At 67.2% G+C, this 90,101-nt stretch carries 100 protein-coding genes, 3 tRNA genes and 3 pseudogenes (1 of these 106 only partly in view); 48 read left to right on the top strand and 58 right to left on the bottom strand.

Annotation, left to right across the window (positions count from 1 at the left end):
- From IEW34_RS15780 to IEW34_RS15735, 10 genes and pseudogenes are all read right to left on the bottom strand, one after another.
- Window positions 1-1,511, bottom strand: a pseudogene (locus IEW34_RS15780) (hypothetical protein); the annotation flags it as partial.
- A 12-nt stretch (window positions 1,512-1,523) separates the two neighbouring features.
- Entirely contained in the window at window positions 1,524-2,420 is an 897-nt protein-coding gene (locus IEW34_RS15775) for a hypothetical protein (protein ID WP_188610153.1), read from the bottom strand.
- Window positions 2,421-2,436: 16 nt separating this feature from the next.
- The gene (locus IEW34_RS15770) at window positions 2,437-3,168 is read right to left on the bottom strand and encodes a YmfQ family protein (RefSeq protein WP_188610152.1); all 732 of its coding nucleotides are present in this window, start codon (window positions 3,166-3,168) and stop codon (window positions 2,437-2,439) included.
- A gap of 10 nt (window positions 3,169-3,178) precedes the next feature.
- Window positions 3,179-4,267 carry a baseplate J/gp47 family protein gene (locus IEW34_RS15765; protein WP_188610151.1) on the bottom strand — a complete coding sequence of 363 codons (1,089 nt, stop codon included), beginning with the start codon at window positions 4,265-4,267 and terminating at the stop codon, window positions 3,179-3,181.
- Entirely contained in the window at window positions 4,264-4,752 is a 489-nt protein-coding gene (locus IEW34_RS15760; protein ID WP_188610150.1) for a phage GP46 family protein, read from the bottom strand. The genes IEW34_RS15765 and IEW34_RS15760 overlap by 4 nt, the downstream gene beginning before the upstream one ends.
- Window positions 4,749-5,303, bottom strand: coding sequence for a phage baseplate assembly protein (locus IEW34_RS15755; protein ID WP_188610149.1), 555 nt, complete (start codon window positions 5,301-5,303; stop codon window positions 4,749-4,751). The genes IEW34_RS15760 and IEW34_RS15755 overlap by 4 nt, the downstream gene beginning before the upstream one ends.
- On the bottom strand, window positions 5,300-6,382 hold the full coding sequence (locus IEW34_RS15750; RefSeq protein WP_188610148.1) for a phage baseplate assembly protein: 1,083 nt from the start codon (window positions 6,380-6,382) through the stop codon (window positions 5,300-5,302). Before IEW34_RS15750 ends, IEW34_RS15755 begins: the two co-directional genes overlap by 4 nt.
- A 32-nt stretch (window positions 6,383-6,414) precedes the next feature.
- A complete protein-coding gene (locus tag IEW34_RS15745) occupies window positions 6,415-7,086 on the bottom strand; it encodes a hypothetical protein (protein WP_188610147.1) in 672 nt (223 codons plus the stop codon).
- Window positions 7,083-7,550, bottom strand: coding sequence for a DNA circularization N-terminal domain-containing protein (locus IEW34_RS15740; RefSeq protein WP_188610146.1), 468 nt, complete (start codon window positions 7,548-7,550; stop codon window positions 7,083-7,085). Before IEW34_RS15740 ends, IEW34_RS15745 begins: the two co-directional genes overlap by 4 nt.
- Window positions 7,540-7,803, bottom strand: coding sequence for a hypothetical protein (locus IEW34_RS15735; RefSeq protein WP_188610145.1), 264 nt, complete (start codon window positions 7,801-7,803; stop codon window positions 7,540-7,542). Before IEW34_RS15735 ends, IEW34_RS15740 begins: the two co-directional genes overlap by 11 nt.
- Here IEW34_RS15735 and IEW34_RS15730 point away from each other — a divergent pair.
- On the top strand, window positions 7,787-8,272 hold the full coding sequence (locus IEW34_RS15730; RefSeq protein ID WP_188610144.1) for a hypothetical protein: 486 nt from the start codon (window positions 7,787-7,789) through the stop codon (window positions 8,270-8,272). The genes IEW34_RS15735 and IEW34_RS15730 overlap by 17 nt on opposite strands.
- Here IEW34_RS15730 and IEW34_RS15725 read toward each other — a convergent pair.
- The 6 genes from IEW34_RS15725 to IEW34_RS15700 all read right to left on the bottom strand — a co-directional run bounded on the left by IEW34_RS15725 (window position 8,269) and on the right by IEW34_RS15700 (window position 13,962).
- Entirely contained in the window at window positions 8,269-10,644 is a 2,376-nt protein-coding gene (locus IEW34_RS15725; RefSeq protein ID WP_188610143.1) for a hypothetical protein, read from the bottom strand. The two genes, IEW34_RS15730 and IEW34_RS15725, sit on opposite strands and share 4 nt — an antisense overlap.
- Window positions 10,637-10,933, bottom strand: coding sequence for a hypothetical protein (locus tag IEW34_RS15720; protein WP_188610142.1), 297 nt, complete (start codon window positions 10,931-10,933; stop codon window positions 10,637-10,639). Before IEW34_RS15720 ends, IEW34_RS15725 begins: the two co-directional genes overlap by 8 nt.
- Before the next feature lie 186 nt (window positions 10,934-11,119).
- On the bottom strand, window positions 11,120-11,773 hold the full coding sequence (locus IEW34_RS15715; protein WP_188610141.1) for a hypothetical protein: 654 nt from the start codon (window positions 11,771-11,773) through the stop codon (window positions 11,120-11,122).
- Complete coding sequence (locus tag IEW34_RS15710; protein ID WP_188610140.1) at window positions 11,773-12,816, bottom strand: hypothetical protein; 1,044 nt, start codon at window positions 12,814-12,816, stop codon at window positions 11,773-11,775. The genes IEW34_RS15715 and IEW34_RS15710 overlap by 1 nt, the downstream gene beginning before the upstream one ends.
- A 47-nt stretch (window positions 12,817-12,863) precedes the next feature.
- Entirely contained in the window at window positions 12,864-13,154 is a 291-nt protein-coding gene (locus tag IEW34_RS15705; RefSeq protein WP_188610139.1) for a hypothetical protein, read from the bottom strand.
- A gap of 160 nt (window positions 13,155-13,314) precedes the next feature.
- A complete protein-coding gene (locus IEW34_RS15700) occupies window positions 13,315-13,962 on the bottom strand; it encodes a hypothetical protein (protein ID WP_188610138.1) in 648 nt (215 codons plus the stop codon).
- Window positions 13,963-14,560: 598 nt separating this feature from the next.
- Between IEW34_RS15700 and IEW34_RS15695 the strand changes: the two genes are divergently transcribed.
- On the top strand, window positions 14,561-15,049 hold the full coding sequence (locus IEW34_RS15695; RefSeq protein ID WP_210324511.1) for a hypothetical protein: 489 nt from the start codon (window positions 14,561-14,563) through the stop codon (window positions 15,047-15,049).
- Window positions 15,050-15,101: 52 nt separating this feature from the next.
- Here the strand turns inward: IEW34_RS15695 and IEW34_RS15690 are convergent, their stop codons facing one another.
- From IEW34_RS15690 to IEW34_RS15680, 3 genes are read right to left on the bottom strand one after another with little or no spacing between them, the layout of a single operon-like run.
- Window positions 15,102-15,647, bottom strand: a complete 546-nt coding sequence (locus tag IEW34_RS15690) for a hypothetical protein (protein ID WP_188610136.1) — start codon at window positions 15,645-15,647, stop codon at window positions 15,102-15,104.
- Window positions 15,644-15,892 (bottom strand): DUF6074 family protein, encoded by a 249-nt coding sequence (locus tag IEW34_RS15685; RefSeq protein WP_188610135.1) that lies wholly within the window; start codon window positions 15,890-15,892, stop codon window positions 15,644-15,646. Before IEW34_RS15685 ends, IEW34_RS15690 begins: the two co-directional genes overlap by 4 nt.
- Window positions 15,892-16,230 (bottom strand): hypothetical protein, encoded by a 339-nt coding sequence (locus tag IEW34_RS15680; protein WP_188610134.1) that lies wholly within the window; start codon window positions 16,228-16,230, stop codon window positions 15,892-15,894. The genes IEW34_RS15685 and IEW34_RS15680 overlap by 1 nt, the downstream gene beginning before the upstream one ends.
- Window positions 16,231-16,320: 90 nt before the next feature.
- On the opposite strand from IEW34_RS15680, the gene IEW34_RS15675 reads away from it, so the two are divergent.
- The gene (locus IEW34_RS15675; protein WP_188610133.1) at window positions 16,321-16,827 is read left to right on the top strand and encodes a hypothetical protein; all 507 of its coding nucleotides are present in this window, start codon (window positions 16,321-16,323) and stop codon (window positions 16,825-16,827) included.
- Between the two features lie 7 nt (window positions 16,828-16,834).
- Here IEW34_RS15675 and IEW34_RS15670 read toward each other — a convergent pair whose 3' ends face one another.
- The 8 genes from IEW34_RS15670 to IEW34_RS15635 all read right to left on the bottom strand — a co-directional run bounded on the left by IEW34_RS15670 (window position 16,835) and on the right by IEW34_RS15635 (window position 24,589).
- The gene (locus IEW34_RS15670; RefSeq protein WP_188610132.1) at window positions 16,835-17,047 is read right to left on the bottom strand and encodes a DNA-binding protein; all 213 of its coding nucleotides are present in this window, start codon (window positions 17,045-17,047) and stop codon (window positions 16,835-16,837) included.
- Window positions 17,048-17,176: 129 nt separating this feature from the next.
- A complete protein-coding gene (locus IEW34_RS15665; protein ID WP_188610131.1) occupies window positions 17,177-19,207 on the bottom strand; it encodes a ClpP-like prohead protease/major capsid protein fusion protein in 2,031 nt (676 codons plus the stop codon).
- A 9-nt stretch (window positions 19,208-19,216) separates the two neighbouring features.
- The gene (locus IEW34_RS15660; RefSeq protein ID WP_188610130.1) at window positions 19,217-20,758 is read right to left on the bottom strand and encodes a phage portal protein; all 1,542 of its coding nucleotides are present in this window, start codon (window positions 20,756-20,758) and stop codon (window positions 19,217-19,219) included.
- Entirely contained in the window at window positions 20,758-20,964 is a 207-nt protein-coding gene (locus IEW34_RS15655; protein WP_188609891.1) for a phage head-tail joining protein, read from the bottom strand. Before IEW34_RS15655 ends, IEW34_RS15660 begins: the two co-directional genes overlap by 1 nt.
- 1 nt (window position 20,965) lies before the next feature.
- On the bottom strand, window positions 20,966-21,442 hold the full coding sequence (locus IEW34_RS15650; protein WP_188610129.1) for a hypothetical protein: 477 nt from the start codon (window positions 21,440-21,442) through the stop codon (window positions 20,966-20,968).
- Between the two features lie 9 nt (window positions 21,443-21,451).
- Window positions 21,452-23,524: a phage terminase large subunit family protein gene (locus tag IEW34_RS15645; protein WP_188610128.1), complete on the bottom strand. Its 2,073-nt coding sequence runs from the start codon at window positions 23,522-23,524 to the stop codon at window positions 21,452-21,454.
- A complete protein-coding gene (locus IEW34_RS15640; protein ID WP_188610127.1) occupies window positions 23,433-24,083 on the bottom strand; it encodes a hypothetical protein in 651 nt (216 codons plus the stop codon). The genes IEW34_RS15645 and IEW34_RS15640 overlap by 92 nt, the downstream gene beginning before the upstream one ends.
- A 200-nt stretch (window positions 24,084-24,283) precedes the next feature.
- Complete coding sequence (locus IEW34_RS15635; RefSeq protein WP_188610126.1) at window positions 24,284-24,589, bottom strand: hypothetical protein; 306 nt, start codon at window positions 24,587-24,589, stop codon at window positions 24,284-24,286.
- A 139-nt stretch (window positions 24,590-24,728) separates the two neighbouring features.
- On the opposite strand from IEW34_RS15635, the gene IEW34_RS15630 reads away from it, so the two are divergent.
- The gene (locus IEW34_RS15630; protein ID WP_188610125.1) at window positions 24,729-24,878 is read left to right on the top strand and encodes an aa3-type cytochrome c oxidase subunit IV; all 150 of its coding nucleotides are present in this window, start codon (window positions 24,729-24,731) and stop codon (window positions 24,876-24,878) included.
- Window positions 24,879-25,272: 394 nt separating this feature from the next.
- Here the strand turns inward: IEW34_RS15630 and IEW34_RS15625 are convergent, their stop codons facing one another.
- Entirely contained in the window at window positions 25,273-25,494 is a 222-nt protein-coding gene (locus IEW34_RS15625; RefSeq protein ID WP_188610124.1) for a hypothetical protein, read from the bottom strand.
- Window positions 25,495-25,638: 144 nt separating this feature from the next.
- Between IEW34_RS15625 and IEW34_RS15620 the strand changes: the two genes are divergently transcribed.
- Window positions 25,639-25,848 carry a hypothetical protein gene (locus tag IEW34_RS15620; RefSeq protein ID WP_188610123.1) on the top strand — a complete coding sequence of 70 codons (210 nt, stop codon included), beginning with the start codon at window positions 25,639-25,641 and terminating at the stop codon, window positions 25,846-25,848.
- A 9-nt stretch (window positions 25,849-25,857) separates the two neighbouring features.
- On the opposite strand, the gene IEW34_RS15615 is transcribed toward IEW34_RS15620, so the two are convergent.
- Window positions 25,858-26,457 carry a hypothetical protein gene (locus IEW34_RS15615; RefSeq protein WP_188610122.1) on the bottom strand — a complete coding sequence of 200 codons (600 nt, stop codon included), beginning with the start codon at window positions 26,455-26,457 and terminating at the stop codon, window positions 25,858-25,860.
- A gap of 119 nt (window positions 26,458-26,576) precedes the next feature.
- Here IEW34_RS15615 and IEW34_RS15610 point away from each other — a divergent pair, with 119 nt between their 5' ends.
- Window positions 26,577-26,930 carry a hypothetical protein gene (locus tag IEW34_RS15610; protein WP_188610121.1) on the top strand — a complete coding sequence of 118 codons (354 nt, stop codon included), beginning with the start codon at window positions 26,577-26,579 and terminating at the stop codon, window positions 26,928-26,930.
- Window positions 26,931-27,089: 159 nt separating this feature from the next.
- Here the strand turns inward: IEW34_RS15610 and IEW34_RS15605 are convergent, their stop codons facing one another.
- A complete protein-coding gene (locus IEW34_RS15605) occupies window positions 27,090-27,905 on the bottom strand; it encodes an IS5 family transposase (RefSeq protein WP_188610120.1) in 816 nt (271 codons plus the stop codon).
- Window positions 27,906-28,091: 186 nt separating this feature from the next.
- On the opposite strand from IEW34_RS15605, the gene IEW34_RS15600 reads away from it, so the two are divergent.
- The gene (locus tag IEW34_RS15600) at window positions 28,092-28,352 is read left to right on the top strand and encodes a hypothetical protein (protein ID WP_188610119.1); all 261 of its coding nucleotides are present in this window, start codon (window positions 28,092-28,094) and stop codon (window positions 28,350-28,352) included.
- A 609-nt stretch (window positions 28,353-28,961) separates the two neighbouring features.
- On the opposite strand, the gene IEW34_RS15595 is transcribed toward IEW34_RS15600, so the two are convergent.
- The 17 genes and pseudogenes from IEW34_RS15595 to IEW34_RS15515 all read right to left on the bottom strand — a co-directional run bounded on the left by IEW34_RS15595 (window position 28,962) and on the right by IEW34_RS15515 (window position 38,385).
- Window positions 28,962-29,038: transfer RNA gene (locus IEW34_RS15595), tRNA-Met, on the bottom strand.
- Between the two features lie 229 nt (window positions 29,039-29,267).
- Window positions 29,268-29,948 carry a transcription termination/antitermination protein NusG gene (gene nusG, locus IEW34_RS15590; protein WP_188610118.1) on the bottom strand — a complete coding sequence of 227 codons (681 nt, stop codon included), beginning with the start codon at window positions 29,946-29,948 and terminating at the stop codon, window positions 29,268-29,270.
- A 23-nt stretch (window positions 29,949-29,971) separates the two neighbouring features.
- Complete coding sequence (locus IEW34_RS15585) at window positions 29,972-31,063, bottom strand: hypothetical protein (RefSeq protein WP_188610117.1); 1,092 nt, start codon at window positions 31,061-31,063, stop codon at window positions 29,972-29,974.
- A gap of 9 nt (window positions 31,064-31,072) precedes the next feature.
- Complete coding sequence (locus tag IEW34_RS15580) at window positions 31,073-32,470, bottom strand: replicative DNA helicase (protein ID WP_188610116.1); 1,398 nt, start codon at window positions 32,468-32,470, stop codon at window positions 31,073-31,075.
- Window positions 32,454-32,660: a hypothetical protein gene (locus IEW34_RS15575; RefSeq protein ID WP_188610115.1), complete on the bottom strand. Its 207-nt coding sequence runs from the start codon at window positions 32,658-32,660 to the stop codon at window positions 32,454-32,456. Before IEW34_RS15575 ends, IEW34_RS15580 begins: the two co-directional genes overlap by 17 nt.
- Window positions 32,657-33,034, bottom strand: a complete 378-nt coding sequence (locus tag IEW34_RS15570; RefSeq protein ID WP_188610114.1) for a VRR-NUC domain-containing protein — start codon at window positions 33,032-33,034, stop codon at window positions 32,657-32,659. Before IEW34_RS15570 ends, IEW34_RS15575 begins: the two co-directional genes overlap by 4 nt.
- Window positions 33,031-33,261, bottom strand: a complete 231-nt coding sequence (locus IEW34_RS15565; protein ID WP_188610113.1) for a hypothetical protein — start codon at window positions 33,259-33,261, stop codon at window positions 33,031-33,033. The genes IEW34_RS15570 and IEW34_RS15565 overlap by 4 nt, the downstream gene beginning before the upstream one ends.
- Window positions 33,258-33,899 (bottom strand): DNA methyltransferase, encoded by a 642-nt coding sequence (locus tag IEW34_RS15560; protein ID WP_188610112.1) that lies wholly within the window; start codon window positions 33,897-33,899, stop codon window positions 33,258-33,260. Before IEW34_RS15560 ends, IEW34_RS15565 begins: the two co-directional genes overlap by 4 nt.
- An 85-nt stretch (window positions 33,900-33,984) precedes the next feature.
- Complete coding sequence (locus tag IEW34_RS15555; protein ID WP_188610111.1) at window positions 33,985-34,563, bottom strand: hypothetical protein; 579 nt, start codon at window positions 34,561-34,563, stop codon at window positions 33,985-33,987.
- Window positions 34,560-35,288 (bottom strand): GcrA family cell cycle regulator, encoded by a 729-nt coding sequence (locus IEW34_RS15550; protein WP_210324510.1) that lies wholly within the window; start codon window positions 35,286-35,288, stop codon window positions 34,560-34,562. Before IEW34_RS15550 ends, IEW34_RS15555 begins: the two co-directional genes overlap by 4 nt.
- On the bottom strand, window positions 35,267-36,178 hold the full coding sequence (locus IEW34_RS15545; protein WP_188610110.1) for an ATP-binding protein: 912 nt from the start codon (window positions 36,176-36,178) through the stop codon (window positions 35,267-35,269). Before IEW34_RS15545 ends, IEW34_RS15550 begins: the two co-directional genes overlap by 22 nt.
- 362 nt (window positions 36,179-36,540) lie before the next feature.
- Window positions 36,541-36,780: pseudogene (locus IEW34_RS30565) on the bottom strand (DUF2312 domain-containing protein); the annotation flags it as partial.
- Window positions 36,781-36,785: 5 nt separating this feature from the next.
- Window positions 36,786-37,016: a hypothetical protein gene (locus IEW34_RS15535; protein ID WP_188610108.1), complete on the bottom strand. Its 231-nt coding sequence runs from the start codon at window positions 37,014-37,016 to the stop codon at window positions 36,786-36,788.
- Window positions 37,013-37,441 (bottom strand): hypothetical protein, encoded by a 429-nt coding sequence (locus tag IEW34_RS15530; protein WP_244642007.1) that lies wholly within the window; start codon window positions 37,439-37,441, stop codon window positions 37,013-37,015. Before IEW34_RS15530 ends, IEW34_RS15535 begins: the two co-directional genes overlap by 4 nt.
- Window positions 37,442-37,648: 207 nt before the next feature.
- Window positions 37,649-37,999 carry a hypothetical protein gene (locus IEW34_RS15525; protein ID WP_188610107.1) on the bottom strand — a complete coding sequence of 117 codons (351 nt, stop codon included), beginning with the start codon at window positions 37,997-37,999 and terminating at the stop codon, window positions 37,649-37,651.
- Between the two features lie 2 nt (window positions 38,000-38,001).
- Complete coding sequence (locus IEW34_RS15520; protein WP_188610106.1) at window positions 38,002-38,184, bottom strand: hypothetical protein; 183 nt, start codon at window positions 38,182-38,184, stop codon at window positions 38,002-38,004.
- The gene (locus IEW34_RS15515) at window positions 38,185-38,385 is read right to left on the bottom strand and encodes a hypothetical protein (RefSeq protein ID WP_188610105.1); all 201 of its coding nucleotides are present in this window, start codon (window positions 38,383-38,385) and stop codon (window positions 38,185-38,187) included.
- Window positions 38,386-38,419: 34 nt separating this feature from the next.
- Between IEW34_RS15515 and IEW34_RS15510 the strand changes: the two genes are divergently transcribed.
- Window positions 38,420-39,151, top strand: a complete 732-nt coding sequence (locus tag IEW34_RS15510; protein ID WP_188610104.1) for a S24 family peptidase — start codon at window positions 38,420-38,422, stop codon at window positions 39,149-39,151.
- Window positions 39,152-39,161: 10 nt separating this feature from the next.
- On the opposite strand, the gene IEW34_RS15505 is transcribed toward IEW34_RS15510, so the two are convergent.
- Genes IEW34_RS15505 through IEW34_RS15495 form a run of 3 tightly spaced genes read right to left on the bottom strand, consistent with a single transcriptional unit; the run spans window position 39,162 to window position 40,336 of the window.
- Window positions 39,162-39,758, bottom strand: coding sequence for a DUF3572 family protein (locus IEW34_RS15505; protein WP_244642029.1), 597 nt, complete (start codon window positions 39,756-39,758; stop codon window positions 39,162-39,164).
- A gap of 2 nt (window positions 39,759-39,760) precedes the next feature.
- A complete protein-coding gene (locus tag IEW34_RS15500; RefSeq protein WP_210324509.1) occupies window positions 39,761-40,009 on the bottom strand; it encodes a hypothetical protein in 249 nt (82 codons plus the stop codon).
- A gap of 9 nt (window positions 40,010-40,018) precedes the next feature.
- A complete protein-coding gene (locus IEW34_RS15495; protein WP_188610102.1) occupies window positions 40,019-40,336 on the bottom strand; it encodes a hypothetical protein in 318 nt (105 codons plus the stop codon).
- 171 nt (window positions 40,337-40,507) lie between these two features.
- On the opposite strand from IEW34_RS15495, the gene IEW34_RS15490 reads away from it, so the two are divergent.
- The 22 genes from IEW34_RS15490 to IEW34_RS15385 all read left to right on the top strand — a co-directional run bounded on the left by IEW34_RS15490 (window position 40,508) and on the right by IEW34_RS15385 (window position 53,860).
- Window positions 40,508-40,867 carry a hypothetical protein gene (locus IEW34_RS15490; protein WP_188610101.1) on the top strand — a complete coding sequence of 120 codons (360 nt, stop codon included), beginning with the start codon at window positions 40,508-40,510 and terminating at the stop codon, window positions 40,865-40,867.
- Entirely contained in the window at window positions 40,867-41,070 is a 204-nt protein-coding gene (locus IEW34_RS15485) for a hypothetical protein (protein ID WP_188610100.1), read from the top strand. The genes IEW34_RS15490 and IEW34_RS15485 overlap by 1 nt, the downstream gene beginning before the upstream one ends.
- Window positions 41,063-41,230: a hypothetical protein gene (locus IEW34_RS15480; RefSeq protein WP_188610099.1), complete on the top strand. Its 168-nt coding sequence runs from the start codon at window positions 41,063-41,065 to the stop codon at window positions 41,228-41,230. The genes IEW34_RS15485 and IEW34_RS15480 overlap by 8 nt, the downstream gene beginning before the upstream one ends.
- A complete protein-coding gene (locus IEW34_RS15475) occupies window positions 41,227-41,838 on the top strand; it encodes a siphovirus Gp157 family protein (protein WP_188610098.1) in 612 nt (203 codons plus the stop codon). The genes IEW34_RS15480 and IEW34_RS15475 overlap by 4 nt, the downstream gene beginning before the upstream one ends.
- 6 nt (window positions 41,839-41,844) lie before the next feature.
- Window positions 41,845-42,789 (top strand): phage recombination protein Bet, encoded by a 945-nt coding sequence (gene bet, locus IEW34_RS15470; RefSeq protein ID WP_188610097.1) that lies wholly within the window; start codon window positions 41,845-41,847, stop codon window positions 42,787-42,789.
- Entirely contained in the window at window positions 42,786-43,292 is a 507-nt protein-coding gene (locus tag IEW34_RS15465; protein ID WP_244642006.1) for a hypothetical protein, read from the top strand. Before bet ends, IEW34_RS15465 begins: the two co-directional genes overlap by 4 nt.
- Window positions 43,289-43,708 (top strand): hypothetical protein, encoded by a 420-nt coding sequence (locus IEW34_RS15460; RefSeq protein WP_188610096.1) that lies wholly within the window; start codon window positions 43,289-43,291, stop codon window positions 43,706-43,708. The genes IEW34_RS15465 and IEW34_RS15460 overlap by 4 nt, the downstream gene beginning before the upstream one ends.
- 7 nt (window positions 43,709-43,715) lie before the next feature.
- The gene (locus IEW34_RS15455) at window positions 43,716-44,189 is read left to right on the top strand and encodes a hypothetical protein (protein WP_188610095.1); all 474 of its coding nucleotides are present in this window, start codon (window positions 43,716-43,718) and stop codon (window positions 44,187-44,189) included.
- The gene (locus IEW34_RS15450) at window positions 44,182-46,116 is read left to right on the top strand and encodes a DNA cytosine methyltransferase (protein ID WP_188610094.1); all 1,935 of its coding nucleotides are present in this window, start codon (window positions 44,182-44,184) and stop codon (window positions 46,114-46,116) included. Before IEW34_RS15455 ends, IEW34_RS15450 begins: the two co-directional genes overlap by 8 nt.
- A 2-nt stretch (window positions 46,117-46,118) precedes the next feature.
- Window positions 46,119-46,547 carry a thermonuclease family protein gene (locus tag IEW34_RS15445; protein WP_210324508.1) on the top strand — a complete coding sequence of 143 codons (429 nt, stop codon included), beginning with the start codon at window positions 46,119-46,121 and terminating at the stop codon, window positions 46,545-46,547.
- The gene (locus tag IEW34_RS15440) at window positions 46,544-47,269 is read left to right on the top strand and encodes a hypothetical protein (protein ID WP_188610092.1); all 726 of its coding nucleotides are present in this window, start codon (window positions 46,544-46,546) and stop codon (window positions 47,267-47,269) included. Before IEW34_RS15445 ends, IEW34_RS15440 begins: the two co-directional genes overlap by 4 nt.
- On the top strand, window positions 47,262-47,657 hold the full coding sequence (locus tag IEW34_RS15435) for a hypothetical protein (RefSeq protein ID WP_188610091.1): 396 nt from the start codon (window positions 47,262-47,264) through the stop codon (window positions 47,655-47,657). The genes IEW34_RS15440 and IEW34_RS15435 overlap by 8 nt, the downstream gene beginning before the upstream one ends.
- A gap of 19 nt (window positions 47,658-47,676) precedes the next feature.
- Window positions 47,677-48,540 (top strand): hypothetical protein, encoded by an 864-nt coding sequence (locus IEW34_RS15430; protein ID WP_188610090.1) that lies wholly within the window; start codon window positions 47,677-47,679, stop codon window positions 48,538-48,540.
- Window positions 48,537-49,112, top strand: a complete 576-nt coding sequence (locus IEW34_RS15425; protein ID WP_244642004.1) for a dATP/dGTP pyrophosphohydrolase domain-containing protein — start codon at window positions 48,537-48,539, stop codon at window positions 49,110-49,112. Before IEW34_RS15430 ends, IEW34_RS15425 begins: the two co-directional genes overlap by 4 nt.
- Entirely contained in the window at window positions 49,109-49,366 is a 258-nt protein-coding gene (locus IEW34_RS15420) for a hypothetical protein (protein ID WP_188610089.1), read from the top strand. The genes IEW34_RS15425 and IEW34_RS15420 overlap by 4 nt, the downstream gene beginning before the upstream one ends.
- Window positions 49,367-49,397: 31 nt before the next feature.
- A complete protein-coding gene (locus IEW34_RS15415) occupies window positions 49,398-49,712 on the top strand; it encodes a helix-turn-helix domain-containing protein (protein WP_188610088.1) in 315 nt (104 codons plus the stop codon).
- 29 nt (window positions 49,713-49,741) lie between these two features.
- Complete coding sequence (locus tag IEW34_RS15410; RefSeq protein ID WP_188610087.1) at window positions 49,742-50,692, top strand: tyrosine-type recombinase/integrase; 951 nt, start codon at window positions 49,742-49,744, stop codon at window positions 50,690-50,692.
- A 146-nt stretch (window positions 50,693-50,838) separates the two neighbouring features.
- Window positions 50,839-50,915 (top strand) — tRNA-Pro (locus IEW34_RS15405).
- 1,136 nt (window positions 50,916-52,051) lie between these two features.
- Window positions 52,052-52,333: a hypothetical protein gene (locus IEW34_RS15400; RefSeq protein ID WP_188610086.1), complete on the top strand. Its 282-nt coding sequence runs from the start codon at window positions 52,052-52,054 to the stop codon at window positions 52,331-52,333.
- 335 nt (window positions 52,334-52,668) lie between these two features.
- Window positions 52,669-53,091 carry a hypothetical protein gene (locus IEW34_RS15395; protein ID WP_188610085.1) on the top strand — a complete coding sequence of 141 codons (423 nt, stop codon included), beginning with the start codon at window positions 52,669-52,671 and terminating at the stop codon, window positions 53,089-53,091.
- A gap of 42 nt (window positions 53,092-53,133) precedes the next feature.
- Window positions 53,134-53,367: a hypothetical protein gene (locus IEW34_RS15390; protein ID WP_188610084.1), complete on the top strand. Its 234-nt coding sequence runs from the start codon at window positions 53,134-53,136 to the stop codon at window positions 53,365-53,367.
- A gap of 88 nt (window positions 53,368-53,455) precedes the next feature.
- A complete protein-coding gene (locus tag IEW34_RS15385; RefSeq protein ID WP_188610083.1) occupies window positions 53,456-53,860 on the top strand; it encodes a lysozyme inhibitor LprI family protein in 405 nt (134 codons plus the stop codon).
- A gap of 56 nt (window positions 53,861-53,916) precedes the next feature.
- Here the strand turns inward: IEW34_RS15385 and IEW34_RS15380 are convergent, their stop codons facing one another.
- Entirely contained in the window at window positions 53,917-55,014 is a 1,098-nt protein-coding gene (locus IEW34_RS15380) for an acyltransferase family protein (RefSeq protein ID WP_188610082.1), read from the bottom strand.
- A gap of 556 nt (window positions 55,015-55,570) precedes the next feature.
- On the opposite strand from IEW34_RS15380, the gene IEW34_RS15375 reads away from it, so the two are divergent.
- Window positions 55,571-55,798: a hypothetical protein gene (locus tag IEW34_RS15375; protein ID WP_188610081.1), complete on the top strand. Its 228-nt coding sequence runs from the start codon at window positions 55,571-55,573 to the stop codon at window positions 55,796-55,798.
- Here IEW34_RS15375 and IEW34_RS15370 read toward each other — a convergent pair.
- Both IEW34_RS15370 and IEW34_RS15365 read right to left on the bottom strand, forming a co-directional pair.
- Complete coding sequence (locus tag IEW34_RS15370) at window positions 55,793-57,031, bottom strand: MFS transporter (RefSeq protein ID WP_188610080.1); 1,239 nt, start codon at window positions 57,029-57,031, stop codon at window positions 55,793-55,795. The two genes, IEW34_RS15375 and IEW34_RS15370, sit on opposite strands and share 6 nt — an antisense overlap.
- 259 nt (window positions 57,032-57,290) lie before the next feature.
- Window positions 57,291-59,558: a TonB-dependent receptor gene (locus IEW34_RS15365; RefSeq protein ID WP_244642003.1), complete on the bottom strand. Its 2,268-nt coding sequence runs from the start codon at window positions 59,556-59,558 to the stop codon at window positions 57,291-57,293.
- A gap of 439 nt (window positions 59,559-59,997) precedes the next feature.
- Between IEW34_RS15365 and IEW34_RS15360 the strand changes: the two genes are divergently transcribed.
- From IEW34_RS15360 to IEW34_RS15350, 3 genes are all read left to right on the top strand, one after another.
- A complete protein-coding gene (locus IEW34_RS15360; protein ID WP_188610079.1) occupies window positions 59,998-60,303 on the top strand; it encodes an ETC complex I subunit in 306 nt (101 codons plus the stop codon).
- 120 nt (window positions 60,304-60,423) lie between these two features.
- Window positions 60,424-60,500, top strand: a tRNA-Arg gene (locus IEW34_RS15355).
- A 292-nt stretch (window positions 60,501-60,792) separates the two neighbouring features.
- Window positions 60,793-61,620 carry an enoyl-CoA hydratase/isomerase family protein gene (locus IEW34_RS15350; protein WP_188610078.1) on the top strand — a complete coding sequence of 276 codons (828 nt, stop codon included), beginning with the start codon at window positions 60,793-60,795 and terminating at the stop codon, window positions 61,618-61,620.
- Between the two features lie 358 nt (window positions 61,621-61,978).
- On the opposite strand, the gene IEW34_RS15345 is transcribed toward IEW34_RS15350, so the two are convergent.
- Both IEW34_RS15345 and IEW34_RS15340 read right to left on the bottom strand, forming a co-directional pair.
- Complete coding sequence (locus IEW34_RS15345; RefSeq protein WP_188610077.1) at window positions 61,979-65,368, bottom strand: carboxyl transferase domain-containing protein; 3,390 nt, start codon at window positions 65,366-65,368, stop codon at window positions 61,979-61,981.
- A gap of 91 nt (window positions 65,369-65,459) precedes the next feature.
- Complete coding sequence (locus IEW34_RS15340) at window positions 65,460-67,301, bottom strand: flavin-containing monooxygenase (protein ID WP_244642002.1); 1,842 nt, start codon at window positions 67,299-67,301, stop codon at window positions 65,460-65,462.
- Between the two features lie 147 nt (window positions 67,302-67,448).
- Between IEW34_RS15340 and IEW34_RS15335 the strand changes: the two genes are divergently transcribed.
- The 6 genes from IEW34_RS15335 (at window position 67,449) to IEW34_RS15310 (ending at window position 75,131) form a co-directional block, all read left to right on the top strand.
- Window positions 67,449-68,474, top strand: a complete 1,026-nt coding sequence (locus tag IEW34_RS15335; protein WP_188610076.1) for a formamidase — start codon at window positions 67,449-67,451, stop codon at window positions 68,472-68,474.
- A gap of 141 nt (window positions 68,475-68,615) precedes the next feature.
- On the top strand, window positions 68,616-69,641 hold the full coding sequence (locus tag IEW34_RS15330) for a hypothetical protein (RefSeq protein WP_188610075.1): 1,026 nt from the start codon (window positions 68,616-68,618) through the stop codon (window positions 69,639-69,641).
- Window positions 69,642-69,788: 147 nt separating this feature from the next.
- Entirely contained in the window at window positions 69,789-71,381 is a 1,593-nt protein-coding gene (locus tag IEW34_RS15325) for a long-chain-fatty-acid--CoA ligase (protein ID WP_188610074.1), read from the top strand.
- Window positions 71,382-71,493: 112 nt separating this feature from the next.
- Window positions 71,494-71,901, top strand: a complete 408-nt coding sequence (locus IEW34_RS15320; RefSeq protein WP_188610073.1) for an Hsp20/alpha crystallin family protein — start codon at window positions 71,494-71,496, stop codon at window positions 71,899-71,901.
- Window positions 71,902-71,910: 9 nt separating this feature from the next.
- A complete protein-coding gene (gene lon / locus IEW34_RS15315) occupies window positions 71,911-74,331 on the top strand; it encodes an endopeptidase La (RefSeq protein ID WP_188610072.1) in 2,421 nt (806 codons plus the stop codon).
- 98 nt (window positions 74,332-74,429) lie between these two features.
- Window positions 74,430-75,131, top strand: coding sequence for a DUF2161 domain-containing phosphodiesterase (locus IEW34_RS15310; RefSeq protein WP_188610071.1), 702 nt, complete (start codon window positions 74,430-74,432; stop codon window positions 75,129-75,131).
- A 27-nt stretch (window positions 75,132-75,158) separates the two neighbouring features.
- Here IEW34_RS15310 and IEW34_RS15305 read toward each other — a convergent pair whose 3' ends face one another.
- Window positions 75,159-75,968 (bottom strand): AraC family transcriptional regulator, encoded by an 810-nt coding sequence (locus IEW34_RS15305; RefSeq protein ID WP_244642001.1) that lies wholly within the window; start codon window positions 75,966-75,968, stop codon window positions 75,159-75,161.
- A 266-nt stretch (window positions 75,969-76,234) separates the two neighbouring features.
- Between IEW34_RS15305 and IEW34_RS15300 the strand changes: the two genes are divergently transcribed.
- The 4 genes from IEW34_RS15300 (at window position 76,235) to IEW34_RS15285 (ending at window position 81,555) form a co-directional block, all read left to right on the top strand.
- Window positions 76,235-78,385: a TonB-dependent siderophore receptor gene (locus tag IEW34_RS15300; protein ID WP_188610070.1), complete on the top strand. Its 2,151-nt coding sequence runs from the start codon at window positions 76,235-76,237 to the stop codon at window positions 78,383-78,385.
- Window positions 78,386-78,390: 5 nt separating this feature from the next.
- The gene (locus IEW34_RS15295) at window positions 78,391-79,584 is read left to right on the top strand and encodes an ABC transporter substrate-binding protein (protein ID WP_188610069.1); all 1,194 of its coding nucleotides are present in this window, start codon (window positions 78,391-78,393) and stop codon (window positions 79,582-79,584) included.
- Window positions 79,585-79,717: 133 nt separating this feature from the next.
- Window positions 79,718-80,773, top strand: a complete 1,056-nt coding sequence (locus IEW34_RS15290) for a FecCD family ABC transporter permease (protein ID WP_244642000.1) — start codon at window positions 79,718-79,720, stop codon at window positions 80,771-80,773.
- The gene (locus IEW34_RS15285; protein ID WP_188610068.1) at window positions 80,773-81,555 is read left to right on the top strand and encodes an ABC transporter ATP-binding protein; all 783 of its coding nucleotides are present in this window, start codon (window positions 80,773-80,775) and stop codon (window positions 81,553-81,555) included. The genes IEW34_RS15290 and IEW34_RS15285 overlap by 1 nt, the downstream gene beginning before the upstream one ends.
- Before the next feature lie 144 nt (window positions 81,556-81,699).
- Here IEW34_RS15285 and IEW34_RS15280 read toward each other — a convergent pair whose 3' ends face one another.
- Window positions 81,700-81,963 carry a DUF1488 family protein gene (locus IEW34_RS15280; protein WP_188610067.1) on the bottom strand — a complete coding sequence of 88 codons (264 nt, stop codon included), beginning with the start codon at window positions 81,961-81,963 and terminating at the stop codon, window positions 81,700-81,702.
- Window positions 81,964-82,534: 571 nt separating this feature from the next.
- On the opposite strand from IEW34_RS15280, the gene groL reads away from it, so the two are divergent.
- From groL to IEW34_RS31045, 4 genes and pseudogenes are all read left to right on the top strand, one after another.
- Window positions 82,535-84,172, top strand: coding sequence for a chaperonin GroEL (groL, locus tag IEW34_RS15275; protein ID WP_188610066.1), 1,638 nt, complete (start codon window positions 82,535-82,537; stop codon window positions 84,170-84,172).
- An 871-nt stretch (window positions 84,173-85,043) separates the two neighbouring features.
- On the top strand, window positions 85,044-88,754 hold the full coding sequence (locus IEW34_RS15270) for a vitamin B12-dependent ribonucleotide reductase (RefSeq protein WP_188610065.1): 3,711 nt from the start codon (window positions 85,044-85,046) through the stop codon (window positions 88,752-88,754).
- Window positions 88,754-88,996: a BrnA antitoxin family protein gene (locus IEW34_RS15265; protein ID WP_188610064.1), complete on the top strand. Its 243-nt coding sequence runs from the start codon at window positions 88,754-88,756 to the stop codon at window positions 88,994-88,996. The genes IEW34_RS15270 and IEW34_RS15265 overlap by 1 nt, the downstream gene beginning before the upstream one ends.
- A 321-nt stretch (window positions 88,997-89,317) precedes the next feature.
- Window positions 89,318-89,569 (top strand): annotated as a pseudogene (locus tag IEW34_RS31045) (helix-turn-helix domain-containing protein); the annotation flags it as partial.
- Window positions 89,570-89,848: 279 nt separating this feature from the next.
- On the opposite strand, the gene IEW34_RS15255 reads toward IEW34_RS31045, so the two are convergent.
- Window positions 89,849-90,101, bottom strand: the final stretch of a protein-coding gene (locus IEW34_RS15255) for a leucine-rich repeat domain-containing protein (RefSeq protein WP_188610063.1). 575 nt of this gene lie beyond the right edge of the window; the window shows 253 of its 828 coding nt (coding positions 576-828); its start codon lies off the right edge, out of view; its stop codon occupies window positions 89,849-89,851.

Raw genomic sequence — 90,101 nt, 5'->3', positions numbered from 1 at the left:
GAGGTGCTCTCGAGGATGTCGTTCATGCCGAGCTGGATATAGATGACGGTCGGGTTCTCGACGTGGATCTTGGGGTCGGCGACCCCGGCAAAGCGGGAGATGAAGAAGCCGAAGTCGAAGACGTATTGAACGCCGCTGATGGTCACGATCTTGGCCGGATCGTCGCCGCCGATGGCGACGCGCAGATAGGGGTTGATCTGCCGCTTCTGGTCCTTGGTCATGGCCGCATAGGCCGCCTCCGACCCGGCCGCCAGGATGCTGGCGACGTCCGCATCCATGGACCGGCCGGTGAAGTCGTCGAAGGCCCAGCCCTCCCGGCATTCGCCGAACGGGCCGGTCTCGGCCAGATTGTCCCCTGACGCCGTTCCCTTGAACGTGCCGACGAAGGTCGGGTTGAACCCCCAGGCCGTCAGCCGGTCCGCCACGAACTTGCCGAGCGCCCGGTTGCCGATCGAGTCGGCGAGGAGGAGCACCTTGGGCGCCGGCGAGCCACTCACCGGCACCACCTTGCGGCTGACGGTCAGCGGCACCTGGTAAAAGGGGATGGTGTCGAACCGCCGCACGGTGATCTGCGCCGTGGTCGCCAGCAGCATGTCGGCGTCGATCAGAATCTGATCGCTCGATGTGCGCCACCAGCCGGCGAGCGGCTGATCCGGCCGGGTCGAGAAAGTCACCAGCGCCATCTCCGCATCGCGCCGGCCCTTCAGCATGGACCGGATCTGGAGCGGGATGATCTCGCCGGAGACGGCGAACAGCTCGTGACCATAGAGCGGCGTCACGTCCGGCGGCGCCGGCGGCAGGAGCAAGGCTTCTACGACATCGAGCCGCCGTTCCAGCGCCAAGCGGAAGGCGACCTGCACGTCGCCGCCCGCGGTGATGTAGAAGGGGCTGAACCCATTCGGGTCGGTGATCCAGATGGTCCCGTCGTCCCCGATGCCGAAGTTCCAGCGCACCGCCTGGCCGTCGAAACCGCGCTGCAGCAGGCTTGCCAGCACGAAGCCGAACTTGTTGACGATATCGAGCAGCGGACCGCCTTCCGTAACGACGTCCCCCGACACGACAGGCACCTTTGCGCCGTCGACGACGATCTCCATCGGGGAGAGCCGCGCGTCCAGGGCGGTCACGGTGGCGGTGCTGACCTGGATCCAAGGTGTCGCGGGGTTGTCCGGAGTGGTGCGGGCATAGGTGCCGTTGTTCGTCCCCACTGGATCGGCGATCACCTGCCCGATAAGGGCCGTGGTGTTCTCTTCCAGCTCATCGAGCGTGTTGCAGATGACACCGTTGCCGGCGGCCGCCGAGGTCGCGGTGTCGAATGCGAGCTGGGCCTTCTGTTCGACCGCTTCGATGGCCTCGCCTGATACGACTGCCCCCACTTCCAGCGCGGCGACCTTGGGATCGAGCTGGTTGACCCTGTCGACCACCGCGTTCGCCTTCTGGAACGACTTGCGGATATCGTCGCCATCCTGCGAATTCGGGTAAGATCCGATATTGATAGTCTGCAAATCAGCCATGGAAATCCGCGCTCAACTATAGCCGTACACGCGCAGCCAGTAGTAGTACTTGCGGCGTCGCTTTGTCGTTCCGTCGACAGCTGATGTAGACGTTGCTGTCATGGTGAACGACGCGGTCGACTTGCTGGCGATGTCGGTCGTGTCGATACTTTCGATCGACGGAATCCACAGCGAGGGCGACGGGATAGGAGACATGAGCTCCTGCGCCTCGACGTATCTGGCCACCTCCACCTCACCTTCAATGAAGTAGCTCGCGTCCGGCCGAGGCGTGGTGAAGGTGAAGGTGAAGGTGCCGCTGTTCCAGGTGCCGCCGAACTCGGATCCGGACACCGGGATCTGCGCGCCACCCCACGTCGATGCGGGCCGGTCGAAGTAGAGGCCGGCGACCAGCGGACCGTTGGGAAAATACGCCGCCTGCGGAAGCGTCGAGGTGTTCAGGACGACGAAATAGGTCCCGTCGAAGAACCCTTCGTAGAAACCGCCGCCGATGATGTCGCCGCGAGCCAGCGGTCGGTCGGAAGACGCGCGGCAGGTCTTGATGCCGAAGCCGAGGTCGACAGTGCACCCGCCCGTGTTGGAGTAGGCGGCGCGCCAGCGGATCGGGACACCCGTCAGCGCCGACCACGCGGTCGGCTGCGGATTCGGCAGCGTCAGCACCCAGGCGTCCGCCGTGCCGGTGGCGACGCCGGCGTAGTTGATCCACTGAGCCCGCACAGCCTTGGTGACCTGCTGGAGGTCTGCGCCCGACGGCACGAGGTTGTTATATGCGATCAGCGAATCCAGTTCCCGCAACGGGTGCTCGAAAGCCGCCGCCCGCGGGATCGAGCCCTCGGTGCCCGTGCCCGGATTGCCGTCGACCCACGACGCGTTCGGGTCGCCGCCGTCATTGTAAGGCGAGACAAACTTCATATCGCTTCCCGATTTTCTAGGCGACGCCCGAGTAGTCGAAGATGACGTCCGTGTGGGCCGGCTTCAGCCGGCTGAAGATGCAGTCGAGATCGGTCGCCAACGACATCCGCACCATGGGATCGATGCCGCACTGGCCGCCCTCGTGGCCGCACCTGAACCAGGTCGTGCGGACCTCAAGAAAACTGACCGTCCACCAGAAGCGGATCTCCGGCGGCCCGATCTCCCAGCGGTAATCTCCGCTGGCATCGCGCGTGTCGCCGCAGGCGGAGACGCCGCACATGAACGGCGCGTGCTCAGTGATGTGGATGCGGTGCCCCAGGCTGGCGGCATAGCCCTCGAAAAAGCCCCGGTCCTGGCGGCCGACGAAGGTCATCTTGCCGACCAGCACGAGCCGCCGATCGCCCTTGGTCAGCGGCTCGGCCACGCACGGATCCGGTAGCCCCCAGGCCCGCTCCCAATCGCCCAGCATTGCGTCGGTCAGCCGCGGATCGCTCTCGATCTGGAGCAGATCCGCAGCCCGGCCATCGACAAGCCCCCAGGTCTGCGCCAGCCCTGCGACGAGCTGCATCAGCACCGACTCGGGATCGCGCGGCCACGCAACGCCCTGCGGCAGCAAGTTGGCCAGCGCCTCGGCGTAGTCATCGCCGGAGCGGCGCCAGAACTTGGTGCCGTCGTCCGCGTCGACGAAGTCGGCCGTCAGTTGCACCGACGAGGCATAGAGCTCGCCGGCGGCGGTGATCCAGGGCATGGCGTGCTGCCTACGCCGGCCAGGTGATCGTGCCGGGCACCGCCATGTGCCCGGGCGACGGCATCACGTGATCGACCATGTCGAGATCGAAGTTGTCGACCCCCGGCGTCGCGTAGATCGCCGCGGAGACCCACTCCGAATAGATCGTCTGAGCGTCCTGGCTGATGCCGTTGAGACTGTAGGCCGGCCGCGCCCGATCGCGCAGCATCGCCGCCACATTGGCCGTGATCGCCGCGCGGATCGCCGAGGTGTCCGGGTTGAGGCTGTCGAGCGCGAAATTTATCGGCTCGGCGATCGGCGAGAGCACGAAGAAGTCCATCACCGCCACCGGCCGGACCGCATCGAGCTGCTCGGCGACGTAGGCGATGTCATCCGCCGTCGGAAAGCCGCCTGTGCTCGCGCGCAGCTCGTCCATCATGAAGCGGACCGTCACCGTGCCCATGCCCATCTCGATCGGCGAGCACCAGGCGCGCGTCACGCCCGGGATCTCCAGCGCCCACTGCACATAGTCGTGCGCCGCCCCGCCCATCGGCGGCATGCGGATGCGCGCCAGGACGCGGGCGCGGAGATCGTCGTCCTTCTCGGCATCGGCGCCGCCAGTCATTGCGACGACCAACGCCTGGCCATCGATCAGCGGAGGCGGCTCCGACAGGCTCAGGACGTCGCCCGGGTCGCGGTTGCCTGCCGTGCCCGCCGTCAGTGCGCGCACCGGCGCTTCGGTCGCGCCGGGCCCGAGCGTGATCGGGTCGAGCGTCTCATACTCGACCGAGCCGCTGGCGAGCCGCGTCGCCTCCGGCACGATGGTGCCCTCGACGCCTGTGATCGCCACCAAGCCGCCGGCGAAGGTCGGCGTCTTGCGGCCGCCCAGCCAGATCCGGCCGTGCCGATCGAGCCATTCGGATTCGGCGGTGTCGGGCAGCAGCTGATCCGACAACCAATCGATGTATTGCAGCGTCAGGTGCGCGAGGGCGGCGTTCGAATCCGATAGGACCCGGAGCCGCGTGTTTGGCGCGCCCGCGTCAGCGCCCGGAAGCTTGCCATTCACGTAGTCGCGGGCGAGCCGGCGGACGTCGGCAAAGGTCGGCGTCTGCCAGGTCATGCGACGATCCCGGTCCAGAGGTTCTGGAAGCGCAGCGCCACGGCGTCGCGCGGCCCGCGATAGATCGTGACGACGACGTCGATGCGCTCAGTCCCGACGCGGTCGGCCACCACGACGACGCGGCTGGCAATGCCACGCGCGATGAGCGGCTGGAGCGCCTCATAAGCATACGTCTCAGCCAGCGCGAGCGTGCTGCCCTGTCGGGCACCTGCAGGCCGGATGGCAGCGCGCGCCAACAGCCAAAGACGCGAGCCGATCGGCCAGCCGTCCCAGATCTCGGCCGCACCGGTGTCGCCCCACCAGCCGCGGCGGTCGTCGGCGTCGATCGCCGGCAGCTCGTCCGCCTCGTCTGCGCGCCGGTCGGTGCCGAGCGCCACGATGACGGCGGACGCAAGCTCCCCGGTCTGGTCCGTGCCGTCGAGCGGCTGCATGAGCCAACCTAGCGTCAGATCGTCCGGCGTGATCTCGGTGATCCCGTCGCTCATGCGATCGGCTCTCCGGTGGTGCCCGATCCGGGCTGCACGCCATCGTGCCGGTGTTCGGCATCGATCCGCTTGCCGTTGTGCTTGATGTAGCCGCCGGTGACGTCGAGGCCGTCCTTGCTCAGGCTCATCGTCACGCCGCCGACCTTGTTGGTGATCGTCTTGCCCTCGGGCACCTCGAGAACCACGCCGGCGCGGGAGAGGTGCACCTTCTGGCCTTGGTCGTCATGGAGTGCGACCTCGCCATTCTGGAGACCCTTCAGCCGATAGCGGCGGTCGCCGACCATCAGCGCGATCGGATGCGAGCGAGCACCCGTGGGGAACAGTAGGACGACCTCGGCCCTGCGCTTCTTTCCGCCCTCAGTGGTCGGCGGCTGGCCGACGGCGGTGAAGCCGTACGGCTGGAAGAGCTCGACGCCATTCGCGGGCTCGCCGTGGGCCAGCTTGACGTCGACCTCCTGCATGCGCGGGGCGTCGCTCGCCTTCTCCAGCGTGCCGCGCGCAATGGCGCCGCCCATGCGGTCGGCCGTCGACCGGGTCGAGGACCGCTTCATTGGTCGGGTCCATCCGGCTGTGCCGGGTTCACCGCCCCGCCCCCGGTCTCGACCATGCCGCTGCTGCCGTAGCGCGACGGCAGGCACAGCGAGAGCGCCGTGCGCGTGCCCGATCGCTCGTCCTGGGTGCTGACGACCTGGCTAATGGCCAGCGTCATCCGGGTGCTCGGAAAGATCATCGGCGAATAGACGCTCACGTGCTTGCCGAGGCTGTTGAGCCATGGCGTTCCATCATCCCGGAACCAGCCCTGGACGACGATCGTCCCCAGCAGCTGGGTCGCGGCGTTCTCCGACATCTCGTGGTTGGCCCGGAGCTGGGCATCACGCTGGTCGCCCGGCTCCTCCATCATGATGACGGACTGCCGGTTCCGGCCGACGCCGGGGTTCTCCGAGGTGGCCGAGACATCCCGGCTGTCGTCGCCCCAGCTCTGATCGTTACCCGGCTTCGAGCCGATCGTCCGGATCTTGCCGAGCGCATATTCGTCGCTCATCACGACGTTGGCGCTGAGGATGTTCCGCCCCTCCTGAAGGTCGGCGACCACCTGGGTCTGGCTGCCGGACCGGAACCCGACGAGATCCCCGCTCACATCGTCGGTCAGGAAGATGTGCCGCATCCGGCAGAGGCGCTCGATGAAGGCGAAGACCGTCTCGCCTGGGATCACATGCACCCGGTCGAAGGCCTTGTCCGCGCCCTCCGGGCTGCCCTCAAGCTTGAACTTGATGCCGAAGGGCTTCAGGACCGAGTTGGCGACCTGGCTCAGGCTCGACTTTCGGAACTGGCCCTTGGTGTAATCGACGGCCGACTGCGCGGTGTCCGCCCACTTGCTGACGCCCTGCACCTGGAGACCGTGGCGGCTCGCGTCGAACGCCACCTGGCGCACGTTGATGACGCCGTTGATGACCTGGACGCCACCGAGCCGGATCTCGCCGGTGTTGCCGATCTTCAGCTTCAGGCCCGACCAGTTGGCGCCGCTTTCCGATGGACTGGCCGCATCGAAGGCAAAGCGGCTGATGGACTCGTCGCCGGCGGCGCGAGACACGGAGACCGACGTCCAATCGCGGTAGCGCCGTCCGTTCACGCTGATCTCGGCAACCTCTTCTGGCCGGGGCATCAGGCTGACAGGGCCCGGCCGGCGCGCGGCGGAAAGGCCGGGTGGATGATTTTGTTCTCGGCCCGCAGCTCATCTGCCCGGCCTGCATCGCCATAGAGCCGGTTGGCGATGACCAGCGTCGGAAAGGTTTCCGCAAGCCGATAGTTCACGATGCGCGGCAGCGGCCGGGCGCGCGTCACCAGGTCGTGGATTACCGCGGCGTGCAGGGCGACCAGCGCCTTGTAGTTCACCGAGTCCATGGCATCGGCCGCGAATTCCTCGGCCGGGTCGAACGCCGCATTGAAGCGGTCGCGTAGGCGATCGACGTCCTCGCGGCTCGTCAGCGTGACGCCGGCGAGGACCCGCGCTTCGGCGATCAAGCAGAAGCGAATGCACAGCTGCCGCACCGTCTCAGCGGCGTTGACGCTCGCCACGGCGCCGACGGCTATCGCGCGGACCGCCGCCATGGTGTCGAGCGTCGCGCCCGCGCCGCGCGCGGCGTCGAAGCACGCAAGCAGCGGCGCCGGCAGGGTCGCATTCGAAATGACGGTCTCGGCCGAGGCCTGGAGCGCCCCCACCTGCCGGCGAAGATCCGCCGCCTCGGCGCTGGCGCGATCGGTCGCCGACGTGAGCAGCGCGTCGAGCACGGGGGACAGGAGCGCGGCCGCTTCCTTTGCGTCAGAGGCCTTCACTTCGTCAGGTCCTCCCCTGCCCGGCCGGCTGCGGCAGCGGCTGCGTCGTCGGACTTGTTCACGACGTTCGCCGCGGTGTCCTCGAAGAAACGATCGGCGCCGGTCGAGCCTGACTCCAGGAACTCGATATCGAATTCGCAGAAGCCGCCTCGCTCACGGCTCTCGCGGACGCTGTAGCCGCCGCAGACCACCCGGAACGAGCCCAGCGTCGGGTGCACCAGCATCCCCGCCCCTTCCCGCTCGAGCGCGTCGATCAGCTGATCGCGCGGCGCCTGATAGTCGGCCCCGACCAGGTAGGCCGAGATGGGATGACGGCGCGCCCGGCGGCCGAGGTCCTCGGCGTAGGGGTCATCCCGCTTGGCATATTCGTGCATGGCGATGCGGCGGCCGCTTGCGCGGACGCCCGCCTCGACGTGGAACTGCGCGCCGCGGAACGACGCCGGACGGAGGCGATCACGCCACATCTGGATTCGACATCGCGCTTTGGCGGTTGAGCTTTACCGACCGGAACAATCCGTCCAGTTTTGGCGTCGCCGCAGCTTCGGGCAGCGCCGGGACAGCGGCCGGGGCCAGCACGACGGTCGTGCTGCTCTGCTTGTTGCCATAGACGTACGTCGACGTGACCGATTGGACACGATCGCCCATCCGATCCAGGATGGCCGCGATCGTCGCGTCCATCTCACGAGCACGGCCCTCCGGCATGTTCAGATCCTCCAAGGTCACCCTCCCCACCCTCGCCCTACTCGCCTGCCTCGCGCCGGGGGCGGCGGGAGCGGCCGAACGATCACGGCCAGCGCAGGTTCTTCTTGAGCAGATCAGCTGCGCCGTACCGCCCGCGCCCGCATCCGTCCTCTACTTCTTCCGGGATATCGGCCTTATCAGTAACAAGCCAACCCGCGTTGCCGACAGCCTGAATTACTTCAAGCTTAAGAAGCCGTTAGATCTCGATGGCGTTCAGGCGGTCGCCGTGTTCGGGTTCGATGAAACCGGGACTTTCCCGTTCGTCCGCGCCCCCGGCACCTCTCCGGGGCAGGTAATCGGGTTTGTTGCAAAAACAAGCAAGCCGAAGATCATCGAGTGGGCCGACAATGGCCACGGCGGCAAGGCAATCCAAATCGAGGACCAGTCAGACTTTGGCCCCGGATATATCGAGGCGTATTGCAACAAGCTCCCGCCTCGGGACTAATCCCCTTCGTCAGCATTGGGCATTGCGCGAGGCCGGTTGACGGTCACCTCCTTGAACAGCCCATCCATGCTCGTGCGGGCCCGCATGCCCTTCGGAAAGCCGTCGAGCGTGATATTGACTGACCCGGTCGCCGACTGACCTCCCCCGCCTGCCTCCGCGGCACGCTTGGGTAAGGTTTTGGTTTCGGCCAGATCGTCAACAGCCTTTCGCCAGGCCTTTGGAAACGACGTTGAGTCGGTTCCAGACTGAGCGGCGTCTTCGTCAGCCAGACGTGACAATCCTGAGTAGGACTTTCGTCCCCCGGATGGCCACTCTGCGCTGTCTACATCGTAGCTGCCGCCCCTGATCGCCTTGGCAAGCTCTCGCGGGTGCCGCTTGAAGCCTTCCCACGCGCCCGGTCCCTGCGCCTTCCAGATTGCCCGAGCCATTTTGATCTGGTTCTCGCGGCTGAACTTGTCGTCCCACGTCAAGCCGGCCCCGGGCATCGCGATGTCACGCATCGTTTGCCCCACAATCTGAAAGGCACCGAGCGCCGAGCTGCTCCCATGACGTCGGCGAATTTCACGGCCGAACTGGTAGGCCTCTCGGAGTGTCATCTCCGTGAGGGGCTTCGGCGGGCGCGCGTATCGCCCATATCCCAAGGTCTCGTTGAACGGGTCGCCGTATTTCGCCGTCCCCTCCGCCGCGATGATGGCATCGAGCCGGTGGTCACCCGTTCGCGCGCCGGCGCCGCGCACGGCCTCTACCGACCGCTGCTGCCCCGGCGACAGGTCGGACCGCCGGATCCGCGGCACCCCGCTGCCGGGCGTGAGGCCGCTCGGGCGAGGCGGCGGCACCGGCGCGCCGTTTGACCCCAAACCGCCGCTCCCAGGGGTAGTGCCAGGTGCCGGCCCGCGCGGCTCCTCCGGGATGGGCGCGTCCGTTCCTTCGCGCCGACCCTGGCCACCCGGACCACCGCGCCGCCAGCCGCCGCTGAAGCCGCTGCCGCCGGACATCTCCGGCAACGCGCCGCCACCGCCGCCGGCCCAACCGAGGCTGGCGCGCTGGATGCCGCCAGCGCCGCCAGGGCCGCCAGCCACGAACTCGCGCAGCGCCTCGAGCACGCCGTCGCGCACCGCGTCGCGGAACATCTCGAAGGGCGAGCCATAAGCCGCGTCCCCGCCACCGCCGCCGTAGGAGATCGGCGAGAACCCGCGCATGCGGTCGAAGAGCGACTTGGGCGGCTGGCGCTTCTGCTCCTCGATCAGCCGCTGCCGCTCCTCCGGCGTGATGTCCTTGACGTCGCCGCCGTTGAGCGCTCTGCCCAGCCGGTCCGTCCACTGGACAAGCTTGTCGATCGCCGCCTGGGCCTCATCGACGGCCGCTTTGATCACCCTGAACGCGTCGGCAACGCCGCCGGCGATCTCCTTCATGTTGCCGAACATCGTGGTCAGGTCGGACCCGATCGCCTTCCAGTCCTGGCCCTTCAGCCACTCCGTCGCCGCCCTGATGCTGTCGACGACGCCGGTCTTGATCTCGCCCTGGTTGAGATCGACCCACTCCCGAAGCTGGTCAATCATCGGCCGCAGGCTGTTGAGCAGATCGCTCCCGACGGCGTCGCGCAGCCCGCGCAGGCTGGCGCTCATCTTGTCGAGCGCCTCCTCGAAGGCGAGCGCGTTCTTCGCGGCCGATTCCGGCAGCTTGCCCAAGTCGCGCTCGGCCTCTTTCATCAACTCCTTGATCGGCTTGCCGAGCAAGCGGGCGCCGAGGATGGCGAAATCGCCGTTCCCGAACACCGCCTCAGCGAACTTGCGCCGCTCGGCCGGGTTCGGGATGCGTTTCTCCATGAACTCGATCGCCTCACCGAAGGCGGTCGCCGCATCCTTCGCCTGGCGCATGCGGGTGAACAGCGCCTGGATCTCGCTGTTCTGCCCCATGCCCCAGTTGAAGAGCTGGCCATAGCCCTTCTGGAGATCGCGGAACTGCTCGGAGAACGAGCCGAGCGCTGAGCGCATCTGCTCAGCCGGGATGCCGAGACGGGCGCCGACTTCCTGCCAGGTCCGCACGGCGTTGATGGCGACGCCTGTGGCGGCCGAGAAGCGCGCCAGCTCCGCCGTCGAGCCGGAGAAGACCCGCACGGTAGCGGCGATGCCGGCCAGAGCGCCGCCGACGGTCAGGCTGGTGACGCCGATCGCGTTGAGGGCTGGCTGCAGCCCACGCTCGATCCCGGCGCGAAGCTCATTTGCCGATCGCGTCGCCTCCGTCATCTCCTGTCGCAGGCGTCCAAGGCCGGGGCCGGGAGTGATCGCGTTCAGCTGCTGCTTGAACGCGCGCAACGGGCCGCTGAATTGGTCGACAACAGCGACGGGAAACCGGAGCGCTTCGTCAGCCACGGCGCAACCCCACGGTGCCGCCCTCGGCCGCCGTGCGTACGCGCCCCGGGCCGGGCGCGGGGGTGATGGCGGCCGGCGCGCCAGCGGCGTCGGTCTCGGTCACGACCCAACTACCGTCGGCGAGCGCCGACGCGACGGCGCCGGCCGAGACATTCGCGAGCGGCAAGCGCTGGTTGGCCGTGAGGTTCGGGTCGAGCGGCGCGCCCGGGTATGACCACACGGGGCTGTAGCGCCGGAGCGTGCCGTCGCCGGCTGCGGCGAGTGCCGCCATGTCAGGATGATCGGCCATGTCGGACTCCTTCTCGGATGCGCCAGATCTGCGGCGGCTGGAATGCGCGCCAGGCGTCGCTGGGGCGCGGCTCCGGCCGGAGCCAATTTCTCGGGCGGGCCGCCCGCCGATCCCGCGGCACGGGCAGCCCGCCCTCGTCCCGCACCGCCGTGGCCGGCCTGCGGAAGAGCGATTTGAGCAGGCGGATCACGGCGCCAGCTCCGGCGGCACGCGCTCGAGCATGGGGCGGTCGATGATGCGATCGATGGCCGAGCCGTCGAGGTGGATCTCGGTCCGCAGCGCCCGGGCCAGCTTGTTCACCTGGCACCGCACTTCGAGCCGGTCGAACAGGTCAACGCTATGCCGCCAGTGGGCACGCCAGCGCTCGGCGAGACGCGCGTCCGGCTCATCGCCGTGGAGCACGACGAGCAGCTCGGCGAGCCTGCACTCGTCGCACGTCCCTGTGCCGCCCGCGCGAGCTTTGGCCAGGTGGTAGGTCATCACCTCGGCCGGCGGCGGGGCGACGTTGTGGAGCGTCATGCCGCCGGCGACCGGGCCGCCCAGCGTGGCGACGGCCAGCGGCTCCTCCCACCGACACCGGAAGGGGTCCTCGTCAAACGCGACGTGGGGCTCGTGGCCGACCTGCGCGTGAAGCGTGCGCCGGCCGTAAAGCGCGGCGCCGACGACGTGGCCGGCCTCGTGGGCGACGACCTCGGCCTCCTTCACGGCGATGGCGCGGAAGAGGCTCCCCTGCCGTGCGTCGCCCAGTGCGCCGACGTTCACCACGACCGGCTGCAGCGGCGCCCGCGACTTGCGGAGCGCCTGGCCGCAGTGACGGCCGCAACCATATGCGCCGATCATCACGCCGCGCCCCGCGTGGAAGCGGCGAGTTCGTAGAGGCTGACGCCGACGTTGGTCCACATCGTCTCGGCCTCCCGCGCCCGGTCGGGCGCAAGCACACCGACGAACCGCGCCGGATTGCTGCGCAGGCGCGCCACGATCGCCTTTGCCTCGTTCGTGCCGGGATCGAAGCCGATGCCCTTGGCCTTCGCCGCTTCGGCCACGGGCTCGGGGATGGTGACGCCACCGGCCGGCGTCTGGATCGTGTGGCCGTTGACGGCCGTGTAAGAGATTGGCCGGTCGAGCACGACCTCGACCTCGGGGAAGGTGGGCGGCGGCGGGACGATCGGGATCGCAACGGCGGCCACCGGCGCAACGGCGGGAGCCTCGCCCGCGAGAATGGCGCGGCCGGCGGCGCGCAGCGCTTCCGCCTGGAGCCGCCGCGCGGCCGCCAGAGAGTCGGCGTCGATTGGATAGCCGGGGAAGTCGACAGGATCCGGGATCAGCCCTGGAGCCATGGGGCGGATGGCGGGGCGTAGGATAGCGAGCGCGACGTGCTCCGGCGCAACGGGGAGGCCGAAGTCGCCGATGCCCAGCCCGCTCTGGCGAATGGTCCGAACGAGCGCCGCATAGGCCTCGCCCACCGGCACGAGCGTCCGCTGCAACTCTGCCGCGGCCTTTTCAATCGCCTCGGCGCGAGCCTCGCACTCAGTCGCAACTCGCTGCCGCTCCGCCCGGTCCCTCTGCTCGGCGATTGCGTGTTCGGTATCCTCGACGGCCACGGCCAGCGCCCGGAGCGCATCCTCGAGCGCTTGTCGCTTCACCTTCGCCGCGGCAAAGGCATCATCGACCCGGGCCGTGGCGCGCGCATCATCGAGATCGCCTTCGAGCATGTGCTGGCGCTGCGCCCCGAGCGCCTCGTCGTAGGCGCGCTGGGCGGCGGCATGCTCCCTTGCGAACCGCTCGCGGCGTTTGGTCAGATCGGCGAGCTTGCGCTCAAGCGCGGCGGTCGACGAGCGCGACGGCAGCACACGGGCGATGGCGGTGGCGGCTGTGGTCTTCATGCCGCTGAAGGTGAGCGAGACGCCTATCCCATTTCAACTACCCAAACCTACCCAAATCCTCCCATTTTCGGCTTTCCTGTAGCCAGATCGGCCAGCTTTCGCTTGTCGAACTGCCACCGCCCTCCGGCATCCTTCCACGCCAGCCCGGGGCACTTCTCAGCCCATCGCAGCAGCGTCTTGCGATCCCGCTTCGAAAACTTGAGGGCCGCGGCAATGCCGAAGGTGGCGGACGGCGTTGCTGGCGCCTCGCGGCCAATCGCGGCTCGCGCCCTCGCCAACACCTGCTCGAGGTCGGCGACCAGCGCGACGAGCGCTTCCTGATCGGGCACCGTGTCCATCACCGGCTGCCTACATAGGGGGACCCGGCGCCAACCGGGCACCCCCAGCGCATTCCAGGGTCCTTGCCAAAGGGGCGTGCGTCACGGGTAACGCGCGACCGCGACGTGTTCCTAGCGCCAGAATTTTGCAGGAAGCGCTGCCCAAACGCCCGAGAGGTCATCAACGCCTCCCCGGTTCCGGCAGCGAAGGGTAAGGCACCCGGTCATCGACCAGGTCGTCACGGAACCATGGGAGCGCACTCGTCCAGGCTTCCCAAGCCTCACGACTGACGCGCTCCCCTGCCTTCGCCGCTAAGGCCCGCCAATTCGGCCCCACAGATGCCAGGACGTCGCGCGGGCACCAGTTTTCGTCGAGCTCGACGCCAGCCCGGTTGAAGTGATCGTCGGCCGCGCCCATCAGCTCCATGCGGACCATCGCCGCCAGGGCGTAGGCCATCCGCATCGGAGCGCCGGCCTCGACGGCCATCTTCGCGACGATCGCCGACGCGTGAGCAGCGAGGAAGCGGGCGGCCGAAATGGCCGGATCGTCATATGCAACAGGCTCGCCGTCGTTGCCTGTTACCAGATCACCCGAGGCAACAGGGGGCGTTGCTCGTTGGGTGCGATCGAGTGTCGCCACCTTACGCCGGCCGCGCGACGGATCGAGGTTGTTGGCTCGGTCCTTCAAAACCTCAGCCAGCCTTACCATTCCGCCATGCGAGCGGATCGCCCCGCGCGCGACCTGGCGCTGGAGCGTCGACCGGTTCAAGCCGAGCCGGCGAGCCGCTTCGGCCATGGAAATCAGCGTTGCATCATTGCTCTGTTGCATGACTTTCAGCCTCTGCGCCTAGCGATGGCCCGACGTCGCGCGTTACCCGTGGCCGGGGTGGGGGGAGGAAGGACCCGGCGAACCGATCGGGGTGGCGGTGTGAAACGGGGTCCCCTATCCTCGATTCTGACCGCCCTCGTGTTGCCATGGTTGCCTGTGACTGCTGGGGCGTCGGAAGATCCGGGCGGCGCTTTTCAGCGGCGACCTTGGCGATAGCGGCCCTCGTAGGTCGCGACCCGCGGGCATAGCCCGCCGCTTGACATTCTGCCGCCCGATGCGCGGGCGAAAGGATGTCGTGCGGCCGCCCACGCTCCACGAGATTCGCGATCATGTTCGGTGGGCGACGGAGCCTTGGGATGCTCGCATTCCGCATCCGCATATGCGTGGGACGTTGGCTATTCGCCAACATCCGCTTCGGTCGACGATCACGCCTTCGCTGATTGTCCTACCTGGGGGCGCGCGACTTGACGCGCCCCCGCATCATGCGTCCCCACTTACATCGTCATCTGGCGAGCGCAGGCTAATGCTCAGCGCTGCGCCTCAACCGTAGGCGTGGCAAGATCGATCATTCCTGATGCTGGGGCGACCGATGCAGATTATGACGACAGCCGATTGGAGCATGGTGATCTCGATGTTCAGCCTTGTCGTGTCGTCCGGCCTTGGCGGCATCAAGGTTTGGGAGACGTTCTTCAGGGACCGCGCCCGCTTCGCCGCAACAGCTTGGTTCATCAGCTTGGATGATGAGCCCGATGTCATCACCATTGTGAACCTCAGCCCCGTTCCTGCGATGGTCTCTCATTTCCAACTCGAGTGGCGATCGCCGCTGCCATGGCCGTTCAGCCGGTCGGAGCCACCGCTCGACGAAACCCCTGATGAAGGGCACACAAACTTCAGGATCGACGGCCTGGGAAAGTTCGATCTTCACTTCAGCGAGGGGGAAAAGTTGCACTGGGGCAAGAGCGCTGGATCCCGGGCGCTCTACCTCACCCTCCATCTTCACGGTCGTGTGCGCCCCATTCGTGTTATGGCCCACGAGGGTTGTCGGCCTCGCTGGCAAGCGTGGTTGCTGCGCCTGCCGAGCCGGTAGATTTGAAAAGCCGGACGCGCAGGCGGAACTAGCTGTAGACGCGCGGGCGCGCCTACAGAGGGCGCCTCGCTAGACGCGCCGGCGCGCCTACGGTTCTAGACGCGCCCGTGCGCCTACTATCTATATCTCCGTCCCTACGCTCACGACGGACTGGCTGTGTGTCGTGCCGACGCTTTCCAGCCGCCTGGCTGAGCGCGGCGGCTGCGGCGGTGTCGCTCGCGATGCGGCGCCAGTCGTTCGTTGGCGGCGGGCTCGGTGCGCGCCCGATCACATAGGTCAGCCTGTAGAAGTTGGCCTGCCGGAACTGAGCGGCCGATCTCTGCCCTGAGGCCGTGATCTCCAGGAAGCCAAGGGCCGATGCCTGGCGGATGGCGAGCGCGACGGAGGCGCGCCGAATGCCGCCCCGCTCGAAGTCGCTGTAGGTTCGGATCAGCCGGCCGTTCTCCGTCCCGCCGTGCTCCATGTGCTCGACCTCAAGCTGATCGAGAACGCGGCGAGCATCGTCAGGGAGATGGCGCCAAGCCGGCGAGATGCGCATTGCGTGGGAGTGACTGACGAACGGGCCCTCGATCGTCCTCGCCTTGGTGCGGCGGCTCATGCAGCGCCGCCTTCCATGACGACGCGCCACAGCGCGGCGCGGATCGCGAGTTCCAGCGCTCGCATCTCCTGCTCGACCACAGGCGATCCGACGCCGCGCCTGAGCATGGTCTCGCGCTGCACCTTCAGCACGGTGTTGGCGAGGTACTTCTCACCCTGCGCAGCCGACATGCCGGCGATATTGCCGGCATGCTTCAGGATGAATCGCCGATTGCGGGTTCGGGGGAACGGAATGATCTCGGCCATCAGCGCATCCCGTTCGCCGGAGTGAGCATCAGGCGAGCGGAGGGGTGCTCGGCCCTCTGCTGCGGGTTGCTCTGGCAGAACTGGAGCTCGCCGGCGCGCCAGCGATCGCGCACGCGCGTGATGGTGCGCGTGGCGTGATGCGCCTGCTTTTCGGTCAGACCGCCATGCTTCAGGCAGTACGAGAGGAGGCTGGCCAGGAACTCGATATCGCGATCGCCAGGGTCCATGACGGCGAGGCTCCAGCGGAGCGCGTCGCCCCACTTTCCGCCCTCAGGGAAATCGGGGACCTGGTCCGGCCGCAGCCGGTAGACTGGCGAGCTTAGGACTGGGGTGTTCATGGCGATGATTCCTATGGCCTAGACGAAGGTCATGGTGCAGCCGGAGCGCGCCGCGCTATGCTGGCGCAACCGACTTGGGGAGGAGACCGCATGAAGATCGATGCTGGATTTCAGCCGAAGCAGCTCGTGGAAATCGAACCCGGCGAGCTGTTCGTGGCTGATTTTGGTGGGGGCCCGGAGCCTGCCGTGATGCTGCCGGCGGATGAGCACTATCCAAGGTGCCTCTTGCTCACCAGGCTGGCCAACAATAAGAAACGGCCTTCTCTGCACGACCTTAAAGACAACACTGAAATGGCTATCACTTTCGGAAAGGACTGGATTCTCACTCCGAAACATGGGCCAAAGCTGTTTGATGGAAACCAGTATCTACTCGGCGCACTTCATATTTCAGCCGAGGCCGCGGTACTTGTCACGTACAACCCGCGGGGATCATACACCAACAATGTCGTTTTCCTGGATCTATTGACCATGCAGCTGGTGAATAGGATCCCGGATCGCTCCCTGGTCGTGGAATCCGCCGACATATGGCTCAGCGAGGAGCAGCGCAGGCTTCCCGGCGCCAAGCCGTTCCTGACGATCGTCCCCTTGCAGGTGTAGGCACCGCTCACGTCCGCGCCTCCGGCGCCGTCCGCCCCGCCGCCTCCCGCTCAGCCAGCCAGGCGTTCAGCGTCGAGCGGCGGGCGCAGACGGTCTTGCCGAGCTTGAAGGTGGGGAGCCCACTGGTGCGGGCGAGGTGGCGGGCGGCGTCGGGCTTCATCCCGAGGTGCTTCCCGATGGCTATCCAGCCCGAGAGCAGGTCAGCCGAGGTGGTGTCCATGTCGCATTCCTTGTCGCACGCGCGTCGCGTTCGGCAGCCGCCGCGCGATCACGAACCATTACGGATCAATCACTTAGCTATCAGAGGCTTACGGCCCCGAAAATGGCAAAGGCCGCCCCGAGAGGCGGCCTAAGCTGCTGATTTCATTAACGTGTTTTCGTTCGCGATATCGGTCCGATCGAGATACGTGACCTCGATCGTGTCGGTCTGCGCCGGATCGGCCGCCATGTACCAGGCGGTGCCCGACAGCCGAGAATCCGCCACGACCGTCGCCAGCCCGCGGACGGGGTTGGCGATCTGGGCCCCGTCGCCGGGCGTGTTGGCCGCGGTCATGATGGTGTTGGCGGCCATCTTCAGCGTGATCGGCACCAGCATGTACTTCGGCACCACGCCTGCGGACGTGCCGATGCCGGCCTCGTCCTTCTGCACGCCCATCGCCGCCTCGGCGGCGCCGACAGACGCGACCGAAATCACCGCGCCGGAACCGGCCAGGTTGCCGTGGTTGGCGTGGAACAACGCCGTCCCGTCCTGCATGGTCGGGTTGCCGTTGATGATGGCGTAGACCAGGTTGCCGATCGTGCGCTTCGCCGCGCGGCCCATGCGCCGAGGCACCCGGTCGAAGAAGCCCAGGTCATCGTTGATGATGGCCTGCCGCGTGATGGCGAAGACCTTGCCATAGGTCGCGATCTGCACCGTCGTGCCAGTATCCGCAATGGTGCCATATTTGTACTCGGCCCCCTCCTCGACCTTGTCGAGCGCCGGGAACAAGCCGAGGTCGACGCGCGCGATCGGCCGGAAATCGGAGGCCGTGCCCTTGCCGGTCCAGAGCGGGAAGCTCTCGTCGACCTCCTCGTAGCCGCGCATCATGGCGCGGTAGGCGACGTTCTGGATGATGTTTCCGAAATCGCTCGACGAGTGGTAGCCGGGCCCGGCGTTCATGGTGGTGAAGGCGAGGCCGACCATGCTCATGCGGTCGCGGTGACCGTTGCGTACGCCGCGCATTGTAAGCGCCGAGCGCGCGAGCTCCGCCAGCGTCAGGCCGACAAACTCGTTGCCGCGATCGGCATCCTCCGGCTTCACCAGGCCGGCGCGGATCATCAGGCCGCGCTGAGCGCCCTGGATCCAGCGATCGACGCCATCGGCGTTCACGACGATGCCGGCCGGCCTCGGGTCGCCCGGCGGATTGTCCTCGCGGCTCTCCTGCCGGCGCGCCCACTCGTCCATGATGTCGGCGCGGGCGTCGACGAGCGGCCGATCGCCATTCAGCAGATTGACGACGAACGAATCGTCGGCGGGGATCCGGGCTGAGCGCGCCTGCGCCAGGATGCCGGTGGTGCGCTCGCGCTCGGCGCGGATGGCCTCGGCGCGGACGGCCGCGGTGTCGACCGGCGGCGCGGCCGGAGCGACGGGAGGAGCAGCAGCCGGAGTTCCGCCGCCCGGTACGGGATCGACCATGTTGGTCTCCTGGAGTTGTGCGGACGGCGCCGCGGAATTCGGGCGCTCGGCCCGAAGCTTGATCGGCGCCACCAAGAGGCGCGCGAGTTGATCGTTGGAGAGTCGGGCGCATGCGGCCGTGCGCATGGCCTCGGCGACGGCCGTCGCGAAGCCGCGCTCCACCGCCTCGCCTGCGGACATGTACGTCTCGGACGCCATCATGGCGCCGATCTCTTCAGCGCTGAGGCCGGTCTTGGCCGCGTAGATGTTGATCAGGATCGCCTTCTGGCGATCGATCTCGTCCGCCATCGACCTGAGGTCGTCGGCATTTCCGACAGCCACCGCCCACGGGTCGTGGATCATCATGGTGGCGTTCTCCGCCATGACGATTTCGTCGCCGGCCATGGCGATGATCGAGGCGATGGACGCGGCCATGGCGTCGACCTGAACCCGGATCGGCTTTCCCCATGCCCTCAGCGCGTTGTAGATCGCCAGCCCCTCGATGACCGAGCCGCCGGGCGAGTTGATCCGGACATTGATGGTGTCCGCGCCCGAGAGCTCGGCGAGCGACGCCATCACGTCGATGGCGCGTACCGAGGTGTCGAACTCGTCCCAAAGGTAGGGGTCGATCACGCCGTAGATCAGCAGCTCGCCATTGAGCACAAGCGAGCGCGTGTCAGAGCGCTCGCCGCGCGTCTGCGCAGCGGCCCCGGGCTTTGTCGTCATGGGATGTCCCTATCTGCGGGTGTCGGCCGGATCCGGCGCGTTCGGGTCGGCGTTCTTCTGCGCAACGCCGCGGTTGGTGACGCGCCGTGGGTCTACGTCGAGCGTGACCTCGTTGGCGTCGAGCCAAGCCAGGTCCTCGATGATGCCGGCGCGCACGTCTTCGGGGTCATAGCCGGCGACGCGCTGCTCCTCGCTGAGCCAACTGAGGCCGGAGCGGATGGCGTCCTTCGCCGCGGCGATCTCCTCCGCCGGATTGAGCATCTCCCAACGGGGTGGCGTCCAGCCGAGCCGGAAGGGCTCCGTTGATCCTGTCGCCACCGCGGCCGCCTCCAGCGTCCAGGCCGCGAGCGGATCCAGCATCTGCGGGACGATCATGTTCCAGCGCCACGCGTCGACGTTGGAGCGAAAGTTGATCCGGCCCAGCCGGCCCGAGATGAAACTGACCTCGCCCAGGTTGCCGGTCAGCGTCTCAAAGGGGATGCCCAGGCCCGCGGCGACCTCGTGCAGCGTCGCCGATGCGTACGGTCCGAAGTCCTGTGTGGTCGGCGGCGTCGCGAAGGAGACGCTCTCCCCCGAGCGGAGCCGCTCAACCATGCCCGGCTCGAAGCTCTCGACCGGATAGTTGCCCTGCGGGTCCGCGGGCTGGATCGTGCCGTCTGCGTTGGGAACTCCGAAGTCCCCATCCTCATCGGTGGTGATGAAGGCCGCGAAGCAGGCGGCGATCTTCTGCCGGATCAGCTGCGCGTCGGTGTAGTCGGCAAAGTCACGGATCCGCAGGATCACGGGCGCGAACCAGCTGACGCCCCTCACCTGCCCGGGCCGGTCGACCCGATAGACATGAGCCACGAAGTCGGCCGAGACGCGCTGGCCCCGCGTGGCCATCCTGCGGCCCAGCATCAGCGAGCCAGGGTGCTGGTCGAACAGATAGTAGGCGACGCGCCGACCGATCGCGTTGAACTCGACGCCCTGGATCGCGTAGTTGCCGTTCGGCTGCGGCCCGTCGATGGACGTGTCGAGAAAGTCGGGCTCAAGCACCTGGATCTGGAAGGGCAGCGCGAAGCCGTCCGACGGGCGGCGAATGCGCTTGCGGATCAGCACCTCGCCGGCCTCGACGATCGTGCCGAGCGCCAGCGCCTGCAGGCCGTAGAGGTTCAACCGGCCATCGGCATCGATGTCGGTCGTGTCGAAGTGGCGCGTCAGCAGCGCCTTGATCTGGGCGGCGCGCCCTGCGCGATCCGCCATCACCCGCGGCAGCAGGCCGGCGCCGACAGCGTTGTTCGTGATGACCAGCTTGGCGGAAGCGGCGTGGGCGTTGTTCCGCACCATGTCGCGCGCCACGTCGCGGAGGCGCCCGCCGGCGGTGCGCGTCTCGACGTTGGCATCGGTCCCGACCGCGCGCCAACCTTGCGTCCGCCGGCCGACGCTGGCCGCCTCGTAGACGTTCCGCGTCAGTGCGGCGCGCTGCATGCGGGTGCGAGCTTCTGTCCGGCGCTCTGCCGCCCGCGGCGAGACGTAGCTGATGGCCCGGTCGAGCCAGTTGGCCTGCGGCATCAGAGCCCCGAGCTGTAGCCGGCGACGGTGCGGCGGGTCCGCACCGGCAGACCCAGCTCACGCTTCAAGGCGTCGCGGATCGACCGCAGCTCGGCCAGGCTCGCGTACTCGACGCTCTTGCCGTTGTAGCTCACCCGCGTCGTACCCGACGCGATGGCAAGCTCAATCGCCTCGAGGCGAGCCTGGATCTGCTGTGGTGTGGGCACGTCAGGCCGCCGGCTTCGGCTTGCTCTGGCCGGCCGGCGCCGCATCGGCAGGATCCGAGGTGGCAGGCGCGGCGCCCGTGGCCGCGGCAAAGCTGCGCTCGACCTCGCTGGCGATGTCCGCCGCTGACGCCGCCACCGACGCGCCGGCATCGTGCGTCGGCCGCGAGCCCGGCGGCAGTTCCGTTCCGGCCTCCGCGGTGCCAGCCTGAGCGGTAGTCAGCACGACGGCACCGTCATCGCCCTTCAGGCGCACCGACAGGAGCTCGCCGCCTACGCTCTGCGTCACGCCAACAAGGTCGCCGGCCTGCAGCAGCTCCTTCACCTCGGCGTCGCTGACATACTCCAGCGGCAAGCGGAGGTTCGTGCCGCTCGGATCGATGGCGCAGCCCGGATAGGTCCAGACCGAGCCGACCCGTGTCAGCACGCCGTCGCCCTTCTTCGCCAGCGCCGCGGCGCCGTTCTGCTTCTTCTCAGCCATCGAAATCTCCTATCGTGGTGACAGCCACCCCCGGCGGCGCCCCAAGAAGTTTTGCTGACGTGCGCGTGGGGCGGCCTGCATGGCTTCCGCCTGGGCTGCTATCGGCATGTCGTCTTCCGGCGGCGTCTCCGTCGGATCCGCTGGCTTGTCCTCGCGTCGGGCTGGCCGCCCGGAGAACTCCAGCGCGCGCTCTATCCGTCTAGGCAAAGAGCGGCGAACCGCTAACGCGCCGACCATTGTGTCGAGCGCTTCGTTCCGCTTGCCCTCCGGCAGCACCCACACGGTGACCGGCTGCCCCATGCGCTTGCGGATCTCGCGCCGCTCCGACGTGAGCTGCGCGAAGTAGTCCTGGCCGAAGGCGTCAGTCTCCGGGAAATGGATGAACCCGGGCATTCGCCCACCTGGATCGGGCGGATCGATCTTCAAGCGGCCGTAGACGGCGTCCTTCGCGGAGTCGACGCCGATGAGCCACAGCTTTTCGTTCGTCTTCGAACGCGTCGCCTGCAACGGCCAAACCGGACGCTTGCCGGCCACGCCTTTGCATGGGAACACCTTCTGACCGCGTCGACGTCGGCAGAACGAGAACACCTGCGCGCCATGGTGCCCGCCGGTATCGATCCCAGCCGCCGCGACGCGCAGCACGCGGCCGTCCCGGGTCGTGAACTTCTGCCGCAGCAGGTCGGCCAGTTTTTCCCAGGCTCGCGGCTGCGCCGGGTCCTCGTGGGTGACCTCGTAGAGGAAGGGCCACGACTCTTCGTCCGCACCCCAGCCGACGAACTGCGTCTCCAGCCGATCGCCCTGCACGTCGGTGAATGACGTGATCGCGACGACGCCTTCTGGCAGATCGTCCGGCCCATACGGCTCCCGCCGATCGATGAGGCCAGACCCGTCGAGCTTCTCCGTGTTCGGCGACACCCACAGCTCGGCGAAGCCGGTGTTGACCACCTTCTTCATGAGGTCCGGGTTGCCATCGGCGTCCAGGAAGCTCTTCACCAGCGTCGGAAGGCGGTGCCGTTTCGACAGCCACTTCGGGATGTGGAAGCTCGCGTGCCCGTCGAAACGCGAGAGCGCGCCGCAGTGCCGGCACATCGACCGGCCCTTGTCGTTCCATCGCTCCGGCGACTGCCGTTCCTCGCAGCACACGAACGGCTTCGTCTGGCGCCAGCCGTGATCCGGCTCGTGCTCGAGCGCAGCCAGCGCCGCAAGCCTTTCCTTCTCCGTCCAGACTGCGCCGCACGCCCCGCACGAGATGCCGGCAGTCTCCGGCAGGTGCTCGCCGGCGGCGTTCCGGCTCCAGACGACGTTGGCCCAGGTCAGCACCTGCGCTTCGCCGCAATGCGGACAGCGGGGGAAGCACTTGCGCTGATCGCCCGCCTTGTATTCGCGGCCGATCCGCGAGGTCTCCTCGTTGGTCGGCGAGCAGACCCTGATGAACTTGGCGCGGCCCACCGCGTGGTAGGTCGATGCGCGCTCTTCCGCGAGACCGAGCGGGTCGCCCTCGTCACCGGCGCTGGCCGGATATTTGTCAATCTCGTCGCAGACGATGATCCGCTTCGGCCGGGACGATAGGTCCGTCGGCGAATTCGACCCGACGAAGTCGATGCCGCCGCCCGGAAATGACTTCGAGACGATCGTGTTCTCGCTGTCCCTCTTCCTCGACGGCGGGAGCAGCTTCCGCAGCACGGGGCTGACGCTAACCGATGTGGTGAACCGCTCCTTCGAGAAGGCGGCGGCCGCGCCCTGCGACGGCTGCACAAACAGGATGGGGCTCGGATCCTGATGGATGAAGTAGAACGCCGCGTTCAGCGCGAGTTCGCTCTTTACCACCTGGGTCGCCGCCATCACGGTGACGGTGTGCACCTCCGGGTCGGTGACCGCGCGCATGGGCCCGAAGGCGCACGGCTGCGAGGACGTCTTCCACTTGCCCGGCGTGGCTGAATTTTTCGACGCGATATGGCGGAACTCATCCGCCCATTCGACGAGGTCTAGGTCAGGCGGCGGCTTCAGCGCCGCCCGGGCCGCCCGCAGCCTCGTCACCAGAGCCTGCGCGCCCCGCGAGTCCGGCGGGGTCATGAAGTTCATTCAGAGCCTCGACTATCTCCCGACGGATGGCCGTCTCGATCGTCGCTTGGTTCGCACTGTCCAGTTCCGGCGCCAGCTTGCCCGGGATCGTCAGCAACCGCTCGCGGATGGTCGCGTAGTCGTGCTCGACGAGCTTGGCGACGTCCTCGACGCGCACCCATTCCCGCCGGGACACCTCGAGCTCGTGCTTCCGCAGGAGCCCAAGCATATTCTCCTTGCGGCGCACCGCCTCGGCGTGGGTCAGGTTCTCCGGGTCCATGTCGCGCGCGGCGGCGTCAGCCTCGGGCGGCTCTTCACCCGCGGGGGTGTCGGGCGGCGGCCTCTTCGCTCGTGGCGCTGGCTCGCTGTTACCGGGCGCCGCGCGGACCGGTCGATGGGTAACACCTCCGCGGTAGTTCGCCGGCCGCTGGTCGAGGTTCCACTCCGACGCCTCGACGTCGACCATCCCATCTTCGCGAAGGACCAGCAGCCCCTTCTGTTTCCAGCCTGTAACCGCTTTTCGTGAAACGCTCCGGCGCCGCGCGAAGTCGGCCTGTGAAACAAAGCGCTCCGCAGCCATTCCGGCGTTACCTTGTTACCTGTTACCGGGTTCCGGGCCTCTGCGCGTAAGCATAGACCGAGGTCGCGCGTTACCCGTGGCCGGGGTGGGGGGAGGAAGGACCCGGCGAACCGATCGGGGTGGCGCTGTGAAACAGGGTCCCCTTGTCCGCCCGCGGGGCTCCGGAACGCCGATGGGGGTTCCGGAGCCCCTGTCGTCGGCTACTTGCCGCTACCGCTACCATCTCCGCCGGGGTTGCCGCCGGTGTTGCGGTTGGGTCCGCCCTTGATGCTGCCCGTGGCGTCGGTCTTGGCCGGGTCGGAAGCGCTGTTGGGACCGCCGGTCGAAGAGTCGGATCGCACGCTGGAGCCGATGCCCTGCTGCTGGTTCGACATACCGGGCGGATTGGAGGTTGGCGAGTTGGCGCTGCCGCCCATGGTGCCGGAGCTACCTGGCGACTGCGCGAACGCGATGGTCGACCCGCCGATGACGAGGGCGGCGGCGAAGGGAATGGCGAACTTCTTCAAGGGAGATCTCCTTGCTTGAGGTGGCAGACCAACCACCGGCGCAAAGGAGAGGTTCCTGCGTGTGCGTGCCGCTCCGCATCGCTCTAGGGAACGGACCTGAGGTCGACACGTTGAGACGCCAGCCAAGGAGGTCGTTGCAATGGCAGAAGCACAGATCGCTGCTGGAAAATCTGTAGAGATGGACTACCCGGAGCACGAGAAAACCTATCGACGCTTCATCACGTTCTCGAAGTGGAGCGTCATTCACATCGTCGTCATCCTCGCGTTGATGGCGATTTTCCTGCTGTAGTGCTCGGAATCGGCGAACTCGTTCGCTACTTGCTTCGCGGGCTCAATCGGGACCGGTTGGACCTAACCCGTTTCGAGTAGGCCTTGAGCCCCACGGCGGGCATTCGGTCGGGCCTGCCCAACATCGCGGATTGCGCCATCGCGACCTGTGCTTCCGTGTAGGCAGCAGCCTTTTCGGCAAACATGCGTTGGACTTCCAGATCGGCCTGCGCTCCGCCCGCTGCCACCTTCAGCATCCGCGTTCAATCACGGCCTGCGCGTTCATAGCCATCAGGCCGGTCTCTCGCGCGAAGTTCATCCAATTGACAAGGTTGAGCACGCCGTCGCCTTCTTCGTTGCCGTCGCCCCGGTGAGGGCGAGAGGGCGTGCCTCTCGCCCCCCGAAGCCAGCCAATCTTACCCGATCACGTGCACCGGGGCGGGCCGCTCGAAGGAGGAGCGCTTCTTCATCTTGGTCTTTTTCTTCGTGCCCATCATCTTCGTGCCGCTCTTCATACCTTCAGAAGTCGGCGTGTTCGCACTACCTCCCATCGTTCCCTGACCACCGGGAGCTTGAGCGAGCGCGGCAACTGGAGCGACCGCGATTAGCACTGCCGCAAGCGATGCGATGACTTTCATTGATGAAACTCCTTCTCGGGGCGGCGTCTCAACCGGCCGACAGAGGAGAAGTTCCACTTTCCGCGGCATTATCGGATCCATTGCAGGAGCAGCATAGAGGAAACCGCTGGTCGTCAAAGCAGTTGTGTCCTCCGGGAGGCGAACATGACGGATGGATTTCGACTGACATACACGAGCAAGAGCGGCGGCGTTGAGGACTGGCTCGTCCACTGCGACGGCCTCGAGGCGGCCAAAGCCAAGGTCGAGAAGGAGATCGGCGAAGGGCACGAGCTCTCGGCCTACAAGAGGGTGAGCGCCGCCGAGCTTGCAAGCGCCTCGCTGGAGTTTGGCGAAGTGAAACGAATGTCGAGCTGACGGCCGGATTCACCGCCGCGTCCGCATCGCCTTCGCCATAGCGCCCGGGAACGCCGCATGAACCTCGGCGATCATGCTGCGGCGGAAGTCCTCGTAGAACGGCACGTCCTTCTTGATCGTGGCTTGGGGCTTCAGCACGTACATCAGGCGGAGCCCGCCGGTCTTCCGCTTCTTTGCGACGAGCCGCTGATAGATGACCTCGCCCTTTCGGAACGAGTTCGGCAGAGCGCGAGGGCGCTGGTTCTTGCTGACACCCTTGGCTCCCCGCCGCACCTTGGCCGGGTCGGGAATGGCGAGTGCGCCCTGGGCGCGCTTGATGCCGCCAGTGGCGTGAAGGCGAAGGTGGCCACGGTCACCGACGCCCGAGCTGTTGATCTCGCCGCGCAAGTTGCCCTTCGTCGCCTTCTCGATGCGCAGTGCGCCGCGCATGAAGCCGGCGTTGCGAACGGTGACATGCTGGGGCCAGGTCTCGCTGATCAGCTTGGTGCGGGTCTTGAACAGCGCGTCATTGAGTGCTCCGGCGAGGGCGAAGGGCACTTGGTCGGCGGCGGCGCCCAGCTGGCGCGCCATGCGCTCGAAGTCGCGCAGGTCGAACTTGACGTCGATCATGTCGTCGCGCCGCCGTTTAGGTCGGCATCAAGCTGAGCGGTTGTCGCCCGTGCAAGGCTCGTCTAGCGTCCGCCGACGCGGGTACACGACCGCGCGGCGCTGACCGGCGGAGAACTCCTGTGGGCTTAAAGATCGGCTTAGTGCTGATGATTGCTATCACCCTCGGCATCGGTTGGCTGGTACGTAGCTTGGTTCCGTCTGCCTGCGACGATGCCGATATGGTAGTTCGAGCTGCGCGCGGGGGCATGAAGGCACTTCTGATCGCGCCGGAGAAAGCTCAGTTTCCTGATGACCATCAGATCCACGGCCTCGGATCAGAAGAAATGACCGTCGTCGGATCGGTGCACACGAATGAGCCGCGGCGAGAAACTGAAAAGAAGCAATTCAAGGTCAAGCTATCCTGCGCTTCGCAAATGTATCTTCAAGTCTTGGAAGCTGAAATTACAACTCACTCGGCATTCGGGAGGAGTTAAGATCACGCTGGTGCGTGCGACGGGGCCGTTGATCGAGCCGCCTGCGCAGCGACTCTATCGCAGCCACAGGCAGCAGCACCACGTACAGGCCGGCTGCGAGGAAGACGGCCGCCACGCTTCTCAAGGCCTCGAAGGCTGGCGATGTCGGGCGGTGCGCGTTCATGCTCCACCTCCCGGCCGACGTATAGCGGCGTTTTTGAGCATGATGCAGACGAAGGCGACGAGGTGGAGGTCTGCGAGTGTAGCGGCGCAGCGCTCGTAGTCCTTGACGAGGCGTCGGAAGCGAGTTGCCCAGGCGAAGGAGCGCTCGACCACCCATCGGCGCGGCAGAAGGACGAAGCCGCGCTTGGCTTGCGGCAGCTTGACCAGCTCCAGTTCGATGCCGTGCTCGGCTGCGGCGGTGGCCGCTCTTTGCCCCGTGTAGCCCTGGTCGACGAAGGCGATGTCCACGCTCTCGTCGGTCGCCGCCTGGATGGCTTGGGCCATGCGGCCGACCTGGGAGCGGTCGTCGTCGCTGGCCGGCGTCACATGCAGCGCGAGAAGGTGGCCGAGGGTGTCGACGGCCATGTGGAGCTTTGAACCCTTCTTGCGCTTGGCACCGTCGTAGCCGGCCCGTGCGCCGCTCTCCGGCGTTGAGCGCAAGGTGCGGCTGTCGATGATGGCGGCGCTCGGCTGGGCCGGCCGGCCGGCGGCGAGGCGTAGGACGGTGCTCAGATCCTCGGCCAGCGCCTCGAAACATCCGGCCCGAAGCCAGCGCTGGGCCTGCTGGTAGACGATCTCCCATGGCGGCAAGTCATTGGGCATCCAGCGCCAGGGCGCGCCGGTTTTCATGATGTAGCGCAGGCCGTTGAACACCTCCTTTAGGGGATGGGTTCGCTGGCCGCACGCCTCCGGCAGAAGCGTGAGATAGGGCGCAACCAGCGCCCATTCCGCGTCAGAGACGTCGGACGGATAAGGCTTGCGGGACGTAACCATCTCGCAAGCCTCGGAAAATACGGTTACCCAATCCCTAACAGCCTCTAGGGCCGGCGAGGCTTCGGGCTTGCTGACGGGCCATACCCGCCTTCTGCCGCTCGCGGCGCCCCTCGCAGCTAAGGCTCCGACGCGGGCCGAGCGCGGCCATCATAGACAAGCCACGCCCCCGCCCCTAAAGGCATTCGGATGGCTACCATCCGCGAAGACCTCGCTATTCACATCGCCAATGAAGGCACAGTGCAGCGCATCCGCGAGGCATTGATGCATCTAGGTTGCGAGGTACGTAGCTGGGGTGTCGTTCGAGCGAACGAACGGGTCCCAACGAAGCTCCTGGTGACCTGCGCCGATGAGATTGAACCAATCGTGAGGCGCTGCTTGGCGGAAGCCATCGAGAGCGAGCTCTCGTGGATCGTTCTGGAGCGCTGTGATCAGGACGAACTGGTCTAGTCCAACGCCGTGGCTGAGCCCGACACGTCACCTTCACCGGCCCGATGCCGCTCACCTGCCACACTGCCGCCGGCAGTCGCCGGCGCGAGGTTCACGAGGTACGCGAGAGACAAGACGAGGGCCAGGACGGTTCTAGCAATGCGCTTCGACGCGGCCATAACGGTATCAGGTCCCGGTGCCGACTGGCACGCCCGGATGCAAACCGATTTGTGGAAGGCCTCGGGTCTGAAGTGATCGCCGCGACGCTCCCGCCGTTGATCCTGCGCCGCCGCGTGTTCAGCCACGCCGCCGCGTTGTATACCTGATCAACCTCGCCTGCGGCGGCTGGCGCACCAAGAGGAGTTCGGGATTGTGCTCACGTAGCATGCGGCGGAGCCGAGAGGCTCTTCGAGCGCCCCAAACACCGAGATAAGTTTGGCCGCTCTCGTCGTCGCGGAACACCGCTCCGCCGCCGAATGCAGCGACAAGCCCATCCTCTCCGCCAAAAGCTACCGAGACCAGCTCGATAGCCGCCACGCAGACGGCCGTATCTCCACCTGGGGAGAATCGAGGATCTCGGAAAACATACGCGACTGGCCCGCACATGCGAGCAGCATAGCCCAGCTGGTTTGGGAGCAGGAGCCAGATTCGAACTGGCGACCTCGTGGTTATGCGCCACGCGAGCTACCGAACTGCTCTATCCTGCTGAATCCAGACTTGTGATCGCGATGGCGACGACAGTTTCGATCCATCGGCGGGCCTGTAGCTGGCCGCCTTCCTCATCCTAGGTCTGAAATGCAGAAGCCCGAATCTGCCCGGGCAATAGCTTCGCTGCGGGGTACCGTCAGCCCTTTGGGCGCGGCTCCCACAGCTTCAGGTCCGGGCTCTACGCGTCGAGGGCGGAGCTTCTCAGCGACCGAATCACCGCTGATTTTGTCAGGTGGTCTCAAGCTGGTCAACGTGGAGATTGATCCTCGTTGGGCGGCCAAAGATGGCGACCTCGCCGCGAATGTCGTCCGGCGACCGCGCCTCGGTCACGATCGCGCTGAACGTCGCGAACGGCCCGTCGACGATCCGGTATTGGCCGCCGACCATGGCGTCCAGCTTGCGCCGCAGAGCGAAGCGCTTGGCCGCCCTCCTCTCTTCCGGCGGCACCGTCAGGCACTCGATGAGCTCTGCCATCCATCGCTTAGGGAGCCGAAGCGGCTCGCCGCCGGAACGCGCCTGCATGACGCCCATGATGCCCTTCTGGCGGTAGTAGTCGCCGAGCAGGATCTGCCAGGCGGGATGCGCGTAGCCCTCGAGCTGGACGAGCACGTAGCCCGGAAACATGGCCGTGACGCTCTGGACGACGCGCCGGCGGTATGGGCGCGGGCGCTCCAGCTCCGGCAGGAGCGTGCGAAAGCCGGCGTCCACCATGGCATCGCGGGCGCCGCGCTCCTGCCGAGGCCCGGTGCGCACCAGGTACCAGGAGGCCGCGGGGTCCGGCGCGCCTTCAAGCGGCACATAGTTCTCGTTGTCGGCGAGGCGGCGCTCGTCGCGGTAGGTCGAGCCGTCGCGGTGCGTCTGGGCGGCGGGTAGGGCGCGGTTCGATCGGGCGTTGCGCTTGCGTGCCATGGTCGCTCTCGTCTCCGTCAAAATTAGGCGCTCGCGGCCCGCTGCCGCTCAGCGCGCCTTCGGTCCGCCTCCGCGAGGCTGGCCACCATGCCCGCGTGCTTCCTCGTCGCCGACCAGTTGCTGGGCGGGACGTCGGGCAGTCCCTGCTCGACGCGCCATCGCTCAATGAATTCGGGAGGGATGTGGCACCCAGGCGTGCCAGGCTCGAAGCCGACGTGCTCGTCAGGACGCCAGTTGGCGCTATCATCGGCGTAATTCTGGAGGCAGAGGCGCCAAATCCGCTCGCGGTCTTCCTGGCTGCGCTCAGTCCGGCCGAGCGTGACCACGTTGGCGCCGGTCGGCTTTGCCCCGCGCCGGTCGTAGCCGCCCTCCATCAGCCGAGTGAAGCTCTTGGCCTGGAGGAAGAAATCCAGATCCGCGGTCCATCCGCGATCGTTCCGACCGGTCAGGAAGGGCGAAGCGCGGGCTCCGTCCATGGCAGCGCGCCATCCATCGATGCCGCAGCAGTCCTTGAGCCGGTGCCGCAGCGCCGCCCGGCGCTGGTCGGTGAGCTTCTGGCACTTCGGCCAGCCGACGGTGGCGGCAGCCGAATTGTAGATCTCCACGGCCTCGACCAATTGCTGCTGATCCGGTTTCGGCTCTGCCGGCAGGGGCGGTCGGGCCGCCAGCGGCCCCTCCTCTGAGCGAAGCGAAGAGGACCGATCTTCTGTTTCTTCTCTCCTCTCTTCTGGTGTTCGTTCGCGTTCGGGTGCGTTCGGTTGCGTTCGCTCTGCCTTTTTCTGTTCGCGCCACGCCTTTGCACGTTCGGCTGATCCATCCTCGCGGGCCGGCTGATGCTTGGCCCATCCGGCAAAGCGCCCGTCCACGAGAACGCTCTTCTCATGCAGAGCCGTCACGACAGCGTCGACCTGCTCAGGATCGAAACCGAGAGCGTCGGCGATCACCTCGCAGTCATATCCCACGATACTGCCACGCTCTGGCGCCTGCGACGCCCGGTCCAGCAGCACCCAAACGATCGCGGTGACGACACCCGGCTGAACGCCGGCACGGCGCGCTACGGTGCGCCACTTCGGATCTGTTGGAGCGCCATGCCATGAGCGGAACCAGTCGGTCATTGCGTCCTCCTACCGATCCGACGCCATGCAGCGCACCGCCGAGTGGGCGGCATCGCACCAAAGCTTCACGTGGCCGCCGGCCCCTTGGCGCGCCTTGTCGATCGATACCTCGAGGATGTGCTTCTCCTCCTCGTATCGAAATCGAGCTTCCGCATTGCCGGCCTTGTATTCTGCTGATTTTTCAATGTAGTAGGCTGGGCGGTAGAGGAGCCCGACGGCGTCGGCCGCTTCCTCGATCTCGCCGGAGGCCCGGAGCTGCGCCATCGTCGGCCGCTTGTCGTCCTGACCCTCGACTGCCCGGTTGATCTGCGACGCCAGCACGACTGCGATGCCCAGGCGTTTCGCAAGCCGCTTCGCCGAGTTGCTGATCTCGCCAAGCTCCGCCACCCGGTTGCCCCGGTGCTCGCCGGAGCCGCGGACAATCTGGACGTGATCAATCACGATCGCTGCGAGGGGCGTGCCGCGCCGGTCGAAGCGCTCAGCCAGGCTCTCGGCCCGGTGCGCGATGTCCCCGATCCGCAGGCCCGAGCTATCATCGACCCAGATCGGGAGATCGGTGGTGATGCCCTCGGCACGGTTCAGCGACGCCAGATCGGCATCGTTGATGTCGCCGGACAGGATCGCCTCGTAAGTTGGCCCCGTGGTGAGGATGTCCGACATGATGCGAGCGGAGATCTCTGCTGCCGGCACCTCGAGCGAGAAGATGCCCAGGGGAGCGCCGCGCTCCGCCGCCTGTCGCGCCAAGCTCGTCAGCAGCATCGTCTTGCCGGCGCCGGTCCGGCCGCCGATGACGTACAGGCCGCCCGGGGCGAGCCCGCGCAGCGGCAGCACCTTGTCCAGATCCGGCAGGCCGGTGGATGGGATGCGCCTACCCTGCCCTGCCCGGATGGCCTGGACGTCGGAGATCAAGCGTTGCGCTATCGTGGAGATGTCGGCGCTGCCTTCGCCCTTGCTCTCGTGGAGCTCGGCACGGATGGCGTCGACCTCCCGGAACGAAGCATCCACCAGCACATGCAGATCATCGCCGCCCCACGCCCGGGCGACCTGGTCACCTACGCCTACAAGCCGGCGTAGCGCCCAGGTATGCTTCACGACCGTGGAGTGGATAGCGATCGAAGACGGCACAGCCGCCTCGGCAGCAAGGCGCGCGAGATAGGCCTTCGGGCTGACGTCGGTGCCCGCAATGGGCTCCGACCGGAAGGACGCCGCGATGACCCGCATGTCCGGCTGCTCGCCGCGATCGCGCGCGGCCAGGATCCGGCGCCATATCTCGGCATGGAGCGGCTCGGCGAAATGGTGGCAATCGAGCCCGCTGGCGGACGCCAACGCGGCCGGATGTAGCAGCACCGCGCCGATGACGGCCTGCTCGGTGTCGAGCGAGGCGGGCAGTTCAACGGCGGGCTGCACGGTCTGCCTCCTTCACCGTAATCAGGCTCCGTTGCTCGGGCGGCAGGAACTCGGCTATGAACACCGCCCAAGCCCGGCCAGCCGCGATGCCGTCAGTAATGTCTCGTGTCTGCTCGGCCCGATCGCGGGCGGCCACATACGCCTCCCAAGCTCTGGTCTGGCGGGTTTTGAGCTGGACGACCTCGCTCATCTGGCGCCCTCGCTGATCCGGAGAGGGAGGCGCCAGCGCCGGCAGGCGATGAGCGCCTCATCCCAAGAGCGGATGACCGCGATGGCAGGGCCCATGTCGCGGAGGCGATCGTGGATGTCGACCTGATCAGCCGAGCAAGTGCCGCGCCCGTCCTTCAGCTCGAGGAACCAGGCCCCCGCCCGGCCTTCGTCGGGCGGCCCCAGAATGATGAGATCCGGCATCCCCGCGACGACACCGGCGGCCTTCAGCCGCCCCGCCTCGCTCTTGTTGCGCAGCCCGCCGTTCGGGATGTGTGCGACGATCCAACCGTGCGGCAGCGCGAAGCGCAGACCTTCGACCACCGTCTTCTGAAGGGCCTCTTCCTGACGGTTCATGGCCGCGCCCCATGAGGCGAACGAACGTCGACCGGCACATGCTCGGCGCACCACCACGTGCCGAGCCTATCGCTCAGCAGCCTCACGCCATCGCCGAAGATGGCGTAGCCGCCGCAGACGACGCACAGGAACTCCTGCGGCTCGCGCCGGGCCTTGTCAGCCTCAGGCGGCAGGAAGTGCGGCAGGAAATTGACGCGCGGCTTTCTCCTCTCAGCGGCGACCATCACTCTGCGGCCTCCGCGAACAAGGGGGCGTCGTCGCGGGCTCGCTGGCGGGCGATGTCCGCATATGCCGGGTCGATCTCGATGCCGATGCCGTGGCGCTGCATGCGATCCGCGGCGAGAGGTATCGTCCCGCTTCCGGCAAACGGGTCGAGCACGGTCTCGCCGGGGTCCGACCACCATTCGACCAGCCACTCCATGTGGCTCATCGTGCGGGAGCACGGGTGGCCGTTGGCGCGACGTTCGCCCGGTTGCGCCTTCGGTGCCCACATCGGCAGCAAGCGCCGCCCGGGCCGCGCCGGGATCGGCTCGCCAAAGCAATAGGCGATCTCGGTACCGCCGAGGACGCGGCCGATGAACATCGGCACCGCATAGGGCAGCGCGTGCATGCAGACGAACGGCCACCTCGCCGGCACGGCCTGCAGGAAGCGCGGATCGCTGTCGCTGCGCAGGATGATGACCAGCCGCCGGACGGCCGCCGGCAGCACGGCCAGCACCTCGCCGAGCAGGTCCGCCGGACGGTCCCAACCAGCGATCAGATCGGGCGGGCAGTTCGGCCAGACGGGGTCGGTTATGACGACATCGGCATGGGGGATGCCGGGTAGCAGCTCGCGCGCGTCGCCGGTGAGGATGGAGACGGTCATGTGCGCCTCCGATCGCCGAGCAGGAGCCGCACCGCGCCGATGGCGAGGGCCACGAACAGAACGATGAGGACGAAGCGCTCGTAGGTCATGCCGGCACCTCGCGGCCCTCGTAGATCATCCGAGCGCTGCCGCAGCAGTTCCCTGGCACCGGCCCCCACACGTACCAGGCATGGTCTTCGGTGCCTGAGGTGTCGCCGGGGAACCACTGGATGCGGTCAACGAGGGCGATCTTCGCTGCATAGCGCGGGTTGTCGCGGAACAGATGCTGGCGGGTCTTGCCGAAGTCGAACTTCGCGGTCAGCAGCAGCGCCACCCAGCCGTCGCAGCGCTCCAGCGCCAGCTCGGCGAAGCGGACGGCCTGACGGTTGCCCTTGCCGTAGGGTGGATTGGTGATGAGCGCGTTGAACATCCCGGTTTCCAGCTCACCACTGAGCAGGAAATCGATCTGAGCATTCTGACGGTCATAAGTCGCGATATCGGAGGTGAAGACCGAGGCCCCGTGCTTGCGCAGCACGTCGGCGATCATGTGGTTGCCGGCTGCCGGCTCCCAGATGAAGCTCCCCACCCCAACCGGGAAGTGCCGCAGCAGCGCCTCCGTGGCCCAGGGCTCGGTCTGGTAGAGATCGTTCTCTTTGCGGGCGTAGTTCGATGCGACGACGGTCATGCCGTCCTCCGCCGTTCGTCAGGCCGGTAGGCCGCCAGCATGTGGTCGCGGCAATACGGGACGCCCTGTCGGGTGCCGCCACCGCAGAACCTGAAATCGGGCTGGCGCGGCTCGCCGAAGGGCCAGCGGCAAATGTTCGGCGTGAGGTCCATGATCGTCACGCCGCCGGCGGGCGGCGGTTGGACGGGCTCGCAAATGGGCGCAGGCCGGGGATGTTGCGGGAATGGCCGTGGATGCGCCGTTTGCGGAAATGGTTTGGCGGTTGCCGTCGGCGCCGCACGCTTCCGCTTGGCTGCCGTAGCCGCGGCGGCCCGGGGCGGCTTGGGGCTTTTCAGGCCCATCCGGTGGACACGACCCAGCACGGCGTTGCGGGTCACATCGCCCATGTCATCGGCAATCTGGCGGGCGCTGAAGCCTGCGCTCCACATCCGCACGAGCCTGCCAACGCGCTCGTCGGTCCAATCGACCATGGCAGCGACCATGCGCTTGATCCTCCAATGCCAAGGGCGCCGCGGGGCGGTGACGATCGAAGCGGGCGCGACGGGCGGCTGCCCGTCATCAACCCCTGCGAGCAGCGGCAGGCCGTGCTTGGCGCGTGCCGCGTTGATGTGATCGCGGATGGCACCTTGCAGGGCGCAGCCCGGAGCCCAGCACGCGCCCGGCGGCTCAGCGGCCGACCAGCCGCAGGTCGAGCAGGCGCGGGCTACGCGCGCGCCGGTGGCCATGGCGCGCTGCTGAGAAGGCGGACAAGTGAAGGGTCCGCCCAGAGCGGCGGCAGGTCGTAGTCAGGGTGAGGCCGCACCGATTGTACGACCGCGGAGAAACCCGCCTCCGCGGTCGCCGGCAGCTTTCCGGCGCGGGCACCAAGGACGAGCATGCGCTTGACGCCCTCCATCAACTGCCGAAGCAAGGACGGCGCGGATCCGGTTGTGAGCTCGGTGAGCGCCTCGATCGCTTCGTCACCGAAGTCGAAGGGTTGGCCGTACCGCTTCAGGATCGCGAAGCGTCCATCTTCGTCGGGCAGCGCGACCTCGATCTGCATGCCGAAGCGCCGCCAGAGCGCTGGGTCCAACGATTCTGCGAGGTTGGTTGCCCCGATCAGGACGCCGCTGTACTCCTCGATCTTCCGCAACATGACGGTAAGGGTCGAGTTTCTGGCGTGCGTGGCGCCGCCCCCGGAGTCGACACCCCGCTTGGCGCCAATGGCATCGATCTCATCGAGGAGAACGACCGCCGGCGTGTCGGCTCTGTCCAGCGCCTCGAATAGGCGCGCCATGTTTCGCTCGGATGCGCCGAGGTGCGCAGCAAAGATCGTCTCGCTCCCCACCACAACGAGAGGGAAGCCGAGGCGCGCCGATAGGTGATGCGCCAGCGTCGTCTTGCCGGTGCCGGGCGGACCGTAGAACAGAGCGGTGGAGCGCGGCTTGATGCCGACCGCGTCGAGGTCTGCCGCTGACCTGATCTCTGCCAGCCACGAGACGACGGCATGGCGTACGGCTGGCGCCAGGATTGGCTCCTCTGCCTCGCCCGGGTCGCGCACATCAGCAACGCCCGCAAGAGCCTGTCGAAGCTTCGCCGTCATCGCGCTTGGATTGTTCCTGACCGGACGGTTCATGGGGTCTGACCCTTGTCGCCGGGAGCCTCGTCGTGACCCTTCTTCGGCTTGGGCTTGCGCCGCCACGCGTCGGGGATGTCCATGCCGTCGGAGCCGCTGCGGGCACACCAGCCCTCATCCCAGGCGGCGCGACGCGGGTCGCCAGCAACGAAGGGATTGTCGATGACCCTTTGGCCGTGGGCCGCCGCATCACTGCCGCTTTGGCGCGCGGCGGCGAGCTCCTCTTCGGACATCGCGCCAGTCGGCGGGGGCGCATCGGCTGGCGGGGTGGCCTCTTCGTCGTCACCGTCGTCTTCTGGCCGCTTCACGGGCGCCTTTGCCAAACGATGGCGCGCAGCATCGCCGAGCGGCGTTCCGTCCAGCATGCCGATAGCTGCGCGGTAGAGGTCGCAGAGCGCCGCGAACTCTTGGCGCTCCTCACGTGACAGCTTCCGCTCTTTGATCATCTGGTTGATGATCTTGACGTCGAAGCCGGCAGACTTCGCCTCGGCCTTGATCTCGCGCACGTCGGCGGCGAGTTCGGCCCGCTCCTGCTCTAGGCGCTCGATGCGTTCGATGATCGAACGCAGGCGATCGCCCGCCACTCCGCCGATGTTGGGCATAGGCTTCAATCCTTCGGAGCAAGTCTGCGCTGATGCTCGCGTGCCAGGCCGAGCGCATTGGCGACACGGCTCTCCGGCGCTTCGAGGATCCGCGCCATTTCAACGGTGTCGTAGTGGGGCCAGAGCTGGGCGACCGCGGCCTCAAACTCGGTGAGCGGCGGTGCCGGCGGCTGGACGCGGTCGACAGGGACAATCGGCGCCTTGGGTCGACCGCGGAGAAAGGAGCCGAGCATCACGTCGTCTGCCCGCTGACACCGGCTACGTCCGCCGGGTCCGCCTTGCCCACCAAAGCCTCAGCCGCGCGAACAGCAGGATGATCAGGCCCGGCGATTTCCTTAGTGACATCCAGATCTTCCCTAAGCGCGTGCCTCTGCCGGGCGCGCTCTGCCTCGTAAGCAGCCGCCAGCGCGAAATAGATGTCCGTCACGATGCTCTTGGGCTTGCGATATCGCAGGGCCCAGATCGTGCCGTATGGGAGCCTGTAACGGATTGCCAAGCGGCGCATGGCGGGGGCGACGTCTCCAGGGCCACGGCTTTCCAGCCGGACCATGTCCCTCGTCCAGTTCTCAGCCTGATCAACGTATGACGCGGACGACACTTTACGCTCCTGCAAAGAATTTTTGCACATCTGCAAAAACATCCATGGTTTGTTGCTGGCCATGGATGGACGTGCAGCGTAGGCAGAGGACGCAAACACTTGGGTTCACATCGGAGATCTTGCGAAGCTGGTCCTGGCAGACTGTGAGCGACGCAGGCGAGAAAGGAAGGGGCCGAGCGCCGAAGCGCCCGGCCGAGTCAGGGAAGAAACGCTCCGTGAGGAGCCTCGGGACAATCGGCATGAGCCGGCTGTATTGTTGGGCGGTGGCCGTCATGGCAATGCCGCGCGGTTCGCACGAACCGGACGGGGCCTTGGCATTGCACGAGCATCGCCGAGGATGGCTGCCTTGCCGACGATCCACTCGGCGGTGCCGCGCGGGATCCCGGTCACGCGCGCGATGGTCTTGCAACTGTTGCTGTCGGCCCAAAGGTCGAGCACGCGCTCGCGGTCCGCGTCGGTCCACCGGGCTGACGTGCGAGCTTCACAGCCAGCTCTCCGAGCCGTCTTGACGACAGTCATTCGGCTGATGCCGTGCTTGGCGGCGACATAGGCCACCTTCTCGCCAGCTTGATAGTCGGCGATGATGGAAGCGCGGACGTTGTCGGTGAGCGCGATCGCCATGGTCAACTCCGCTCCCTTGCGCCGGCGGCGAGCGGCCACGCGTAGACGCGGCCCCATTGATCAGCGGCGAGCATTCGGGTGCCGGGCGCCTCGGGCGGCGGGCCGGACGGGCGCGCCAGCCTCAGCGCCAGCGCGAGGCTGCGCGACATGCGCACGATGATGACCGAGTTGGCGACAGCGGACATTCAAGCCGCCTCCGGCTTGGCTTCTCGCGCGATGAACGCCCGGATCTGTGCCGCCTTCTCAAGGGTGACCGATCCGGAAGAGCGCAGCCGCTGGACCAGCTTGCCGTCATTGACGGCCTTCTTGCCGAACGTGCTCTCAGCCATCCCGCTCATCCGCAGATAGGCGTCGATCTCCAGCAGCAGCTTGTTCGTCTCGCGCATGCTCTTTGTGTAATGGGCATTTGCCCCCGCGTCAATGGGCTTCTTCCCCTTCGACTACGGGCAAAAGAGTGGGCAATTTCCCAACATGGCAGGGTGGCGAAAAAAGCTGGAAGACGAGATCGTCGGGCGTGGCCTCGACATGAAGGCCTTGTCCGTTCAGGCGGGCCTGGGAGAGACCTACGTTCGCGATGCGCTAAAGCGTGGGCGCGGCAAGCTGGAGAACCTTCGCAAAATTGCGGTCGCCCTGGGCCGACCGGCGAACTGGCTTGACGATGAAGGCGACGGAGCTCCCGTGACCCTTTTCCGGCCCGAGCCCAACGCCACCTTACCGGTCTACCAGCAGTTTCCGAGGGGCCGCATCCCGATCTTCGGGCATGCCGCCGGCGGCGCCGACGGTCGTTTCGTCATGAACGGAGAGCGGGTCGGCGAGACGTTCTGCCCGCCCTCACTGGAGGGTGTGGAGGGCGCTTATGCCGTCTATGTCCACGGGGACTCTATGGCACCCCGCTTCAAGGCGGGCGAGACGGTTTGGGTGAACCCGCATTTGCCGGTCCGTCGCGGCGATGACGTCGTGGTGCAATTGCTGCGCTCGAGCGTGGACGACGGCACGCCGCCGGACGCCTTCGTGAAGGAATTCGTGTCCCGCGGCGGGACCACGCTGATCCTTTATCAGCACAACCCGCCTGAAGGGCAGGACCGTGAGCTGCGCTTTCCCGAGGACCAGGTGCTATCCGTGCATCGTATCGTCTTTGCAGGGTTGAGCTGAAGCGGCGCGGCTACCGGTAGAGCCGCCGGGGCGGAAGCGACGGAAATCCAGCTAAGCGCGAGCGCGTGACAGGACGTCCGGCCGAGCGCCGATCATCGTCGCGCTGGGCCGGAGCTTCTTCCGCATCGAGTGTCGGCGGCGCGACTGTAGCCGGGAGCGAGGCCGGGGTTGCCAGAGGCCCGGGCGCAGGGACTTCAACCGTCGCAGTCGTCAGCTCAAGCTCGGGCGCAGTCGCCGCCTTCTTTCGGCGAGCGGTCGGTTGACGTGCCATCGTCGTCCTCATCGATAGAGCCGCCGTGGCAGCAGGTTGAAGGCAATTTGCCGAGCTGGATGGGCCCGCGCTTCGGTATTGGCCGGCCCGAGTGCCGATCTGGCAGCCATCACGCGCTCGCTCCGTGAAGGCCTCCATGGCGAATAGTCGGAGCGTAGCCTCGTCGGCAACGATCCAATCGAGAATTCCGGGAAAGAAGCCTGGCAGCTTCGCCGTCTCCCTAAGTTGCAGCGGGTCGAGCCCGGTCATTTCAAGGAAGCGGTTCATCCGGATCGTCGAATTGCCGATCCACTCAAGCGCCTCGATCGCCAGCATCTCGGCCCGGTCGCGCGTCATGGTCACGCCTCGACCTCCTCGGGGATCTCGCCGTAACGGCCGATGACGACGGCATCGTCCCAGTCTCCGCTGGAAGGGTCGCCCGAGCGACTGAAAGCGATGCCGCCCCCGCCTGCATCTGCGTACGCCCTCGCGCGTCGCGACGCCGAGCCCATGTCGCGAGCCTCGATAGGCTCGAGCGCATAGAGGACGCCCTCCTCGTCCCTGACAAAGGGCTGAACCACATAATAGGTGATCCTGTTGCCAGCCATGGCAGCCTCCTATTGGACGGCCTCTGCGAGCGAGGCCGAGATAATGCGCTCGACGGTTTGGCTCATTGCCGTGCGGGCCTCGATCGACGGGGCATCCGCCCGCCAGATCGGCCGTGCGGCGACGTTTTTTGCGCGCCTCCAACTCTTCGGGCACGCGCTGCACGACAGCTTTGGCGCTAGGTCGCCGAGGGTATGGATGCCCATGCCCTGCATTCGCTTCAGCTCGCGAAATCCCCAGGTTCGGCGCCGTCCGCAGTCCCCGCAGACGATGTCCAGGCGCGCAACCTCCGACAGCAACCGCATCCTGTAATCGACGCCCACCTTCATCGCCCGTCAACCATGTTCTCATTTTGTTCTAATATGGATTCCAGCTAGGACCGGGGTTGTCGAATCATTTTTGAGGGTTGGTTGCAGTGATATTTTGATGGGCTTTTGCCCATTGTGATATTGACGATGGGCTTTTGCCCATCTATGGTCTCTCCATCGCAGGAGAGACCCATGTCCGCCCCCGCAATCGACCGGAACCTCTACATCGTCATCGCCAAGCACCCCTCGGGCGACTACATCCCCGAGACGAGCTTGATCAACGCCACGGCCGAACAGGTTGTCGTTGATCTCTACGATGGCCAGTACGGTGATATCGAGGCGGTCTATCGGTTTAACCCGGCCGCCGGCACGTCGGCCCGCGCCGATGCTGAGATTGCCGAGCTGCTGAGCGAATACAGCCGGGCGATACTCAACACGCCGCACGCCGGCGTTCGCGATTTCATCGAAGCACATGGCTTCGACTTCTATCGCACGGACGAATTCATCTCCGACGAGCGGACTTTCCACCGCGAGATGGCGAGGGCCGCGTGATGGCGGCCTCGTCTCCGGTGACCATCATCTCGATCACCGACGCCGCGGCGTGGAGCGCCTTTTGGGCGTCCAACCAGGAGGCGTTGACCGACGAGGTTGGCAGCGAGGCTGAATGCATCGATCTGGCTCGCCGCGGCGAGCTCGTGATCGGCGGCGGCGCGGCTCCGCTCTTCGTGGTCAGCATCGAGACTGACGATGGCTGAGGCTCTTTTCCTCGCCGCCACGTCCGCGGCCATCCTCTTCATCTTCGGCCTAGCTGCCCTCGATTACGCCGCCGTGCTCCGGGCTCGGCGCAAGGCCGCTGGCGGCCCGCAGCTGCCGCGCATCTATCGACCCATCATCCGCAGGAGGGAGAAGTTATGAATGCGCCCGACCGCGCCCCGCGCGACGCTGCAGCCTCACTTCTCCGGGAGATGGAAGCCGCCTCCGTCCTACGCTCGCAGATCGCCGATCTCGCAGCAGGTGACCCGGAATTCCTCCGGGACACGATCGAAGGCGAGACGAGCCTGCATGAGCAGATCGCGCTCCTGGTGGCCTCGGTCGAGGAAGACAAGGCCATGGCGGAGGCGTCCTCCGAACTGGCCGCTCGCATTAAGGCCCGAAGCGATCGCCTCGCGGAGCGGGCGGAGATGAAGCGCGTCTTGATCAGCAGCGCGATGGAGATCGGCGAGCTGAAGCGGCTGCCCACGCCCGCCGGCACCGTCACGCGCAAGGAGGTCGCCCCCAAGGTGGTGGTGACCGAGGAGGCCGACATCCCGACCCGATTCTTCAAGGCGGCGAAGCCAACGCTGAGCAAGAAGGATCTGCTCGACGCGCTCAAGGCAAGGCGTACCGCCCAGCAGGAGGCGGCGAAGATACAGAACCAGGAGGAGCGCGCCGCCGCGCTGGTCGCCATTGACCGCGACCATCCGGACGTGCCGGGCGCGACCCTATCCAACGGTTCGTTCACCATCCAGATCAGCGGGAGGTAAGCCGCAATGAATGCTCTTGCTCCAGCCGCGAGCGTCGCCATCAGCTCGCCCACCTGGGACGGCCGCATGCTCTCGCTGATCAGGCGGACCGTCGCGGCGGACACCAACGAGGATGAGTTCAACCTCTTCATCCACATGTGCCGGGCCGTGCGGCTCGACCCGCTCCGCAAGCAGATCTACGCCTTCGTCTTCTCAAAAGATGACGCGAAGAAGCGGCGCATGTCGATCGTCACTGCGATCGACGGCTTCCGCACCATCGCCGAGCGCACGGGCAACTACCGGCCCGACGAAGACGAGCCCACCTATGAGACGGACGAGGCCCTCGTCTCTGACCTGAACCCCGCCGGTCTGATCAAGGCGACCGTGCGCGTCTGGAAGTTCTCCCACGGCGCCTGGCATAAGGTCACGGCCTCCGCTTACTGGTCAGAATACGCCCCAATCAAGGATCAGTGGGCGTATGACGATGCGGAGCGCAAGCGCAAACCAACCGGCGCGAAGGAACTCGATCAGTCGGGCAACTGGCCGAAGATGCCACGCCACATGCTCGCCAAGGTCGCCGAAGCCCTGGCTGTCCGGAAGGCGTGGCCCGATGACTTTTCAAACGTTTACATCCACGAGGAGGTCGACCGGACGCGCGCCATTGACCTGACGCCCGCGGAGCTCGCGGAGCACGGCGCGGCGGAAATCCGGCTGGAGCGCATCGGCGGCCCCTCCATCCTGGTCGATTGGCTCGACAACGAGCCGCTCGCCGGCATCCCGGTCGGCTCCTTTGCGGACCGCTGCATGGCGTTTCTGCAAGAGAACGGCGATCAGCCCGCGGCAGTCGCTATGTGGCAGTCCCGCAATCGCGAGGCGCTCCGTCAGTTCTGGTCGCACAACCCCTCCGACTCCTTCGAGGTGAAGAAGGAGATCGAGCGCATCACCTCGGCGATAGACGGGACCGCCGAATGAGCGCGCCCGCCCCGATCGCCTTTACCTGGGACGGCGAGGTCATGGTGCCCTTGGCCCGCTTCACCAAGGTGGCGGACCGCCAGTTCGTCATCGGCGAGCGCTACGTGCTCGTGCCCCACGAAGAGCGCTCCGGCGTCACACACCGCCACTTCTTCGCGATCGTGAACGAGGCTTGGTCGAGCCTGCCGGAGCAGTTCGACGGCCAGTTTCCGTCGGCCGAGCACCTGCGCAAGTTTGCCCTGATCCGCGCCGGCTTCCGCGACGAACGGACCATCGTGTGCTCCTCAAAGGCCGAGGCCATCCGCATTGCCGCGTTCGTCCGCTCAGTCGATGAGTTCTCGGTCGTTCAGGTCCACGGCGCGACGGTCATTCACCACACCGCTCAGAGCCAGTCGACGAAAGCCATGGGCAAGCGGCGCTTCCAAGAATCCAAGGATGCGGTGTTCGCTGTCCTAGCGGCAATGCTCGGTGTTGATCCGACCGAGCTGCGGAGGGCCGCATGACCGGCCCGCTGAGCGCAGCGCCAAAGCGCAAGCGCCCACCCCTACTCGTCCAACTGCACGCGGCGCTCCGTCAGCTCGGCCTCGAGCCCGACGAGTGCGAGCTCGACCATGACCCGGCGCTCGGCATCCGCGCGGTCAACGCCGACGGCACGGATTGGGACCCGCCTCAGCACGACGAGCGATATCTCGTCTGGCGCCCAAAGCGCGAGCACGACGTCAAGACCTTCGGGCCGGGCGGCGAGAAGCGCATCACCACCGCCGGCGGCGACATCCACCGGATCGCCAAGCTCCGGCGCCTGACCACCGAGCAGGAAGAGCACCGTCGACGGATGCTCGGCAAGGAGCCCGGCAGCCAGCGGCCGCGCTCGTCTCGTTGGCCGAGCCGACCCTTCTCCAAGCGCAAGCAGAAAGGCTGAGCCGTCGATGCCCAGCTACGCCGCCACCACCGAGGTCTCGGTCGAGCGCTCCAAGATGGAGATCGAGCAGATCGTGCGCCGCTACGGCGCCGACGGCTTCCTCTCCGGCTGGGAAGGCGATCGGGCGATGGTGCAGTTCCGCTGCCAGGGCCGGTACGTCCGATTCCTGATGACGCTGCCGGACCGCGCGGAGAAGCGCTTCACCCAGCACTCGCGCGGCGCGCGGTCGCCGGAAGCCGCACTGAAGGAATGGGAGCAGGCCTGCCGGCAGAAGTGGCGCGCGCTCGCCCTCATGATCAAGGCGAAGCTCGAGGCCGTCGAGAGCGGCATCGTCTCGTTTGAGCAGGAGTTCTTGCCGCACGTGCTGCCGCCCGACGGCACCACGGTTTACGAGCAGACCCGCGCTGCGGTCGCGCTCGCCTATGAGCAGGGCACCATGCCGAAGCTCCTGCCAGATTTCAGGAGCGACGCCGATGCATGAGCTGATCGTCGACAGCTTCGCCGGCGGCGGTGGTGCGAGCGAGGGCATCCGCCTGGCGCTCGGCCGAGATCCGGACATCGCCATCAACCACGATGCACTGGCGCTCGCCATGCACCGGGCCAACCACCCCGGCACCCGGCACCTGGTCGAGGATGTCTGGCACGTCGATCCCATCGGCACCGCCGGCGGGCAGCCGGTCGGGCTCTTCTGGATGTCGCCGGACTGTAAGCACTTCAGCAAGGCTAAGGGCGGCAAGCCGCGGGAGAAGGATATCCGCGGGCTGGCTTGGGTCGGCCTGCGCTGGGTCCGCTCTTTGCCGAAGTGGCAGCGGCCGCGCGTCGTCATCCTGGAGAACGTCGAGGAGTTTCAGGACTGGGGCCCACTGCTCGACGATGGTCGGCCGTGCCCGGTCCACAAGGGCGCCACGTTCAAGCAGTTCGTGGCCGCGTTCGAGGGCGCCGGCTACGTCGTCGAGTGGCGCGAGCTGCGCGCCTGCGACTATGGCGCGCCGACGATCCGTAAGCGGCTCTTCCTGATCGCCCGACGCGACGGCGAGCCGATTGCGTGGCCGGAGCCGACTCATGGCGACCCGCAGTCGGAGGCCGTCCGGGCGGGCCGGTCGCTGCCCTGGCGCACAGCGGCCGAGATCATCGACTGGTCGCTGCCGTGCCCCTCGATCTTCGACACGAGCGAGGAGATCAAGCGGCTCTATGGCGTCCGCGCGATCCGGCCCCTCGCCGACGCCACCATGGCGCGGATCGCCAAGGGCACCGTGCGCTACGTGCTGCAGGCGGCGCGGCCGTTCATCGTCCGCACGAACCATGGCGATAGCCGGGGGCGACGCGACCGCGGCCTTGATGAGCCGATGCCTACCAGCACGCACTTCGGCGGCGACGCCCTGGTGACGCCCTTCGTCGCCACCATGCGGAACGCGGACAAGCCGTTCAACGGCGCCGACGAGCCCGCTCACACCGTGACTGCCGGCGGCGCCGGACTGAGTGTCGTCTCGCCCTTCCTCGTCCCCCGCTACGGCGAGCGGCCCGGCCAGGATCCGCGGACCCGCGCCGTCAATGAGCCGGCGCCGGTCATCGTGCCCACCGGCAATGAAGGCAGCCTCGCGGCCGTCCATCTGTCCCGCCAGTTCGGCGCCTCGGTTGGCTCGGCGGCTGGTGAGCCCGTCGGCACGATCACGGCGGGCGGCGCCGGTAAGGCCGCGCTGGTCGCCGCCTTCTTGGCGCAGCACAACAGCGAGCGCGGCGGCAAGCCCAAGGCTGGCGCCGACGTGCGAGAGCCGGCGAGCACCATCACGGCTTCGGGTGGCCAGCAGACCGTCGTCGCTGCCTATATGGCCCAGCACAACACGGACATGGTCGGGCATCCGGCCGAGGCGCCGCTATCGACCATCGTCGGTAAGGGCTGCACCCAGGGTGTCGTCGCGGCTCACATGATCAATCTGCGCGGCTCCGATCGCCGCGACGCGCCGGCCGATGCCCCGGCGCGCACGGAATCCGCGGGCGGCAACCACGCGGCGACGTTCTATGCCTTCCTGGCCAAGTACTACGGCACGGGCGCCATTGGCCAGGCGGCCGATGAGCCGATGCATACCGTCACGGCATTACCTCGCCATGGCGTCGTTACGGTCCAAGTCGACGGCGAGCCCTACGTCATCACCGACATCGGCATGCGCATGCTGACACCGCGCGAGCGGTTCTCGGCGCAGAGCTTCGGACCCGACTACATCATCGACCGCGGCATCCGCGAGGATGGCTCCGTCGTGATGCTCACCGCTGAGCAGCAGGGCCGCATGTGCGGCAACAGCGTCTGCCCCGTGATGGCCCAGGCCCTTGTCGCCGCGAACTACCGGCCCCGCGAAGTGGCTCCGCGCCGCGCCGCCGCCGATCTCCCCCTCCTCACCGCCGCAGGATGACCATGTTGCGTACCGCTCTCCTCTGCCTCGCCCTCGCCGCGGCGCCGGCCACCGCCGAAACCGTCGACGGCCGCCGCATCACCATTATAGATGGCGACACCGTCGCGCTGCCCGCCCCGTCGCCTGGCGCGCCGCAAGAGCGCGTTCGGCTGCTCGACGTAGACACGCCGGAGACCTGGCAGTCCCGCTGCGAGGACGAGCTCGCCGTCGGCCTGATCGCCAAGCAGCGTCTGCGCGAGTTGCTCGCCGGCCCCGTCACCGTCGAGCGCCACGGGCACGACCGGTACCGCCGCACCCTCGCCCGGCTCTACGCCGGCGGGCGCGAGGTCGGCGCCGTGCTGCTGTCGGAGGAACTCGCCGTCCGCTGGCGCCCCGGGCGCGACGCCTGGGAGCAGCGGCTGGCGCACTGGTGCCCGCGGGGGGCGCGATGACCGACATACCCATCCTGTTCTCGGCGCCGATGGTCCGCGCCATGCTAGACGGCCGCAAGACGCAGACACGGCGGCTCCTAGGGTCAAGCCCTGACATTTTCTATGTCGATGGCGAGCCCGCGCCGGTGACCGTGGTTCACGTGGACGGGGAGCGGCTGCCGCGGATCGCGATCGGGCGCGTCCTCACCAAGCACGAACTCCGCTTCGCAGTCGGCATGCGGCTGTGGGTGCGGGAGGCGTGGCGGCTGCCAGCCACCTGCGATGAGTACTCGCCCGTTCGGTTCGTGGCCGGCTTAGCCGAGCGCGGCTGCCACGGTCCGAGCGGCTTCGTCCGATTCGAGGCTGACGCCCGTAACGCCTGGGGAGAGCCCTACGGCCTGGAGGTGCCGATGGGCCGCCTGCGTGCGAGCATGCACCTTCCGCGCTCGCTGACGCGCCTGACGCTCGTCGTCACCGACGTCCGCGTGCAGCGGCTCCAGGACATCAGCGAGGCTGATGCAATTGCCGAGGGGCTCACCCGGCTTCCAGCCACCGGGCGTTGGGTTGTCAACCGTGGCGACCAATACTTTGGCGGCGCATCGTTTGACCCTCGCGTCACATACGCCGAGCTCTGGGACAGCATCAACGGCCCCGGCTCCTGGGCCTCCAACCCATGGGTGGTGGCGATCAGCTTTGCCGTCCACCGCTGCAACATCGACGCGATGGAGGCGGCCCATGGCTGACTGCCAAGCCCTCCTCACCACCGTAGAGTCCTCCCCCGGCCCGCTGGATGACGAGACGCTCGGGCGCGTGATCTGCGCGGTGCTGGGCGTGGAGTTTCGCAGCAGCGTCCACGTCTGGGGCGCCGAAGACATCGATGCCACGCACGCTGTCTACGGCGGCGATGGCAGCGCGCCGCTATGGTCCGGCCCCCGCCACAGCGCCCCTGATGTCTCCATAGACGCCGCCGTGGGGCTGGTGGAGCAATGCGGCCTGTCGTGGGTGCTCTCATCCCGTGGCGTGGCCATTGTCGAGAGAGAGACTTACGTCAGCAAGCTCGCTAAGGCCGCCACGCCGCCTCTTTCCCTCCTCGCCGCCCTGCTGCGCGCACGGGAGGCTGAGCATGGGTGACTGGTCGACAGGCCGCTGGGTGAGCGGCCTCGCGCATTGGGTCGAGGACGATACCGCCTACCTGTCTGTCGCTTTCACGTGGCGGCTCGACGACGCCTATCAACTGGCGATCTATTACCGAGCCCTTGGGCTCAAGGTGCGCGCCGGCGGCCCGGGCATCTTCACGCGCAAGCATTATCTCGCCGACGTGGCCGAGATCGGTGGCAGCGTGCCGGACGCCCTTCGGCGCCACAATTCAATGGCGACGATCGCCAGCCGCGGGTGCTCTGTCGGATGTTGGTTCTGCATCGTCCCAAAGATGGAGGGCCGGAGCTTCACCGAGCTGCCTGATTTTCCGGTGCGGCCGGTGCTCTGCGACAACAACCTGTCGGCCCTCTCGCCGGAGTATCAGGATCACATCGTCGGCCGGTACCAGGCCGCGGGCGTGCCGCTTCTGGACGCGAACAGCGGATTCGAGCCGCGAACCTTCGACGACGCGGTATACGCGCGCTGGCGCGGCATCAATCGAGGCCCTTGGCGCTTTGCATACGACGATGAGGGCGATGGCCCGCATGTCGAGCGCGTCATGCAAATGCTGCTCGACGTCAGCCCTCGCCGCAAGCGGGTCTACGTCCTCATCGGAAACGAGCCGTTCGACGCCTGCATGGCACGGATTCGTCGCGTGATCGATTGGGGGGGCGAGCCCCATGCCCAGCCGTTTATCAAGCTCAACGCTCTCATCAAAACGCCGCACGTCCGGCACGACTGGAACGCCCAGCTGCTGCGCGACGTCGCGCGCTGGACGAACCGCTTCGGCTGGAAGTTCGGCCCCTTCGAAGATTACCGCCGGTCGGCCAAGGGGCCGGCTGCCGAGCGCGGACAGCTATTTGGAGCCAACCCATGACTGACGACACGCGCGAGCCTGGCACGGGGTGGCGGAGGGTGCCCGTGGAGCCGCTGGCTGAGCAGACGGACCTAGCCGCACGGCGCCATGCCGTCAGCAGGTCTCTCGCGGCCAACATCTACCGTGACATGGTAACATCCGCCCCCGCCTCCTCCCGCACCCCCAGCGCTGGTGGCTTTGCGCCTGCCTTCGACTTCCTGGCTTACCTCGCACGCGAGCGGGAATGGAGCGAGCGGGTGTTTGGCCCGGGCGAGCGCACCGCGAGCGTCGTCGAGCACATCCGAAGGGAACTCGCCGAGATCGAAGCCGAACCGACCGACGTCGAGGAGTGGGTAGACGTCATCATCCTCGCCATTGACGGCGCATGGCGCGTCGGCGCCACCCCGACCGTGCTCGCCGATGCGATACTCGCGAAGCAGGCTAAGAATGAAGCTCGCCAATGGCCCGACTGGCGCACGATCGACATCACCAAGCCGATTGAACACATGCGGGATACCGCCCCGCCCGCCGCCGAGCAGCCCGCGCGGGCCGGCGCTAACCTGTCGCCCCCTGGCGAAGGTGATTCTCCATGATCTCGCACCCGTCCGTCATTGTGACCTGCGACCTTTGCGGCGCCGAGCACGAGGTGCACCTCCACGATCAGCCTGGCGAGATCTATGACATGAGCCGCGTCCGGCCCGAGCTCCGCCGCAAGGGCTGGGATATCGAGGATGGCAGCGACGACGCGTTGTGCGCCGACTGCGCGCACCTCGATCGCGCTGCGGCGGAGCTCCGGGCCGCTGCCGCCGCGAAGCCGAAGCGGCGGAAGCGGGGCGGCGATGGCTAGGCCCTCCCCCGTCCAGCCTCGGGTGATCGCGATGAGCGCCGCGGCCGCCTATCTTGGCATGTCAACCGATCTGCTGCTCGACCACGTGCGCAACGGGGACATCGCCTACATCATGAAGGGCAGCGGCTTGAAGCGTCCGCGCCGCATGTTCCACATTGATGACCTCGACGCCTTCCTTTCGCGTCGGCGGAGGGTCGAATGTCCGTCTACCAAAGGGCCAACGGCAAGTGGGTCTATGACTTCCAGCTTAGCGGTCGTCGATTTTGTGGCACGACGGATGCAACGTCACGCCGCGCGGCAGAGCGCGAAGAAGGACGCCTCAAAGCCCAGGCCGAGCAGGACCTAAAGGCTGCGAAGGACCTCACGGAAGGCCCAATGACGGTCGGAGCGGCCATCGCGCGGTTCTGGGATGAGGTCGGCCAGCACTATGGCGGCACCTACGGCAAGACCCTCGACACGGCGCTGGACTGGCTGCTCGCCGAACTCGGCCCGACAACGCGGTTGAGGGACATAGGCCCGAGCAAGGTCGCCGAGGTCATCGCCAAGCGCCGTGGGATGGAGGTCGTTACCAAGACGACGCGCCGAAAGCTGACCAACGCCACCGTCAACCGGACCGTGACCGAGCCGCTGCGCCGCATCTTGATCCGGGCCGCCGACATGTGGGAGCAACCCGGCCTCAAGAAGATAGATTGGAGCGAGCACCTTCTGCCGGAGCCCAAGGAGCGGGTTCGCGAACTGCGCGACCACGAGGAGGCCAAGACCTTCGACCGGATGCGGGACGACTACCGGCCTGCCATCGCCTTCGCGTTGGTGTCCGGCTTCCGCTTGGCCGAGGTCGCCAACCTGCGTTGGGCCGATGTCGATTGGACGGCCCAGACGATCGCGGTGATCGGCAAGGGCGAGAAAGCCGCGACCATTCCCCTCACCAGCGAGATGCGCGCCATTCTGGCGGGACTGCGCGGCCACCATGACGAGTTCGTCTTCACATACGTGTGCCGCCGGGGCGAGCCAGGCGTTCGGGTGAAGGGGCGCCGCTACCCGATCACCTACGAAGGGCTGAAGAGCGCCTGGCGCCGCCACGGCGCGCGGGCTGCCGGCGTGAAGGATTTCCGGTTCCACGACCTGCGGCACACCACCGCGACCCGCCTCATGCGCGAGCGCGGCAACATCAAGATCGTCTCGCGGGTGCTCCGGCATGAGGACATCGCCACCACGTCGAAATATGCCCACGTGCACGACGATGACGTCAGGGAGGCGATGGAAGCCGTCTCCGCCGCTCGCAAGCCGGTCAGGAAAGCGACCGGCACCGACGAGGGCCAGCCATGAACGTACCGGGAACGCGCTGCGGGACTTTCTGCGGGACTTTGGTCGGGAATCGTCCCGCACGGTCGGCATATGTTCTGTTGACCGTGCCCGCGAGGGGTTGCGCAGAGGGGCGCGAAAGCCTAGAGGATCACGGCCTTTTCGGCAGTCGGGGCATAGCGCAGCCCGGTAGCGCATCTGCTTTGGGAGCAGAGGGTCGCAGGTTCGAATCCTGCTGCCCCGACCAACTATCTTGCTGGAAATGCTCGGGTTTCGGCCTGCCGTTCTGACGCACCCGTTCCGGTATTCCGGGCTGCGAGTTCGACACCCGCAGCGCCTCCGATACTGAGCAACAGCGCGTCGCCGCCCTCGGTGGCCCTATTCCCTTCGATGGCGGGCGTCGAACTAAGTTCCCTGTCGGGTCACTCGAAGCAGATCGGCGCGGGCCGGGCCTGATACCGGCTGATAAAGCGCAAGGATCTTATTGTAGGGGCAAATTGGGCTCTACGCTGCCGCTGCCGCCTCTTCGTCTTTCAGCTCCAGGCGGGTCCAGCTCACCTGACCCGTCAAGAGCGGTCGAAGGCGCAATGCTTACGAGGTAAGCGAGGGACAAGACCAAGACGAGGAGGGCGAGGTCTGCGACGATCGCGGCATTCACCCACAGCGTGCCCATTGCCGATCCATCCCTTGTGCGGAATATTAACTCTTGGTTCATATTCGCCACGGTTGTGCGGCGCAAGAGGCTCTCGCGGCGGCGGCAGATCGGATTACCCTCTGTAGGAGGCGTGGGGGACCAGGAGCCAGATGCGAAACTGGCGAACCCGTGGGTTTGAGCAAGCAAGCGGCCGGACTGCCGCGATCCTGCGGTAATTTGTGCCCGGGAGGGACATGCCGCCCTTGCCCCCCGCCGTCCCCGCGCTCCGCCAAGGTCAAGGCACCGGTCTATCTTGGACGACTTGCGCGCCCCCCTCTCGGTCAGGCCTACAGTGGGAATTCAGGAAGCGGAGCCCTTCATCGGTCCCCCTGCCGACGCGTGAATCTTCTTGGGCAACGAGCCCATAGGCCGACCCAACATGGAGAGCCCCCTCGCCTGGCGTCGTGGCTAGACTGTCCAACGAGAAGGAAGCGCCGGTATTCCTCAGTCGTGGTCTCGATGGGCATCTTTGCAGACCCCGCGGTGGGCGAGCCCGCGATAGCCGCTCGTTCGGAGCTCGCTTTAATAGGCGGGCATGCCGGCATCGCTCCGCCGAAGATGCTGACGTCGCGCACGGGATTGGGGCGCGTGGAGCGGGGTACGGCTCTCCTCTCAATCCCGTGACCTTCGGAACCCCTCGATAGGGCGACCGTTAACCATCCAGTGAGATGTTGACGGAGATCCCGATCATGAAAGCATTCGCTGCCCTCGCGCTACTCGCGCCCCTGGCACTACCGATGGCTGCGCCGTCGGCACAGGCCCAGTCGATCGGCATCGGACGGGACGGAGCCCCCCGGGTCATCATTCAGCGGGGCGACGACGGCTATGCGGAGCCTCGCGCGCGTCGCTACGAGCGTCACGATCAGCGGTACGGCGAGCGCTACAATCGTCGAGTCGACAGGTATCGCGGTGATCCCGACACGACCGGCTCGATCCGCAATCGGCGGCTTCGCGACGACGACGATTACTGAGTTCGCCAGCTCCCTTCACAGCGCGACCCTCGCCTCCCCTCCAGCAGCCCTGCATTGCCTGCCTCCAAGGTTGTGCAGGGCTCAGGCGTGGGCATCCCGACACCCGGTCGCGACGTGATCAAACGGCAAGGGTTTCGACACGTTCCTAATCGCGTCGCGTCATTTTCAGCGCAACAGCGCGGGGCCGCCCGGCCCCCGGCAACGCCGGCCGCCCTCGAGTTTTGATCGGGCGTCGATTGACGTTGTCTAAGGTGCTATGGCACGCGCGTCCCGGATGGCCGACCGTTGGCTCCGCTGATATGGGTCGGCAGTCTCATAGTCCGGGAGTCCCTTCGATGAAGCGTATGAGCGTGATCGGCGCCGTCGTCTGGTTGGTCGCAACGTCGGTTTCAGCGCTTGCCGATCCGATCAATATCGTCGGCACATGGAAGGGCGAAGCCACCGCCGTCCATCGGGGTGCAAATCCCTATCGACCCACCGAGGGCAGCGAGCCCAACTTGCCCTCTCAGGCGCTGGAGTTCACCTTCGTAATAAAGCAACAGCAGGGAAACCGCTTCGTCGGAACGTCGTCTTCAGGCACGAAGACAGAGACGATCATCGGTGCGCTCATGAACGACGGCGCGGGCGGCATCATGCTCGACGACGACGGCCAGTATATCCTGAACGTCATCGATCCCACCACGATCGAGGCATGCTACAACCATTCAAACCCCGAGGGTAAGGTTGTCGCCTGCTATACGCTCAAGCGCCAGCGCTAGGTCCTCCTCTTGCTCGCCGCTGGACCGCGCTCGGAAGGGACCATGATCTCCGAAGCGTCAGTCATCGTGATGTGTGACCTCTGCCGCGAGGAGGTCGAGCTCCATTTGGTCGCGTCCGCCGACGGCGAGAGCTACTCCCTCCGGTGCCTCCGCCCGGAACTTCGCCGGATGCGCTGGATCGTGGAGGACGGCAGCGACGAGGCGCTGTGCCCGGACTGCGCGCATCTGGAGACGGAGCGCGCTGCCGCCCGGCGAACACCAAAAAGGACCTCGTGAGTCGCCCACTATCAGGGCGAAGACCGGCCGGTGTTCAGTCCTCGATCGTGATGGGTTATCCCTTCTGCCCTGACGCGCGGAGACTGAAATGCGGCGACTTCTTCTCCTCCTCTTTTTGATGATCGCGCCGCTATCAGGTCTGCATGCCGGCGAGTGCGCCAACGCGACGAGCCAGAAAGCGATGGACGATTGCGCCGGCAAGGCATTCAAGGCCTCGGATGCCGAGCTGAATGCGCTGTACAAGCAGATCGAACAGCGTTTGAAGAGCGATGCCGATACGACGAAGCTGCTCGTCGCCGCGCAGCGGGCGTGGGTAGCGTTCCGCGACGCCGAGTGCGTCTTCTCGTCGTCGGGCTCGGCGGGCGGCTCGGTCAATCCGATGATCTATGCGATGTGCCTGGACCGGCTGACGAAAGCACGAACGAGCGATCTGAAGGGATATCTGAAATGCGAGGAGGGGGACACGAGTTGTCCCGTCCCCCCGGCGAACTGAACCCCGGGCGATCCGCTCTCCTGCCGCATCGTCCCGATCCGATCGGATCCTCCGGTCTAGCGGAGCTTGGCCTGAGCCGTCCCCGCGGCGAGCGGCGGCAATGGGGACATCTCCCCATCGACCTGCTGAGTTGCCGGGCGCATGCCGCCCTCGCTCCGCGGCCGGCCCGTGAGCCTGCGGCCGAGGCTCACCAATGGCCGCTCGACGACGACGTGAGTCACCAGCCCGACAGCGATACAGGCGGCCACCACCAGCGGCACGACCATGATCTGGGAGATCGTGCCGATGAAGGTGAACTTGAGGAGCCAGCCATACGCGATCATCACGAAGGCGTGGGTGAGGTAGAGCGAATAGGACGCGTCGCCCCACGCTACCGCCGTGCGGGCCGCCGCCGAGCGGGGCGGCCCGATGGAAACGAAGGCCGCCACGATCAATGTAGCGGGCAGGCCCCAGGCGAGCACGCGGGCGGTGTCGGGTAAGCCGTTGGTGCTGGGATGGGCGATGAACGCCGGCGCCGCCGCGAGCAGCCCGAAGCCGACAATGCTGAGGCGCGGCGGGATGCGGAGGCCGCCGCGCATGACGAGAAGCGCGAGAATCAGCCCGAAGCAGAATTCCAGCACGAGCGGGCTTCCGACGAACTCACTGAAGGTCGATGGCGGCAGGATCCGTCCGATGACGATTCCGCTCACGATGACGGCGATCACCGCCAGAGAGGACGCATACACGTTCGCCAGCAGAAGACAGGCGGCGAACACGATATAGAAATACATCTCGAATGACAGCGTCCAGGCCATCGGTATGAGCTTGTGACCGGGCAATAAGATTGCCGAATTAAGCACGGTCATGAGATCGAAATTCTGATTTCTGAGAAGCCCGATACTAAATATCAGCAGTATCATGGCCGAACAGATCCAATACAGCGGATAGATCCGCACAACTCGCCGGGCCAGGAAAGTCGCCGGCAGCTCCGTCCGCCGACCGGGCGGAAAGCTGACATAGACCATGATGAAGCCGCTGATGACAAAGAAGATGTCCACGCCCGCGGCACCACAGGTGGTCAGCCAGTCCGGACTGAACCCATGTCCCGGCGCACCCTCCGAAACCTCGAGACTGTGGTGCACGACCACCGCCAGGGCCGCGACGGCGCGCAGCATTTGAAGCCCGTGGAGCTCGACTTTGCGGACGTCCATTGATGTTACTCAGCCCGATGCGCGCACCAACATAGTGCCACCCGCCGCTAAGCCCCGCCTCGGACGTTGGGCTGTAGGCATCCCCCGTTTGGGGATCTCGCTACAGCATTTCGCCATTCGACGGGTTCATCCTATGGCGCAGACATGCTCCAAAGCCTTTGAATCCGGGCTGCTTCCTTTTGCGCTTGGGGTGAATCCGCCCAAGCTCGCCATAACCGCCATCATGCGAAAACTCATCGTCCTCGCTAACGCTCTCCTCAAGCAAAACCGAAAATAGGCACCAAATCCCGCTTGATCAAAACGAATACTCTAGCCGAGGGCACGATGGTGCAAGGAGCCGGGGCTGGCGATGGCGGCGGCCGCAGCCTCACCGTCCGCGGCTTGGTTTCACGCCTAGGCGCGCCGACACCTTATGCGCCCCTTATATTTCAGCCCTCCGCGGAGGCTCGATCCTTGATGCGGCTCACCGCATCTTCTCTCTGCGGCCATGTGCAGCCGCGGCAATGGATCGAGCAAGACGATGACGACCCTGCATCTGCGCCACGACGATATTGAACCTCCCTCGCGGGCGATCTCGTTCGTCGTGGGCCGCGACGCGGAGGGACACTGGATCGCGGCCGAGACCGAAGGCCGCGCCGGTGGCCTGTTCAGCGACCGGGAGGCCGCGCTCCGCTACGCCGCCTTCGAGACCGGCCACCGCCGCGGCGCCGTGGCCCTCGTCGCCAACCCCATCAAGCTGCGGCTATAGCCGCGGCGACGGCGATCGCTCGATCGCCCGCAACTGCGCGACGGCGAGCACGACGGCGGCGCCGGACAAAGCCGTGCAGAAGGCGAACAAAGGTCCGTAGCCGAAAGCATCGGCAATGCGGCCGGACAGCATGGAGCCGATCAGGTAGACCACCAATTGGGCACAGGCCAGGATGGTGAAGTCGGTCCCCGGCTGGTCGCTCGAGGTCACCGCCATGAACAGGCTGTAGAGCGCCACGATCTCCATGTAGCGGATCAGCGTCTGGAAGAACGCGGCGCCGAACAGCGGCCAATGGCCGGTGAGCGCCCCATAGGCATGCAGCGCGAACAGCGCGAAGCACAGGGTCCGCAGCCCACCGAGCAGGCTCAGCACCATCGCCACGCCCGAGCGCCGGATCAGCCAGGCTGCGAGCGCCGCGCCGACAAGGCCGACGGTGGTCGCCGCCAGGCCGGAGATGAGGCCGATCACGTCGAGCGGCACGCCGGCGTCGACGAGGTAGGGGCCCTCCATGGCTTTCACCAGCCCCTCGCTCGCCCGATAGGTGAGCGCGATCCACAGGATCTGGCGCGCCTCGGGACGCGCCAGGAAGGCGCGCAGCGACGGCCGGGCCGTGGCCGGCGCTGACGCGTCGCTCTCGCGCATGGCCAGCGCCGCGATCAGCGGCACGACGGAGAACCCTGCCACCATCAGGATCATGCCGGTCCAGCCGATGTGGTGATAGAGCACCAGGCCCAGCGTGCCGCCGATGATCACGCCGAAGGCGACCGCCGCGCCCTGTATGGCGTTGCCGATTGGCCGGTCCTCTGGCGGCAGATATTTGGCAGCGTAGCCGTCGGTGGCGATGTCCTGGGTCGAGATCAGCAGCGAAGCGCACGAGCCGACGGCAATGATGGCCGCGACGTTGGTGGGCTCCACCGCGAGCAGGGCGAGGATAGCGAGGATGACGCCGGCCTGGGTGATGCACACCCAGCTTGCCCGGTGCGCCCGCGCCAGCGGCCGGACCCGATCGACCAGCGGTGCCCACAGGAACTTGAGCACCAGCGGCAGCATGAGGATGCTGAGATAGCCGATCGCCGTGCGCGACACCCCCTGCTCGCGCATGATCGGCGGGATGGCCGCGACGAAGAGGTAGGAGGGAATCGACTGGGCCATGTAGAGCCCGCCGAGCACGGCGAAGAGCCGCATGCGTCCCCGACCGCCGGTCGCGACCGCGGCCTGGTCCACGGCGCTCATGGCCCCCTCACGGGGCTGGAGCATTTCGCGATCGGATGAGCGTCGTCCAATTGCAGAGAAATGCTCCAGCCCTCTGAGTCGGAAGCGCTACTTCTGCGATTGGGTGATTCCACCCGATCGCGAAGCCCTTTAGAGCGTTTTCGAGCGAAGTGGACGCCGGTTCGCGTGAAGAAAACGCGACAAAACAAACAGATAGAGCATTTCGGCGATTCGAAGAAACGCGGAAATGCACTCGCGCGGTGCGCAGCCATCGCCGGCATCAGAACGAGGTGCGGAAGCCGAGCGTCACGGTGCGGCCCCAGGAATAGACGGGCAGGTTGCGCACCGAGGTCGCCGTCGGGTTCTGGTAGGTGGCATCCAGCAGGTTGTTGGCCGCGACGTAGAACTCACCCTGCTCGATCGGATAGGTCACCAGCGCATTGGCGGTCACGCCGGGCTTGATCTCGTAGCGGGTGCCGGCGAGATCGATGCGCTCGTTGCGGCCGGAGAAGGCCTCCGCTTCCAGCCGGATCATCAGGCCGTTGTCGAAGCGATAGGCGCCGAACAGCGTGCCGCGATAGGGGCTGGCGATACGGTTGTTGGGCAGTGCGCTGTCGAGGCGTCCGTCCCGGTTGCTGTCGTAGCGGCCGTCCCGATACGTGGCGTTGGTGCCCAGCGTGAGATTGGTGTTCACCGCCCATTCGCCGATGAACTCCACGCCCCAGATCCGCTCCTTCTGCTGCGAGATCTGGTTGGTCAGCGGGTCGAAGGTGACGCCCTCGTTCGAGGTGCTGATGTAGCCGGCGAGGCTCGCCTTCACCGGGCCGGCGCTGCCGCGGATACCGATCTCGTAGTTGTTGACGATCTGCGCCTCCGGCCCGATCGAAGCATAGCTGACGCTTGTTCCCGGGCGCAGGCAGTTCGGCCGCGCCACCGAACACGCATAGGCCGTGGACAACCCGGCCCGACGGGTGAAGGCGCCCACGTCCGGCAGGGCGTAGCCCTGCGAGAAGCCACCGTAGATTTCGGCCCGGTCGGTCAGCTTGTAGGTCGCACCGGCGTTGAAGGTGGGGGCCGAATAATCGAAGTTGCCCCCGGTCACGTTGAGAGCCGGCAACACGTAGGCCTGATAGCCCAGCGGGGTGCGCGCCGCGAGCCCGATATAGGCGGCCGGGCGGACGAAATTGTCGACGTTGAGGTCGAAATACTCGTAGCGGACGCCGCCGCGCAGCACCAACCGGTCGCCGACGGGCACCTGCAACAAGCCGAAGCCGGCGTAGGTGGTCTGGCCCAGTGGGGTGAACACCTCCTGCCCGTTGGTCAGCGTCTGGTGGGTCTTCTCGCGGATCAGGTCCGCGCCCCAGGTGAACTTGGCACCCTGCCAGAACATGTCGAGGGGCGTATCGATGGTGAGGTTCAGGCCGCCTCTCTGGGAGTAGAGGATCGTCTGATTGTTCGGGCTAGTCGGACTGCTCGGGAGGAACGAATAGTAAACCAGGCTGTTGTATGGATAGGAGAAATTCGAAAAATTGAAGCGCTTTTCGATATTGTTGTAATAGCCTAAAATGCTCAGGCTGCCGAGAGCAAAATCCTTGTCGGTATAGCGAGCGGAGATATTCTGCGTGTTCTCGAGGACGCTCTCACCGGTGTAGGGGCTTCCGAATTCCGGCCGCGCGAATGGCGCCGAATATAACGTGTTCCACTGCGGATTCTGGTCGAAATAGACCAGATTGCCGGAAACCTCGAAGCGCCGGCTGGCGTCGAAGTCGTAGCCCAGCTTGGCTAGCAGGTTGCCCTGCTGGAAGCGGTCGCCGCCGCCCTGCCCGAGCATGGAGTCGGACGGCAGCTCCCGGCCCGAGCCGTCGTAGGTACGACCGGCGGCCCGCCCGCTGCCGATGACGAGATAGTCGAAGCCACCCGCCTTGCCGCTCAACGAGCCGGACAGTTCGGGCGCCAAGGACGGTCCGACATTGGCGGTGAAGGCCCTGACGGCGGCGTTGACGCCGATCTTCGGAGCGCCGTCTCCCCCCTTGCGCGTGATGAAGTTCACGGTACCGCCGGTGGCGCCGGCTCCATAGAGGCTCGAAGCGCCCGCCACCACCTCGATGCGCTCGACGCTGTTGAGGTCGATCAGGCCGAGGATGCGCGAGACGTCGCGCAGTGGCGAGTTGAGCGGCACGCCGTCCATCATCACCAGCAGGTCGCGGCCGCGGAAGGTCTCGGAAGCGCTCGAGACCGTCTGGGTCGACGCCGAATAGCCCGGCACCAGGCGGGACAGCGCGCCCGCGGCGCTGGGGCTGATGGCAAGCTGCTTTTCGATCTCGGTCCGATCGATCACCTGCACGGTCTGGGGAATGTCCTCGACCGGCCGCGCCGCGCGCGCCGCGGTGACCGTTATCTCGTCCAGGGTGACGTTGCCGGTGGCCGCGCCCCCCGCATCCTGGGCAAGAGCCGGGCTGGCCAGCGTGCCAGCCAGCAGCATGCAACCGGCACCTGCGGCATACTTGGCAATCACCTTGCTACGCCTGGCCAGCTTAGTCGTGCTCATAAAATCTCCCACGGTTCAGCGTGGGAGTAACGCGCGCCACTACAGCGTCAACACGACCAGACTTCGAACCGATACTAGAAGCAATTGAAATGAACGCTCAATTATCTGATTTAGAAAGTCGTTTATCCGTACTTTAGAATCGGTCTCATTTTTGGCATCGCGCGCGTTAGAGCGGGCGAGTTGCGGGAAAATCACACACCTATACGCCCCAGTCCAATATTTATTCGCGCTAGTCCGATATGCGCTGCGTGCGGCCCGCCGTGCTCTCGCGCAGCCGCAGGGTTCGCGATTCAGGCCGAGGACCTGCGCGCCCACCGCCACCCAGCGTTTGTCACCAACCCGTGGCGGTGATAGGTGGATTGGAACGGCTACAAGGTCCTGTCGTTGACGCGGCGGGAGCGGTGCCGCCACATCGGATGGCCAGTTGGGGTTGACGACCATGACCGCGCGCATTTTTAGGCCGGCCCGCACCGCAATGCAGTCCGGCACCGCCAAGACCAAGCGCTGGACGCTTGACTTCGATCCGTCGGCGCCACGCCGAGTCGAGCCCCTGATGGGCTGGACCAGCTCGGCCGATACGCGCCAACAGCTCAGGCTCAGCTTCGAGACCAAGGAAGAGGCGATCGCCTACGCCGAGCGCAACGGCATCGCCTATCGCGTGGAGGAGCCCAAGGAGGTCCACCACCGGCAGATGGCCTATTCCGACAATTTCAAGTTCAATCGCATCGGGCAATGGACCCACTGAGCCGTCCGGTATAGGTGGACCGCAGGCGCAGCCTTACCGATCGCGCGCGGACTTCCTCAGGTTTTGGTTTCGGAGCGCTTTCCCACGATCGGGTGGGTCATTCGATCGCCAAATGTGCCAGGCCCCGTAGCTCAGCTGGATAGAGCGTCGGCCTTCTAAGCCGAATGTCGCAGGTTCGAGCCCTGCCGGGGTCGCCACCCCCCCTCCGCAAATGCCTCGCGCAGGACGGCGAGGGCCACGGCAGTGCTCGATTGGCCCGGCGCATGCGCTGTCGACGCAGCGGATGGTGGTCGGTCGAGCCCGACCATGACACGGTTGGAACCGAAAGCTTCTTATTCTCAACGTCATGGCCGGGCATGACCCATCCATCGCCTTGAAAGCCCAAACCCGTCGCCAGAGCCCGAACGGTCGCGGTCCCTCGGCTCGCCACCAAAGCGCTTCCGACGGGTTCATACGACAAATGAAAATGTCCGAGGGAGGAACAGGACCATGGACCTGTCACAGCGATCGGCGGCCGAGACGGACGGGGCCGCCGCAAGCCCGCCCCTGCTGACGATCGACGGGGCCTGCGCCACCATCCGGCTCAACCGGCCCGCCCACCTCAATCGCATCCAGCGCGAAGACATCGGCGTCATCACCACCCATCTCGAGCGTATCGAGCACGACCGGACCATCCGCGCGCTCGTGCTCACCGGCACCGGCCGGGCCTTTTCGGCCGGCTACGACCTCGGCGACCTGGCGCGCCAGGCGGCCTCGCCCGCGGCCGAGATACCGGCGACAGCCGACGCGCCGAGCTTCGAGGCCATGGTCGACTGCCTGGAGAACGTGCGTGTGCCGACCATCGCCCGGCTGAACGGCAGCGTCTACGGCGGCTCGACCGACCTGGCGCTGGCCTGTGACTTCCGCATCGGCGTTGCGGGCATGGAGATGTTCATGCCGGCGGCGCGGCTCGGGCTGCACTATTATCGCGGCGGCGTGGTGCGCTACGTGAGCCGGCTCGGCCCCGCCGCCGCCAGGAAGCTCTTCCTCACGGCCGCGCGCATCGACGCCGACGAGATGCTGCGCATCGGCTATCTGGACGAACTCGTCACCGCTGAGCAGTTCGACGAGCGCGTCAATGCCCTCGCGGCGACACTGGCCGGCCTCGCCCCGCTCGCGGTTCAGGGGCTCAAGCGCACCATCAACGAGATCGCACGGAACGAGCTCGACGGGCCGGCCGCCGACGCGCGGCATCGGGCGAGCCTGCGGAGCGACGACATCAAGGAGGGAGCGGCGGCCTTCGCGGAGAAACGCCGCCCGCACTTCAAGGGCCGCTGAGGAAGGCGCCGATGCACGCCGATGCGACCGCCCTGACCTTCTGGCCGCCGTCCGCACGGTGCTGTTCGCCGTCGGCGCCGGCAACGCTAACCTCGCCGCGCCCGCCCTGATTGCCAGTTTGCGCTGTCGTCGGCTTCGAGACGCCGGCGCCGGCCGTGCGTCGCGAGCCTGGGCGCTCACGACATCGGACCGCCCGGCCCGGCGGCCCTCGGCGAGCCAGTTCCTTACTGCGAAGAGCAGCGCGGTGCGGCAACGCCGTCTCCCGTCAGGGCCGGTCATGATGGCGAGCAATCCCGCGCCACAGTTGGCGCGGGATGCCTTTCGTCACCCCTGGGAGGGCCCTCGACGCTCCGAAGGTCTATGGCCGGAAGCCGAGCGGACGGGGTGCGAGACGCTGCGGAACGGCGGCCTGCCGGTGGGCGTCGCCGACCCAGTCGCAGATCCAGGCGCGCGTATCGCGCGGGTCGATCATCTCCTCCATCTGGAAGCGGTTGAGCGGACCCACGGGCCCGCGGACGCTCTCGATGCGCGCCTCGATCTCGGCGCGCAATGCCACCGGGTCGGCCGCTTCCGCGAGCTGGCGCTTGTAGGCCGCCTCGATGCCGCCTTCAGGCGGAATGCCGCCGACATCGGCCGAGGGCCACACCACGCGGGGCGATGCGGGCCCGCGCGGCGTGGCGTAGTTGTTGCCGGCGACGCCGAAGCTGCGGCGCATGATGACGGTGAAGATCGGGATCGCAACCTGCGCGAAGGCGATCATCCACTCGCCGCCCTTGCGAATGGTCCCCGTCATCTCGTGCTCGCGGCCGACGGCGAAGCCCGGGTTGTCGACCAGGTTGACGATGGGCAGGTGGAACAGGTCGCACAGATCGAGATGCCGCTTGAGCTTGTCGCAGCCATCCGCCGTCAGCGCACCGCCGTTCTCGTGCCGGCTGTCGGAGGCGATCACACCGACAGGATAACCGGCAAACCTTGCAAAGGCGGTGACCTGGTCGGTGCCCCAGTGCGGGCCGACCTCGAAGAACGAGCCCTGGTCCGCCATCAGCCGGATGGCGCGGCGGATATCGAAGGTAGCGTTGCGCTTGCGCGGCACCAGGCTGAACAGCTGCTCCTCACGCCGCGAGGCGGGATCGTCGGTCGGTACGACCGGCGGCGCCTCGTATACGCTCGGCGGCAGGAAGGAGAGGAAGCGCCGGGCCATGTCCATGGCCTCGCCTTCGCTCTCGGCCAGATTGTCCACCGAGCCGTTGCGGCAATGGACGCGCCAGTCGCCCAGATCCTCCTTGCTGATCTCGTAGCCCATGGCGTGGGCGACCACGGGCGGCCCCGCCACGAACAGCTGCGACATGTCGCGCACCATCACCGAGAAGTGGCCGAGCACCGCCTTGGCGGCGCCGATGCCGACGACGCTGCCAAGCAGCATGTTGACCACCGGCACCGTCTTGAGCTGCTCAGCATAGAGAGAGCTGCCCAGATGGCCCGGCAGGAAGGAGCCGCCCCCACCTTCCACGCGCGGGCGCCCGGCGGTGATGGCGCCCGAGCTCTCGCGCGCGCCGCTCTCACCCGCCGCAGCCTGCTTGGGCACCATGGTGGCGACGCTGCCGCCGCCGGATGAGCCGTCGAGCATGCGCACCGAGGGGCAGCGCAGCTCCAGCGCCAGTTCATCGAGATAGCGACTCTTCTGGCCGATGGCGCCGTCGGAATGGCCGCCGCGGGAGGTGAAGTCGTCGGCGCAGACCACTGTCCGCCGTCCCTCGAGGCGGCCCCAGCCGCCCACGTGGTTGGCGGGGGTGAAGCCGGCGATGCCGCCATAGTCGTCATAGCTGGCGAAGCCCGCCAGGCTGCCGACCTCGCGGAAGGAGCCATCGTCCAGGAAAAGGTCGATGCGCTCTCGGCAGGTGAGCTTGCCTCGGCTGCGCTGGCGCACCACGCCCGGGTCCTTCGATCCGTCCGCAAACCGGCCGTGAGCAATGGCCTGGAGTGCGGCGACGTCGGCGAGCATGGGGGCCCAGCCCTCAGCCGCGGTGGCGGCCTGGGCGGCTCGCGTGGCGGCATCCTCCGAGGGGGCGATCACGGCCAGCACCTCACCGGCGCTGACCGTCCCACCGACCGTGGCCGCGAGCGCCGTGACCACGCCGGCGCACGGTGCCGCGACCGTCGTTTCCATCTTCATGGCGCTGACCACGATCAAGGTTTGCCCAGCCTCGACAGTCATGCCCACCGCAGCCGACACGTCCACGACGGTGCCGGCCATGGGCGCCTCGACGCCCTCATCCCCGTCCGGGACAGGCAGGCCGGCCGAGGGCATGGCCGCATCGATGCGGCCGCGCGCGTCGGCGCCCCCGCGCTCCTTCAGCAGCGCCAGCGCGCCGGTCGGCTTGGCCGTGCCGCCGCCGGTCGGCGCAGCCAGATCGGGCTGCTCCGCCAGCAGGGTCGTGCGCGCATCGCCCGCGCTCACCGCGGGTGCCGCGAGGATCGCCTGGAGCTGGCCGAGATTGGTGGGCAGGCCGGCAATGTAGAATTCGCCCAGCGCCTGGGCTGTGCGCTCCACGGCCGACGCCAGAGTGCCAGTGGAGTTCGAGCGCGCGATCACCTTGGCGAACATGGGATCGAACTGCGGCGGCGGCGCAAGACCCAGATAGCCGCACGAATCCACGCGCACGCCGGGCCCGCCCGGTTCGCGGTAGCCGGTCAGCGTGCCCGCCCCGACCGCGGTCACCCGTGCCTGGACGGCATAGCCGCGCACCGGCGGCGGCTCGGCGAGGCCCAGGTCCGCCAGCGTCTCGCCGGCGGCGATGCGGAACTGCGCCTCCAGCAGATCGGCGCCGGTCACCTCCTCGGTGACGGTGTGCTCGACCTGGATGCGCGGATTGCACTCAATGAAGTAATGCTCGCCGCGCTCCGGATCGACGAGGAACTCCACCGTCCCCGCATTCACGTAGTGGCCGGCGCGCGCCAGCCGCACAGCGTCGTCGAGGATGCGGCCGCGGAGTGCCGGATCCAGGCCGTGCGCCGGCGCGATCTCCACGACCTTCTGGTTGCGCAGCTGCACCGAGCAGTCCCGCTCCCACAGATGCGTGGTGTGGCCGGCGCCGTCGGCCAGCACCTGCACCTCGATGTGACGGGGGCGCTCCACCAGCTTCTCGAGGAAGACGGAGCCATCGCCGAAGGCGGCTTCTGCCTCGCTGCGGCAGCGGGCGAAGGCATCGGGCAGGTCGTCGGGCCGATCCACCCGGCGCATGCCGCGGCCGCCGCCGCCGGCGGACGCCTTCAGCATCACCGGGAAGCCGACGCTCGCCGCCGCATCCTGGGCTGCCGCCACCGTCTCCAGCGCCTTGCTGCTGCCGGGCACCGTGGGCAGTCCGAGCGAGCGCGCCAGCGCACGCGCCTGTACCTTGTCGCCGAAGAGACTCAGCGCCTCGGGCGAGGGACCGACGAACACCAGTCCCTCGTCGCGGCAGCGCTGCGCGAAGGCGGCGTTCTCGGACAGAAAGCCGTAGCCGGGATGAACACAATCACACTCGCTGGCGCGAGCCGCCTCGATCAAGGCCTCGATGTCCAGGTAGGCCTGGACCGGATCGGCGTATTGCGCGCCGATCGCCACCGACCGGCCGCTTACCCGGGTGTGCAGGCCCAGTGCATCGGCCGGGGCGTGGACGCTCACCGTATCGATGCCCAGCGCCGAAGCGGCTCGAGCAATCCGGATCGCGATCTCGCCGCGGTTGGCGATCAGCACTCGTTTCAACATGTCGTCCTGTCCTCCCCGCGCGCCACACGGCGCGCGCACTGTCGACGCTCGGACCGGCGCTGGCCCAAGCCTCTCGCTCAATCCCTTGCGGTCACGCCGCCGCTTCGGCCGTCTCGAAGGTCACGTCCAGTCCGGGCAGGCTGCCGTCGCGCCGCCAACGGTCGAGAATGCGGATGAAGGCCACCGGCCCGCGCCAGTACTGGTTGTTCTTGGCGACGCGCATATCCAGCTCGCCGCCCTCGTTGTTGTAGTAGCCCGGCGTGCATTCCTTCAGATAAGGCTGGCGGGCGACCGCCTGTCGGACGACCGTGTCGACCCACTCGGTTTCGGCCGTCTCGGTCGGCTCGAACGTCCTGATGCCGCGCGCCCTGACCTCGCCGAGAACGTGAGCGATGTGCTTGGTCTGCTCGTCCAGCATGTGCTGGAAGTTGGCGCTCTGGCCCGATTGGAGCGGGGCGACGATGAAGCAGTTGGGAAAGCCGCGGCTGAACAGGCCGTGATAGGTCTCGGCGCCGTTCTTCCATTTGTCCGTGAGGGTCCGGCCGCCGCGGCCATGGACCTCGAAGCCGATGCGCCGGGTGTAGTCGGTGCCCACCTCGAAGCCGGTCGCGAAGATCAGGCAGTCGAGCTCGTACTCGCGTCCGTCGACCACGACACCGCGCTCGGTGATACGCTCGACGCCCTGGCCGTGGGTGTCGACCAGCCGCACGCCGGGCCGGTTGAAGGTCTGGAGGTACTCGTCGTGGAAGCACGGCCGCTTGCAGAACTGGTTGTACCAGGGCTTCAGGGCATCGGCCGTGGTCTTGTCCTTGACCACGGCGTCCACCCGCGCCCGCACCCGCTCCATCTTCTGATAGTCGGCGAGTTGCACCAGCGCGGCGGCATCCGCCACCTCCTCGCCGGCCTGCGCCTTGCGGCGTGCCGCCAGCAGGATGTTGCCGATCAGGTCGGTCCAGCCGTCGTTGACCAGATCCACGTCGAAATCGCCGCCGGAGATGACGGTGGTGAAGTTGTCCATCCGCTCGCGCTGCCAGCCCGGCACCAGGCCGCCGACCCAGTCCGGATCGGTCGGCCGGTCGGCCCGCACGTCGACCGACGAGGGCGTCCGCTGGAAGACGTAGAGTTCCTTGGCCCATTCACCCAGGTGCGGCACGCATTGCACCGCCGTCGCGCCGGTGCCGATGATGCCGACCCGCTTGTCCGCGAGGCCCGTGAGCCCGCCGCCCGGATCGCCGCCGGTGTAGGCATAGTCCCAGCGGCTGGTGTGGAAGGTGTGGCCCTTGAACGTGTCGACGCCCGGAATGCCGGGCAGCTTGGGCCGGTGCAGCGGGCCACCGGCCAGGATCACGAAGCGCGCGCTGATCGCATCGCCGCGGTCCGTGCTCACCTGCCAGAGCGCCGCGTCGTCGTCCCAGCGCATCCCGGTGATGACGGTCTGGAACAGAGCGCGCCCATGCAGATCGAAATGGCGCCCGATGCGCTCGCAATGCGCCAGGATCTCCGGCGCGCGGGCGTATTTGCGCCGCGGAATGTAGCCGGTCTCCTCCAGCAGCGGCAGGTAGATGTAGCTCTCGGTGTCGCAGGCAGCACCGGGATAGCGGTTCCAGTACCACGTGCCGCCGAAGGCCGAGCCCTTCTCGATGATGCGGAAATCGTCGATCCCAGCCTCGCGCAAGCGCGCACCCGCGAGCAGCCCGCCGAATCCGCCGCCCACGACCAGCACCTCCACCTGCTCGACGACCGCCGGACGGGTGAAGCCGGGATCCCCGTAGGGATCGTCGAGGTAGTGGGCGAAGGCACCCGCCATCTCGACGTACTGGTCGTTGCCCTCGGCCCGCACCCGCCGATCGCGCTCGACGCGGTACCTTTCGCGCAGGGCCGCAGCGTCGAAGCTCACTTCATCTGGCGCGCGCGCGCGGCTGGGATCTGACACCGGGCTCCTCCATATCCGTTGTTATGGAGTCATCCTGCCATCAAAGTTTCGCGGTTGCGAGAGCCGGCGACGCGGCGCTTCGGCATCCCTCTTGCACGCTACGCGCAGAGCAGCACGATCAAACCCACGCCCCCAGGAGGATCTCGCATGAACGGATTAGGTGGTCTCAACAAGTCGCCGAACGGCGTCGTCATCGGGCTCGTGCAGCTTCAGCTGCCGAACGTGGCCACCAAGGCCGACCTGACGCGGCAGACCGCCCGGGTGGTGGAGCTCGTGGCCAAGGCCAGGGCCAACCTGGCCGGCATGGACCTCGTGGTCTTTCCCGAATACGCGCTGCACGGGCTGTCGATGGACATGAACCCGGAGATCATGTGCACGCTGGACGGGCCGGAGGTCGCCGCCCTCAAGCAGGCCTGCATCGACAACGCCATCTGGGGCTGCTTCTCCATCATGGAGGCCAATCCGGGCGGCAACCCGTTCAATTCCGGCCTGATCATCGACGACCGGGGCGAGGTGAAGCTCTACTACCGCAAGATGCACCCGTGGGTGCCGGTCGAGCCCTGGGAGCCGGGTGACGTCGGCATCCCCGTCATCGACGGGCCGAAGGGCGCCAAGCTCGCGCTCATCATCTGCCACGACGGCATGTTCCCCGAGATGGCCCGGGAGTGCGCCTACAAGGGCGCCGAGATCATGATCCGCACCGCCGGCTACACTGCGCCGATCCGCTCTTCCTGGCGCTTCACCAACCAGGCGAATGCCTTCTGCAACCTCATGGTCACCGCCAACGTCTGCATGTGCGGCTCGGACGGAACCTTCGATTCCATGGGCGAAGGCATGATCGTGAACTTCGACGGCGAGATCATCGCGCACGGCATCACCGGCCGGGCCGACGAGATCATCACGGCCGAGGTGCGCCCCGACCTGGTCCGTGAAGCGCGTCTCCATTGGGGCGTCGAGAACAACATCTACCAGTTCGGCCATCGCGGCTTCACTGCGGTCAAAGGAGGCGCCGGCGATTGCCCCTACACCTACATGCAGGACCTGGTGGACGGCCGATACCGTCTGCCCTGGGAGAACGACGTCAAGGTCACGGACGGCACCTCGTGCGGCTTTCCAGCGCCGACACGGCAGTATGGCGGCCAGCCGCGAGCGAAGCGGGAGGCCGCTGAGTGAGCGCTGGGAACTGAGGCGCCGCTTTCGCGCGAGCGAGCGCCCACGTCTGCCGCGTGACGTGGCGGGGCGACCCGGGTGGGGTGCGATGCGGCGAGGAGTCTGTTAAGCTCTTAAGCCAATTCCGCTTTCGGAGGCGGAGGAATGGCACGCGCTCGCCTCTGCACCCCCCTCACCCGGTTCCTGGCCGCCGCCATCCTCGCTGCGCCGGCGCTGGCCTTCACCGCGCCCGGCGCCGAGCTCGCCAACATGTATGCGGATCCAGCCGTCCTGCAGGCCTCCGTGCCGAATGTGCGGGCCTCGCCGTCCGGAGCCATGGGAGTCAACCGGGCGTTCGAGGCCGGCCAGCGGCCACAGCCTTTCGTCGAAGACCAGCGCGGGGCCGCCACGCTGATCCAGCAGGGATCGGCGACGCACCGGACCGACCTGGTGCAGGAGGGGTGGAAGGCCCTGGGCTGGGGCTTTGCCCATCAAAGACCGGACTGCACCTTCGACAGTGGCGACGCGATCCACAGCGCCGCCATGTTCCTGGAAGCCGCCGGCCGGGCCGAGCTCATCAACCAGAACTTGCCGCCGGCCAAGCGCTTTCCCAACAACCTCAAGGAGGGCATCGTCTGCGGTGCCCGTCAGCTGGCGGCCCTGGACCCGGACCGGTCCCCTGACCTGGTGAGACAGGCCCCCTATTCTCACCGCTTCTTCATCCGCGCGGCGGCCATGGGCCTCGCCGCGGCGCTCGGGCCGGACGTCCGGTTGCAGCGTGCCGCGGCCGACAGCGCCCGACGCGGCATCCGCGCCCAGCAGGCCGACGGCATGAGCCCGGAGAGGGGCGGACCGGACGTCGGCTACCAGGCCACCGGACTGGTCTACGCCGCCCGCTATTGGAGCGTCTGCCCCGACGCGCGGCTCAAGCAGGAGCTCGCCGCCTTCATCGCCAAGGGCGCCGATTGGCTGGCGCTCCGGGTTCGAACGGACGGCAGCGTGGATCCGGACGGCAGCACGCGCATTCTGGCCGAGAGGAACCGGGCCGGAAAGATCAAGGCGGTGCCCTACGGCGTTGTGGCGGAGGCGTTCGCGCTCGCGGCGCTGGTGACCGGCGACGGGCGCTTCGACATGTTCGCTGCGCGGATTCTGTCCTCCGGCGCCTTCAGAGACCACTTCAAGGTGCATTAGCGCGCTGTGGGCGCAAGGACACGTTCGGGCGGCCACCCCAGCTTGGCCGGCGCGCCCATCTCATCCAATTCGGCCGCATTGATCATAACATAAGATACGTTATACCCGCCGGCCGGGGACGTCCTGGTGGATCAAGGAAAGAGCGACATGCCGGACACGCCGGTTTCCGCACGCGGCGGCGATGCGTTGCGCCTCTCGCAGGCGCTCGAGCGGGCGGCGCGTCTGCGCGGGCGCGAGGAGGCCGTCGTCGACGGCGAGCGGCGGTTCACGTGGGCCGAGTTCAAAGCCCGGGTCGAGCGGCTGGCCGGCGCCCTGCGCGGCCTGGGCCTGGAGCCAGGCGGCCGGGTCGCCATGCTCGCCCACAACAGCCATCGCTATCTGGAGTTCTACTTCGGCGTGCCCTGGGCCGGCGGCGTCTTCACGCCGCTCAACACGCGCCTCGCCGTCCCGGAACTGGCCGCCATCCTGCGTGACTGCGGAGCGGAGATCCTGATCGTCGATGAGGCCCATGCGCCGTTGGTGCCCGAGCTCGCGCGCCTTGCCCCCTTGCGGCGGCTGGTGCTGGGCGCCGACGGCCCGGTGCCGGACGGCTTCGTCGGCTATGAGGCCATGCTGGCCGCCGCCGTCCCGCTCGCAGACGCCGGGCGGGGCGGCGACGATATCGCGGCGCTGTTCTACACCAGCGGCAGCACCGGCGCCCCCAAGGGAGTCATGCACACGCACGCCAACATCATGTATTGCGCCGTGATGTGCGCCGCAGCCGTCAAGCTCGACGAGGAGGCGACGAGCCTCATCTGCGGGCCGCTGTTCCACGTCGGTGCCGCGGGCGCCTGCATACCGGCGATGGTGACCGCCGCCCGCGTCGTGCTGCTCCCGCGGTTCGAGCCTGCCGAGGTGCTCCGTGCTATCGACGAGCACCGCGTCACGGCCATGAACCTCGTGCCGACCATGCTGCGGATGATGCTCGATCACCCCACGGCCGGCGAGCGCGATCTCTCCAGCTTGAGAATGCTGGCGTATGGCGCGGCACCCATGCCCGAGCCGCTGCTCAACGAAGCGCTCCAGCTCATGCCGGACGCACAGTTCGTGCATGCCTACGGCATGACCGAGCTCACCGCGAGCTGCACGGCGCTGCCGCCGCGCTACATCACCTCGCACCGCCATCTCGGCAAGGCCAAGTCGGTCGGGCGCGCGCTGCTGGGGCTCGACCTCGCCATCGTCGACCCCGAGGACAACATCCTCGGCCCGGGCGAGACCGGCGAGATCGTCGCCCGGGGACCGACCGTGATGAAGGGCTACTGGGGCCGGCCCGACCTCACCGCCCAGACGCTGCGCAACGGCTGGCTGCACACCGGCGACCTCGGCTACATGGACGAGGACGGCTTCGTCTTTCTCGTCGACCGGCTGAAGGACATGATCATCACCGGCGGCGAGAACGTCTATTCCACCGAGGTGGAGGAGGCGCTCTACGCCTTGCCCGGCGTCGCCCAATGCGCGGTCATCGGCATTCCCCATCCCAAGTGGGGCGAGAGCGTGCACGCCATCGTCGTGGCGGGGCCCGGCGCGGAGCTGACGGAGGCCGCCATCATGGCCCACTGCCGCGGCCGCATCGCCGGCTACAAATGCCCCCGGTCCATCGAGATCCGTGACACCGCTCTCCCGCTCAGCGGGGCCAACAAGATCGACAAGCCGGCGCTGCGGACGCCGTTCTGGGCCGGGCGCGGCAGCCGGCTGGTCTAAGCGCACCAAGCCGCGCGGGCCAGCCGGACAGCGGCTCGGCCGCGCAACTGGAGTTCGGGCGCTGCTCGCATATATCCTACCGCACGGGTGCAGCGGCACAGGATGAGCGGACATGGCCACGAGAAGCACGGCGGATTGGATGTTGGCGGAGGCGATCTCCGCCCTGGCGCAGGCCGAGCGCATGCAACGGCAGCTGTTCCGCCTGCGGGCGTCGCAGGAGGCGCCGGAGCCGTGCTGGGAACCGCTGACCGACGTGATCGAGACCGACGCGGGCGTGCTGGTCACCGTCGCCCTCCCCGGCGTCGATCCCGATGACGTGGTGTCGACCATCGACGACGGCATGCTCGTCGTCGCCGGCCGCAGGGCCCTGCCGCCCGAGCTGCGTCATGCGGTGATCCACCGGCTCGAGCTGCCGCAGGGACGCTTCGAGCGCCGCATCCCCCTGCCCCCGGGCCGCTACGCCATCCACCACTCGGCCCGCAACGGCTGCCTGGTGTTCGCCCTGTCCAGGATTGCCTGAGGCCACGCGATGACCGAACTTACCGATGGACATCCCGCCCTGCCGGCTGACGGCGCCTCCTCGTCCGCCCCCCAGGGAGGCGAGCCGCAGCGTCTGCCCGATGACGCGCTGATCATCGTGCCGGTGCGCCGCGCCGTGCTGTTTCCCGGCACCGTCGTGCCGATCACCGTCGATTCCCCCAAGGCTATGGCCGCCGCCCAGCAGGCCGTGCGCGAGGAGCGCCAGGTCGGCATTCTTCTGCAGCGCAATCCGGAGCTGGACGATCCCGGGCCCGAGGACCTGCATCGGATCGGGACGATCGCCAACATCGTCCGCTACATGACGGCGCCCGACAACACGCACCACATCATCTGCCAGGCCGCGCAGCGGATGCGCGTTCTCGACTTCCTGCCGGGCACGCCGTTCCTGGCGGCGCGCACCCTGCCCATCGCTGAGCCCGAGACCCGCTCGCCGGAGATCGAAGCCCGCTTCCTGCAACTCCAGAGCCTCGCCGTCGAGGCCATCCAGCTCTTGCCGCAAGCACCGCCGGAGCTCGCCGCGGCGCTTCAGTCCGTCACCTCGCCGGCGACGCTCGCCGATCTTGCCGCCACCTACCTGGATGTGCCGCCGGAGCAGAAGCAGGACATCCTGGAGACGATCGAGCTGGCGGCCCGCCTCGACAAGGTGTTGCGGTTGCTCGGTGAGCGCATCGAGGTGCTGCGGCTGAGCCACGAGATCGGCCGCCAGACCAGGGCCACCTTCGACGCCCGCCAGCGCGAAGCGGTGCTGCGCGAGCAGATGGCCACCATCCAGCGCCAGTTGGGCGAAGGTGACGGCAGGGCCGACGAGGTGGCCGAGCTGACCAAGGCCATCGATGCGGCAGGGATGCCGCAGGAGGCCGAGCAGCAGGCGCGCCGCGAGCTGCGCCGCTACGAGCGCATGCCGGAAGGCGCCGCCGAGGCGGGCATGGTCCGCAGCTATCTGGATTGGCTGATCGAGCTGCCCTGGGCCTTGCCCGCGGAGCCGCCGATCGACATCGACAACGCCCGGCGCATTCTCGATGCCGACCATTTCGGGCTCGAGAAGATCAAGCGCCGCATCATCGAGTATCTCGCGGTGCGCAAGCTGGCGCCCGAGGGGCGCGCGCCGATCCTGTGCTTCGTCGGGCCGCCGGGCGTCGGCAAGACCTCCCTGGGCCAGTCGATCGCGCGCGCCATGGGGCGCCCCTTCGTCCGCGTCAGCCTGGGCGGCGTGCACGACGAGGCGGAGATCCGCGGCCACCGGCGCACCTATATCGGCGCGCTGCCGGGCAACATCATCCAGGCGATCAAGAAGGCGGGCGCGCGCAACTGCGTGATGATGCTCGACGAGATCGATAAAATGGGGCGCGGCATCCAGGGCGATCCCTCGGCGGCCATGCTCGAGGTGCTCGACCCGGAGCAGAACGGCACCTTCCGCGACAACTTCCTGGCCGTGCCGTTCGACCTGTCGCGGGTGGTGTTCATCGCCACCGCCAACATGATGGACCAGATTCCCGGGCCCCTGCTCGACCGCATGGAGGTCATCAGCCTCCCCGGCTACACCGAGAGCGAGAAGCTCGAGATCGCCGAGCGCTACCTCGTGCCACGCCAGCGGCAGGCCAACGGCCTGACGGGGGAGCAAGCGCAGATCGGCTCGGCGGCGCTCGGCGCCGTCATCCGCGGCTACACGCGCGAGGCGGGCGTCCGCAACCTGGAGCGGGAGATCGGCCGCGCGCTGCGCCACGCGGCCGTGCAGATCGCCGATGGCAGCGCCAGCCGCGTCGCCATCGACGAGGGCGACCTGCCGGCGATCCTGGGTGGGGTCCGCTTCGAGGGCGAAGTGGCGATGCGCACCAGTCTGCCGGGCGTCGCAACCGGCCTCGCCTGGACGCCGGTCGGCGGCGACATCCTGTTCATCGAGGCCTCGCGCATGCCAGGCCGTGGCGCCCTGATCCTGACGGGACAACTCGGCGAAGTGATGCGCGAGAGCGCCCAGGCGGCTCTGACCTTGGTCAAGAGCCGGGCCGGCTCGCTTGGCCTCGACGCCGCCCTGTTCGAGAAGAGCGACATCCACATCCACGTGCCGGCCGGCGCCACGCCGAAGGATGGGCCGAGCGCCGGCGTCGCCATGTTCATGGCGCTGGTCTCCCTGCTCACCGGACGCACGATCCGCAGCGACACGGCGATGACCGGCGAGATCTCGCTTCGGGGCCTGGTGCTGCCCGTGGGTGGCATCAAGGAGAAGGTCGTCGCCGCCGCCTCTGCCGGCCTCACCCGCGTCATGCTGCCGGCGCGCAACCGGCGGGACTACGAGGACATCCCGCCGGACGCCCGCGACCGGCTCGAGTTCGTGTGGCTTGAGCATGTGGACGATGCGGTCGCCGCCGGACTCAGCCCGGCCGCTGCGGCCGATACGCCAGCCGCAGCCTGAGGTTGCCCCACCTGAACCGCCTTCCGTCACGGCCGGCAAGATTTCTTTAGCGAGCCTGCGGCAGCATGGCGGACGTCATGTCGTCGTGAGGCCCGCCCTTGGAAACTGCCCTGTATCTGCCGGTGAAGCGGTTCCTCGAAGGCCTGGGCTATACGGTCAAGGGCGAGATCGGCGGCTGCGATATCGTGGCGCTCAAGGGCGATGCGCCGCCGCTGGTGATCATCGGCGAGCTGAAGATGAGCTTCAATCTCGAGCTCGTGCTCCAGGGCGTCGACCGCCTCGCCGTAGCCGACGAGGTCTGGCTCGCAGCGCAGCTCTCGGCGCGCGGCAAGGGACGGGAGAGCGACGCGCGCTTCCGCAACCTGTGCCGGCGCCTCGGCTTCGGCCTGCTCGGCGTTTCCGCCACGGGCCGTGTCGACATTCTCGTCAGTCCCTGCGCGCCCACGCCGCGCAAGAACCCGCGGCGTCGCTCGCGTCTCGTCGCCGAACATCGCCGCAGGCAGGGCGACCCGGTCGCCGGCGGTGGCTCGCGCGCCCCGATCATGACCGCCTATCGCCAGCAGGCGCTCGCTTGCGCCGCCGCACTGGCCGCCGGTCCGCTGCGCCCACGCGACCTCAAGCCTCGGCTGCCGGATGCCTCCAAGATCCTGCTCCGCAACGTCTATGGCTGGTTCGCGCGGGCCGACCGCGGCATCTACGACCTGACCGACACGGGTCGCGCAGCGCTGGCGCGGTGGCCGCAGGAGCATGTGGCCATTGGCGAGGCCATCCAAGCCTCCCATCCCGCCGGCCGGTCGTAGCCGGCCCGAGCCGAGCGGCCGAACGAGTCAACCCGCAACCGGGAAAGTCTCGGCGATGGTCCGCTTCAGCATGTCGCGCAGCGCATTGGGGCTGCGGTAGCCGGCCGTGCGCGCCGCCGCGCGCAGCGAGGCCCCTTCCGCCTGCAGGGTCAGCGCGTGCAGCATCCTCAGGCGCCGGCGCCATTCGGCGAAGCTGAGGCCGGTCTCGGCGCGAAAGCTGCGGGTGAAGGTGCTGCGGCTGACGCCCACTTGCTCGGCCCAGTCGTCCAGGTCGTGGCCGAGCGACGGGGTCTGCATCAGCGCCCGGCAGAGCTTGCGCAGCCGCACGCTGTGCGGCATCGGCAAAGCGATGCGGATCTCCGGGGCGAGCGCGATCTCCTCGGCGGCGAGCGCCGCCAGATGGCCGCCCCGCCCGTCCTCGTCGTACAGCAGCGGCCCATCCGCCAGCGACCGCAGCGCCACGTCGAGCAGCGCCGAGACCGCCACGACACGGCAATCCGACGGCACCTTGCCGCCCAGGGCCGCGCCGCTGAGGAAGGCGGCCCGCATCTGGTGGCAGCCGTAGGCGGCGAGTTCGTGCGGCACGTCAGGGGGGACGAGCAGCGCGTATCCCGCCGGGGCCGTCCACGTCCCGCCCTCGGTATTGAGCACGAGCAGGCCGCCGGAGGCGTGCAGCAGCTCGGTGCGGCGGTGGCTGTGCCAGCGCGTCTTGGTGCCGCTGACGAACGATTGGTTGAGCACGGCGAGCGGGCGCGGTGTCTCCTCGTCGATGGCCAGCCGGTTCAAGTACGGCTGCCGGACGTGACCCGAATTCATCGATTGGACCGATATGGTCATTTTTAGCTCAAATTTGACCCAAACGCGGTCTTTTCTGATCCACCCCCGATTGAAGGTCAAGCTACGAATATTCGAGCACCGAGGCTAGTTTGGAATCTATCTAAATTTATTCGATCACGAGATCGCGTCAATAGATTGAACCAGACGATTCAAAGAAAAGCTTCGGAATTAGGATAGCATTGAGCTATATCTCTCGGAGTACTGTTCTCATGTGTCGTATTTTGCCCCATCGGCACGGCCTTGCTACAGCATCGTGTGCGGCGATATTGGCAATCGCCGCGTCCGCTGAGGCGAGCGCCCAGGGCACGGGGCGCGAGGGGACAATTCAGCTCGAGACCATCGAAATTCAGGGCCCGGGCGAGACCGGGATCGGGCCGGTGCAAGGCTACGTTGCCAAACGCACCACGACCGGCAGCAAGACCGACACGCCGACGCTCGAGATTCCGCAGACGATCAACATCATCACCGCCGATCAGATCCGCGATCAGGGGGCTCAGAGCGTCAGCCAGGCGCTGCGCTACACGCCGGGAGTGACCGGCGAGCAGTATGGCGCCGCGTCGAAGTTCGACAGCTACACCACGGTTCGCGGCTTCAAGGCCGACTTCTTCCTCGACGGCCTTCACCTGCCCGACGGCTCCTCCTCCACCGATTGGGCCACATCGGTCATCGAGCCCTACGGCCTGGAGCGCATCGAGGTGCTGAAGGGGCCCTCGTCGGTGCTCTACGGGCAGAGCGGCCCGGGCGGCATCATCAACATGATCAGCAAGCGGCCGACCGCCACCCCGCTGCGCGAGGTGCAGCTGCAGACCGGCAGCTTCGGCCGCATTCAGGGCGCCTTCGACGTCAGCGGCGCCGCCGACAACCAGGGACAGTTCCTCTTCCGCCTCACCGGCCTCGCACGCCAGGCGGGTACCCAGGTCGACTTCGTCGATGACGACCGGATGTTCTTCGCCCCCTCATTCACCTGGCGCCCCAGCACGGACACCAGCCTGACCGTGCTGGCCCAGCACATCAGCGAGCGCAACGGCAGGACCGGCTTCAACTACCTGCCGACCTCAGGCACGCTCAACGCCAATCCGGTGAACGGCTTTCTGCCCTTCAACCGCTACTCCGGCGACCCCGCCTTCGACCGCTTCGACCGCGACCAGTCGTCCATCGGCTACGCCTTCGAGCACCGCTTCAGCGACAGCCTGAGCTTCAGCCAGAACCTGCGCTATACCTACAACGACGTCTTCCTGCGGGCGCTCAACCGCAACGGCGAGCTCCTGCCCGACAACCGCACCCTCAACCGGGCGGCGTTCCGCATCAACGCCACGGCACGGGCCTTCACGGTCGACAACCACTTCGAGGCCAAGCTGCAAACCGGCCCGCTGGATCACGTGCTGCTGTTCGGTCTCGACTACCGTGACGATTCCAGCACCTACGACGTCGGTCGAGGCGCGGCCCCGCCCATCAACATCTTCAATCCGACCTATGGCTTTGCGATCGCCGATCCGGGGCTGAACTTCCAGCTCAAGGACGCCAGGCTGCGCGACCTGGGCATTTACGCGCAGGACCAGATCAAGTTCGGCGGCGGCTGGATCGCGACGCTCGGCATCCGCAACGACTGGTCGGACGTCAAGACCTCCACCTATACGGTGACGAGCCGCTCCCTCGTCAACGCCTCGACCAACGACCGCGCGCTGAGCGGCCGTGTCGGCCTGAGCTACGTCTTCGCGAGCGGCCTTGCCCCTTACGTCAGCTACACCACGTCGTTCCAACCGACCGCCCAGACCGACTTCTTCGGCGCCGCCTTCAGGCCGCTGACGGCCGAGCAGTACGAGGCCGGCATCAAGTATCAGCCCGTCGGAACCAACATCTCGCTGGCCGCGTCGGTGTTCGACATCACCCAGCAGAACACGGTGACCGCCGACCCCAATCCGCTGCATCCGTTCGCCAACGTTCAGCTCGGCGAGGTCAAGGTACGCGGCTTCGAGTTCGACGCGCGCGCCCAGCTCACGCCCGAATTCGCCATCATCGCCGGCTATTCGTTCCTCGATACGGAAGTCACCAAGAGCTCGGTCGCGGCCGACCTCGGCGACCGTCTGGCGGCCACGCCCAAGCACCAGGCCTCGATCTGGGGCGACTACGTGGTGCAGAACGGCGCGCTGGCCGGGCTCGGCTTCGGCGGCGGCATCCGCTATGTCGGCGACACCTACGACGTCGCCAACACCGTCAAGATCCCCTCCTACACGCTTGTCGACGCCACGCTGTCCTACGACCTTGCCAAGGTCTCGCCGAAGCTCGACGGCGCCAGGCTGTCGGTGGTGGCCAAGAACCTGTTCGACACCTATTACGTCTCCCAGTGCGGCAACGTACCGGGCTGTACCCTGGGCACCCGTCGGACCGTGCTGGCGACGTTCAACTATCGATGGTGATCCCCATGCGCGCAGCGCGCCGCAGCCGCTCTCCCGGCCGGTTCGTCCGGGAGTGCCGGGCGATCGGGCTGGGCGGCCTCGTCGCGGCCCTGCTGCTCGTCCTGTCGATGCCGGCGGCTTCGGCACAGACGCCGATCCGCGTCACCGACATCGTCGGGCGCGAGGTCGTGCTGGCCCATCCGGCGCGGCGGATCGTGCTCGGCGCGTGGGTCAGCCTGGACGCCCTGTCGCTACTCCACCCCGATCCCGTGAGCCTGCTCGCCGGCTGGGCCCAGGGGGGCGCCAACGCCGTCCAGCCCACCATCATGCGAGCCCGCTTTCCCGATATCGACAAGGTGCCGGTCGTCGGGCGTGACGCGCTGGACACGCTCTCCGTGGAGGCCATCCTGGCGGCGCGGCCGGACCTCGTCGTGCTGAGCCAGTTCGACGCGTTCCGCTACGGCGCCAGCGGCGGAGCCCCACCCCCCGTCGTGGCGCAGATCGAAGCCGCCGGCATCCCCGTCGTCGTGCTGGACTTCTTCCTCGACCCGCTGCGCCATACCGAGCCCAGTCTGCGGGCGCTCGGGCGCCTCATCGGCCGCGAGGCCGAGGCCGAGGCTTTCCTCACCTTCTACACGCGGCACCTGGACGAGGTGCGGCGACGCGTCGGCGCCACCACGACGCGTCCCAGCGTCTTCTTTCACGCCTTCGCCGATCGCACGGACTGCTGCTTCTCAGCCGGCCCCGGCACGGTCAACGAGGTGATCACGCTGGCCGGGGGGCACAACATCGGCGCCGACGTTCTGAAGGGGCCCATCGGGCAGCTCAGCGCCGAATACGTTCTGGCCCACGACCCCGATGCCTACGTGGCCACCGCCATCTCCGGTGCCCCAAGCACCAGCGGCTTCAGCCTTGGCCCCGGGGTCGACGCCGAACAGGCGGCGACAGGTTTCGCCGCACTGGTCGGCCGCCCCGATCTGGCATCGCTCGGCGCCGTGCGCCGTGGCCGTATCCTGGGCCTGTGGCACCTCTTCGTGCACACGCCCGTGCACGTGGTCGCAGTCGAGGCGCTCGCCAAATTTCTGCACCCGGACAGTTTTGCGGACATCGATCCCGCACACACCCTGGACGAGATCAACGCCCGGTTCCTTGCCGCGCCGCTTGAGGGTACGTTCTGGACGACCACAAGGCGTGCAGTGCAAACCAACGGCAAACCATGACGGATGACAGCGTCGGCGCCGCGAATCGGGCGCCGGTCGCCGGCGACGCGGCAAAGCTAGGCGGCCCTGCGCCAGCCGATCCGAGGCTGTGCGCGTGATCGATCTGGACAGTCTTCCGCGCGGCGCGGGCCCTGTGCCGCGACATGCAGTCGCCCATCCGGCGCTCGACGCCTACGATCGCCTGCTCAGGCGGCGCCTCATCATTCTGGTCGGCCTCGCCGCCCTGATGGCCGCCTCGCTGCTGTTCGATCTGGCCATGGGCCCCGCGGGGCTGCCCCTGTCGACGGCTTGGGCGGCGCTCACCGGGGCCGACGGCGTGTCGCCCACCGTCACGGTCATCGTCTGGCAGGTGCGGCTGCCGATCGCGCTCATGGCGCTGTTCGTCGGTGCCGCCCTGTCGCTCGCCGGCGCCGAGATGCAGACCATTCTCGACAATCCGCTGGCGAGCCCCTTCACGCTCGGCGTCTCGGCCGCGGCTTCGTTCGGCGCGGCCATTGCCATCGTGCTGGGCATCGGCGTGCCCTTCCTGCCCCCGGCCCTGCTCGTCACCGGCAACGCCTTCCTGTTCGCCCTGGGCTCGGTTCTGCTGCTTCAGTTCCTGAGCAGCCGCAGCCGAGGGGGGCCCGACTCGCTGGTGCTGTTCGGCATCGGCCTGGCGTTCACCTTCAATGCCCTGCTCACGCTCGTGCAGTTCGTGGCGTCGGCGGATGCGCTCCAACAGGTGGTGTTCTGGAGCATGGGCTCGCTGGCCCGCGCCAACTGGCCATCGGTCGCTGCGCTGGCGGTGGTCGTCGCCGCCGTGGCGCCCTTCGCGCTGGCAGCCTCCTGGCGCATGACGGCGCTGCGTCTCGGCGAGGAGCGCGCCCGCAGCTACGGCGTCAACGTGCGGCGGTTGCGTGCGTTCTCGCTGCTCCGCATCAGTCTGCTCACCGCCACCGCGATGTCCTTCGTCGGCACCATCGGCTTCGTCGGGCTGGTCGGGCCGCATATCGCCCGCATGCTGATCGGCGAGGACCACCGCTTCTTCCTGCCGGCGAGCGCGCTCACGGGGGCCGCCGTGATGTCGCTGGCCTCGGTCGCGAGCAAGAGCGTCGTGCCGGGCGTGTTGCTGCCCGTCGGCATCGTCACCTCGCTGATCGGCCTGCCGGTCTTCTTCGCCCTTATCATGCGTCAGCGCGGACGGGCGTGATGGCGACCGCGTCCACGACGCTCGAGGTCGACGACCTTCATGCCGGCTACCGCGGCCGGCCCGTGCTCGCGGGCCTTGCGCTGGCGCCGGTGCGCACCGGCACGATCGCCGCGCTGGTCGGGCCGAACGGCGCCGGCAAGTCGACCTTGCTGCGCGCCCTTTGCGGCCTGGTGCCGGCGCGCGGGCGCGTCGGCTTCGGCGGCGTCGACCTGCTCGGCCTGGGACCGGGCGAACGGGCCCGTCACATCGGCTTCATGCCGCAGAACCTGCCGTCGACGGCGGCACTGACCGTGCTGGAGTCGGTCATCAGCGCCCTCAAGGCGGGCGCCGAGCCGGCGAGCGGCGATGCGCGCCTGCGGGCGCTGGCGGCGCTGCACCGGCTGGGCATCGCCCACCTGGCCATGGAGCAGTTGGGGCGTCTGTCGGGCGGGCAATTGCAGCTGGCGAACCTCGCCCAGGCCATCGCGCGCGAGCCGCCCCTGCTGCTGCTGGACGAGCCGACGAGCGCCCTCGACCTGCACTATCAGCTGCGGGTCATCGGCGCCGTCCGCACATTGGCCGACGAGGGTCGCATCGTCGTGGTCGTGCTGCATGACCTCGCCTTCGCCGCCCGCTGGTCCGACCACATCGTGGTGCTCGACAAGGGCCGGCTGCACAGCCAGGGCGCACCGCAGAAGGTGATCACCGCGGCCATGCTGCGCGACGTCTACCACGTTGAGGCGCGGGTGGAGCGCTGCTCCAACGGGCGCATCCAGATCATGGCCGACGGGCTGGTCGCCTGAGCGGAGCACTGCCTACGTCCGCGGCCAACCGCGCTGGCGCGCGCCGGGATCAGGCGGGCGTACGCCCACGCGTGAACCTTGATTTGATCGCCTCCGCGGCCGGATGTCGTGGGAACTTCACACCGGCGCCAGACGGCCGATCGATCAGAAATCGGAAGCCGACAGCCGGACATAACTCTTGCGCCCGCGCGAATAGACCCGGCTCGCCACGTGCTGGATCTTAGCGCGGTTGCCGTCGAAGGTGCTGAGCAGCGACGCTTCGTCGTGGCTGATCGCAGGGTCGAGACGACGCAGGGCATCCATCTCGACTTGGAAGGCCACTTCGAACGAAGCCTCATGTCCCCAAAAGGAGACGCAGCCTCGGCCTTCATCATAGCTTCGGGACTGATTGGGGAAACTGAGTGTCATAGCCGTCCCCTTGCAACACGACGTGACGCTGGACCAACAATCTCTCAAAATAAAGACGTAGTCGTTTGTTTTCCGCGCACTCGCGGAATTCCAACATAAATTCACGCCGGGCCGTATCGATCTGCCTTAAACTCGGCCCATTGCTTTTAGCACTACCTTGCACCGGGTACCAGCAAAGGCTACGTAGAGAACAGCCCGAGATCGTCGAGGTTCAGGCATATCGCCTCAACCTGCCCTGAACGAGCCGGCTGGAAACGAGCATCCGTGACATTCCGCCCGCTGCACGACCGGGCCGTGGTCCGCCGCCTCCCCGGCAGCGATATCGCCACGGGCGGCACCGTCATTCCCGGCCCGGTCAGAGAGAGGCCGCAAGAGGATGAGAGCATGGCGGCCGGGCCCGCAGTTCGCGACGAACTCGGCCAATCATCGCGCTCAACGGCAAGGTCGGCGAGCCTGTCCTTCTCGGAAAATGGCCCGAAGTCGACGTCGTGGGCGTGGCCGAGGGCGAGGCAATCGTTCGCAGCCCCCTGAAGCACCGCTCGCCCTGCCGAAACCCATTGGAGTCGCATCAATGTCCGCTAAAGACGTCAGATTCTCGACCGAGGCCCGCGAAAGCATGCTGCGCGGCGTCGATACGCTCAACAACGCCGTGAAGGTGACGCTGGGGCCCAAGGGCCGCAACGTCATCATCGAGCGGTCCTATGGTGCCCCACGCATCACGAAGGACGGCGTCACCGTCGCCAAGGAAATCGAACTTCAGGATAAATTCGAGAACATGGGCGCGCAGATGGTGCGCGAAGTGGCCTCCAAGACGAATGATCTGGCTGGCGACGGCACGACCACGGCGACGATCCTCGCCGCAGCCATCTTGAAGGAAGGCATCAAGCTCGTCGCAGCCGGCATGAATCCGATGGACTTGAAGCGCGGCATCGACTTCGCCGTCAAGGCGGTGGTCAAGGACGTCGAGGGCCAGGCCAGAAAGGTCCAGTCATCGGCCGAAATCGCTCAGATCGGGACGATTGCCTCGAACGGTGATGCCGCCATCGGCGAGATGATCGCCGAGGCCATGGACAAGGTCGGCACCGAAGGCGTCATCACCGTCGAGGAAGCCAAGACCGCCGACACCGAGCTCGACGTCGTCGAGGGCATGCAGTTCGACCGCGGCTATCTCTCGCCCTATTTCGTCACCAACGCGGACAAGATGATCGCGGAGCTCGAGGATCCCTACATCCTGATCCACGAGAAGAAGCTGTCGTCGTTGCAGGCGCTGCTGCCCATCCTCGAAGCCGTGGTGCAGACCGGAAGGCCGCTGCTGATCATTGCCGAAGACATCGAGGGGGAAGCCCTGGCCACGCTCGTGGTCAACAAGCTGCGCGGCGGCCTCAAGGTCGCGGCCGTCAAGGCGCCAGGCTTCGGCGACCGGCGCAAGGCCATGCTCGGCGACATCGCAGTGCTGACGGCGGGTGAGGCGATCTCGGAGGACCTCGGCATCAAGCTCGAGAATGTCACGCTTCCCATGCTCGGCCGTGCCAAGCGGGTGAGAATCGAGAAGGAAACCACCACGATCATCGACGGCGCCGGCGCCAAGGCAGACATCCAGGCCCGCATCGCACAGATCAAGGCGGAGATCGAGGAGAGCAGCTCCGACTACGATCGCGAGAAGCTGCAGGAGCGGCTCGCCAAGCTCGCCGGCGGCGTGGCGATCATCCGTGTCGGCGGCGCCACCGAGACCGAAGTCAAAGAGAAGAAGGACCGCGTCGACGACGCGATGCACGCCACGAAGGCCGCCGTCGAGGAAGGCATCGTGCCGGGCGGCGGCATCGCGCTGCTGCGCGCCAAGGCCGCCATCGGGGCGCTCATGAACGACAACGCCGACGTTCAGGCCGGCATCAACATCGTGCTGCGGGCGCTCGAGGCGCCGGTCCGGCAGATTGCCGAGAACTCGGGCGTGGAAGGTTCGATCGTGGCGGGCAAGGTGCTGGCGAATGCGTCGCCGACCTATGGCTTCGACGCCCAGACCGAGGAATACGTCGACATGCTGAGCGCCGGCATCGTCGACCCCGCCAAGGTCGTTCGCATCGCATTGCAGGATGCCGCATCGGTCGCCGGCCTGCTGGTCACCACCGAGGCCATGATCGCTGACGCGCCCAGCAAGAGTGCTCCGACGATGCCGCACGGCGGCGGGGGCATGGGCGGCATGGATTTCTGACTTATCGATCATGCGAGCATTGGCGCGGAGCGTGACCGGCGCTGCGCGCGGAGCTCCGCGCGAGGACAGATTGCAATGGCCAAGCCAAAGAAGCCGGACGCCGCAGCCGAAGCGCCGAAGCTCGCGCTGATCGTCGCCCCCCGATCACCGCGGCCGGCGCCGATCCCCGCTCAGGACCGGCCGACGGCCGAACCGGTGGGCGACGGAGGTAGCGCCGAGCCGGACATGCCGACATCGTCGACTGAGCGGCCGGCCCGAGGCTTCAAGGGCGGACTCACGCCGCTTCCGCGGCGACCGCTCTATCGATAGCGACCGGGTCGCCACGCTCCGCACCGTCGGCCTGTACGGCGACGCTCGCGCTCCCGGCCTACCGCTGATCAGCCGGCCACCCTCGTTGCGAAGCGGCTTCTGTAACGCATGTGCCGTGCCTGGGCCGTGCTGGCACGCCATAGACGTCGTGCTCACACGCCGTGCACGGTCTGCGGCTCCTCGCGCTGACCGACGCGAGCGCTCATCCCCGCAGTTCACAAGATCGACCCATGCCCCCGCTTGGGCCTTTTCAGCGCCGCCCGGGAGGTTCAACATCGCCCAGGGCAAGGCTGAGTCTCGTTTTCGCTCGACACTTAACCTCGTGGTAATGGTCTGCCCGACTAACTACATATTGTGTGTAAGGGCGTTGGAGCGTTGCGGCGATGCCAGACTCAGGCTAGCTTCCGGTCATAGCGCGGTTGGCCCCTGCGGCCCGGGCGTTATCAGCTGAGCAGGCGTGAGTTCCCCCGCAGCGACCCTCCCTCAGGGCCGAACGCGGGATCGCGCGTCGCGTTGATACGACGAAGATCTAGAGGCGCTGGGGCGCGGACGGAGAGAACGGATGCGGATCGAGCGGCGATACACCGTTGCGGGCACGTCGGCCTATGAGGCGATCGCCTTCCAGCGCCTGACGAGCGAGATCCGCAACCCCGACGGCTCGGTGGTGTTCAAGCTCGAAGGCATCGAGGTGCCTGCCGGCTGGAGCCAGGTCGCCGCCGACGTGCTGGCCCAGAAATACTTCCGCAAGGCCGGGGTCCCGGCACGCCTGAAGCGCGTCGAGGAGAACGACGTCCCCTCCTGGCTATGGCGCTCGGTGCCGGACGAGGCGGCGCTGGCGGAACTGCCCGAGGCCGAGCGCACGCGCTCGGAGATGTCGGCCAAGGAGGTGTTCGATCGCCTCGCCGGCTGCTGGACCTATTGGGGCTGGAAGGGCGGCTATTTCACCACCGAGGAGGACGCGCGCACCTTCTTCGACGAATTGCGCCACATGCTGGCCGGCCAGATGGTGGCGCCGAACTCGCCGCAGTGGTTCAACACAGGCCTTCACTGGGCCTACGGCATCGACGGCCCGGGCCAGGGCCACTTCTACGTCGACTTCAAGAGCGGTGAGCTCGTCGCCTCGGCCTCGGCCTACGAGCACCCGCAGCCGCATGCCTGCTTCATCCAGTCGGTCGCCGACGATCTGGTGAACGACGGCGGCATCATGGACCTGTGGGTGCGCGAGGCGCGCCTGTTCAAGTACGGCTCCGGCACCGGCTCCAACTTCTCGGCTCTGCGCGGCGACGGCGAGAAGCTGTCGGGCGGCGGCCGCTCCTCGGGCCTGATGTCCTTCCTCAAGATCGGCGACCGTGCCGCCGGCGCCATCAAGTCCGGCGGCACCACGCGCCGGGCGGCCAAGATGGTGGTCGTCGACGCCGACCATCCGGACATCGAGACGTACATCGACTGGAAGGTGAAGGAGGAGCAGAAGGTCGCCGCCCTCGTCGCCGGCTCCAAGACGGTGCGCAAGCACCTGAAGGCGCTGATGAGGGCCTGCGTCAACTGCGAGGCCGAGGGCGATGCCTGCTTCGACCCCGAGCGCAACCCGGTGCTCAAGCGCGAGATCAGGCTGGCCCGGCGCGCCTTCGTGCCCGACAACTACATCAAGCGCGTCGTCCAATATGCCCGCCAGGGCATCCGCGACATCGACTTCGACGTCTACGACACCGATTGGGATTCGGACGCCTACCTCACGGTCTCCGGCCAGAACTCCAACAACTCCGTATCGCTGACCGACGACTTCCTGCGCGCGGTCGAGGTCGACGGGCCGTGGAGCCTGGTCTACCGCGACGGCCGCATCAAGAAGCAGCTGCCCGCCCGCGAGCTGTGGGACAAGATCGGCCACGCCGCCTGGGCTTCGGCCGATCCGGGCCTGCACTTCAACTCGACGATGAACGACTGGCACACCTGCCCGGAGGATGGCCGCATCCGCGCCTCCAATCCGTGCTCGGAGTACATGTTCCTCGACGACACCGCCTGCAACCTCGCCTCCGCCAACCTGCTGCAATTCTACGACCGCGGCAGCGGCCGCATGGACGTGGACAGCTTCGTCCACGCCTGCCGGCTGTGGACGGTGGTGCTCGAGATCTCCGTCACGATGGCGCAGTTCCCGTCCCGGGAGATCGCCCGCCTGTCCTACGAGTTCCGCACGCTCGGCCTCGGCTACGCCAACGTCGGCGGCCTTCTGATGACCATGGGCCTGGCCTACGATTCCAAGGAAGGCCGCGCCATCGCCGGGGCGCTCACCGCCATCATGACCGGCACCGCCTATGCCACATCGGCGGAAATGGCGGGCGAACTCGGGCCGTTCCCGGGCTATGCCCGCAACGCCGACCACATGCTGCGCGTCGTCCGCAACCACATGCGCGCCGCCTATGGCGCCCGCTCCGGCTACGAGGGCCTGTCGGTCGCGCCGGTGCCGCTGGAGGAGGCCGCCTGCCCTGATCCGATCCTGATCGAGCGGGCCCGGGCCGCGTGGGACGAGGCTCTGGCGCTTGGTCAGCAGCACGGCTACCGCAACGCCCAGGCCACGGTGATCGCCCCCACCGGCACCATCGGCCTGGTCATGGACTGCGACACCACCGGCATCGAGCCCGACTTCGCCCTGGTGAAGTTCAAGAAGCTCGCCGGCGGCGGCTACTTCAAGATCATCAACCGCGCCGTGCCGGATGCGCTGCGCCGCCTCGGCTATGGCGAGGCCCAGCTCGGCGAGATCGAGGTCTATGCCCTGGGCCACGGCTCGCTTGGCCAGGCGCCTGCCATCAACCACGCCAGCCTGCGCGCCCGCGGCTTCACCGACGCCGCCATCGCCGCGGTGGAGAAGGCGCTGCCCAGCGCCTTCGACATCAAGTTCGTCTTCAACAAGTGGAGCTTGGGCGAGGAGCTGCTCCTCGGCGCCCTCAAGGTGCCGGCCGAGAAGCTGGAGGATCCGAGCTTCGAGCTGCTCCAGCACCTGGGCTTCTCGCGCCAGGAGATCGAGGCCGCCAACGTCCACGTCTGCGGGGCGATGACCCTGGAGGGCGCGCCGCACCTGAAGCGCGAGCACTACGCCGTGTTCGACTGCGCCAATCCGTGCGGCCGCATCGGCAAGCGCTACCTCTCGGTGGAGAGCCACATCCAGATGATGGCGGCGGCGCAGCCGTTCATCTCGGGCGCCATCTCCAAGACCATCAACATGCCCAACGACGCCACCGTCGAGGACTGCAAGAGCGCCTACATGCTGTCGTGGCGGCTGGGGCTCAAGGCCAACGCCCTCTACCGCGACGGCTCCAAGCTGTCGCAGCCGCTGAACGCGGCCCTCATCGCCGACGATGACGACGAGGTGGAGGACGTGGTCGAGGCGCTGCTCGCCCAGCCGACGGCGGCGCGCACGGCCCAGGTGGCCGAACGCATCGTCGAGAAGGTGGTGGAGCGGGTCGAGCGCGTGCGCGAGCGCGAGAAGCTGCCCGACAGGCGCAAGGGCTACACCCAGAAGGCCATCGTCGGTGGCCACAAGGTCTATCTGCGCACCGGCGAATACGAGGATGGGCGCCTCGGCGAAATCTTCATCGACATGCACAAGGAGGGCGCGGCCTTCCGGGCGATGATGAACAACTTTGCCATCGCCATTTCGCTCGGCCTGCAATACGGCGTGCCGCTCGACGAATACGTGGAGGCCTTCACCTTCACGCGCTTCGAGCCGGCGGGCTTCGTGCAGGGCAACCAGTCGATCAAGAACGCCACCTCGATCCTCGACTATGTCTTCCGCGAGCTGGCGATCTCCTACCTCAGCCGCTACGAGCTCGCCCACGTCGACCCCTCCGAAATCGGCTTCGACGTGATCGGCAAGGGCGAGGACCAGGGCAAGGCCACGGGCTCCAGCGCCCCGCCCGCCCCACGCCCGCTGGTGTCCAAGGGCTTCGTGCGCGGCCGCCAGCCGACCAACCTGCTGTCGATCTCCGGCGGCCTCGCCGAGACGGCGCTCGCCGTCGACGGCGCCACCGCCCTCAAGGAGCCGGAATTCGAGGACGAGGAGTTCGAGGCGGACGAGGCCGAAGCGGCCATCTCCCCTGCCCTCCACTTCTCCGCCCCCGCATCGGCGCGCGCCACCGACGGCGCCGCCAACCGCCGCAAGGAAGCCCTGATGAAGGGCTACCAGGGCGACGCCTGCGGCGAATGCGGCAACTTCACCCTGGTCCGCAACGGCACCTGCCTGAAGTGCGACACCTGCGGCTCGACGACGGGGTGTTCGTGATGGCGAGCCCACCCCGTTCACGCCGAGGGCCCGACCCCTTCGCCGCGGCCGAAGCGGTGTTCAAGCCGGCCAAGCCGAAGGCTGCGCCGCCGGCCGCGGACAAGCCCGCGGTTCCCAGCGGCCGTGAGACCGTGTCGCTGCGCATCGACCGGACCGTGCTCGAGCACTTCCAGGCGGACGGGCCCGGCTGGCAGGACCGCATCAACGAGGCGCTGCGGGAGTTGGTGGCGGGGAAGAGCTAGGCGAGGCGCCGGGTTTCTGACCCCTCGCCGCCATGTGATCCGCTCGGCGCCGGTCGATTGGATCATTTCACCTCATCAGGCGATCCAGTCTGATCGATTTGAATTCTAAAATACATTGAAAATGGAAGACTTTCTGCGTTGTGTCTTACGACACGACCGAAATTCGCTTTATTTGGGATGATTTTACGTGAATCATTACCCGCTCCAAATCTTTGCCTTGAGAATGATCTTTGTCCAAAGCGGTGGCCTTCTTGCGATCATGCTCTAGTGGTCTCCGCCTGACGGAGGAGTCCTTCTTGAGATTCCCCTCGGTCAGTGCGTATGCGAGTCTGGTGCATGCGCACCGGGGTTTCGATCGCGATCACACCGTCTGATCGCCAGCGCCTTGAGGCGGTGGCCAGGAACCGCAATGCCTCCCAGAAGCATGCCTGGCGGGCGATGATCGTGCTGCTGAGCGCGGACGGCATCGGCACCAACGAGATCACGCGCCGAACCGGCAAATCGAGGACCTGCGTTTGGCGGTGGCAGGAACGGTTCATGACGGCTGGCGTCAATGGGCTCTTGCGCGACAAGACGCGGCCCTCCCGGGTCAAGCCGCTGGGCCCCGCGGTGGCGGAGCGCGTGGTGGCTCAGACGCTGACCGAACCGCCGGTCGAGGCGACACATTGGACGGGCGGACATGATGGCCAAGGCGACCGGCATCAGCGCCAGCGCGGTGGGGCGCATTTGGAAGGCGCACGGCGTCAGCCTGACGGAATGTCAGCTTCCGGACCGAGATCGAAGGGGCAAAATCGACCCGTTACGGAAGTTGAGTTGGCCGCTCGCCGCTTCAGCCCAATGCTTCTGCGCAGATCAGCTATTGTCCGGCAAGCGCAAGCCGCCGCCCATCTCCACGCCGCGCTTCCGGAGTTCGAGGAGCAAGCTCAGATCCTTCGGCGGCTTGTTAGTGACAACCTCGACTTTTTCCAGATTTGGCAATGCGAGCAGAGGGCCGAAGTCTGTCACTTTCGGGCAATAGAAAATCTTCAAATGTTTCAACGACGGCCACTTCTCAAGGAAGGCGACAGTGGAGAGCCCTGACAGGTTATGAAGCCAGGCTGTCGTG

This window comes from Chelatococcus reniformis (assembly GCF_014640075.1).
Lineage (GTDB): Bacteria > Pseudomonadota > Alphaproteobacteria > Rhizobiales > Beijerinckiaceae > Camelimonas > Camelimonas reniformis.
This window is presented reverse-complemented; position numbering and strand designations above follow the sequence as displayed.

What these genes read in the sequence shown, in the direction of transcription:
- IEW34_RS15775 (WP_188610153.1), bottom strand. Translation starts at nt 2,420, where the DNA reads ATGAAGTTTGTCTCGCCTTACAATGACGGCGGCGACCCGAACGCGTCG.
- IEW34_RS15770 (WP_188610152.1), bottom strand. Translation starts at nt 3,168, where the DNA reads ATGCCCTGGATCACCGCCGCCGGCGAGCTCTATGCCTCGTCGGTGCAA.
- IEW34_RS15765 (WP_188610151.1), bottom strand. Translation starts at nt 4,267, where the DNA reads ATGACCTGGCAGACGCCGACCTTTGCCGACGTCCGCCGGCTCGCCCGC.
- IEW34_RS15760 (WP_188610150.1), bottom strand. Translation starts at nt 4,752, where the DNA reads ATGAGCGACGGGATCACCGAGATCACGCCGGACGATCTGACGCTAGGT.
- IEW34_RS15755 (WP_188610149.1), bottom strand. Translation starts at nt 5,303, where the DNA reads ATGAAGCGGTCCTCGACCCGGTCGACGGCCGACCGCATGGGCGGCGCC.
- IEW34_RS15740 (WP_188610146.1), bottom strand. Translation starts at nt 7,550, where the DNA reads ATGTGGCGTGATCGCCTCCGTCCGGCGTCGTTCCGCGGCGCGCAGTTC.
- IEW34_RS15730 (WP_188610144.1), top strand. Translation starts at nt 7,787, where the DNA reads ATGTTCAGATCCTCCAAGGTCACCCTCCCCACCCTCGCCCTACTCGCC.
- IEW34_RS15720 (WP_188610142.1), bottom strand. Translation starts at nt 10,933, where the DNA reads ATGGCCGATCATCCTGACATGGCGGCACTCGCCGCAGCCGGCGACGGC.
- IEW34_RS15715 (WP_188610141.1), bottom strand. Translation starts at nt 11,773, where the DNA reads ATGATCGGCGCATATGGTTGCGGCCGTCACTGCGGCCAGGCGCTCCGC.
- IEW34_RS15710 (WP_188610140.1), bottom strand. Translation starts at nt 12,816, where the DNA reads ATGAAGACCACAGCCGCCACCGCCATCGCCCGTGTGCTGCCGTCGCGC.
- IEW34_RS15705 (WP_188610139.1), bottom strand. Translation starts at nt 13,154, where the DNA reads ATGGACACGGTGCCCGATCAGGAAGCGCTCGTCGCGCTGGTCGCCGAC.
- IEW34_RS15700 (WP_188610138.1), bottom strand. Translation starts at nt 13,962, where the DNA reads ATGCAACAGAGCAATGATGCAACGCTGATTTCCATGGCCGAAGCGGCT.
- IEW34_RS15695 (WP_210324511.1), top strand. Translation starts at nt 14,561, where the DNA reads ATGACGACAGCCGATTGGAGCATGGTGATCTCGATGTTCAGCCTTGTC.
- IEW34_RS15690 (WP_188610136.1), bottom strand. Translation starts at nt 15,647, where the DNA reads ATGAGCCGCCGCACCAAGGCGAGGACGATCGAGGGCCCGTTCGTCAGT.
- IEW34_RS15685 (WP_188610135.1), bottom strand. Translation starts at nt 15,892, where the DNA reads ATGGCCGAGATCATTCCGTTCCCCCGAACCCGCAATCGGCGATTCATC.
- IEW34_RS15680 (WP_188610134.1), bottom strand. Translation starts at nt 16,230, where the DNA reads ATGAACACCCCAGTCCTAAGCTCGCCAGTCTACCGGCTGCGGCCGGAC.
- IEW34_RS15675 (WP_188610133.1), top strand. Translation starts at nt 16,321, where the DNA reads ATGAAGATCGATGCTGGATTTCAGCCGAAGCAGCTCGTGGAAATCGAA.
- IEW34_RS15670 (WP_188610132.1), bottom strand. Translation starts at nt 17,047, where the DNA reads ATGGACACCACCTCGGCTGACCTGCTCTCGGGCTGGATAGCCATCGGG.
- IEW34_RS15665 (WP_188610131.1), bottom strand. Translation starts at nt 19,207, where the DNA reads ATGACGACAAAGCCCGGGGCCGCTGCGCAGACGCGCGGCGAGCGCTCT.
- IEW34_RS15660 (WP_188610130.1), bottom strand. Translation starts at nt 20,758, where the DNA reads ATGCCGCAGGCCAACTGGCTCGACCGGGCCATCAGCTACGTCTCGCCG.
- IEW34_RS15650 (WP_188610129.1), bottom strand. Translation starts at nt 21,442, where the DNA reads ATGGCTGAGAAGAAGCAGAACGGCGCCGCGGCGCTGGCGAAGAAGGGC.
- IEW34_RS15645 (WP_188610128.1), bottom strand. Translation starts at nt 23,524, where the DNA reads ATGAACTTCATGACCCCGCCGGACTCGCGGGGCGCGCAGGCTCTGGTG.
- IEW34_RS15640 (WP_188610127.1), bottom strand. Translation starts at nt 24,083, where the DNA reads ATGGCTGCGGAGCGCTTTGTTTCACAGGCCGACTTCGCGCGGCGCCGG.
- IEW34_RS15630 (WP_188610125.1), top strand. Translation starts at nt 24,729, where the DNA reads ATGGCAGAAGCACAGATCGCTGCTGGAAAATCTGTAGAGATGGACTAC.
- IEW34_RS15625 (WP_188610124.1), bottom strand. Translation starts at nt 25,494, where the DNA reads ATGAAAGTCATCGCATCGCTTGCGGCAGTGCTAATCGCGGTCGCTCCA.
- IEW34_RS15620 (WP_188610123.1), top strand. Translation starts at nt 25,639, where the DNA reads ATGACGGATGGATTTCGACTGACATACACGAGCAAGAGCGGCGGCGTT.
- IEW34_RS15615 (WP_188610122.1), bottom strand. Translation starts at nt 26,457, where the DNA reads ATGATCGACGTCAAGTTCGACCTGCGCGACTTCGAGCGCATGGCGCGC.
- IEW34_RS15605 (WP_188610120.1), bottom strand. Translation starts at nt 27,905, where the DNA reads ATGGTTACGTCCCGCAAGCCTTATCCGTCCGACGTCTCTGACGCGGAA.
- IEW34_RS15600 (WP_188610119.1), top strand. Translation starts at nt 28,092, where the DNA reads ATGGCTACCATCCGCGAAGACCTCGCTATTCACATCGCCAATGAAGGC.
- nusG (WP_188610118.1), bottom strand. Translation starts at nt 29,948, where the DNA reads ATGGCACGCAAGCGCAACGCCCGATCGAACCGCGCCCTACCCGCCGCC.
- IEW34_RS15585 (WP_188610117.1), bottom strand. Translation starts at nt 31,063, where the DNA reads ATGACCGACTGGTTCCGCTCATGGCATGGCGCTCCAACAGATCCGAAG.
- IEW34_RS15575 (WP_188610115.1), bottom strand. Translation starts at nt 32,660, where the DNA reads ATGAGCGAGGTCGTCCAGCTCAAAACCCGCCAGACCAGAGCTTGGGAG.
- IEW34_RS15570 (WP_188610114.1), bottom strand. Translation starts at nt 33,034, where the DNA reads ATGAACCGTCAGGAAGAGGCCCTTCAGAAGACGGTGGTCGAAGGTCTG.
- IEW34_RS15560 (WP_188610112.1), bottom strand. Translation starts at nt 33,899, where the DNA reads ATGACCGTCTCCATCCTCACCGGCGACGCGCGCGAGCTGCTACCCGGC.
- IEW34_RS15555 (WP_188610111.1), bottom strand. Translation starts at nt 34,563, where the DNA reads ATGACCGTCGTCGCATCGAACTACGCCCGCAAAGAGAACGATCTCTAC.
- IEW34_RS15550 (WP_210324510.1), bottom strand. Translation starts at nt 35,288, where the DNA reads ATGGCCACCGGCGCGCGCGTAGCCCGCGCCTGCTCGACCTGCGGCTGG.
- IEW34_RS15545 (WP_188610110.1), bottom strand. Translation starts at nt 36,178, where the DNA reads ATGAACCGTCCGGTCAGGAACAATCCAAGCGCGATGACGGCGAAGCTT.
- IEW34_RS15530 (WP_244642007.1), bottom strand. Translation starts at nt 37,441, where the DNA reads ATGGCCAGCAACAAACCATGGATGTTTTTGCAGATGTGCAAAAATTCT.
- IEW34_RS15525 (WP_188610107.1), bottom strand. Translation starts at nt 37,999, where the DNA reads ATGGCGATCGCGCTCACCGACAACGTCCGCGCTTCCATCATCGCCGAC.
- IEW34_RS15520 (WP_188610106.1), bottom strand. Translation starts at nt 38,184, where the DNA reads ATGTCCGCTGTCGCCAACTCGGTCATCATCGTGCGCATGTCGCGCAGC.
- IEW34_RS15515 (WP_188610105.1), bottom strand. Translation starts at nt 38,385, where the DNA reads ATGCGCGAGACGAACAAGCTGCTGCTGGAGATCGACGCCTATCTGCGG.
- IEW34_RS15510 (WP_188610104.1), top strand. Translation starts at nt 38,420, where the DNA reads ATGGGCTTCTTCCCCTTCGACTACGGGCAAAAGAGTGGGCAATTTCCC.
- IEW34_RS15505 (WP_244642029.1), bottom strand. Translation starts at nt 39,758, where the DNA reads ATGACGCGCGACCGGGCCGAGATGCTGGCGATCGAGGCGCTTGAGTGG.
- IEW34_RS15500 (WP_210324509.1), bottom strand. Translation starts at nt 40,009, where the DNA reads ATGGCTGGCAACAGGATCACCTATTATGTGGTTCAGCCCTTTGTCAGG.
- IEW34_RS15495 (WP_188610102.1), bottom strand. Translation starts at nt 40,336, where the DNA reads ATGAAGGTGGGCGTCGATTACAGGATGCGGTTGCTGTCGGAGGTTGCG.
- IEW34_RS15490 (WP_188610101.1), top strand. Translation starts at nt 40,508, where the DNA reads ATGTCCGCCCCCGCAATCGACCGGAACCTCTACATCGTCATCGCCAAG.
- IEW34_RS15485 (WP_188610100.1), top strand. Translation starts at nt 40,867, where the DNA reads ATGGCGGCCTCGTCTCCGGTGACCATCATCTCGATCACCGACGCCGCG.
- IEW34_RS15480 (WP_188610099.1), top strand. Translation starts at nt 41,063, where the DNA reads ATGGCTGAGGCTCTTTTCCTCGCCGCCACGTCCGCGGCCATCCTCTTC.
- IEW34_RS15475 (WP_188610098.1), top strand. Translation starts at nt 41,227, where the DNA reads ATGAATGCGCCCGACCGCGCCCCGCGCGACGCTGCAGCCTCACTTCTC.
- bet (WP_188610097.1), top strand. Translation starts at nt 41,845, where the DNA reads ATGAATGCTCTTGCTCCAGCCGCGAGCGTCGCCATCAGCTCGCCCACC.
- IEW34_RS15465 (WP_244642006.1), top strand. Translation starts at nt 42,786, where the DNA reads ATGAGCGCGCCCGCCCCGATCGCCTTTACCTGGGACGGCGAGGTCATG.
- IEW34_RS15460 (WP_188610096.1), top strand. Translation starts at nt 43,289, where the DNA reads ATGACCGGCCCGCTGAGCGCAGCGCCAAAGCGCAAGCGCCCACCCCTA.
- IEW34_RS15455 (WP_188610095.1), top strand. Translation starts at nt 43,716, where the DNA reads ATGCCCAGCTACGCCGCCACCACCGAGGTCTCGGTCGAGCGCTCCAAG.
- IEW34_RS15450 (WP_188610094.1), top strand. Translation starts at nt 44,182, where the DNA reads ATGCATGAGCTGATCGTCGACAGCTTCGCCGGCGGCGGTGGTGCGAGC.
- IEW34_RS15445 (WP_210324508.1), top strand. Translation starts at nt 46,119, where the DNA reads ATGTTGCGTACCGCTCTCCTCTGCCTCGCCCTCGCCGCGGCGCCGGCC.
- IEW34_RS15440 (WP_188610092.1), top strand. Translation starts at nt 46,544, where the DNA reads ATGACCGACATACCCATCCTGTTCTCGGCGCCGATGGTCCGCGCCATG.
- IEW34_RS15435 (WP_188610091.1), top strand. Translation starts at nt 47,262, where the DNA reads ATGGCTGACTGCCAAGCCCTCCTCACCACCGTAGAGTCCTCCCCCGGC.
- IEW34_RS15425 (WP_244642004.1), top strand. Translation starts at nt 48,537, where the DNA reads ATGACTGACGACACGCGCGAGCCTGGCACGGGGTGGCGGAGGGTGCCC.
- IEW34_RS15420 (WP_188610089.1), top strand. Translation starts at nt 49,109, where the DNA reads ATGATCTCGCACCCGTCCGTCATTGTGACCTGCGACCTTTGCGGCGCC.
- IEW34_RS15415 (WP_188610088.1), top strand. Translation starts at nt 49,398, where the DNA reads ATGAGCGCCGCGGCCGCCTATCTTGGCATGTCAACCGATCTGCTGCTC.
- IEW34_RS15410 (WP_188610087.1), top strand. Translation starts at nt 49,742, where the DNA reads ATGACGGTCGGAGCGGCCATCGCGCGGTTCTGGGATGAGGTCGGCCAG.
- IEW34_RS15400 (WP_188610086.1), top strand. Translation starts at nt 52,052, where the DNA reads ATGAAAGCATTCGCTGCCCTCGCGCTACTCGCGCCCCTGGCACTACCG.
- IEW34_RS15395 (WP_188610085.1), top strand. Translation starts at nt 52,669, where the DNA reads ATGAAGCGTATGAGCGTGATCGGCGCCGTCGTCTGGTTGGTCGCAACG.
- IEW34_RS15390 (WP_188610084.1), top strand. Translation starts at nt 53,134, where the DNA reads ATGATCTCCGAAGCGTCAGTCATCGTGATGTGTGACCTCTGCCGCGAG.
- IEW34_RS15385 (WP_188610083.1), top strand. Translation starts at nt 53,456, where the DNA reads ATGCGGCGACTTCTTCTCCTCCTCTTTTTGATGATCGCGCCGCTATCA.
- IEW34_RS15380 (WP_188610082.1), bottom strand. Translation starts at nt 55,014, where the DNA reads ATGCTGCGCGCCGTCGCGGCCCTGGCGGTGGTCGTGCACCACAGTCTC.
- IEW34_RS15375 (WP_188610081.1), top strand. Translation starts at nt 55,571, where the DNA reads ATGACGACCCTGCATCTGCGCCACGACGATATTGAACCTCCCTCGCGG.
- IEW34_RS15370 (WP_188610080.1), bottom strand. Translation starts at nt 57,031, where the DNA reads ATGAGCGCCGTGGACCAGGCCGCGGTCGCGACCGGCGGTCGGGGACGC.
- IEW34_RS15365 (WP_244642003.1), bottom strand. Translation starts at nt 59,558, where the DNA reads ATGAGCACGACTAAGCTGGCCAGGCGTAGCAAGGTGATTGCCAAGTAT.
- IEW34_RS15360 (WP_188610079.1), top strand. Translation starts at nt 59,998, where the DNA reads ATGACCGCGCGCATTTTTAGGCCGGCCCGCACCGCAATGCAGTCCGGC.
- IEW34_RS15350 (WP_188610078.1), top strand. Translation starts at nt 60,793, where the DNA reads ATGGACCTGTCACAGCGATCGGCGGCCGAGACGGACGGGGCCGCCGCA.
- IEW34_RS15345 (WP_188610077.1), bottom strand. Translation starts at nt 65,368, where the DNA reads ATGTTGAAACGAGTGCTGATCGCCAACCGCGGCGAGATCGCGATCCGG.
- IEW34_RS15335 (WP_188610076.1), top strand. Translation starts at nt 67,449, where the DNA reads ATGAACGGATTAGGTGGTCTCAACAAGTCGCCGAACGGCGTCGTCATC.
- IEW34_RS15330 (WP_188610075.1), top strand. Translation starts at nt 68,616, where the DNA reads ATGGCACGCGCTCGCCTCTGCACCCCCCTCACCCGGTTCCTGGCCGCC.
- IEW34_RS15325 (WP_188610074.1), top strand. Translation starts at nt 69,789, where the DNA reads ATGCCGGACACGCCGGTTTCCGCACGCGGCGGCGATGCGTTGCGCCTC.
- IEW34_RS15320 (WP_188610073.1), top strand. Translation starts at nt 71,494, where the DNA reads ATGGCCACGAGAAGCACGGCGGATTGGATGTTGGCGGAGGCGATCTCC.
- lon (WP_188610072.1), top strand. Translation starts at nt 71,911, where the DNA reads ATGACCGAACTTACCGATGGACATCCCGCCCTGCCGGCTGACGGCGCC.
- IEW34_RS15305 (WP_244642001.1), bottom strand. Translation starts at nt 75,968, where the DNA reads ATGACCATATCGGTCCAATCGATGAATTCGGGTCACGTCCGGCAGCCG.
- IEW34_RS15295 (WP_188610069.1), top strand. Translation starts at nt 78,391, where the DNA reads ATGCGCGCAGCGCGCCGCAGCCGCTCTCCCGGCCGGTTCGTCCGGGAG.
- IEW34_RS15285 (WP_188610068.1), top strand. Translation starts at nt 80,773, where the DNA reads ATGGCGACCGCGTCCACGACGCTCGAGGTCGACGACCTTCATGCCGGC.
- IEW34_RS15280 (WP_188610067.1), bottom strand. Translation starts at nt 81,963, where the DNA reads ATGACACTCAGTTTCCCCAATCAGTCCCGAAGCTATGATGAAGGCCGA.
- groL (WP_188610066.1), top strand. Translation starts at nt 82,535, where the DNA reads ATGTCCGCTAAAGACGTCAGATTCTCGACCGAGGCCCGCGAAAGCATG.
- IEW34_RS15270 (WP_188610065.1), top strand. Translation starts at nt 85,044, where the DNA reads ATGCGGATCGAGCGGCGATACACCGTTGCGGGCACGTCGGCCTATGAG.
- IEW34_RS15265 (WP_188610064.1), top strand. Translation starts at nt 88,754, where the DNA reads ATGGCGAGCCCACCCCGTTCACGCCGAGGGCCCGACCCCTTCGCCGCG.